General features: G+C 70.4%; 103 protein-coding genes and 4 pseudogenes (2 of these 107 cut by a window edge). 46 read left to right on the top strand and 61 right to left on the bottom strand.

Going from position 1 to position 112617, the window contains the following annotated elements; genetic code table 11:
• Both H9Y04_RS22025 and H9Y04_RS22020 read left to right on the top strand, forming a co-directional pair.
• Positions 1 to 1141: the 3' portion of a sigma factor gene (locus H9Y04_RS22025; RefSeq protein WP_187815670.1), read on the top strand. It extends 515 nt beyond the left edge of the window; only the last 1141 of its 1656 coding nucleotides appear in the window; its start codon lies beyond the left edge, outside the window; its stop codon occupies positions 1139 to 1141.
• 155 nt (positions 1142 to 1296) lie between these two features.
• A complete protein-coding gene (locus H9Y04_RS22020) occupies positions 1297 to 2565 on the top strand; it encodes a M48 family metallopeptidase (protein WP_187815669.1) in 1269 nt (422 codons plus the stop codon).
• On the opposite strand, the gene H9Y04_RS22015 is transcribed toward H9Y04_RS22020, so the two are convergent.
• From H9Y04_RS22015 to H9Y04_RS21995, 5 genes are read right to left on the bottom strand one after another with little or no spacing between them, the layout of a single operon-like run.
• Entirely contained in the window at positions 2562 to 3029 is a 468-nt protein-coding gene (locus H9Y04_RS22015; protein ID WP_187815668.1) for a hypothetical protein, read from the bottom strand. The genes H9Y04_RS22020 and H9Y04_RS22015 overlap by 4 nt on opposite strands.
• A gap of 13 nt (positions 3030 to 3042) precedes the next feature.
• On the bottom strand, positions 3043 to 3294 hold the full coding sequence (locus tag H9Y04_RS22010; RefSeq protein ID WP_187815667.1) for a hypothetical protein: 252 nt from the start codon (positions 3292 to 3294) through the stop codon (positions 3043 to 3045).
• A 53-nt stretch (positions 3295 to 3347) separates the two neighbouring features.
• Positions 3348 to 4331 (bottom strand): DUF3500 domain-containing protein, encoded by a 984-nt coding sequence (locus tag H9Y04_RS22005; protein ID WP_187815666.1) that lies wholly within the window; start codon positions 4329 to 4331, stop codon positions 3348 to 3350.
• A 53-nt stretch (positions 4332 to 4384) separates the two neighbouring features.
• Entirely contained in the window at positions 4385 to 5128 is a 744-nt protein-coding gene (locus H9Y04_RS22000) for an alpha-ketoglutarate-dependent dioxygenase AlkB (protein WP_187815665.1), read from the bottom strand.
• Between the two features lie 13 nt (positions 5129 to 5141).
• On the bottom strand, positions 5142 to 6389 hold the full coding sequence (locus H9Y04_RS21995; RefSeq protein WP_187815664.1) for a hypothetical protein: 1248 nt from the start codon (positions 6387 to 6389) through the stop codon (positions 5142 to 5144).
• A 103-nt stretch (positions 6390 to 6492) separates the two neighbouring features.
• On the opposite strand from H9Y04_RS21995, the gene bla reads away from it, so the two are divergent.
• The gene (gene bla, locus H9Y04_RS21990) at positions 6493 to 7443 is read left to right on the top strand and encodes a class A beta-lactamase (RefSeq protein ID WP_187815663.1); all 951 of its coding nucleotides are present in this window, start codon (positions 6493 to 6495) and stop codon (positions 7441 to 7443) included.
• A gap of 148 nt (positions 7444 to 7591) precedes the next feature.
• Positions 7592 to 7789 carry a hypothetical protein gene (locus H9Y04_RS21985; RefSeq protein WP_187815662.1) on the top strand — a complete coding sequence of 66 codons (198 nt, stop codon included), beginning with the start codon at positions 7592 to 7594 and terminating at the stop codon, positions 7787 to 7789.
• Between the two features lie 71 nt (positions 7790 to 7860).
• On the opposite strand, the gene H9Y04_RS21980 is transcribed toward H9Y04_RS21985, so the two are convergent.
• Positions 7861 to 9822, bottom strand: coding sequence for a GMC family oxidoreductase (locus H9Y04_RS21980; RefSeq protein WP_187815661.1), 1962 nt, complete (start codon positions 9820 to 9822; stop codon positions 7861 to 7863).
• Positions 9823 to 10054: 232 nt separating this feature from the next.
• Positions 10055 to 11665: a long-chain-fatty-acid--CoA ligase gene (locus H9Y04_RS21975; protein WP_187815660.1), complete on the bottom strand. Its 1611-nt coding sequence runs from the start codon at positions 11663 to 11665 to the stop codon at positions 10055 to 10057.
• Positions 11666 to 11926: 261 nt separating this feature from the next.
• Here H9Y04_RS21975 and H9Y04_RS21970 point away from each other — a divergent pair, with 261 nt between their 5' ends.
• Positions 11927 to 13090, top strand: a complete 1164-nt coding sequence (locus H9Y04_RS21970) for a TetR/AcrR family transcriptional regulator (RefSeq protein ID WP_187815659.1) — start codon at positions 11927 to 11929, stop codon at positions 13088 to 13090.
• 171 nt (positions 13091 to 13261) lie between these two features.
• Here the strand turns inward: H9Y04_RS21970 and H9Y04_RS21965 are convergent, their stop codons facing one another.
• Positions 13262 to 14470 carry an oxygenase MpaB family protein gene (locus H9Y04_RS21965; protein WP_187815658.1) on the bottom strand — a complete coding sequence of 403 codons (1209 nt, stop codon included), beginning with the start codon at positions 14468 to 14470 and terminating at the stop codon, positions 13262 to 13264.
• Positions 14471 to 14684: 214 nt separating this feature from the next.
• Between H9Y04_RS21965 and H9Y04_RS21960 the strand changes: the two genes are divergently transcribed.
• The 6 genes from H9Y04_RS21960 to H9Y04_RS21935 all read left to right on the top strand — a co-directional run bounded on the left by H9Y04_RS21960 (position 14685) and on the right by H9Y04_RS21935 (position 22385).
• Positions 14685 to 15848, top strand: coding sequence for an acyl-CoA dehydrogenase family protein (locus tag H9Y04_RS21960; RefSeq protein ID WP_187815657.1), 1164 nt, complete (start codon positions 14685 to 14687; stop codon positions 15846 to 15848).
• 282 nt (positions 15849 to 16130) lie between these two features.
• A complete protein-coding gene (locus tag H9Y04_RS21955) occupies positions 16131 to 17477 on the top strand; it encodes a lipase family protein (RefSeq protein WP_438818130.1) in 1347 nt (448 codons plus the stop codon).
• Positions 17478 to 17627: 150 nt separating this feature from the next.
• Positions 17628 to 17942, top strand: coding sequence for a DUF6980 family protein (locus H9Y04_RS21950; protein WP_187815655.1), 315 nt, complete (start codon positions 17628 to 17630; stop codon positions 17940 to 17942).
• A gap of 238 nt (positions 17943 to 18180) precedes the next feature.
• Positions 18181 to 18957 (top strand): SDR family NAD(P)-dependent oxidoreductase, encoded by a 777-nt coding sequence (locus H9Y04_RS21945; RefSeq protein ID WP_187815654.1) that lies wholly within the window; start codon positions 18181 to 18183, stop codon positions 18955 to 18957.
• A gap of 192 nt (positions 18958 to 19149) precedes the next feature.
• Positions 19150 to 20949 (top strand): chitinase, encoded by a 1800-nt coding sequence (locus H9Y04_RS21940; RefSeq protein ID WP_187815653.1) that lies wholly within the window; start codon positions 19150 to 19152, stop codon positions 20947 to 20949.
• A gap of 179 nt (positions 20950 to 21128) precedes the next feature.
• Entirely contained in the window at positions 21129 to 22385 is a 1257-nt protein-coding gene (locus tag H9Y04_RS21935) for a metallophosphoesterase (RefSeq protein WP_187815652.1), read from the top strand.
• A 92-nt stretch (positions 22386 to 22477) separates the two neighbouring features.
• Here the strand turns inward: H9Y04_RS21935 and H9Y04_RS21930 are convergent, their stop codons facing one another.
• Positions 22478 to 23518 (bottom strand): MerR family transcriptional regulator, encoded by a 1041-nt coding sequence (locus H9Y04_RS21930; RefSeq protein WP_187815651.1) that lies wholly within the window; start codon positions 23516 to 23518, stop codon positions 22478 to 22480.
• 112 nt (positions 23519 to 23630) lie between these two features.
• Between H9Y04_RS21930 and H9Y04_RS21925 the strand changes: the two genes are divergently transcribed.
• The 6 genes from H9Y04_RS21925 (at position 23631) to H9Y04_RS21900 (ending at position 29966) form a co-directional block, all read left to right on the top strand.
• A complete protein-coding gene (locus tag H9Y04_RS21925; RefSeq protein WP_187815650.1) occupies positions 23631 to 24281 on the top strand; it encodes a sigma-70 family RNA polymerase sigma factor in 651 nt (216 codons plus the stop codon).
• A gap of 30 nt (positions 24282 to 24311) precedes the next feature.
• Positions 24312 to 24917 (top strand): lipocalin family protein, encoded by a 606-nt coding sequence (locus tag H9Y04_RS21920; protein ID WP_187815649.1) that lies wholly within the window; start codon positions 24312 to 24314, stop codon positions 24915 to 24917.
• An 81-nt stretch (positions 24918 to 24998) separates the two neighbouring features.
• Entirely contained in the window at positions 24999 to 26246 is a 1248-nt protein-coding gene (locus H9Y04_RS21915; RefSeq protein ID WP_187815648.1) for an NAD(P)/FAD-dependent oxidoreductase, read from the top strand.
• 230 nt (positions 26247 to 26476) lie between these two features.
• A complete protein-coding gene (locus H9Y04_RS21910; protein ID WP_308801065.1) occupies positions 26477 to 27664 on the top strand; it encodes a lycopene cyclase family protein in 1188 nt (395 codons plus the stop codon).
• On the top strand, positions 27661 to 28389 hold the full coding sequence (locus H9Y04_RS21905) for a methyltransferase domain-containing protein (RefSeq protein WP_187815646.1): 729 nt from the start codon (positions 27661 to 27663) through the stop codon (positions 28387 to 28389). The genes H9Y04_RS21910 and H9Y04_RS21905 overlap by 4 nt, the downstream gene beginning before the upstream one ends.
• Positions 28386 to 29966 carry a hydroxysqualene dehydroxylase gene (locus tag H9Y04_RS21900; protein ID WP_187815645.1) on the top strand — a complete coding sequence of 527 codons (1581 nt, stop codon included), beginning with the start codon at positions 28386 to 28388 and terminating at the stop codon, positions 29964 to 29966. The genes H9Y04_RS21905 and H9Y04_RS21900 overlap by 4 nt, the downstream gene beginning before the upstream one ends.
• A 15-nt stretch (positions 29967 to 29981) precedes the next feature.
• On the opposite strand, the gene H9Y04_RS21895 is transcribed toward H9Y04_RS21900, so the two are convergent.
• From H9Y04_RS21895 to H9Y04_RS21850, 10 genes are all read right to left on the bottom strand, one after another.
• On the bottom strand, positions 29982 to 30992 hold the full coding sequence (locus H9Y04_RS21895; protein ID WP_187815644.1) for a Rieske (2Fe-2S) protein: 1011 nt from the start codon (positions 30990 to 30992) through the stop codon (positions 29982 to 29984).
• On the bottom strand, positions 30985 to 31986 hold the full coding sequence (locus H9Y04_RS21890) for a phytoene/squalene synthase family protein (RefSeq protein WP_187815643.1): 1002 nt from the start codon (positions 31984 to 31986) through the stop codon (positions 30985 to 30987). Before H9Y04_RS21890 ends, H9Y04_RS21895 begins: the two co-directional genes overlap by 8 nt.
• Positions 31983 to 33473, bottom strand: a complete 1491-nt coding sequence (locus H9Y04_RS21885; protein ID WP_187815642.1) for a phytoene desaturase — start codon at positions 33471 to 33473, stop codon at positions 31983 to 31985. The genes H9Y04_RS21890 and H9Y04_RS21885 overlap by 4 nt, the downstream gene beginning before the upstream one ends.
• Entirely contained in the window at positions 33470 to 34609 is a 1140-nt protein-coding gene (locus tag H9Y04_RS21880; RefSeq protein ID WP_187815641.1) for a polyprenyl synthetase family protein, read from the bottom strand. Before H9Y04_RS21880 ends, H9Y04_RS21885 begins: the two co-directional genes overlap by 4 nt.
• A 156-nt stretch (positions 34610 to 34765) precedes the next feature.
• Positions 34766 to 36244 (bottom strand): cryptochrome/photolyase family protein, encoded by a 1479-nt coding sequence (locus H9Y04_RS21875; RefSeq protein ID WP_187815640.1) that lies wholly within the window; start codon positions 36242 to 36244, stop codon positions 34766 to 34768.
• A 39-nt stretch (positions 36245 to 36283) separates the two neighbouring features.
• On the bottom strand, positions 36284 to 37030 hold the full coding sequence (locus H9Y04_RS21870; protein WP_187815639.1) for an anti-sigma factor: 747 nt from the start codon (positions 37028 to 37030) through the stop codon (positions 36284 to 36286).
• Between the two features lie 138 nt (positions 37031 to 37168).
• Entirely contained in the window at positions 37169 to 37768 is a 600-nt protein-coding gene (locus H9Y04_RS21865) for a DUF4383 domain-containing protein (RefSeq protein WP_187815638.1), read from the bottom strand.
• Positions 37769 to 37905: 137 nt separating this feature from the next.
• Positions 37906 to 39180, bottom strand: a complete 1275-nt coding sequence (locus H9Y04_RS21860) for a sulfite oxidase (RefSeq protein WP_187815637.1) — start codon at positions 39178 to 39180, stop codon at positions 37906 to 37908.
• Positions 39181 to 39317: 137 nt separating this feature from the next.
• On the bottom strand, positions 39318 to 40427 hold the full coding sequence (locus tag H9Y04_RS21855; protein ID WP_187815636.1) for a beta propeller repeat protein: 1110 nt from the start codon (positions 40425 to 40427) through the stop codon (positions 39318 to 39320).
• Between the two features lie 2 nt (positions 40428 to 40429).
• Positions 40430 to 41527 (bottom strand): hypothetical protein, encoded by a 1098-nt coding sequence (locus H9Y04_RS21850; RefSeq protein ID WP_187815635.1) that lies wholly within the window; start codon positions 41525 to 41527, stop codon positions 40430 to 40432.
• 187 nt (positions 41528 to 41714) lie between these two features.
• Here H9Y04_RS21850 and H9Y04_RS21845 point away from each other — a divergent pair, with 187 nt between their 5' ends.
• Positions 41715 to 42668: a YihY/virulence factor BrkB family protein gene (locus tag H9Y04_RS21845; RefSeq protein ID WP_187815634.1), complete on the top strand. Its 954-nt coding sequence runs from the start codon at positions 41715 to 41717 to the stop codon at positions 42666 to 42668.
• A 90-nt stretch (positions 42669 to 42758) separates the two neighbouring features.
• Here the strand turns inward: H9Y04_RS21845 and H9Y04_RS21840 are convergent, their stop codons facing one another.
• Both H9Y04_RS21840 and H9Y04_RS21835 read right to left on the bottom strand, forming a co-directional pair.
• Complete coding sequence (locus H9Y04_RS21840; protein ID WP_187815633.1) at positions 42759 to 43910, bottom strand: hypothetical protein; 1152 nt, start codon at positions 43908 to 43910, stop codon at positions 42759 to 42761.
• A 144-nt stretch (positions 43911 to 44054) separates the two neighbouring features.
• Positions 44055 to 44432, bottom strand: coding sequence for a GvpU-like protein (locus H9Y04_RS21835; RefSeq protein WP_187815632.1), 378 nt, complete (start codon positions 44430 to 44432; stop codon positions 44055 to 44057).
• Positions 44433 to 44776: 344 nt separating this feature from the next.
• Between H9Y04_RS21835 and H9Y04_RS21830 the strand changes: the two genes are divergently transcribed.
• Complete coding sequence (locus H9Y04_RS21830) at positions 44777 to 45550, top strand: glycosyltransferase family 2 protein (RefSeq protein WP_187815631.1); 774 nt, start codon at positions 44777 to 44779, stop codon at positions 45548 to 45550.
• 46 nt (positions 45551 to 45596) lie between these two features.
• On the opposite strand, the gene H9Y04_RS21825 is transcribed toward H9Y04_RS21830, so the two are convergent.
• From H9Y04_RS21825 to H9Y04_RS21800, 7 genes and pseudogenes are all read right to left on the bottom strand, one after another.
• The gene (locus tag H9Y04_RS21825) at positions 45597 to 46517 is read right to left on the bottom strand and encodes a transglutaminase-like domain-containing protein (protein ID WP_187815630.1); all 921 of its coding nucleotides are present in this window, start codon (positions 46515 to 46517) and stop codon (positions 45597 to 45599) included.
• Between the two features lie 94 nt (positions 46518 to 46611).
• Positions 46612 to 47049 carry a VOC family protein gene (locus H9Y04_RS21820; protein ID WP_187815629.1) on the bottom strand — a complete coding sequence of 146 codons (438 nt, stop codon included), beginning with the start codon at positions 47047 to 47049 and terminating at the stop codon, positions 46612 to 46614.
• A gap of 28 nt (positions 47050 to 47077) precedes the next feature.
• Positions 47078 to 48097 (bottom strand): TolB family protein, encoded by a 1020-nt coding sequence (locus H9Y04_RS21815; RefSeq protein ID WP_187815628.1) that lies wholly within the window; start codon positions 48095 to 48097, stop codon positions 47078 to 47080.
• On the bottom strand, positions 48094 to 49359 hold the full coding sequence (locus tag H9Y04_RS21810) for an MFS transporter (RefSeq protein ID WP_187815627.1): 1266 nt from the start codon (positions 49357 to 49359) through the stop codon (positions 48094 to 48096). Before H9Y04_RS21810 ends, H9Y04_RS21815 begins: the two co-directional genes overlap by 4 nt.
• Before the next feature lie 69 nt (positions 49360 to 49428).
• Positions 49429 to 50589 (bottom strand): galactose-binding domain-containing protein, encoded by a 1161-nt coding sequence (locus H9Y04_RS46900; RefSeq protein ID WP_438818129.1) that lies wholly within the window; start codon positions 50587 to 50589, stop codon positions 49429 to 49431.
• 132 nt (positions 50590 to 50721) lie between these two features.
• A pseudogene (locus tag H9Y04_RS46895) lies at positions 50722 to 51471 on the bottom strand (chitosanase); the annotation flags it as partial.
• 438 nt (positions 51472 to 51909) lie between these two features.
• A complete protein-coding gene (locus H9Y04_RS21800; protein ID WP_308801060.1) occupies positions 51910 to 52599 on the bottom strand; it encodes an HNH endonuclease family protein in 690 nt (229 codons plus the stop codon).
• A gap of 211 nt (positions 52600 to 52810) precedes the next feature.
• On the opposite strand from H9Y04_RS21800, the gene H9Y04_RS21795 reads away from it, so the two are divergent.
• On the top strand, positions 52811 to 53986 hold the full coding sequence (locus H9Y04_RS21795) for a lipid II:glycine glycyltransferase FemX (RefSeq protein ID WP_187815626.1): 1176 nt from the start codon (positions 52811 to 52813) through the stop codon (positions 53984 to 53986).
• Between the two features lie 87 nt (positions 53987 to 54073).
• Here the strand turns inward: H9Y04_RS21795 and H9Y04_RS21790 are convergent, their stop codons facing one another.
• A complete protein-coding gene (locus H9Y04_RS21790) occupies positions 54074 to 55417 on the bottom strand; it encodes a UDP-N-acetylmuramoyl-tripeptide--D-alanyl-D-alanine ligase (RefSeq protein ID WP_187815625.1) in 1344 nt (447 codons plus the stop codon).
• A gap of 277 nt (positions 55418 to 55694) precedes the next feature.
• Here H9Y04_RS21790 and vanH point away from each other — a divergent pair, with 277 nt between their 5' ends.
• The 3 genes from vanH to vanX are packed head-to-tail and all read left to right on the top strand — an operon-like array spanning position 55695 to position 58394.
• Positions 55695 to 56735, top strand: coding sequence for a D-lactate dehydrogenase VanH (vanH, locus tag H9Y04_RS21785; RefSeq protein WP_187815624.1), 1041 nt, complete (start codon positions 55695 to 55697; stop codon positions 56733 to 56735).
• The gene (gene vanA / locus H9Y04_RS21780) at positions 56728 to 57789 is read left to right on the top strand and encodes a D-alanine--(R)-lactate ligase (protein WP_187815623.1); all 1062 of its coding nucleotides are present in this window, start codon (positions 56728 to 56730) and stop codon (positions 57787 to 57789) included. The genes vanH and vanA overlap by 8 nt, the downstream gene beginning before the upstream one ends.
• Entirely contained in the window at positions 57786 to 58394 is a 609-nt protein-coding gene (gene vanX / locus H9Y04_RS21775; RefSeq protein ID WP_187815622.1) for a D-Ala-D-Ala dipeptidase VanX, read from the top strand. Before vanA ends, vanX begins: the two co-directional genes overlap by 4 nt.
• Before the next feature lie 44 nt (positions 58395 to 58438).
• Here the strand turns inward: vanX and H9Y04_RS47960 are convergent, their stop codons facing one another.
• Positions 58439 to 58891, bottom strand: coding sequence for a magnesium transporter (locus H9Y04_RS47960; RefSeq protein ID WP_214661409.1), 453 nt, complete (start codon positions 58889 to 58891; stop codon positions 58439 to 58441).
• Between H9Y04_RS47960 and H9Y04_RS48480 the strand changes: the two genes are divergently transcribed.
• Positions 58778 to 59353 (top strand): magnesium transporter, encoded by a 576-nt coding sequence (locus H9Y04_RS48480; protein WP_368858437.1) that lies wholly within the window; start codon positions 58778 to 58780, stop codon positions 59351 to 59353. The genes H9Y04_RS47960 and H9Y04_RS48480 overlap by 114 nt on opposite strands.
• Here H9Y04_RS48480 and H9Y04_RS21765 read toward each other — a convergent pair.
• From H9Y04_RS21765 to H9Y04_RS21755, 3 genes and pseudogenes are all read right to left on the bottom strand, one after another.
• Positions 59255 to 60190 (bottom strand): annotated as a pseudogene (locus H9Y04_RS21765) (sensor histidine kinase); the annotation flags it as partial. The gene H9Y04_RS48480 and the pseudogene H9Y04_RS21765 overlap by 99 nt on opposite strands.
• Positions 60191 to 60264: 74 nt before the next feature.
• Positions 60265 to 60987 (bottom strand): carbon-nitrogen hydrolase family protein, encoded by a 723-nt coding sequence (locus H9Y04_RS21760; protein ID WP_187815620.1) that lies wholly within the window; start codon positions 60985 to 60987, stop codon positions 60265 to 60267.
• 12 nt (positions 60988 to 60999) lie between these two features.
• Entirely contained in the window at positions 61000 to 61518 is a 519-nt protein-coding gene (locus tag H9Y04_RS21755; RefSeq protein WP_187815619.1) for a ribonuclease FAU-1 family protein, read from the bottom strand.
• A 150-nt stretch (positions 61519 to 61668) separates the two neighbouring features.
• Between H9Y04_RS21755 and H9Y04_RS21750 the strand changes: the two genes are divergently transcribed.
• Both H9Y04_RS21750 and H9Y04_RS21745 read left to right on the top strand, forming a co-directional pair.
• Positions 61669 to 62127: an ester cyclase gene (locus tag H9Y04_RS21750; protein ID WP_187815618.1), complete on the top strand. Its 459-nt coding sequence runs from the start codon at positions 61669 to 61671 to the stop codon at positions 62125 to 62127.
• 42 nt (positions 62128 to 62169) lie between these two features.
• Positions 62170 to 62658 carry an isochorismatase family protein gene (locus tag H9Y04_RS21745; RefSeq protein ID WP_187815617.1) on the top strand — a complete coding sequence of 163 codons (489 nt, stop codon included), beginning with the start codon at positions 62170 to 62172 and terminating at the stop codon, positions 62656 to 62658.
• A gap of 62 nt (positions 62659 to 62720) precedes the next feature.
• Here the strand turns inward: H9Y04_RS21745 and H9Y04_RS21740 are convergent, their stop codons facing one another.
• The 5 genes from H9Y04_RS21740 to H9Y04_RS21720 form a co-directional block, all read right to left on the bottom strand.
• Positions 62721 to 63077, bottom strand: a complete 357-nt coding sequence (locus H9Y04_RS21740) for a YciI family protein (protein ID WP_187815616.1) — start codon at positions 63075 to 63077, stop codon at positions 62721 to 62723.
• 242 nt (positions 63078 to 63319) lie between these two features.
• Positions 63320 to 64342, bottom strand: a complete 1023-nt coding sequence (locus tag H9Y04_RS21735) for a hemolysin family protein (protein ID WP_187815615.1) — start codon at positions 64340 to 64342, stop codon at positions 63320 to 63322.
• Positions 64339 to 65682, bottom strand: coding sequence for a hemolysin family protein (locus H9Y04_RS21730; protein WP_187815614.1), 1344 nt, complete (start codon positions 65680 to 65682; stop codon positions 64339 to 64341). Before H9Y04_RS21730 ends, H9Y04_RS21735 begins: the two co-directional genes overlap by 4 nt.
• Positions 65683 to 65813: 131 nt before the next feature.
• Complete coding sequence (locus H9Y04_RS21725) at positions 65814 to 66836, bottom strand: hemolysin family protein (protein WP_187815613.1); 1023 nt, start codon at positions 66834 to 66836, stop codon at positions 65814 to 65816.
• Positions 66833 to 68188, bottom strand: coding sequence for a hemolysin family protein (locus H9Y04_RS21720; RefSeq protein ID WP_187815612.1), 1356 nt, complete (start codon positions 68186 to 68188; stop codon positions 66833 to 66835). The genes H9Y04_RS21725 and H9Y04_RS21720 overlap by 4 nt, the downstream gene beginning before the upstream one ends.
• A 626-nt stretch (positions 68189 to 68814) precedes the next feature.
• On the opposite strand from H9Y04_RS21720, the gene H9Y04_RS48475 reads away from it, so the two are divergent.
• Positions 68815 to 69138 carry an STAS domain-containing protein gene (locus H9Y04_RS48475; RefSeq protein WP_368858436.1) on the top strand — a complete coding sequence of 108 codons (324 nt, stop codon included), beginning with the start codon at positions 68815 to 68817 and terminating at the stop codon, positions 69136 to 69138.
• A gap of 96 nt (positions 69139 to 69234) precedes the next feature.
• Here H9Y04_RS48475 and H9Y04_RS21715 read toward each other — a convergent pair whose 3' ends face one another.
• A complete protein-coding gene (locus H9Y04_RS21715; protein WP_187815611.1) occupies positions 69235 to 69876 on the bottom strand; it encodes a TetR/AcrR family transcriptional regulator in 642 nt (213 codons plus the stop codon).
• An 81-nt stretch (positions 69877 to 69957) separates the two neighbouring features.
• On the opposite strand from H9Y04_RS21715, the gene H9Y04_RS21710 reads away from it, so the two are divergent.
• Positions 69958 to 71532, top strand: coding sequence for a serine hydrolase domain-containing protein (locus H9Y04_RS21710; RefSeq protein ID WP_187815610.1), 1575 nt, complete (start codon positions 69958 to 69960; stop codon positions 71530 to 71532).
• Positions 71533 to 71624: 92 nt separating this feature from the next.
• Here the strand turns inward: H9Y04_RS21710 and H9Y04_RS21705 are convergent, their stop codons facing one another.
• The gene (locus tag H9Y04_RS21705; protein WP_187815609.1) at positions 71625 to 72398 is read right to left on the bottom strand and encodes an ABC transporter permease subunit; all 774 of its coding nucleotides are present in this window, start codon (positions 72396 to 72398) and stop codon (positions 71625 to 71627) included.
• The gene (locus H9Y04_RS21700; RefSeq protein ID WP_187815608.1) at positions 72395 to 73342 is read right to left on the bottom strand and encodes an ABC transporter ATP-binding protein; all 948 of its coding nucleotides are present in this window, start codon (positions 73340 to 73342) and stop codon (positions 72395 to 72397) included. Before H9Y04_RS21700 ends, H9Y04_RS21705 begins: the two co-directional genes overlap by 4 nt.
• A gap of 79 nt (positions 73343 to 73421) precedes the next feature.
• Between H9Y04_RS21700 and H9Y04_RS21695 the strand changes: the two genes are divergently transcribed.
• Complete coding sequence (locus tag H9Y04_RS21695) at positions 73422 to 73784, top strand: hypothetical protein (protein WP_187815607.1); 363 nt, start codon at positions 73422 to 73424, stop codon at positions 73782 to 73784.
• Positions 73766 to 74029 (top strand): annotated as a pseudogene (locus tag H9Y04_RS48470) (endonuclease/exonuclease/phosphatase family protein); the annotation flags it as partial. The gene H9Y04_RS21695 and the pseudogene H9Y04_RS48470, both read left to right, overlap by 19 nt.
• A 146-nt stretch (positions 74030 to 74175) precedes the next feature.
• On the opposite strand, the gene H9Y04_RS21690 reads toward H9Y04_RS48470, so the two are convergent.
• The 4 genes from H9Y04_RS21690 to H9Y04_RS21675 all read right to left on the bottom strand — a co-directional run bounded on the left by H9Y04_RS21690 (position 74176) and on the right by H9Y04_RS21675 (position 78919).
• Positions 74176 to 74841, bottom strand: coding sequence for a response regulator (locus tag H9Y04_RS21690; RefSeq protein ID WP_187815606.1), 666 nt, complete (start codon positions 74839 to 74841; stop codon positions 74176 to 74178).
• Positions 74838 to 76019 carry a sensor histidine kinase gene (locus H9Y04_RS21685; protein WP_308801059.1) on the bottom strand — a complete coding sequence of 394 codons (1182 nt, stop codon included), beginning with the start codon at positions 76017 to 76019 and terminating at the stop codon, positions 74838 to 74840. The genes H9Y04_RS21690 and H9Y04_RS21685 overlap by 4 nt, the downstream gene beginning before the upstream one ends.
• A gap of 106 nt (positions 76020 to 76125) precedes the next feature.
• On the bottom strand, positions 76126 to 76554 hold the full coding sequence (locus tag H9Y04_RS21680) for an ArsR family transcriptional regulator (RefSeq protein WP_236071149.1): 429 nt from the start codon (positions 76552 to 76554) through the stop codon (positions 76126 to 76128).
• A 973-nt stretch (positions 76555 to 77527) separates the two neighbouring features.
• The gene (locus H9Y04_RS21675) at positions 77528 to 78919 is read right to left on the bottom strand and encodes a cytochrome P450 (protein WP_187815604.1); all 1392 of its coding nucleotides are present in this window, start codon (positions 78917 to 78919) and stop codon (positions 77528 to 77530) included.
• Positions 78920 to 79057: 138 nt separating this feature from the next.
• Here H9Y04_RS21675 and H9Y04_RS21670 point away from each other — a divergent pair, with 138 nt between their 5' ends.
• Positions 79058 to 79672, top strand: a complete 615-nt coding sequence (locus H9Y04_RS21670; protein ID WP_187815603.1) for a TetR/AcrR family transcriptional regulator — start codon at positions 79058 to 79060, stop codon at positions 79670 to 79672.
• Positions 79673 to 79909: 237 nt separating this feature from the next.
• Positions 79910 to 80386 carry a macro domain-containing protein gene (locus H9Y04_RS21665; protein ID WP_187815602.1) on the top strand — a complete coding sequence of 159 codons (477 nt, stop codon included), beginning with the start codon at positions 79910 to 79912 and terminating at the stop codon, positions 80384 to 80386.
• Positions 80387 to 80443: 57 nt separating this feature from the next.
• On the opposite strand, the gene H9Y04_RS21660 is transcribed toward H9Y04_RS21665, so the two are convergent.
• Positions 80444 to 81778 carry an LCP family protein gene (locus tag H9Y04_RS21660; RefSeq protein ID WP_187815601.1) on the bottom strand — a complete coding sequence of 445 codons (1335 nt, stop codon included), beginning with the start codon at positions 81776 to 81778 and terminating at the stop codon, positions 80444 to 80446.
• 235 nt (positions 81779 to 82013) lie between these two features.
• Here H9Y04_RS21660 and H9Y04_RS21655 point away from each other — a divergent pair, with 235 nt between their 5' ends.
• Entirely contained in the window at positions 82014 to 82877 is an 864-nt protein-coding gene (locus tag H9Y04_RS21655) for an AraC family transcriptional regulator (RefSeq protein WP_187815600.1), read from the top strand.
• Between the two features lie 15 nt (positions 82878 to 82892).
• On the opposite strand, the gene H9Y04_RS21650 is transcribed toward H9Y04_RS21655, so the two are convergent.
• Both H9Y04_RS21650 and H9Y04_RS21645 read right to left on the bottom strand, forming a co-directional pair.
• Complete coding sequence (locus tag H9Y04_RS21650) at positions 82893 to 83819, bottom strand: aminoglycoside phosphotransferase family protein (RefSeq protein ID WP_187815599.1); 927 nt, start codon at positions 83817 to 83819, stop codon at positions 82893 to 82895.
• Positions 83820 to 83896: 77 nt separating this feature from the next.
• Positions 83897 to 84856, bottom strand: coding sequence for a quinone oxidoreductase family protein (locus tag H9Y04_RS21645; RefSeq protein ID WP_187815598.1), 960 nt, complete (start codon positions 84854 to 84856; stop codon positions 83897 to 83899).
• Between the two features lie 145 nt (positions 84857 to 85001).
• On the opposite strand from H9Y04_RS21645, the gene H9Y04_RS21640 reads away from it, so the two are divergent.
• The 3 genes and pseudogenes from H9Y04_RS21640 (at position 85002) to H9Y04_RS21630 (ending at position 87319) form a co-directional block, all read left to right on the top strand.
• The gene (locus H9Y04_RS21640) at positions 85002 to 85640 is read left to right on the top strand and encodes a TetR/AcrR family transcriptional regulator (RefSeq protein ID WP_187815597.1); all 639 of its coding nucleotides are present in this window, start codon (positions 85002 to 85004) and stop codon (positions 85638 to 85640) included.
• Positions 85641 to 85727: 87 nt separating this feature from the next.
• A complete protein-coding gene (locus H9Y04_RS21635) occupies positions 85728 to 86699 on the top strand; it encodes a zinc-binding dehydrogenase (RefSeq protein ID WP_187815596.1) in 972 nt (323 codons plus the stop codon).
• Between the two features lie 77 nt (positions 86700 to 86776).
• A pseudogene (locus tag H9Y04_RS21630) lies at positions 86777 to 87319 on the top strand (DapH/DapD/GlmU-related protein).
• A 58-nt stretch (positions 87320 to 87377) separates the two neighbouring features.
• Here H9Y04_RS21630 and H9Y04_RS21625 read toward each other — a convergent pair.
• Both H9Y04_RS21625 and H9Y04_RS21620 read right to left on the bottom strand, forming a co-directional pair.
• A complete protein-coding gene (locus tag H9Y04_RS21625) occupies positions 87378 to 87893 on the bottom strand; it encodes a hypothetical protein (protein WP_187815595.1) in 516 nt (171 codons plus the stop codon).
• 202 nt (positions 87894 to 88095) lie between these two features.
• A complete protein-coding gene (locus H9Y04_RS21620) occupies positions 88096 to 88965 on the bottom strand; it encodes a hypothetical protein (RefSeq protein ID WP_187815594.1) in 870 nt (289 codons plus the stop codon).
• A gap of 128 nt (positions 88966 to 89093) precedes the next feature.
• Between H9Y04_RS21620 and H9Y04_RS21615 the strand changes: the two genes are divergently transcribed.
• On the top strand, positions 89094 to 89579 hold the full coding sequence (locus H9Y04_RS21615; RefSeq protein ID WP_187815593.1) for an NUDIX hydrolase: 486 nt from the start codon (positions 89094 to 89096) through the stop codon (positions 89577 to 89579).
• The gene (locus H9Y04_RS21610; protein ID WP_187815592.1) at positions 89542 to 90093 is read left to right on the top strand and encodes a histidine phosphatase family protein; all 552 of its coding nucleotides are present in this window, start codon (positions 89542 to 89544) and stop codon (positions 90091 to 90093) included. The genes H9Y04_RS21615 and H9Y04_RS21610 overlap by 38 nt, the downstream gene beginning before the upstream one ends.
• Here the strand turns inward: H9Y04_RS21610 and H9Y04_RS21605 are convergent.
• Both H9Y04_RS21605 and H9Y04_RS21600 read right to left on the bottom strand, forming a co-directional pair.
• Complete coding sequence (locus tag H9Y04_RS21605) at positions 90071 to 92611, bottom strand: polysaccharide lyase family 8 super-sandwich domain-containing protein (protein WP_187815591.1); 2541 nt, start codon at positions 92609 to 92611, stop codon at positions 90071 to 90073. The two genes, H9Y04_RS21610 and H9Y04_RS21605, sit on opposite strands and share 23 nt — an antisense overlap.
• Positions 92612 to 92742: 131 nt before the next feature.
• Positions 92743 to 93963 carry an LLM class flavin-dependent oxidoreductase gene (locus H9Y04_RS21600; protein ID WP_187815590.1) on the bottom strand — a complete coding sequence of 407 codons (1221 nt, stop codon included), beginning with the start codon at positions 93961 to 93963 and terminating at the stop codon, positions 92743 to 92745.
• Positions 93964 to 94184: 221 nt separating this feature from the next.
• Between H9Y04_RS21600 and H9Y04_RS21595 the strand changes: the two genes are divergently transcribed.
• From H9Y04_RS21595 to H9Y04_RS21585, 3 genes are all read left to right on the top strand, one after another.
• A complete protein-coding gene (locus tag H9Y04_RS21595; protein ID WP_187815589.1) occupies positions 94185 to 94829 on the top strand; it encodes a CoA-transferase in 645 nt (214 codons plus the stop codon).
• Between the two features lie 2 nt (positions 94830 to 94831).
• Positions 94832 to 96577, top strand: a complete 1746-nt coding sequence (locus H9Y04_RS21590) for a cation:proton antiporter (RefSeq protein WP_187815588.1) — start codon at positions 94832 to 94834, stop codon at positions 96575 to 96577.
• 383 nt (positions 96578 to 96960) lie between these two features.
• On the top strand, positions 96961 to 97695 hold the full coding sequence (locus H9Y04_RS21585; RefSeq protein WP_187815587.1) for a DUF6193 family natural product biosynthesis protein: 735 nt from the start codon (positions 96961 to 96963) through the stop codon (positions 97693 to 97695).
• Positions 97696 to 97991: 296 nt separating this feature from the next.
• Here H9Y04_RS21585 and H9Y04_RS21580 read toward each other — a convergent pair whose 3' ends face one another.
• The 8 genes from H9Y04_RS21580 to H9Y04_RS21545 all read right to left on the bottom strand — a co-directional run bounded on the left by H9Y04_RS21580 (position 97992) and on the right by H9Y04_RS21545 (position 106712).
• Positions 97992 to 99302, bottom strand: coding sequence for a carbohydrate-binding protein (locus tag H9Y04_RS21580; protein ID WP_187815586.1), 1311 nt, complete (start codon positions 99300 to 99302; stop codon positions 97992 to 97994).
• A gap of 157 nt (positions 99303 to 99459) precedes the next feature.
• Entirely contained in the window at positions 99460 to 100371 is a 912-nt protein-coding gene (locus H9Y04_RS21575; RefSeq protein ID WP_187815585.1) for a polysaccharide lyase, read from the bottom strand.
• Complete coding sequence (locus tag H9Y04_RS21570; RefSeq protein ID WP_187815584.1) at positions 100368 to 101204, bottom strand: sugar phosphate isomerase/epimerase family protein; 837 nt, start codon at positions 101202 to 101204, stop codon at positions 100368 to 100370. The genes H9Y04_RS21575 and H9Y04_RS21570 overlap by 4 nt, the downstream gene beginning before the upstream one ends.
• Positions 101201 to 102220 carry a Gfo/Idh/MocA family protein gene (locus H9Y04_RS21565; protein WP_187815583.1) on the bottom strand — a complete coding sequence of 340 codons (1020 nt, stop codon included), beginning with the start codon at positions 102218 to 102220 and terminating at the stop codon, positions 101201 to 101203. The genes H9Y04_RS21570 and H9Y04_RS21565 overlap by 4 nt, the downstream gene beginning before the upstream one ends.
• A 97-nt stretch (positions 102221 to 102317) precedes the next feature.
• Complete coding sequence (locus tag H9Y04_RS21560) at positions 102318 to 103187, bottom strand: carbohydrate ABC transporter permease (protein WP_187815582.1); 870 nt, start codon at positions 103185 to 103187, stop codon at positions 102318 to 102320.
• Positions 103180 to 104109 carry a carbohydrate ABC transporter permease gene (locus H9Y04_RS47530; RefSeq protein ID WP_187815581.1) on the bottom strand — a complete coding sequence of 310 codons (930 nt, stop codon included), beginning with the start codon at positions 104107 to 104109 and terminating at the stop codon, positions 103180 to 103182. The genes H9Y04_RS21560 and H9Y04_RS47530 overlap by 8 nt, the downstream gene beginning before the upstream one ends.
• A gap of 38 nt (positions 104110 to 104147) precedes the next feature.
• Positions 104148 to 105491 (bottom strand): ABC transporter substrate-binding protein, encoded by a 1344-nt coding sequence (locus H9Y04_RS21550; protein WP_187815580.1) that lies wholly within the window; start codon positions 105489 to 105491, stop codon positions 104148 to 104150.
• A 111-nt stretch (positions 105492 to 105602) separates the two neighbouring features.
• Positions 105603 to 106712: a substrate-binding domain-containing protein gene (locus tag H9Y04_RS21545; protein ID WP_236071146.1), complete on the bottom strand. Its 1110-nt coding sequence runs from the start codon at positions 106710 to 106712 to the stop codon at positions 105603 to 105605.
• Between the two features lie 289 nt (positions 106713 to 107001).
• Between H9Y04_RS21545 and H9Y04_RS21540 the strand changes: the two genes are divergently transcribed.
• Positions 107002 to 108093 carry a mandelate racemase/muconate lactonizing enzyme family protein gene (locus H9Y04_RS21540; RefSeq protein ID WP_214661406.1) on the top strand — a complete coding sequence of 364 codons (1092 nt, stop codon included), beginning with the start codon at positions 107002 to 107004 and terminating at the stop codon, positions 108091 to 108093.
• Positions 108094 to 108497: 404 nt separating this feature from the next.
• On the opposite strand, the gene H9Y04_RS21535 is transcribed toward H9Y04_RS21540, so the two are convergent.
• Entirely contained in the window at positions 108498 to 109085 is a 588-nt protein-coding gene (locus H9Y04_RS21535) for a TetR family transcriptional regulator (protein WP_187815577.1), read from the bottom strand.
• Between the two features lie 64 nt (positions 109086 to 109149).
• On the opposite strand from H9Y04_RS21535, the gene H9Y04_RS21530 reads away from it, so the two are divergent.
• The 4 genes from H9Y04_RS21530 to H9Y04_RS21515 all read left to right on the top strand — a co-directional run.
• Positions 109150 to 109644, top strand: a complete 495-nt coding sequence (locus H9Y04_RS21530; RefSeq protein WP_187815576.1) for an SRPBCC family protein — start codon at positions 109150 to 109152, stop codon at positions 109642 to 109644.
• A gap of 115 nt (positions 109645 to 109759) precedes the next feature.
• Positions 109760 to 110437 (top strand): VOC family protein, encoded by a 678-nt coding sequence (locus H9Y04_RS21525; RefSeq protein WP_187815575.1) that lies wholly within the window; start codon positions 109760 to 109762, stop codon positions 110435 to 110437.
• Between the two features lie 72 nt (positions 110438 to 110509).
• Complete coding sequence (locus tag H9Y04_RS21520; protein WP_187815574.1) at positions 110510 to 111925, top strand: NarK family nitrate/nitrite MFS transporter; 1416 nt, start codon at positions 110510 to 110512, stop codon at positions 111923 to 111925.
• Between the two features lie 72 nt (positions 111926 to 111997).
• A protein-coding gene (locus H9Y04_RS21515) for a TIGR01777 family oxidoreductase (protein ID WP_187815573.1) crosses the window boundary here: on the top strand, positions 111998 to 112617 show its 5' portion. It continues 319 nt past the right edge of the window; the window shows 620 of its 939 coding nt (coding positions 1-620); it begins with the start codon at positions 111998 to 112000; the stop codon falls past the right edge of the window.

The following is a 112617-nucleotide window of genomic DNA, read 5'->3' as shown; positions in this document are numbered from 1 at the left end:
GCAGGCATTCCTGCGCGCGCACCCCGGCGAGCCGCAGGACTCCGCCTGTGAGACCCACTGGGAGCGGATTCCCGCACTCGTGCGCGATGCCGCCGCACCGCGGCACGCAGAACAGCTGCACCAGCACATGGACGCCTGCGAGGACTGCAGGGCCCGCTTCCTGCTGCTCACCCGGGCCAACAGCAAGCTGGGTGCGCTGGTCGGACCCGCGCTGCTGGTGCTGCTGCTCGGTGGTGGGGCGAAATTCCTGGTGCCGTTCACGGCGGGGGCCGGGGCAGTCGCCTCGGGAGCCGCGACCGGTTCCGTGCCGGGCGCCCAGAGCGGGGCGCTGCACGCGGTACGTCATGCCGTCACCGGTGGGCTCAAGCTTCCCGCGCTCGCCGTCTCGGCGGTCGGTGTCTCGGTGACGGCAGCGGTGCTGGCAGCGGGGCTGCTGACCGGCGGAAGCGAAGCCCCTGTGCCTTCGCAGCGCGTCGCGACGCAGCTGCCGGCCGGCGTCCCGAAGCCTTCGGCACCTCCGCCGGCCACACCTCCGCCCGCCACCGCGCATTCCTCCGCAGAGGTGCCGCAGCAGTCCCCCGACTCTCCGGCGCAGGAGCCCCAGACCCGGCCCGGGCTGCCTGCCGACAATCCGCCCGCCGAAGCCACCGCCCAAGAGGCGGCGGAGGCAGCTCCCGGTGACGCGTCGGCACCGGACGCACCGGCTCAGGCGGAGCCTCAGGAGCCGGCGGCTGGTGCGTCCGAGGTCCCCGGTCCCGTCGTACGGCCTGCGGATGAACCCGCTGCCCCTGCGCCCTCGGCACCGACCGCCTCCGAGCCGGTCGAAGCGCCCGTCACCTCGGCGCCCGGTAATCCGCCCTCGACCGAACCAACTCCCTTGGCCCCGAAGCCTGTTGATCCGGCGCCCGTTGACCCGACCCCTGTCCAGCCTGTTCCCAGCGACCCTCCCCCGTCCGAGCCGCCGGCGGTCGAGCCGCCCGCGGTCGAGCCCGAGCCTGTGGAGCCTTTGGAACCCGTCGAGCCCGAGCCGGTGGAGCCCGTCGAGCCGGTCCAGCCCGAGCCGGTGGAGCCTGCGCCCCAGTGCCACGACATCCTCCGGGGCGGCATCACCATCACCATCTGCTACTCGGCAGGCGGGTAGGACCGGAGTTCCGGAGCCCACGGGCCATGCAGCGGTACGTCATCGGTGGATGGCTGCCCTGACGCAGTAGCCGGCCGAACCCGTCGCGACGGGAGCGAACCGCTCCGGTCCCCGAACGCGTCGTTGCGTGCGGGGACTTGAGAGCGGGGGTGGGGATGGAGACCGAGGGCGTCGAGATCGAGCCGTGTCCGCAGTGCGGAGCCGGTATGCCGGTGCATGCCGATCATGTGGTGTGGTGCCGTGCCTGTGACTGGAACGTGGCGCCCGAGCTGTTCGTGTTCGGCCTCGGCCGCACCGCCGAGCGGCGTGCCGAGGTCGCCGGTCAGGAGGCCGAGCAGGTCTACCAGGAGCTGGTCAGGGACGGGGAGTTCGGCCGCCGCTCGCGCTGGACGGCCGCACGGATCGCCGCGTACACCGTGTCCTGCGGCGTCGTCGGCGCCTCCGTGGCGCTCGCGGGTGGCGGGGTGGCGGTGCTCGTCACCGGCGGCTTGAACCCGCTCAGCCTTTCGCTCGGTCTCGTGCTGCTGTTCTTCTCGGCCGTGCTGCGCCCCTGGGTGCCGCCGCTGCACCCGCAGTTGCCGACGCTTGACCGGCAGGCCGCACCGCGGCTCTTCGCGCTGCTCGACAAGGTGGCGCGGGAGGTCGGTACGCGCGGTGTGGATCTCGTCGTCCTGGAGCCGGGTTTCAACGCGTACGTGACCTCGCGCCGCCCCCGCCAGCGGGTGCTGTGCATCGGTCTCACGCTCTGGGAGACGCTCACACCGCAGCAGCGGGTCGCCCTGCTCGGGCACGAGCTCGGTCACTTCACGAACGGCGACACCCGGCACGGCCTGGTCGTCGGCAACGCGCTCGGCACCCTGGCCTGGTGGCGGCACTGGCTCGACCCGGGCCGGTGGCGCGGCGGACGGCTGCGGTACTGGTTCGGCCACGGCGTGCTGCGCTGGCCGTGGTACGCGGCCGACGGCCTGCTGCGGCTCCTCGACCGGCTCAGTCTGCGCGGTGCGACCCGCGCGGAGTTCCTGGCCGACGAGCTCGCCGCCCGCGTCGCCTCCAGTGAGGCCGCGTACGGACTTGCCGAGCGTCTGCTGCATGCCGACCGCGCCGTGAAAGCGCTCGACGCGCTCCTCGTGGACGGCCTGGTCGACTGGCGCCGAGGGCCCTGGCGGGACGCGGCCCGCGCGGCCCTCGATCTGCCGCACCACGAGCGCGAACGGCTGCTTCGCCTCAGTCAGTTGCAGTGGCACTACCAGGACGACACCCACCCGCCGACCCATCTGCGCCTGGCCCTGGCCGAACAGCGTGCCTACGGCGAGGCCCGGGTGGAGTGCGGACGGCAGCAGGCCGAGGCCATCGACCGCGAACTGGCCCGCGCCGTCTCGGCGGCAGCGTCACATGGGCCGATACGGATCCGCAGGAGTGACTAGGCGTTCAGAGGCCAGAACTGGGCGAGATACCGCTCGATGCCTTTGGGCACACCCTGTTCGGCAAGGGGGCGTACGGCCGCGCGGCCCGTGCAGTACAGCCGCACTCCCCAGCGTCCCGCGTGGTCGGCGAGGTGGATGTACCCGGGCATCGGGCCCGCCACCGTGGCCCAGAGCGCCACTTCCCCGCTCGCGCAGGCCAGTTCGGCTTCGGCCTGCTCCTCCCAGGCCTCCCGCTCCTGCGCGGGAGGGGCCGACGCGTCCCAGATCTCCACGTCCATGGATGCGGTGTGCGTGTGCCCGGCGCTCTCCACGTCGAGCCGCCCTTCGTACGCCGTCAGGAACCCGGCGGGGTTACGGCCCTCCGGATACGGCACCGGGACGGCGGTGTCATCGGCGTCCTGCAGGCAGAATCCGAAGAAGTCGACGTCCACCTCGACGCGCTGCCACGCGACCAGTTCGGCCACCCCCGCTCCCCGGTCAGCCGATCTCCGCGACCCAGCCGTACGGCAGCTCGTCGCCGTCGACCGTGATCGCCTCGACGGTGCGGGTCTGCGGGTCGATGTCCGCCTCGATGCCCTCGCCGGCGTAGCGGGGGTAGCCGCTGGCCCCGGTCGTGCCGGTGGCTTCTACGGTGGCCGAGCGGAGCACACCACCGTGGTCGACATGGTCGTGGCCGTCCGTCAGCTGGGGCTTGAGCAGAACGGTGAAACGAGTGGGGGCGGTATCCATGGACCGAGGCTAGCCGCGCCGAACCCGCAGGCCTTGCACTCTCGTTGGTGGCATCACTCGTCCAGCTCAGCGCCAGGGTCCGGTGCGGTGTGCTGGTCCGTGTAGTGCGCGCGCAGGAGATCGATGCCCCAGTCGTGGCGCAGATGCCGCCACACGGAGTGCGCGTGGTTGCCGTCGTCCTGGGTGTTGTCGTACTCGATGAGGAAATCGGGCGACTGTACGCAGTAGTAGTGCCGGTCTCCGGGCGCGGTGGCTCCGGCCCAGGCGAAGGAGAGCGTGTCCAGGCCCCGCGCTTCCAGCTCGGACCAGCAGGCCTGTGCGTAGGCGGCGGGAGCCCGGTCGAGGTAGCGGCGCACGAGGCGTTCGACGAGCTGCCGCTGGGGGTCTGTCATGGCGCCGTAGGACAGGCCGGAGGGCAGCAGGCCGGGGTCGGCGAACGGGTCGGCGCGGGTGAGGACGTCGTCCGGCGGCTCGGCCGCGAAGACCGCCGCGGTGCGTCGGGCGCGGTCCAGGCCGGTGACGAGCTCGCGGGCCAGATCCTCTTCCGGGCCCAGCAGGCGTCGGCCTGCTTGCGGTCCTGTGGTGATCCGTGCGGGCTCGGAACCGATGAAGTGCGGCGTCACCCGCAACTCGCCCGCCGCGACCAGCACATGGACGGCGAGGTGGTGGCCGTTCATCCGCCAGCCCCAGGGACCGTCGCCGTCCGGATCACCCAGGAGACGCAGCCAGTACCGGTCGGGGCCCGGCGCGCCGACCGACTCGCGGCGGTGGCGCTCCACCTCGATCGCACCGAGCGCGAGCTCCGCGCCCCGCGCACTGTGCGCGGCGGCCAGCACCGCGTCGGCCGCCTCGCGTTGCACTCCGTCGAGTCCTTCGGTGGACAACCCGGGCCGCGAGCCGGGCAGATACGTCCACTCCCGCAACTCCGGCGCGTCGAGTCGGCTCGGCGCCGCCCGCAATGCGCGCACCTGCTCGGGATCCAGCACCTTCAGCAACGTATGGATGGCAGCTCGCAGTTCTGCCAGTGTCTCGTGCACCTCGGGCCCTTCCCTCTCGTTTCCTCCATGCCGCTCCACGTCACCACTGTGGCTCAGTCGGGCGGCATCAAGTCGCTCTCACTCACGGTGTACGTCACCGGGGGATAGACGAAATCCGTTTCTGTGTTCTCACGGCGCCGCATGCGGTAGAAATCGCGTCGTTGCTCGTCGTCGGCCGAGGTGAGCGGTGCGCCCTGGGGCAGATACGGCCGGCCGGCGTGGAAGGAGACAAGGGTTTTCGACGAACGGAACGTCACCCCCAGCCACTCGTTGTCCGCGGCTCTGCCGCCCGGCGCGTCCAGCACGATCTTGTGCTTGAGAAGCCGGTTCGACGCGACGGAGAAAACGACGATTCCGTGGTGGTCGAGCGGGACCTCGAACCTTTCACCCTCGGCCTGTTTCGCTTCGACGATCAGCCTTCTCGGCGGGCCGGATTCGGAATTCCGATAGCAGCTGAAGACGGCGATGTACGAGTCGTCGGCCAGGTCGAGGGCCTGATCGGAATGGCTGCCCATGGTGGTGTAGGCGTTCGTGTAGCGCTCGATGAGAGCGTTGTTGAAGCCGACCGGGATCTCCGCGACGCGCTGGATCTGCTCGGCCAGTCGCTCGTGCACGGGCCGGAAACGCTGCGTGGGGGTGCGGTATTGCGTCGTGGTGCGCACGAGAGGAATGCCGCCGGCGTCGTCCGTCTTCGTGAGAACGGCACCCTTCCGCCCCTTTCCCGTATCCTCCCAGCGAACCGACTCGGACAGCTCCGGAAACAGATTCTCTTCGACCGGAAGAGCGCAGGAGAACATCCCGTCCGGGATCCTAGAAGCGGGGCGCAAGGTAATCTCCCGTGTTCATGCTGAAGCCGAAACCGTCGCCGTAGTCGATGAAGGACGAGGTCCGGTTCTCCTCCGCGTACAGCCTGCGCAGTTCCTCCATGCCGGCTTCCGTGGGCGGCTCCAGCGGCACCCGGGCTTCCTCTCCCCCACCACCTGCCGCTTTGAGGAACGTACGGCCATCCTCGTGTACGGCTTCGGTGCCCGAGCAGCGGACCACGTAGCCCAGACGGGTCGGGAGCAGTGACGCTTCCAGAGCCGACGGCCGGATCTCGTGCGTGTACAGGCGGTTGGTGGCCAGCGGCATGAAGAAGACCGAGCCGGGATGGAGTGTCACGGTGAACTGTTCCGGGAACAGGGCCTCATCGCGCGCTTCGGCCGGATCCTTCAGCCGGAAGCGGAGCCGGGTCAGCCCGCTGACACCCTTCACTCCGTAGTCGAAGGGGTCTTCGGCGAGCGGCTGCAGTCCGTCGAGCCGGTCGTAGAACGTGCAGAAGGCCATGATGCCGTTGGCCGGCATGTCCTTGGTCTTGTCGGCGTGCGCCGAGATTCTGGCCTTCGACTGCTTACGGTCCGTCGTGGCAAGGGTGTTGTGGTAGATCTGGGCCAGGACGTGATTGAGCGGCGCGTGATCACGGAAGACCGTGGCGGCCTCGCGATTGAGCTCCTCGACGATACGGATATCGGTCGAGCGGAAGTTCTCGGTGGGGCCCGAGAGATTCGTGGAGCACCTCAACAGGCGGAAATGCAGGGCCTTTTCCTCCCGCGTGACGGGCGTCAGATAGATGCCGCTGCGGTGGGCCGTTCCCGGCTTGGTGGACTCCGTGAGGGACTGGAAGGCGTGTTCCGCGCGAATGTTGTCGAATATCGCGGGGCCGGGATCGAAGAAGCGGCGGTAGTGCACGCCTGCACCGTGTACGCGAAGGGGAACCCGGCCGAGGTCGACGAAGCGGCAAGGCACAGCCGCATCCACGAGCAGGCGGCCGTGCGAAGGCTCCCGTATGACGAACACCCGCTCAGCGCCCTGGAGTTGACTGCCTCGGAACATGGACAGGTCACCGCAGAGGTAGAGGGTTCTCCGCGTGAGATCGGGTGGAGCGGAGACGAACTGCTCGGGCGTGAGGGTGGTTCCGCAGAAGTCCCCGGCCCATTCCTGGACCTGCACCGTCGCGGGCGCGACCAGGAGCGTGCGCGCATCATCGATGCGGGCTGCTGCGGACTCTGCTATGCCCATCCGACGGTACCTGCCCTCCACGCTGACGAGTGATCCTCCGACGAGGGAAAGAAGCGGACCTTTACAGTAATCGGTCCGCCCACCGCACGGGAGAAACGTCACCATGCCGGACAGCACCACCCGCCGCACCGCCCTCGCCGCGCTCCTGGCCGCGGCCGCAGCGCCCCTCGCCGGATGCGGCGGAGGCGAGGACCGCAGCCCCGGCAGACCATCCGCTCCGGGGACCCCGACTCGGCCCTCCGCCGCGGGAACGCCGACGACTTCTGTTCCGGTGGGCGAATTCCGGGCGCTGGAGCGCGAGTTCGACGCGCGCCTCGGCGTGTTCGCCGTCGACACGGCCGACGGGCGTGAGCTGGCGTACCGAGCGGATGAGCGCTTCGCGTACTGCTCGACGTGCAAGGCGTTCCTCGCTGCGGCGGTACTCGACAAACGCGGACTCGACGGAATCGACAGCGAGGTCACCGTACGGGCCTCGGATGTCGAAGGATGGTCACCGGTGACCGAGAAGGAGCGGGGAGCGCAAATGACCCTGCGCGCTCTGTGCGATGCCGCGGTCCGCTACAGCGACAACGGGGCGGCCAACGCGCTCTTCCGTGAACTCGGCGGCCCCCGTGGGCTGCAGAGTGCGCTGCGCGCCATCGGAGACGACACCACCCGCTGCGACCGCTACGAGGTCGAACTGAGCCAGGCACTGCCGGGCGACGAGCGGGACACCAGCACACCTCGCGCCATGGCCCGCTCCCTGCGGGAGTTCACCCTGGGCGACGTGCTGAACGCGGACGAGCGCGGCGCGCTGACCGACTGGCTCGTACGCAACACCACCGGCGACAAACTGATCCGGGCCGGTGCGCCCAAGGGCTGGCGTATCGGCGACAAGACCGGCAACGGCTCGTACGGAACACGCAACGACATCGCGCTCGCCTGGCCGCCGCAGGGCGGCAAGCCGGTGGTCCTCGCCGTGATGTCCCGCCGCCCGGGACGCGACGCGGACGCCGCGCACGATGATGCGCTGATCGCGCGCGCCGCCGCGGCTGTCTTCGGCGCGTTGGGGTGAGCAAGGCCGAGGCGGGGCGGGCCGAGTGAGGAAGTCGCTGGTTGCGCGCCCAGTCGGAGCAACAGTGAGCGATGATCCACCCCACCGCCACCTGCAGTCGGCCCCGACCTCGATTCTTGAAGATGCGCTTACGGGGAACAGGGCTCGCATGAACACCGCCAAGCTCGAACTCGCCGCCCAGCGTTGTCGCGAGGCCCAGGCCGCTCTCGACGCCGCGCTCGTCGATCTGCGCAGTGAGGCCGCCGCTGTCGTCCGCGAAGGCGGTGATGTGGGCGAGGTGGCCCGGATCACCGGGTGGAAGCGGCGGTACGTACGGGGCCTCGCCAAGGGAGTGAAGGGCGGTTGACCGTCCGGGGGCGGGCCGTGCAACCGGGCGTGGTTTCCGCCGGGTTGCGCGGCCTGGACCCGCGCACCGGATCAACTCTGGCGGCCGAGGCGCTCCGCCAGCCTGGTGGCGTTCATGTAGGCGATGGCCTCGATGGAGATCATCGGGTTCACGCCCGACGAGGTCGGGAAGCAGGAGGCGTCGGCGACCACGACGTTGGGCACCTCCCAGGTCGCTCCGTCGGGGTCGGTGGCGCTGGTGTCGCGCGAGCCTCCCATCCGCGCGGTGCCCATGATGTGCAGGGCGGCGATCGCGCAACGGCCGGGCTCGTAGCCGGTGTTGCGGCAGGCCGTGACGAACTCCTCGTAGGTGCCGCCGCGGTCCGGCTCGTAGGCGGGACCCGCCTGGTGTGCCGAGGTGATACGGCGTGCGCCCGCGGCGGCCAGGATCTTGGCGGCGCCCTCGACTCCGGCGTGCAGGTGTGCGGTGTCGTAGGCGGAGAGCCGGTAGTGCGGGACGGGTTCGCCGTCGCGTGCCACCTTGACGACGCCGCTGTCGCGGTCGCGCGTGATGATGCCGACTCCCGCGGTGTGGGTGAGGTCCTTGAGCGCGCCGAGGTGGGCGGTGGCGCCGCGCCAGTTCATGAACCCCTGGAGGGCGGCGGGGTTGCCGGGTCCGGTTTCGTAGATGACGCCGTGGCCCCGGCCGTCGAGGTTGCTGTGCTCGCGGGAGTAGCGGGTCTGCAGGCCGCCTTCCCAGGGGCGGATCTCCTCGTCGAAGACGCCCCAGACGGCCGTCGCGGGGTGCAGGCGCAGATACCGGCCGATGGCGGGGTCGGTGAATCCCGAGCGGCGCAGCAGAGCAGGTGTCTGGATGGCCCCCGCGGCCACGACGACGGCGCGGGCGTGGACGGTGACGGAGTGGCCGGCCGTGGTGGTGCCGCGGACGCCGACGGCCCGGCCCTGTTGTACGTCGATGGTGCGGACCGTGGTGTCGATGACGAGGCGGGCGCCGGCGGCTTCGGCGTCGGCGAGCCAGGTCTTGGTGACGGACTGCTTGGCGCCGAGTCGGCAGCCGTATCCGCAGCGTCCGCATTCGGTGCCCGTGTCGCAGCCGACGACGTTGCGCGGCATGGCGTCCACGTGCCAGCCCAGGGCGCGCAGCCCCCGCTCCATCACGGCGTCGCGGGCCGATGCGGTGTTGTGGTCGGTGTTGACGGAGAGCCGGTCCGTGACCGCGTCGAGCGCCTGGGTGTACTCCTTCTCCGCGAACTGCCAGGCGCCGAGGGACGCCCATTCGTCGCGGATCTCGTCGGGCGTACGGAAGGAGGTCGTCCAGTTGACGACGGTGCCGCCGCCGAGGCAGGAGCCGGCGACGAGGGAGACCTGGCCTTCGGCGGTGGCCGAGGGGCCGGGGGCGTACAGGCGGGTGAGGCCGGAGGGTTCGCCGCCGTCGAAGTCGGCGTCGTCGTAGTAGCCGCCGCCTTCGAGCACGACGACACCGAGTCCCGCTGCGGCGAGGACGGCTGCGGCCGTCCCTCCCCCGGCGCCGGAGCCGACCACGACGACATCGCAGTCGAGCGTCGTGTCCTCCGTGGGCGACAGCGGTGTGAGGGGCGGGCGTGGGGCGTCGGGCTTGGGGCCCAGGGGCCCGGGATAGCCGATGGCCTGCCAGACGGGCGAGGTGCCGTCCGTCCCCGACGCCAGCAGGTAGGCGGAGGTCGCCAGGCCGCGCAGGGCCTGGAACAGGACGCGCTTGCGTTCGGAGGAGGCCTCGCCCATGCGGAGCATCAACTCCTCGCGGGCCGCGGGAGTCAGAGCCGAGAAACGGCGGCCCGATGTGCCGAGGAGCAGTCCGGTCAGCCGCGTGTCCCACAGGGAGAGCAGGGTGGCGAGCTGCTTGCGGTCGTGGGCGCGTGGCTGGGCGCCGATGAGGGCCTCGGCGACGGGCACGGCGCCGAGCGTGCCCGCGGACGGGATCTCCGCACCGTCGCCGGGTGCGAACGTGTCGCATATCGCCGTGAGCGCTGCCCGCTGGCGGGAGTTGAGCTGCATGGGTCCGTCCTCATACGTGGAAGTTTCGGGGGTCGGCGCCGTGCAAGGCGCCGCAGGGAACACCCCGGGTCGTTGCCCGGGTTCGTCACCTGGTCGAGGAGGCGGGCCGTGGGCGGGACGCAGGGCCGGGACGGGTCGGCGGCCCGAGGGTCCGGGCGATCATGCCCGGGGCGGCCCGGGTTCAGTCGGGCGACGAGGTGCGTACGTCAGGCGGCAGGGTGCGTACGGTGCGTCAGGCGAGCGGGGCCGTACGGTGCTCGTCCTGGGTGCGCAGGGTGTGCTTGACGACCTTGCCGCCCGCATTGCGGGGCAGTCCGTCGCCGGTCACGAGGTCCTTGGGCATCTTGAAGGACGCGATCCTGCCGTCGAGGAATCCGGTCAACTCCGCCAGGGACAAGGTGGCTTGGGGCGCGAGGGTGACGTAGGCGACGGGTATCTGGCCCCAGCGCTCGTCGGGGCGGCCGATCACCGCGACCTCGAGCACCGCGGGGTGTCCGGCGATGGCGTTCTCCAGCTCGGCGCAGTAGATGTTCTCGCCGCCGCTGATGATCATGTCCTTCTTGCGGTCGACCACCCAGACGAAGCCTTCCTCGTCCATCCGCACCAGGTCTCCGGAGTGGAACCAGCCTCCTTCGAAGGCCTCCGCGGTCTCCTGCGGCTTCTTCCAGTAGCCCTGGGTGACGGTCGGCCCGCGGTAGACGATCTCGCCGACCTCGCCCACGGGCACGTCGTTCATCTCCGCGTCGACGATGCGGTACTGGATGGTCGGGATGGGCCGGCCGACGGAGCCGAGTTTGCGCAGGGAGTCCTTGCCGCGCAGTACGCAGGTGATCGGGGAGGTCTCGGTCTGCCCGAACACGGCAACGTTCAGGGCGTCGGGGAAGGCCTCCCCCATGGCGCGCAGGGTCGCGTCGCTCGCGGGCGCCGCGCCCCAGCTGATGACGCGCAGCTTCAAGTCGCGCTTGTCGATGTCGGGTTGGGCGCAGAGCAGGTCCCACTGCTGCGGCACGTTGAACACGACGGTGGCGCCCTCACGCTCGTACGCGTCGAGGACGCCCTGTGGGTCGAAGGCGCCCAGCGGGTGGATCACGACGGTGCTGCCGACCAGGATGTTCGCGACGATCGAGCCGAGGCCGGCGATGTGGAAGAAGGGCGCGGTCAGGAAGCCGACATCGGAGTCGTCGAAGATCTCCATCGCCCGGATGCAGGTGATGGCCTGCACCTGCATGTTCCGGTGGGAGAGCAGCACGCCCTTGGGTCGGCCGGTGGTGCCCGAGGTGTACATGATCAGCGCCGTGGACTCCTCGGCGATGTCGGGCAGTTCCATCGGGTCATGGGCGGCCAGGAACTCTTCGTATGCGAACTGCCGCTCCGTATCGCCCTGTTGCCCGGTGACGGCCGCTCCCCCGCTCTGGCCCTGCTCGCCGATCACGATGACCGTGCCGATGGACGCGACGGCCGGGACGGAGCTCAGCAAGGGCAGCAGGCGTGCGTCGACGACGAGCGCGGACGGGGTGCAGTCGTTCAGGATGTAGCCGAGTTCGAGCGGCGCGAGCCGGAAGCTGAGCGGCACCGCCATGGCACCCACACTGTTGGCCGCGAGCACGCTTTCCACGAACCACGGGTGGTTGAGCGTCAGGAGGGCGACCCGGTCCCCCTCGCCGACGCCTCGGCCGGACAGCGCGGAGGCCAACTGCAGGGAGCGCCGCGAGAGTTGGGCCCAGGTGGTCGTGGCACCGAGGTGACGCAGCGCGGGCTTGTCGGGCCGCATGGTCGCATGGGTGGCCACCTGCGCCATCCAGTGGTGCCGGAAGGTCCAGGCGGGAGCCGTAACGGTGGACATGCCACTCCTCGGGATCCGGATGCGCAGGGCGGGGCGAGGTGCATTGGGCCGCAATGCGCCGGGGCGGGATGCGCTGGGGTGGAAGCGTTGGCCATTATGCCCGCGGCGGCGTCGCTCAAGAAGCCCTTTGTTAATGGAAAATCACCTGGGATGTGAACGGCGAGTCACATCGGACCCGAAGCGCCGAGCAGCCGCCCCACGGCCGGGGCCGTGTGATTGACTGAGGGACATGGCCCAGTCCCTGCGTCCCTCTTCCTGCCGGTGACGGCCGAGCCGATCGCGGCCACGCGCCCGCGCAACCGCAAGCAGCTGATCGTCGGAGCGGCCGGCCGGGTGTTCAGCGAGCGCGGCTATCACGCGGCCTCCATGGAGGAGATCGCCGCCGCCGTCGGGATCACGGCCACGGCGCTCTACCGGCACTTCCCCAACAAGTACGCGCTGTTCGCCGAGTGCGCGAACGTCATGGTGGACCGGCTCGTCGCCACCCTCGACGAGCTGCCGCCCGAGGCGGATCCGAGGGAGTTGCTCGGCGCCGTCACCCGGGTCGCCGTGGAGCATCGCGCCTCCGGGGGCCTGTACCGCTGGGAGGCGCGCTACCTCAAGGCCGAGGACCGCCGGCTTCTGAAGGGCAAGTTCGCGCGGGTCGTGGGGCGGGTGTCCGAGGCAGTACGGCGCGAACACCCGCTGCCCGATGTGCCGTTGCGCGCCGTGGCGGCGCTCGGCGTGATCGGGTCGGTCACCCAGCACCACAACGCGATCGCCCGGCGGCGCCTGGAGGAAGTGCTGCTGACCTCCGCGCTGCGCGTGGCGGCGAGCGCTCCCGCGTCGGCTGTGAATGCGCCGCGCCCGGTCGAACTGCCCGCACCGCCGGTGCCGCGCACCCGGCGGGCGCAGATCCTCGCCGCGGCGATTCCGCTGTTCGCGCGGGACGGGTTCGCGAAGGTCACCAACGGTCAGATCGCCCAGGCGGTGGGGATCGCGCCGTCCGCGCTCTACCGGCACTACGCCACCAAGACGGACATCCTGGTGGCCGCGTGCCTGCAGGCCGCGGGGCTCCTCGCCCAGGCTGTGGAGCGGAGTCTCGACGAGGTGGGCGATCCGCGCGACGCGGTGGCCGCGCTGGCTGCGGCGTACGTCGGGTACAGCTTCGAGCACACCGCGCTCACCAGCGTCGCGGAGGCCGAGGTCGCCGGGCTCCCGGACGATCTGCGGCAGCCCCTGATTCTCGCGCAGCGCGAACACATCGCCGTATGGGAGCAGCACCTGCTGCTGGCACGGCCGGAGTTGGACGCACGGCAGGCGCGGGTTCTGGTGCATGCGGGGTTCGGCGTGGTGGTCGAGGCGGGACGCAGGCTGCGCTGGCGGGATTCCGCCGAGCACCGGAGCGCAGTCACCGCTCTGGTCGTACGGGCTCTGGGGCTGTGACACCCGTCGGCTGCCTGCCGGCGACGGCTTGCGGATCCGTCCGTACGGCTTCGGTCGGCGGCGGCTTGCGGATCCGTCCGCACGGGCTCTCGGCCATCGGTGATCGCCCCGCGCCACGTGGGGGAAGGCGCGGGGCGTCACCGCAAGGGCCTCGGTCGCCGTCCGCGGAGCTCAGCCGCCCGGCCGGTTCGCGGCCGGGAGCGTGATCGGGGTCTGCGTCGGCGAGGTGCCGTTGTTGAGGTACAGCATCGCGATGTCGCGCAGGGCCTGGTCGAACAGGTAGCCGCTGCGGGGCAGCACGCCCGACGTCCCCTCGCGGAACGCGACGTACAGCGGCCATTCGACCCGGATGAGCGCCGCCTGCACGAGGTCGCGGCGCAGCCCGAGCCAGTCGCCGATCTGGTTGCCGAGCAGGTAGCGCACGAACTCGTTCACGAACCCGTCCGCCAGTCCCAGCGTGGGCTGTGAGACATAGCCGAGCAGCGTCTCGGCCAGGATGTTGCCCTCGCGCGTGGGGCCGAGGTCGGGCCACAGCATGTGCTCGGCCTGCGCCAGACAGTCGGCCCAGGTGGCGGGGATGAACTGCCGTTGCACGCCCAGCAGATGGAGGGCGACCTGCCAGGCGTGCAGGTCCGCCTCCTTCTCGGCCGACGAGAGGCGGATGCCCCACTTGAGCAGGTTGCTGTGCGCGTACGTGGCCACCGAGTGGAAGGTGCGCAGGATGTCGCCGTTGCTGATCGGCCTGGGCTGGTCGGCGCTCTCCATGAAGCCCGCGGACGTGGGCAGCAGGTTGCGCACCACCGAGTGGACCAGGCGGGTCTTGTTCGCGGTGACGATGAAGTGCCCGGTGGGCTGCCAGGCGGTCTCGGAGTTGAGGTCGTAGCCGAAGGTGAAGGTCTTGGCTGCGCGGTCCTTCATGTCGGCGCCGCCCGCGGACCAGTAGACCGCCCGGGCCTCGCGCGGGATCACGGTGCTCATGATGCCGCTGCCGATGCTCTGCGAGACGAAGAGATACGAGGCCAGGCGCTTGTAGTAGCGCTCGGACGCGGCGAGTTTGGCCGCGTCGGCCCAGGACGGAAGCCGGTTGACCTGCTGCAGATAGCTGGTCAGGTAGCCGGGCATGCCCGGCGGCAGGGGGTCTGCGTTGTCGGTCCACGAGCGCCAGGCGGTGTTGACCGCGGGGATCACGCCGTCGGCGAGGAGGCGCGCGGCCACCGCGTCCGGCTCGGGGTCCCAGACCTGGAACGGATCGGTGACCGCGTCGACGCCGGCGAGCGAGCCGGCGGACGACCAGGCCCACGCCTCCGGTGCGGCCGCCGCACTCGCCAGACCCAGCGCGGCACCTAAGGACAGCAGGCGTCGTCTGCTGATATTCCCCATTCACTTACCTACTTCCAGGCAGGTCGGACTGCACCTTGACTCGCATACCCAGCAGGCGAATCGAGCGATCATCAAGGGTGTCCATGGGTGTGATTTCTGATTAACATAACGACGCCTGCCGTGGTCGGCAAGGCTTCTGTCGCGCACCTGTGAACCACCGACCGGCCCCTGCCGTACGCGGCGCAATCCGCCTTGAAACAGGAGTGGTGTCCCCATGACCGGTGTGATCTCAGCCAGGCGTTCCCTGTACGACGACGAGCACGAGCTGCTGCGTGACACGGTCCGTTCGTTCGCCGACAAGCACGCCGCCCCGCACATGGAGAGGTGGCGGGCCGAGGGCAAGGTCGACCGTGCACTGTTCGAGGAGGCCGCCCGCGCGGGGATCCTCGGGTTCAACATCCCCGAGGAGTACGGGGGCGGCGGCGTCACCGACTTCCGTTTCAACGCGGTGATCGGCGAGGAGTTCTCGCGCCATCCCGCGGCGGACGCGCTCGCGGGCGTGGGCCTGTCCAACGACATCGTGGTGCCCTACTTCACCGACCTCACCACCGAGGAGCAGAAAACCCGTTGGCTGCCCGGGATCGCCGCGGGCGAGCTGATCGTGGCGGTCGCGATGACCGAACCCGGCACCGGCAGCGACCTGGCCGGCATCGCCACCACCGCCGTCCGTGACGGCGAGGACTTCGTCGTCAACGGCAGCAAGGTGTTCATCTCCAACGGGCAGAACGCCGACCTCGTCGTGACCGCCGTACGCACCGGACCGGACCGGCACGGCGGGCTCAGCCTGCTGGTGATCGAGGCAGACCGGCCCGGCTTCACCCGCGGCCGCAATCTGGAGAAGGTCGGCCTGCACGCCCAGGACACCAGCGAACTGTCCTTCCAGGACGTCCGCGTCCCGGCCGCCAACCTGCTCGGCGAGGAAGGCACCGGCTTCGCCTCACTGCTGCGCAACCTCCCCCAGGAGCGCATCTCCATCGCCGCGAACGCCATGGCCTCCATCGAGGCCGTGCTCGAACGCACCCTGGACTACGTCAAGCAGCGCAGGGCGTTCGGCAAGCCGATCGGCTCCTTCCAGAACACCCGTTTCGAGCTGGCCGACATGGTCACCACGGCGCGCGTCGGCCGCAGCCACCTCGACGACCTGCTCGCGCGGCACGCACGCGGCGAACTGACCGCGGTGGACGCCGCGGCGGCGAAGTTCTGGGCCACCGAGCACTACGTGAACATCGTCGGCCGCTGCCTCCAACTCCACGGCGGCTACGGCTACATGCTCGAATACCGGATCGCCCACGACTACCTCGACTCGCGCATCACCACGATCTACGGCGGCACCACCGAGATCATGAAGGAGATCGTCGGCCGCGATCTGGGCCTGTAGACCCGCACTCCGTCAGGCCGCCCGGCGTCGGCCGCTTCCCGCTCCCGACGGCCCCGATTGACGCGCGCAAGCTTCTTGTCACCGGGTGACACCGACCCTACTCTCCAGTAATTGACTGGCGAGTAAGTAACCCGCTCGCCGCCAGTTCTTGGCATGCCCGCAACACGTTCCTCGCACCCCGGCACCCCGATCAGGTGCGCGATGCATGCCAACAGGCCGCAGGACTCCGGCAGTTCGTACGGCCGGGTCTCCGATCACCTCACGACGAGCGAGGAGCACACCTTGAGCCGCAAGAGATTCCGTTCGCTCACTCCCCTCACCGGATCCGCGCTGCTCGCCGGAACCGTCTGCCTGTGCCTGGCATCCGGCCCGGCCTCCGCCGCCGAGGCACCACCGGTCGTCTCGCGCGGTGTGACCATTCCCGCGTTCTACACCCCGCCCGCCGAACTGCCCGCCGCCAATGGGGCGTTGGTGCGCAGCGAGCCGATGAAGCTCGGGCTGAGCATCCCGGGTCTCGACGGCCGCGCCATGCCGGGTACGGCGACCCGGCTGATGTACAAGTCCACCGACGCCTCCGGGCAGCCCGTCGCCGTCACCGGGGTCTACATCGAACCGTCGGCGGCCTGGGAGCAGGCGAGTCCGCGCCCGCTGGTGGCGCTGGCCTCGGGCACGATGGGGCAGGGCGACCAGTGCGCCCCCTCGTTCGCCCTGGAACACCCGTTGACCCTCACCGGCGACACGGTGTCTGTCGGCTACGAGGCGTTGTCCGTCTACCGTCTGCTCGCCACCGGGACCGCGGTCGTCGTCACCGATTACGTCGGCCTCGGCACCACCGACCGCCTGCACACGTACGTCAACCGCGTCGACCAGGGCCATGCGCTCCTGGACGCGGCCCGCGCCGCGCGCAGCGTGCCGGGCGCTTCGGTCACCTCCGCCTCGCGCACCGGCTTGTACGGCTACAGCCAGGGCGGCGGCGCGTCGGCCTCGGCCGCCGAGCTCCAGCCCTCCTATGCACCCGACGTACCGCTGTCCGGCACCTACTCCGGCGCCCCGCCGGCCGATCTCACCGCCACCATGAAGGGGATCGACGGCAGCGGGCTTGCCGGCGCGCTGGCCTGGTCGATCAACGGCTTCTCCCAGTCGGACCCCGATCTGCGGGCCGTCGTCGAGAAGAACATCAACGACAGCGGCAAGGCCGCTCTCAAGGACGCGTCGACGATGTGCGTCGGCGACGCGCTGTTCGGCTACGGCTTCACCAAGTCCTCGAAGTGGACCAAGGACGGGCGCCCGATCTCGGACATCATCGCCGCCGAGCCCGCCGCGCAGGCGGCCCTGGACAAGCAGCGCATCGGGACGTCGAAGCCGGCAGGTCCCGTACGGGTGGCGACGGGCGTGCACGACGACATCGTGCCGCACGCGCAGGCCCGGCAGCTCGCCGTGGACTGGTGCCGCAAGGGCGGCAGCGTCACCTACGAGGCCCTCAGGCTCCCGAACCTCGGCGACAAGATCCTCACCAACCATCTCGTCCCTCTGATCACCGACCAGGGGGATGCCATCTCCTGGCTGACGGACCGCCTCAAGGGCAAGCCCACGGGCTCCAACTGCTGGACCATGCCGCTCCAGCCCTGAGCCTCCTCGCTGCTCGACGCCGCACGGATACCACTCCGGTGGCGTCGAGCCGGCCCGGCGACGCCCTTCCCTCCACGCACAGCACAGCGGCGGTCATCGGCGGCATGCTCTACTTCTGGGCACCGTGCCGATGAACGAGAAGCCGAGGTCATGACCAGCCACTGCTGCGAGGCGATGGACCGCCACTTGAACACACCCTGCGACCGTCACGGCGACCCCTTCGCCTGTCCGGACGCGCTGGTCGCGTTCAGCGCCAAGTTCCAGGAGTACGGGCTGATCATCCATGACAGCGGCACATCCACCATCACCATCGGCTTCTGCCCCTGGTGCGGAGAACACCTCCCCGCATCACAGCGGGACCGATGGTTCGACGAACTGGAACGCCGTGGGGTCGATCCAGCGGAGGACGAGGTGCCGGCCGAGTTCCAGGACGACCGCTGGCTCACAGCCACGCGCCGGGACTGACGAAGCCCTGGCACGCGGAGGCGAGCTCCCGCCCGACGCACGGCCGCCCTGGTCCGAACGGACACAGTCGGTATCCGCCGGGCCGGCACGTACTCGCAAGGTCGCCACCCCAACGACCGGCGGCACTCGACCGTGAGGCGCGAGTCCGCGGCCGGCGGGTCGGTGGTGCTGCGTGCAGTGATATTGCAGGTGGCAGACGTCTGGTGGTGCCGAAGGGATGATCGGTAGCTTCTGTGCGATGAGGCGCTTCGAAGGGTACGGCGTACTGATCACCGGTGCGGCCCGAGGAATCGGTGCGGCCACGGCGCGGCGGATCGCTCAGGAGGGCGGCCGTGTCCTGCTCGCGGATGTGGACGGGCCGGCGGCGGAGGAGACCGCCCGCGTGTTGCGCGAAGAGGGCGCCGACGCCTGGGGGTTGGCGTGTGACGTGGCCTCCCGGGCCGCGGTGGAGGCGGTGGTGGCCGCCACGGTGGAGCGCTTCGGCAGGCTGGACGTCCTGGTCAACAACGCCGCGTCGTGCGGCGTCGACGCGGCACTGGTCGAGGAGGAGTCCGATGAGGTCTGGGAGCGTGATCTCGACATCACGCTCAGCGGGGCCTTCCGCTGCGCACGGGCGGCCATGCCGCATCTGGCGGCTTCCGGCCGCGGCGCCATCGTGAGCATCGGTTCGGTCAACGGCGAGGTGTCCTTCGGCAATCACGCCTACAGCGCGGCCAAGGCGGGGCTCGCCTCGCTCACCCGCACCCTCGCCGAGCACGCGGCGCCGCGCGGGGTGCGCGTCAATCTGGTCGCTCCGGGCACGGTGCGTACCGCCGTATGGGCCGGCCGCGAGCAGCAGCTCGAAGCGTTGCGCGCCCTGTATCCGCTGGGGCGGATCGGGGAGCCCGAGGACATCGCGGCGGCAGTCGCCTTCCTCGCTTCGGCCGACGCCTCCTGGGTGACCGGGACGACGTTGCGGGTCGACGGCGGGATCCTGGCCGTGTCCCCCGCCTTTCGGGAGGCCACCCGCAGCTGAGGTGTTCCGCTCAAGCAGCTGAGGTGTCCACGGGCGGGCGGGCGCGTCGTCCGCCCGGGTTCCACCACGGCGGCGAAAGCCAACTCCCTTGCCATTCCTGGGCTTTGGTGACGGGCAGAGGTCTTGACCACTTCATTGGTCTGGACCAAGCTGTGCGCCACTCCCCCTCATCGGGTCCCCCTGGAGGCAGTTGTGCAACGCCCTAGACCCCTGGCCGTCCTGCTGGCCGCCGTGCTCGCGGCCGGCGGCCTGCTCGCCACCGTCCCTGCCGCCCAAGCGGCCGACGTCGAGCTCGCGCGCAACGGCGGTTTCGAAGCCGGACTCACCGACTGGAGCTGCACCGCGGGCAGCGGCGCCGTGATCTCCTCCCCCGTGCACGGCGGCACCAAGGCCCTGCAGGCGACCCCGGCCGGCAGCGACAACGCCAAGTGCTCCCAGACGATCAGCGTCCAGCCGAACTCCGCGTACACGCTGAGCGGCTGGGTGCGCGGCAGCTACGTCTACCTCGGGGCCTCCGGCACCGGCACCACCGATGTGTCCACCTGGACCCAATCGGCGCCCGACTGGCAGAAGTTGAGCACGACCTTCCGTACCGGCGCCTCCACCACCTCCGTGACCATCTACACCCACGGCTGGTACGGGACCGCCGCCTACCAGGCCGACGACCTCTCGCTCATCGGTCCGGGCGGCACTCCGGTCCAGGTACCCGCGGCGCCGACCGGCCTCACGGCGGGCACCCCCACCAGCACCACGATCCCGCTGTCCTGGTCCGCGGTCCCGGGCGCGACGCGCTACACCGTGTACCGCGGCACCACCCAGGTCACGACGGTGAGCGGCACCTCGGCCACCGTCTCCGGCCTCACCCCGGCCACCGCGTACACCTTCCAGGTCACCGCGGGAAACAGCGCCGGCGACTCCCCCAAGTCCGCTGCCGTGACCGCGACGACCACCAGCGGCGGCGGCGAACCCGGCGGCGATCTCCCCGCGCACGCGCTGGTCGGCTACCTGCACGCGAGCTTCGCCAACGGATCCGGCTATACGCGGATGGCGGACGTCCCCGAGTCATGGGACATCATCAACCTGGCCTTCGGTGAGCCGACTTCGGTCACCTCGGGCGACATCCGCTTCAAGCTCTGCCCGCAGACGGAGTGCCCGGGCGTCGAGTCCGAGGCGGAGTTCAAGGCGGCGATCGACGCCAAGCAGGCCGCGGGCAAGAAGGTCCTGATCTCGATCGGCGGGCAGAACGGTCAGGTGCAGCTGGCCAGCACGGCCGCCCGTGATGCCTTCGTGGCCTCCGTATCGAAGATCATCAACGAGTACGGGCTCGACGGTCTGGACATCGACTTCGAGGGTCACTCGCTCTCTCTGCAGACCGGCGACACCGACTTCCGCAACCCCACAAGTCCCGTGATCGTCAACCTGATCCAGGCGATCAAGACGCTCAAGGCCAAGTACGGATCGAAGTTCGTGCTCACCATGGCGCCGGAGACGTTCTTCGTCCAGCTCGGCTACCAGTACTACGGATCGGGTCCCTGGGGCGGCCAGGACCCGCGGGCGGGCGCGTATCTGCCGGTGATCCACGCGCTGCGCGACGACCTCACGCTGCTGCACGTGCAGGACTACAACTCGGGCTCCATCATGGGTCTCGACAACCAGTACCACTCCATGGGCGGCGCCGACTTCCACATCGCGATGACGGACATGCTGCTCACCGGCTTCCCTGTGGCCGGCAACGCGGACCGTGTGTTCCCCGCGCTGCGTCCCGAGCAGGTGGCGATCGGGCTGCCCGCCTCCACCAACGCGGGCAACGGGCACACCTCGCCGGCCGAGGTGAACAAGGCGCTCGACTGCCTGACGAAGAAGACGAACTGCGGCACGTATCAGACCCACGGCACCTGGCCGACGCTGCGCGGCCTGATGACCTGGTCCATCAACTGGGACCGCTTCAACGGCTGGGAGTTCAGCCGGAACTTCGACGCGTACCGCTGGTGACGTACCCGCGCTACGCCCCGTATACGTACGGGGCGTAGCGCAGACCGACCCGGTGCCCCTTCCTGAGACCCCAGGGGGGCACCGGGTCCTGCCGTATCCGACGGGCTCCGGGCCTGCGCCGACGGGCGACCGGTTACAGTGCCCGCGACGGCAGCCTGGTTGTTCCAGCAAGGGGAAGCGTGAGCGACATCAGCGAATCCGGATCCGCCGAGAGCACAGCGCAGCGCACGGCGGAGGCGCCCGAGAAGAGCCGCTTGATGCGCCTCATGCGGTACCTCCCTCTGATCGCGCCCGTCCTGCTGTGGTCCGTGCCCTGCTGGTTGTTGCTGCACACCGGCCAGCACTGGCCGACGGCTGTCACGGCGGCCGGGACCTGCCTGTTCGCGCTCGGACTCGTCCTGATGCCGGTGATGATGGTGCGGGGGCTCGGGCGCCGGCAGGAGGACCGGTCGGCCATCACGGGAGCCGGCCTCCTCGGCAGCATCTGGGTCCTGTTCACCTGGTCCGTGATGTTCAGCGTCTTCCTGCGGCCGGTCCTGCTCCTGGCCGGGGTCGGCGAGGGTCAGGACCGTGCCCGCCTCGTGACCTGGACGGCCGTCGCCGTTGCGGCCGTACTCCTGGTCTGGGGGTACACCGAAGCGCGCCGGGTGCCGCGGGTGCGCCGGCTGGACGTGCAACTGCCACGCCTGGGCGCCGGGTTGGACGGTCTGCGCATCGCCCTCATCACCGACACGCACTACGGCCCCCTCGACCGTGCCCGCTGGTCCGCGCGGGTCTGCGACGTGGTGAACACCCTGGACGCCGATCTGGTGTGCCACACCGGGGACATCGCCGACGGCACGGCCGAGCGCCGGCGGGATCAGGCCGCGCCGCTCGCCACCGTGCGGGCCCGGCACGGGCGCGTCTACGTCACCGGCAACCACGAGTACTACAGCGAGGCCCAGGGCTGGGTCGACCTCATGGACGAGCTGGGCTGGCAGCCGCTGCGCAACCGCCATCTGCCGCTCGCGCAGGGCGACGACACCCTCGTCGTCGCGGGCGTGGACGATGTCACCGCCGAGCACTCCGGCCTGGCGGGCCACCGCGCACAGCTCGACGCGGCACTCGACGGCGTCGACCCGGAACTTCCCGTGCTGCTCCTGGCCCATCAGCCCAAGTTCGTCGACCGGGCGGCGGCCGCGGGCGTCGACCTCCAGCTCTCCGGCCATACGCACGGTGGCCAGATCTGGCCCTTCCACTATCTGGTGCGCGTCGACCAGCCCGTGGTGGCGGGCCTCAGCAGGCACGGCGCGCGGACCCTCCTCTACACGAGCCGCGGCACCGGGTTCTGGGGGCCGCCTTTCCGGGTCTTCGCGCCCAGCGAGATCACCTTGCTCACGCTGCGCTCGCCGCAGGCGTCCAGGCCCGCGCAGGCGTCCGAGCCCGCGCAGGCCTGAGCGAGCCGGGCGGCTGCCTGCCTGCACGACCGCCTCGATGACGGTCGGCCGTCAAGGGTCCCGTACCCGGGACGGTCCGTGCCCTGGCCGGGCTACTCGCTGCACGCGGCCACCACCGCGTCGACGCCGCCCTGAAGTGTGTGCAGCCGCGTGAACTCGGGCAGGCCCACCGTCGGCCAGCCGGGGCCCGCGAGGAAGACCTTCGCCTGCACGCGGGCCCCTCGGATGCCCCAGTCGAGATTCCGTATGTGCTGGGCGAGCGCCGGGTTCGCGGTCGAGCGCACCTGCGACCAGAGCACCACCGCGGCCGGCCCGATCCGCCGCACCGCGTCTTCGAGCGCCGCGGCCGGCAGGGCGGCGCCGAACATCCGTACCGCGAGCCCCCGCGCGCCGAGCGCGGCCGAGAGCGCCTCCAGGGCGAGGGTGTGCTGCTCACCCGGAACGCAGGCGAGCAGCGCCGTCGCCGCGCCGGTCTTCTCCGGCTGCCAGGGGGTGCTGTGCAGTACGGACGAGACATGCCAGGACAGCAGGTGCTCGATCTCCACATGCCGGTCCCCCGCGCTCTCCCAGCGCCGGCCGACGGCCTGCAGGCACGGCATGATCACCTCTTGCCAGGCATCGACCGGTCCGTAGCGGCTCACCAGCTGGGCCAGCTGTTGCTGTACCGACGCAGCATCGAGGCGAGTAGCCGCCTTGGCCAGTCCACGCGTCTCTGTGCGCGCGTTCCGTCCGAGGGGAAGGGAACTGGCCGGCACCTTGCGGAAGTCCTCCGACGCCGTGGGCGCGCCGTCCGACGCGGACGACCCGGACGGCTCGCGGCCCGCCTCCGCGGAACCGGGCAGCTCCCCCGACCCGGTCGACTTCGCCGCCCTCGCCGCCTCCGCCGGGGGTACACCCAGAGCGGTGAGCCGGCACATCTCCTCCAGAACCGCGATGTCACCGGGCGCCCACCTGCGATGCCTTCCGGTGTCGTGACCGGCAGGACCGATTCCGTACCGCTGGTCCCACGAGCGCAGCGTGGTGGGCCGAATGCCGAGACGGCGAGCCACGTCGCCGGTCGTCAGGCCGATGTCCAGCGCGCCGCCAGGACTCTTCCGAGCGGGTGATCGCCGAGCTTCCGAGGCAGTGTCCACACGCTCAGTCTAAGATGCCGACACGATAAAGCGCACAAACGATGCAAGTTGCTGCAGCGAAACGGCAAGCGCCACGGTGGCCTCACCGGAACCCGTTCCCCTGGAGACAGCGATGAGGCTCGCAGCGCAAGCGACAACGACCTCGCGGTCGGCTCAGAACCATGAGGCCACCAGGCCTGATGTGCCGCATCGAGCCCCCGTGGAGGAGTCCCACGCCGAGCAGCTCGTGGTGGAGGGGCTGCAACGCGGCGAGGAGACCGCCCTCGCCTCCGCCTACGCGCGCCACGGTGCGCTGGTGTTCACGCTGGCGCACCGCGCACTGGGCGATCACGCGGAGGCCGAGGACGTCACACAGCAGGTCTTTCTGGCCGCCTGGCGCGGACGCGACGGTTACCACCCCGAACGCGGAACGCTCGGAGCATGGCTGACCGGAATCACCCGCAAGAAGATCGCTGACGCGCTGACGGCCCGTACACGGCGCACCCGCCTGGTCGCCGCCGTGGACAACGAGGGCGTGGCACGCCAGATGCCGCCCGGCGGTGCGGACCCGTCCGCCGCCCTCGATCGCGTCCTTGTCGCCGACGAGCTGCGGCGCCTTCCCACCGCGCAGCAACTGGTCCTGCGGCTGGCGTTCTACGGCGATCTGACACAGCGGCAGATCGCGGACCGGACCGGTCTGCCACTCGGCACCGTCAAGTCGCACACCCGCCGGGCCCTGCACAGCCTCCGGCGCCGCCTCTCGACAGCCGAACAGAGCGCCTGACGTCCGCGACCACAAGGGAAAAGGAACAGAATGCGTACTTATCCGAGGACCGCGGTGATCAGCGCAGCGGCAGCCGTTCTGCTGGCGGGAACGGCCACCGCGGCGTGGGCACGCGCCGAGCGGACGGCGACGACGAGGCCTCCGCAGTCGGTTCCCCAGCTCGATGTCTCGCGTTACGCAGGCACGTGGTATCAGATCGCCGCCGTCCCGCAGCTCTTCGAAGTCCAGTGCAAGAAGAACGTGAAGGCCGTCTACAGCGTCGACCGTCCCGGCGCCCCGGGAGTGCGCAACAGCTGCGACACGTGGCTCGGCACGAGCAGCTCCATCACCGGCGAGGCCGTGCCGCTCGACGCCTCCAACGCGCGGCTGAATGTCTCCTTCGTGAATCTGGCGGGCGGCTATCGGCACACGGACCGCGCCAACTACATCGTGGTGGGTCTCGATACCCGGTACCGCTGGGCGGTCGTCACCGACACGGACCGGCGCTCCGGATTCGTGCTGTCCCGCACACCGGCACTCTCCGGCACCGACACGACCAAGGCGCGTCAGGCCGTCGAGGCGGCGGGCCTCGACCCGTGCACGTTCCGCACGACCAGGCAGGACGGCGCAACACAGCACCCCGCTCCGTTCTGCTGACGCTCCCCGCCGCCGCAGAACGGAGCCTGCGCCGACCGCCCTCCCGCGGATTGCCTCACCACCGACGAAAGGAGCACCCCCATGGACAGCCACTCCGGCCGGCACCCGGACGCCGTTGTCGTGGGCGCCGGACTCGCCGGGCTCGCCTGCACGCGGGATCTGTGCGCGGCGGGACTGCGGGTCGTCCTGCTCGAAGGAAGCGACGGCGTGGGCGGCCGTATGCGCACCGACCGCAAGGACGGGTTCCTCCTCGACCGCGGCTTCCAGGTTTTCAACACCGCGTACCCGCAGGTAAAACGCCGGGTCGACCTGCGGAGCCTGCGGCTGCGCGCCTTCAGCGCAGGGCTGATCGCGCACACCGCCGACGGCAGCGTCCTGAAGATCGCGGACCCCACAAGGGAGCCCGGTACGGCGGGCGCTCTGGTGCCCGGCCGGGTGCTGTCGGCACGTGACCTCGCCGCGCTGGGCGCCCTGAGCGCACGCGACGCGCTGCTGCCCGCGCGCCTGCTCAAAGGCCGCCCGGACAGCTCGACTTCGGCCGCGCTGGCCCGAGGGGGCCTGTCGCATGAGGCCGTCACCCAGCTCGTGCGGCCCTTCCTTTCCGGAGTCTTCCTGGAGGACCGCCTGGAGACCTCGGCACGCTTCTTCCACCTCGTGTGGCGCAGCATGATCCGCGGCTCCCTGTGCCTGCCCGCCGCCGGCCTGGGCGCCGTTCCCGCGCACCTCGCCGAGGCGCTGCCCGACGGTGTGCTGCGCACGCACGCTCGGGTCGCCTCCGTGACACCGGACGGCGTGCTGCTGGAGGACGGAACCGAGGTAACGGCCCCGACCGTCGTCGTGGCCACGGAGGCCGCGACGGCGGCGCACCTGCTGCCGGGAATCGAGGTCCCCCACGGGCGCACCGTCACCACCTACTACCACGCGGCCGAGCGGCCCCCGACCCGTGAGCGCACCCTCCTCGTCGACAGCACCGGCCAAGTCCTCAACACCTGTGTTCTGTCGAACGTCGCTCCCACCTACGCCCCGCCCGGCACCGCACTGATCTCCACCTCGGTGCTCGGCCCTCGACAACCCGGTACCGCACGCGAAGTGCTGCGGCGCCTGGGTGAGTTGTACGCGGCCGACACCGGCGGCTGGGAGCAGATCGCCGTCTACACCATCGAGGGCGCCCTGCCCGCCATGCTGCCGCCCTGGCCCGTGAGCCGTACGACCCGGCTCGCCCCCGGCCGGTACGTATGCGGGGACCACCGGGCGACCGGCTCGGTGCAGGGTGCGCTGGCCTCCGGAACCCGGGCGGCCAGGGAGGTGCTCGCCGACCGGTCCGGCTGAACCGGAAAGACCCGCGACCGCCCCCTGCGCGGCTTGCAGGTCCTGCCGCCCCGCGCGGCATTGTCGGTGCATCCGCGGAAGCCACCAGGAGAGAAGACTGCATACGTGTAACCAGCATGTCGGTGGTCAGCTGCGATCCGGAGTGAGGCGTGGAGAATCCAGGTGCCGGAGTATGCGCAGGCCGGCGCGTCGACGCCCGTGGCGCGGACGAGCCCTGCGACGTACTCGTCGTGGGCGGCGGAGCGGCCGGGCTCAGCCTGGCGCACCGGCTGAGCCGGGACACGGACCTCACGGTGACCCTCGTCGAGGCGCCCGACGGTCCGCTGCGCCCGGCGGAGCGGACCTGGTGCTACTGGAGCGCCGAGCCGGACGGCTTCGAGGACGCGGTGACCACCTCGTGGTCGAAGCTGCGCATCCATGGCCGCGACGGCGCCGGGCTCGTCGTCGACCCGGCCCCGATGCGCTACCGCATGCTGCGTTCCGCGCAGTTGGAGCATCTGGTCCTCGACGGGCTGTCCCGCTCGCCGCGCGGCAGGATCGTACGGGCCACCGTGGACGCGGTGCGCAATGTGGCCGACGGCGCTGAGGTACGCGCCACCGGACCCGACGGACGCGGCCTGACCCTGCGCGGCCGGACGGTCTTCGACTCGCGGCCGCTGCGCGCCCTGCCCCCCGCACGGACCAGGCTCCTGCAGCACTTCCGCGGCTGGTTCGTCCGCACGGTCGGCGAGCGCTTCGACCCCGGCGTGGCGGACCTCATGGACTTCCGTGTGCCGCAGCCCGCTCACGGCCTTGCTTTTGGTTACGTGCTTCCGCTGTCGCCGGACCACGCCCTCGTCGAGTACACCGAGTTCTCCCGCAGCCCGCTCACCACCGCCGCGTACGACGCCGCACTGGAGCAGTACGCCCGTGCGGTCCTGCGGCTCGGCCCGTACGACGTGACCTCGGCGGAGCAGGGCGTCATCCCCATGACCGACGCACGCTTCCCGCGGCAGGTCGGGCCTTCCGTCTTCCGTATCGGAACCGCGGGCGGAGCCACGCGGCCGGCCACGGGGTACACCTTCGCCGCGCTCCAGCGCCAGAACCGCGCAGTGGCCGCCGCGCTGCGCCGCGGACAGCTCACCGTCCCGGCGCCGCACGGCCGCCGCGCACGCGCCATGGACGCGGTGCTGCTGCGCGCCCTGGACACGGGACGTATCGAAGGACCGGACTTCTTCACCCGTCTCTTCCGCCGCACACCCCCCGAACGTCTGCTGCGTTTCCTCGACGGCGACACACGGCTGTACGAGGACGTGGCCGTCGGTCTGCACTGCCCGGTGGGCCCGATGCTGCGCACTGCCTGCGAACTCCCCTTCCTGCGGCGCCGGCCGGCCGACACCGCGGGCACCGCCGTCCACCGAGAAGAGAGCACACGATGACGCTGCTGCGCGACGACGACCTGGCCCACGCCTTCGACAACGCGTCCCGCACCTACGACCTCCTGACGGGCCTGAACCCCGGCTACCGCACGGACCTGCTGCGCTCGGCACGCCGGCTCCAACTCCCCGACGCCGGTGCGGGACTGCACATCCTGGATCTCGGCTGCGGTACGGGAACCTCGACCCGCGCGCTTCTGCGGGCGGCGCCCGCGGCCCGGATCACCGCGGTCGACGCCTCCTCGGGCATGCTGCGACGCGCCCAGGACAAGCGGTGGCCGGAACGCGTCCGCTTCCTGCACCTGGCCGCCGAGGAAGTCGCCGCGCAGCACGGCCCGTTCGACGCCGTCTTCGCCGCCTACCTGTTCCGCAACGTCACCGAACCCGACAAGGTCCTCGCCTCCGTGAAGAGCATGCTGCGCCCCGGCGGACGGCTCGCCGTGCACGAATACACGCTCAGCGGCTCGGCCCGCCACCGCGCCCTGTGGAACGCCGTGTGCCAGGGCTTCGTCATCCCCGCCGGGACGCTCAGCGGCGACCGCCCGCTCTACCGTCATCTGTGGCGCAGCGTCCTCGACTTCGACACGGCACCGGCCTTCGCCGACCGCCTCACCAAGGCCGGCTTCAGCGGTGTACGGGTCGCGCCCCTGGCCGGCTGGCAGACCGGCATCACCCACACGTTCCTCGCCCGCAACGGCTCCTCCGCCCCGCTGCCGGAGGCCCGATGATCACCCGGCGCACGCACACCGGACACCGCGGCGGCGCCCCCGACCCGCTGCGCCACGGCCGCGACCGCAAGGCCGAAGTCGTCCGGCCGGCCCCGGGGACCCACCGGTTCGCCACCCAGGACGCGCCCAGCGTCGCGGTGATCGGCGGTGGCATCGCAGGGCTCGCCGCCACGACGCTGCTCGTGGAACGCGGTGCGCGCGTGACGCTCTACGAGGCGGGTCCCTCGCTCGGGGGTCGTCTCGCCGGCTGGCCCACCACCCTGGCCGACGGCTCCGAAGTGACGATGAGCCGCGGCTTCCACGCGTTCTTCCGGCAGTACTACAACCTGCGCGGACTGCTGCGGCGCACCGACCCCACGCTCTCCCGGCTCACCCCGCTGCCCGACTATCCGCTGCGCCACAGCGGCGGGCTCACCGACAGCTTCGCCCGCGTCCCGCGCACGCCGCCGCTGAGCGCCCTCGGGTTCGTCGCCCTGAGTCCCACGTTCGGCTGGCGCGACCTGAGCGCCATGGACGCCCGCACGGCGCTGCCCCTGCTCGATGTGCGGGTGCCGCAGACGTACGAGCGCTTCGACTCGGTCGACGCGCTCAGTTTTCTGGAGAGCGTGCGCTTCCCGGAGGCCGCTCACCATCTCGCGTTCGAGGTGTTCTCCCGCTCGTTCTTCGCGGATCCGCGGGAACTGTCGGCCGCGGAACTCCTGTTGATGTTCCACATCTACTTTCTCGGCTCCGCCGAAGGCCTCCTGTTCGACGTACCGAACGAACCCTTCCCACAAGCTCTGTGGGACCCCCTGGGCGACTACGTCCAGCGGCTCGGGGCCGACATCCGTACGTCCACGCCCGTGCACGAGGTGGCGCCGCGCGACGAGGGAGCCGAGGTGCGGACCGACGCGTCGGCCACCCGCCACGACGCCGTGGTCCTGGCCACGGACACGCCCGGACTGCGCACGGTCCTCGCCGGGTCACCGCACCTCGGCACCCCGACCTGGCGCGCCGGCATCTCCGCTCTGCGCACGGCGCCGTCCTTCCTGGTGTCCCGGCTCTGGCTCGACCGCCCGGTCCGCGCCGACCGGCCCGGATTCCTGGGCACCAGCGGGTACGACGGCCTCGACAACATCAGCGTCCTCGACCGGTACGAGGGCGAGGCGGCCCGGTGGGCGCGGCGCACCGGCGGCTCCGTGGTGGAGCTGCACGCGTACGCGGTGGGGGACGCGTCCGACCGCAAGGAAGTCCAGGAACGGCTGATCGGCCAACTGCACCGGATCTACCCGGAGACACGGGACGCCTCCCTCGTGGACGCCCGGCACGAATGGCGCGCCGACTGCCCGCTGTTCACGGTCGGCTCGTACAGCCGGCGGCCCACGGTCCGCACCCCGCACCCGTGGCTGACGCTGGCCGGCGACGCGGTGCGGTGCGACCTTCCCGTGGCACTGATGGAACGGGCCGCCACCACCGGCTTCCTCGCCGCCAACGCCCTGCTCGCCGAACACGGCGTACGCGGACAGGTGTTGTGGACGGTGCCGCGCGCGGGCCGCTCGCGTTCGCTGCGGGCGCTGGCCGGGCTCGCGGCACGGTGAGAGCCGGGGCGTTGCTCAGCCGGGAAACTGCCCCACGCTGCGCAGCGCCCAACGCCGTTCCGCATACGCCAGGTCGTCCCGCCACAACCGCCCGGCCGTACGGCGCATCAGCGGGCGCAGGGCCGGCGCGAGGGACCGTGCCAGGGCGAAGCCCCGCCGGTCCGAAGCGGCCACGACCGCCTCGACGACCGCGGTGCGCGGCTGCGCCGCACCCGCCGCGGTGAGCGGGGTGGCATGGGTCTCCACCACGGACGTGGCGCCCTCGCCTTCGGTGATGCGCATCAGCACGGTACGCGGCTCGGGCGCCGTGAACTCCGCGCGCACCGGCACCACCAGACGGTCCGTCACACGGAACGAGACATCGACGACAAAGGCGTCGTCCACGTCTTCCTCCTGCGGAGCCCGGACCACCGTGAGATCGACGAACGAGTACGGGTGGAACCACGAGCCGTGCCACGGGTCGAGCCGGTTGGCCACGACGTCCTCCGGCTCGCACCGCCCGTACCCCGTGTACACGGCGTCCAGGCCTACCTCCGCCCGCGGGCGTTCGGGCACCACCGGGCGCTCGGTGGGCTCTTCGCCGCCGACCGCGTCGAGGCGCACCCACACGAGCACCCCGTCGTCGTATACGGGAAAGGGGGTCCAGCCCGCGAACGGGCCGCCCTCCAGGGCCAGTCCGTGCCAGTGGCACACCAGCGTGCCGCACACCACGCGGCTGTCGCGCAGCGGAGCACCCAGGTGCGGGCAGGCGCCCGGTCCGGCCCGCAGCTCCCCGCTCTCCGTACGCCACAGCACGACCTCGACACCTGCCACCGTCCGCCCGCAGGGACCTGCCTGGCCGCGGATGCTCCGGGAGGAACCGACGACGAACCAGTTGCCCGACGGGCGCGCCGACGCCCGCTTGAGCGCGTGGGCGATGAGCGACGGGCGGGCCTGCTGCCACGTCGGAGTCTGGTGGGCCCAGTCGGGGCCGCGGCGCCTGTGCAACGGCGATGTCCACGTCCGTCGCCTCGCTTCGTCAGCCACTGCTTGTTCCTTTCCACGGAAGCGCCGGACCCAAGGAGGCGGAGCGGGACGCCCTGCCCGTCATACGGGCACGGCATCGCGCACCCACCACGCGCAGCGCCGCGCCGGCGGCCGTGCCGGCCCGGCGCCGACGCGGGACCACGGCCCGACGGTGCAGCACGGTGTAGTCCTGCGCGGCGATCTCGTCGAGGATGCCGCCGTACAGCGCCCGGGCGGTGCCGATGCACGGGCGCACCAGCGGGTCCAGCATGCCGATACCGGGCTCCGCCTGCCGGTACACGTCGCGCGTCAGTGCCTCCGTCGCGACCAGCGCGGCACGGATCCGCGGATCGCGGCGCCCCGTGCGGCGGCTCCACTCCAGCAGCTCCCGGTCCACACCGTGGGCGGACAGCAGATCGGCCGGCAGGTAGACACGGCCACGGTCGAGGTCCTCGCCCACGTCCCGCAGGAAGTTGGTGAGCTGGAAGGCCACGCCGAGGTCGGCGGCATACGGAGCCGCCTCCTGCCGGGGCACGACCGTGCCGAGCACCGGCAGCATCTGCAGACCGATCACCGCCGCCGACCCGTGCATGTAGGCCCGCAGCGCCGCGTAGTCCGGGTACTCGGTGACGGTGAGGTCGGCCCGCATCGCGGCCATGAAGTCGGCGAAGTACCGGTGCTCGATGCCGTACCGGGCCGCCGTGTCCGCCACCGCGCGCACCACGGGCTCGTCCCCGCCGCCGCGCAGCCCCGCGACGAGATCGGCCTCCAACTCCTCCAGCGCGCGGTCCCGTTCCCCGGGCGGCCGGCTCCGGTCGAGGTCGTCCACGATGTCGTCCGCCCAGCGCGCGAACCCGTACAGCGCGTGCACGGCGGAGCGCCGCTCCACGGGCAGCAGCCGGGTGGCCAGGAAGTAGGTGCGTCCGTGCCGGGCGTTGAGTTCGCGGCACGCGGTGTAGGCGCCGCGCAGAGCGGGATCGGTGATGCCGGCCGCGTCCAGTTCCCGACGGGTCATGACCGGCCTCCCCCGGTGATCCGGGCGGCCGCGAGCTTGCCGCTGATGAGCACGGTCGGCACCCCGACCCCGGGGGTGGTCCCGCAGCCGGCGAGCGCCACGTTGTCGAGGCCGCGCACCACGTTCCGGGGCCGGAACGGGCCGGTCTGCGCGAAGGTGTGCGAGACGGAGAAGGGGGAGCCGGCCGCATGCCCCTGCGCGGTCCAGTCCGCGGGCGTGACCAGGAGTTCCTCCGTGACGCTGTCCTGGAAGCCGTCGAGTCCCCGGCGCTCCAGCTCGGCGGCCAGGCTGTCGCGGTAGCGGGGCCCGAGATCGCGCCACTTCGTCGCCGACGGACCGACGGCGGTATTGGGGCAGGGGGCGAGGATGTAGTGGAGGTGGCGGCCCGGCGGTGCCAGCGAGGGGTCGTGCGTGGTGGGCCGGGTGATCAGCAGCGAGGGGTCGCTCATCAGCCTTCCGGTACGGGTCAGTTCGTCGAAGGTCCGCTCCCAGGCGGCACCGAACGACAGCGTGTGATGGGCGAGACCGTTCCAGGTGCGGTCCGTTCCGGCGTGCAGGATGACCGCCGAGGGAGAGTGCTTCAGCGGCACCACGCGGCGCGGCGAGCGCCCCAACAGGCGGTGCGCGGTGGACAGTTCGCAGCTGAGGACCACCGCGTCGCAGGCGATGCGCTCGCCCGTGGCCAGGTGCACGGCGCGCACGCGTCCGGCCGAACGCTCCAGCGAGGTCACCTCGGCCGACCACTTGAGCTCGCCGCCCGCGTCGGCCGCCGCCTGCGCCATCGCCGTCGGCAGGGCGTGCATCCCGCCCTTGGGGAACCAGACGCCCGCCACTGTGTCCATGTAGGCGATGACGGCGTAGGCGGCGAGGGCGCGCGCCGGGGCGACGCCCGCGTACAGGGCCTGGAAGGAGAAGATCCGGCGCAGCCGTTCGTCGGAGAGGAAGTGCCCGATGCGCCGGTCCAGGCGCCCGAAGCCGCCGAGAGCGGCCAGGCGCGCCAGATCGGGGTGGAGCAGTTGGAGGGGCGAGTCGAAGTTGGTATCGATGAAACGCCGCATCTGCGCCCGGTACAGGCGCTCGAGCCAGTGCCGCAACCTGCGGTAACCCGCCGCCTCGGCGGGTCCGGCGAAGCGGCGCACCTCCTCCTCCATGGCCGCGCCGTCGGTCCGTACGTCCAGCGAGCTGCCGTCGGCGAACCGGGCACGGTAGGCGGGGTCGAGCGGCAGCAGTTCCACCCGACTCCTCAGGCTGTCCCCGACCGCGGCGAACGCCTCGTCCGCCAGCTCCGGCATGGTCAGCACGGTCGGCCCGGTGTCGATCTGGAAGCCGCCGTGGTCCACCCGCCCCGAACGGCCGCCCGGTCCCGGATCGCGCTCCACGACGGTGACCCGTCGCCCCGCGCCCAACAGGTGGAGCGCGCAGGCGAGACCGGACAGACCTGCGCCGACGACGACCACATGATCGGTGGGCCCGCCGACCGTTCTCACTGCCCCTCCCGCGCGCGCAGAACCGGACCGGTGGCCCGCTCGACGAAGGCGGCGAACTGCTGCCGTACGGAGGGGTCCGCCCGGGTCTCGTCGAAGTAGCCGATGCTCTTCTTCGCCAGCTCGCCGATCTTCGCCTCGACCAGCTGGGGCGCACCGGTCCGCAGCAGAGCCCGGCGCATCTGCTCGACGTCGGCCGGCTCCAGGTCCGTCGCGCGCGGTGCGAGCGCGTCCGCGGCGGCACCGTCGCCGGCCGCGTCGGCGAGGACGAGGGCCACCGCGAGCAGATAGGTGAGCTTGCGGGTGCGTAGGTCCTCGCCGGCCGGCTTACCCGTCGCCGCGGGGTCACCGAAGGCCCCGAGCAGGTCGTCGCGCAGTTGGAAGGCGAGCCCGGCGCACCGGCCCGCCGAACGCAAGGCGTCCAGGGTGGCGTCGTCGGCGCCGGCGAGCGCCGCGCCCAGGGCCAGCGGCCGTTCGACCGTGTACAAGGCGCTCTTGAGCGTCGCGATGGTCACGGCCTCGTCCAGGCCGGACGCACCGCTCTGCTCGGCGTGGATGTCGCGGTACTGCCCGGCGACCATCTCGGCGCGCATCGCCTGCCATTCGCCGTGCAGGCCTCTGCCGTAGGGGGATCCGAACGCGGTCTGGGCCAGCAGGTCGTCGGCCCAGGCGAGGGCGAGGTCACCGGCCAGTACAGCGGCCGAGGTGGCAAAGGAGTCCCGTGGCCCGATCATCGCGGCGGCGCGGTGCTGCCGCGCGAACTCCACATGGACGGCCGGTGCTCCGCGGCGCAGCTGCGATCCGTCCATCACGTCGTCGTGGATGAGCGCACACGCCTGCACCAGTTCGAGCGCCGCGCCGATGCGCAGGACGTCCGACGCCCCACGCGTGCCGCCGGCGGCCCGCCATCCGCACCACGCGAACCCGGTCCGCAGCCGCTTGCCCCCACGCAGGGCGAACGCCGCGACGCGGCCCGCGACGTCCCGGGCGAAGACGGCGTCCGTCTCCCGGGCCCGCCGCACCTGCGCGCCGACGAAGGCGGCAAGCACCTTCTCCACGGCCTGTGTGGCGTCGACTGCCGTACGGGCAGCGCTCACCGGAAGAACCGGCTCAGCCATGGCCGGCCGCAGTCGAAGCATGACAGCCCTCTCTCGTTCGGTCGCTCGCACACGTTCGGTCGCTCGCACACCATCACTTCCGCCGCGGGCTCGCGTGTGGATGCGGCCGTTTCCATGTGGCGGATCACGGGCTGCCGTGAGCCGCCCGGTGCGACCGGGGCGCGGTGGCCGGGTCCCTCAGGGCGGCGCGTCGCCGCGCGCGTGCTCCTGGCGCAGCACCAGGTCGCGATCCGCGAGCCGTTCGAGCTGCCTGACCGCCTGAACCGTGCGGTGGTTGTGCGCCAGACGGACACGATGGCGGTCGATGAAACCCCAGTAGCCCGAGGTGAACGGGCACGCCCGGTCGCCTGTCCGCTCCGAGGGCCGGTAGGCGCAGCCCGAGCACAGGTCGCTCATCCGGTGCAGATACGCGCCGCCCGACGTGTAAGGCTTCGTCGTCATACGGCCTCCGTCCGCGTACTGGGACATGCCGACCACGTTGGGGACCATCACCCAGTCGTAGCCGTCGACGAAGCAGCGGTGGAACCAGTCGGTGACCGCCGCGGGATCCCAGCCCCTTTGAAGCGCGTGGCTGCCGAGGACCATCAGGCGTGGAATGTGGTGCGTCCAGCCGGTGTCGCGCACCTGGGCGAGCACCGTGCGCAGGCACCGCGCCTGCGGCGCGTCGGCGTCGAGCTCGCTCCACCAGTCCGGCAGCGGCGCCGTGTGGTTCAGGGTGTTGGAGTGCCGGTACTCCTCACCGAAGTACCAGTACAACTGCCATACGTACTCCCGCCAGCCGGCGATCTGCCGGACGAATCCCTCCACGCTGCCCAGCGGTGCCCGGCCCTCCCGCCAGGCGTTCTCGGCCCGTTCCACGCATTCCAGCGGATCGAGCAGGCCGAGGTTGAGTGCGCCGGACAGCAGGCTGTGGCTCATCACCGGGTCGGCGGCCAGCACCGCGTCCTCGTACGGGCCGAAGGTGCTCAGCCGCAGATCGACGAAGCGCGTCAGTGCCCGCAGTGCCTCGGCCCGGGTCGCGGGGAAGAGACGGGGGCCGTCGCGCCCGACGAAGGACACCTCCCCGGCCTTCTCCCAGCGGTCGAGGTCGTGGCGTACCTCCTCGTCGATCTCGTCCTCGCGCGGCCGGTACGGTGCGGGCACGTCGAGGGTGGCGGCGCCGCGGGGCGGCGCGAGGCGGTTGTCCTGGTCGAAGTTCCACCGGCCGCCTGCCGGGGCGTCGGCGTCCATCAGCAGGTCGGCGCCGTGCCGCACCCAGCGGTAGAAGTCCTCCTGCCGCAGCTGCCGGCCGGTGCGCGCGTCCGCCCACGCGGCGAAATCCTCCTGCGGCACGAGGAAACCGCGGGCGGGACCGACGGTGACCCGAGGCAGGGAGCGCACGAGTCTCAGCGCAGCGTGCGAGGTCGGATGGTGCACCGTCACAGGGCCCGTCCCGACGGCACGCTCCAGACCTTCCCGATAGGTCTCGGCCTTCACGTACGTGAGCCGGTCGCCGAGTTCGGCGGCTCTGTGCCGCATGGCCGACAGGACGAGGTGGGCCTTGGCCCGGTGGAAGCGGCGCCGGCGCAGCACCGACCGTGCCTCGATCATCAGGAGCGGGCCGGCGCGGTCCGGGAGAAAGTGCGGTCCGAGCTGGTCGCCGAAGAGCCAGTGCATGGGAGATGTCCTCGTGTGGTGCGGTGGCGCCCGGTCCGCTCAGGGCTTGAGCGGGCCTCGGACCACGCTGGTCCCCGAGTGCGCAGGGTCGCCGTTGTAGTGCTGGTGGGAGACGTCCACCAGCGGGTAGTGCGACAGGTCGACCCGGTCCGGCAGCGGCAAAGTGGCCGACCCCTGCGGTCCGAGCACTCCGACGGGGATGAGCTGCGTGCGGGTCGCGTCCATCAGCCACACCTCGAAGTACCCCCGCGTACGCGGCAGTCCGCTGACCTCGACATGGATCCGGTCGCGCGCGTGCGGCGACCTGTCGAACCGGACGACCCCCTTGGCGGCTGCGGCCGATACGGGGGCGAGCGGAGCGCCCTCACCCGTGGGGCCGCCGTCACGCATCTGCCACCAGGTCGCGGAGCTGCCGAGCAGAACCCCAACCGCCAGGCAGCCGGCCGCGAGCAGCACGGCGATTCGGCGTGCGAGCGCGCGCGGCGTACGGGCGGAGTCCTCCACGGCGGGCGGTTCTTGCGCCGTCACCGGTTCCCCGGGCGTCGCCGCGGAACGGTCGTCGAACCCGAGCTCGGCGGCGATCGAGGCCCAGACACGGTCGGGCGGGGGAACGGGCAGGTCGTCCAGTGACGAGCTCCGCGCCGCGTCCACGACCCTGCGCAGCGCGGCTGCTTCGGACGCGCAGCGCTTACACCCGGAGAGGTGGGCGAGCACGGTGGCCCGGTGGTCGGACGGAAGCTGCCCCAGGGCGAGTTCGGCCAGCTCCGTCGGGTCGGGATGGGTCATCCCCTCACCGCTCGTACGCCCCGGCAGGGCGCGACGGAGCGCGGACGCCGTCGCCCGCGACCGGGCCGGGTAGGCAGGGGAGGGCGGATCTCATGCCATTGACGGTCGGGGCTGCGAGCACCACGGGTGTACGCGAGATCATCGTCGGATTCCCTTCGCGGTGTTCTGGCGGGGACCGGAACTCACCCCCACTTCCCCGGTGCCGCCGCCCGCGGATGCGGTGAGATACGTGGCCGCCGTGGCCCGCGACGCACGGACCGCGTCCTCCCGCTGTGCCTGCCCGGGGTGACGGCGGCGCCAGTACGGGTTGTCGTGCGGCAGCCCGCCGCTCACCCTGCCGTACATGCCGAACGTCATGATCAGCAGGCCCATCACGAAGCTGAACACAACGTTGGACATGCCGAAGTCCAGGAAATTGGCCGGCTTGTCCAGCACGAAGAGGTGCACGAAGCCGCTCAGCACGAAGAGCACGCCCACGACCATGTTCACCGTGGAGGCGACGTTGCCGCCGATGACCGCCGCGACGACGAGGGTGAGGCCGACGAGCACGGAGACCAGGCTGAGCGCGCCGTTGGTGGACAGGCCCGCGATCCGCGCGCCGTCGGTGTCGAAGAAGCCGAGCTGTTCGGTGAATCCCAGAATGCCGAAGACCAGCAGCACCACACCGCACAGGGCGGCACCGGCGCGATACACGGTGGCCAGCCGATGGTCGACGGGAAGTTCGTCCCGGAGCTTCATGGCGCTCCTCCTCGGAAGTGGATGGGTCCCTCCCAGGCTGACCCGCTCCCCTGCCGCCCACATGTTGCGTCGATCGCGCAGCGAAATGGCCGGCCGGGCCTGCTCGGGGCGCCGCGGAAGCAGGCCGGCGGCAGGCTTCAGCCCGCGTCGCGCACCTCGGCCGGGTGACGTACGACGGCGTCGAACAGGTAGCCCTGCGTGTTGTGGACGGTCCGGTCCGGCTGGGTGGTGCCGCGGGTGTCGGTGGCGCGGGCGAGCAGGTGTGTCTGCCCGGCGCGCTCGGGGCGCCAACGCAGCGACCAGCGGGTCCAGGTGTTGCGGCGTGCGGGGTCGTGGAGGCGGGCACGGCGCCAGGTCGCGCCGCCGTCCGTGCTGACCTCGACAGCGGCGATACCGGCCGACCCTGACCAGGAGCGGCCCGTGAGCGTGTGGGAGCGTCCGACGGTGAACGCGGCGCCGTGGTCCAGTTCGAAGGTGCTCTTGAGCGTCTGCCGGGACAGCGGGTCGCTGCCCGCGGGCGGGTAGGAGGCCTCGTACAGGCGGTAGAAGTCGGTGTTCCAGGGTGAGTAGAGCGGGGTGTCGGAGACCTCGATGTCGCCGACCCATTTGATGGAGGCGATGCCCACCCAGGACGGAACGAGCACCCGGACCGGATGTCCGTGGTCGGGCGGCAGCGCTTCGCCGTTGAGCTCGTACGCGAGCAGGACGTCGGACATCGCCTTGACCACCGGCAGGGGCCGACGTACGCGGCCCAGATTGGTCCCGTCGGCCGTCACGTACTCGGCGTCGAGGCCGCGGGGCTGCACGTCGACCGCGTGCCGGGAGATGCCGGCCCGGTGCAGGACGTCGGCAAGACGCACCCCGCGCCAGCGTCCGCTGCCGATCGCGCCGAGTCCCCAGGCCGTGCCGCTGACGGGCTCGCCCTGCTGGCTGGTGAAGTAGCTGCGGCCGTTGCCCGCGCACTCGACGAGCGCGTCCGTGGTCACGGTGGGCAGTCGGCGCAGGTCGTCGAGACCGAACTCGGTCTCCTTGTCGTGCCGTAGACCGCCGCCCCATGCCTTAAGGCGCCAACTGTCCGCTTCCAGTACGGGGGTTGAGGTGTGGTTGCGCACGAAGAAGCGGTCCAGTGGGGTGTGAAGGCCGGTGCCCTGCCAAGAGGCCGGTCTGCTTTCCGCGTTGGTGCCGCGCACGGTGAACAGCTCGGGCGGCAGCGGCTTCACGATGCCCGGGCCGGCCGCGGCAGCCGTGGCGGCCGGGGCGATCCCCAGCGCCGCCGCGCCGCCCACGGCGGCGAGCAGCTTGAGGAGCGTGCGTCGTTCGACGCCTTCGGCCCGCGCTTCACCCGCGAGGAACTGGCGCAGCCGGCGGCGGTCATACGTGGTTTCGAAGGTCGCGGAGGCGTGATCAGGCATGGGGTCATGCTCGCGGCAGGTGCGCGGCAGTTCCATGCCTGGAGCATGAAGTTCATGTGTCGCCGTGCCGGCGCTCGGGCGCGTGCAGGTGCGGGCCGGGGGTCTTGCCGCACCGCTCAACACCCCCGGCCGTACGGTCAGTTGAAGCGCAGGATGCGGGGCGCGAAGGTGCTCTCCGGGCCGGTGGCCCGGCCGACGGACCAGACTGTGTCCGAGCCCGGTACGGCCGCGAGCCGCAGCAGTGAGGAGTCGCCCTCCCCCGCCACGGCCGGTTCGCTGTGGCCGGTGAAAGCCTGGCCGTCCCAGGCGAGGAAGTCCGGGCCGGGTTCGAGGGGCGGGTAGCTGCCGGGCGGGGCCCACTTCATGGAGTTGGACATGGAGACCCAGTCCAGTGCGCCCGAGTCGGTGGGTGCGAGAGAGGTGATGGAGCCGAAGTCGGCGGGCAGGGCCACGCGGCTCCAGGTCTGGCCGTCGAAGCGTGTGAGCAGCGGCGGGATCGGACGTCCCGGCGGGCCGCCGATGAATCCGCCGGTGCCGCCCGCCCAGATCTCGGTCGGCGACACGACGAGAATGCTGCCGACGGCCGCGCGGGGTGTGCCGTCGACGACGGTCTGCTGCCAGGCCCGCCCGTCCCAGTGCGAGACCGCCGCACCGTTGTAGGAACCCGCCGCCCAGACGTCGTCGGCGGCCACGATGTGGAGTCCGTAGACGGCGCCCGGGGGCACGGGCAGGTCGCGCCAGGCACGTCCGTCCCAGCGAAGGAGCGCCGGCCCGCCTTCACGCGCGCCGATCAGCCAGGTCTCCCCACCGCCGCTGACGACCTTGCTCAGTCCCACGACGCCGCGCGGCACGCGGCTCTCGCTCCAGGACGTCCCGTCGTAGCGCAGCAGCCGGCTGGTGCCCGCACTGTCGCGGCCGACGGCCCATACGGCATCGGGCGCGGTGCCGGCGACGGAGTGGAGTTCGCCCTGCCAGGTGATGGCGGGCAGGGCCTGGCGCTGCCAACTGCCGCCGTTCCAGCGCAGGATGAGCGGGTACCCGGGCGCCTGCCGTCCTACGGCATCGGCGCCCACGGCCCAGCCCTGGTCGGCGGAGAAGGCCACGGCTTCGGACAGGGCGGCCTGCGGGCGTATGTCCTCGGGGACAGGGACGTGCACCCAGGACGAGGTGTCCGCCGCGGCCGGCGTCATCACGGCCGGCACGGCCATGACGGCGGCGACGACCGCGACGAGTAATCGGCGTGCCATGGTCAGCCTCCCAGCCGCTCGCTCATCAGGTTCGGTTTCGAGCCGTAGATCTCGACGATCCCGAACGCGAGCAATGAGGCGCCGGCGCTCGCGACGGCACGTGGCTGCACCTCGATCGCGCCGGGGCGTTCGGGACCGTACGAGAACGTGGTGCGGTTGCCGTCGATGCGCGCGTACTTGGACTGGAAGGCGCGGTTGCTGACCAGCGGCAGCCACAGCGCGCCGTCCGGGCCGCGTTCGAGTCCGTAGAAGTAGTTGTCGCCGAGCGGCGGGTAGGTGGTGCGCCAGGCGTGGCCGTTCCAGGTGGTCAGGAACGGGCGGGGTACTCCGTCGGCGTCCGCTCGTCCGCCGAGCGTGACCCGGCCCGATGTGTCCAGCAGGATCCTGTGCACTCGGCCGCCGCTCGGGAGCGGGACCCTGACGTCACGCCAGGCCGTTCCGTCCCAGCGCAGGATCTCGCTGCCGCCGTCGGTGCGGCTGACCTCGGCCCAGGCGTCACCGGCCGAGCGTGCTTCGATCACGTTGAAGGCGAGCACGCCTGCGGGCGGGGTCTGTGCGGTCCAGCGGGCGCCGTCGTAGTGCAGCACATGCGGGCCGTTCGCGTCCTCCCCCACCACCCACGCGGCGCCGGGCACCGCGGTGAAGTCCTGGTACCACCACAGGGTCTGCGGCACGACGACGGTGCTCCACGCGCCGGCCGACCAGCGCAGGATCTCGCCGGCCTCGCCGCGGTTGCGGAAGATCCACACCTCGTCGCCGACGAACTGGATCTTGCGCAGGTAGCCCGGTTCACCGGCACCGGGGAACGTGGTGTCCCGGCTCCAGGTCCGCCCGTCCCAGCGGTACAGCAGGGGCCGCGGACCGTCGGCGGTCTGCTCGTAGCCGGTGGCCCAGGCGTCGTCGGGCGCGCGTGCGGCGAGATCCGCGACGTCCGCATCCCCGGCGGTGACGGGCGGTACGGGCAGTGCCTCCCATTGCCGTGCGGCGGCCGTCGGCGGTGAGGCTCCCGTGGCCGCCGAGGGTGCCGCCGTGGCGGCAGGTGCCGTCAGCGAGGCGCACACCACGGCCAAGCAGACGAAGAACGCGCGCAGACCGTTCACCAGTCCTCCCCGGAACGCGAAGGCCGCCGAGCCTAGGGACCCCCACCTCCCATGAACAGATGCCACATTGACAAACTGACGCTCCGCAGCGCACAGGAGTGCGCTGGATCGGACGAGTTGTGCCGGGGCCGCAGTGTCCGGACGAGCCCGCACGGGGTACTCGGCACGAAGGACCAGGGGGCGGTTCATGGGTACGGCGACAACCGTCCCGGAGACACGGGACATGCGGGGCGCCGAGCTCTCGGGCGACGAGGCCTTCCAGGCGCTGCGGCACTACGGCGGTCTGCACCTGCTGCGGGACGCGTTCATCCGGTTCCGGTACGCCGACGGGTTCAGCCATGCCCGTGCGCTCGCCCTGCAGACCGTGCTCGCGGTGGTGCCGATGGCCATCGTCTTCGTCGGGCTCTCCACCGTCCTGCACACCGAGAGCATCGGCCGGTTCGCCGAGGAGACCCTGCACCGCATGCCGCTGGGCACCAGCACGGAAGTGATCGACCAGGCGCTGGCGCGCAGCCGCCGCACGGCCGACGACGGCACCCAGGTCGCCCTGTGGCTGGCCCTGCTGTTCTCGCTGCTCAACATCACCACGGCCATGTGCCAGATTGAGCGCGGCGCCAACCGTATCTACGGCAACGAACGCGACCGCCCCTTCCACCTCAAGTACCTGCGCGGACTCGCCATGGCTCTCACGGCCGCCCTGCCGCTGGCCGTCGGTTTCGTCGTCATGGTGATGGGCGACGTGCTGGGCGAGGCGGCGGCGGAGGTGTACGGCATCGAGGCCGGCACCGGCACCTGGTGGAACGTGCTGCGCTGGCCGCTCGGCCTCGCCCTGGCGCTCGTCTCGGCGAGCGTCATCTTCCGGCGAGCGCCGCGACGGCGCCAACCCGGTTATACGTGGCTGGCGTTCGGCGCCGCGGTGTATCTGGTGCTGTGGACCGTGCTCACCTGGCTCCTGAGCCGCTACCTGGATCTGAGCGGGTCGTTCGACGCGGTCTACGGTCCGCTCAGCGCCTTCATGTCCCTGCTCCTGTGGGCCTACCTGACCTCGATCGCCCTGTTCCTCGGGCTCGCCTTCGCCGCGCAGCTCGAAGCGGTACGGGCGTTGCGTCCGGGGCCGGTGGGGCCCGATCCCGGCGTGTGAGACCTGAGGGGCGTCACGTACCGGGCCGCGGAAGCCGGCTGCTTCCCGGGGCAGCCGAGGCGGGCTGCTTCCCGGGTTCGGGGCCCCGAGCTACTTCCCAGGACCGCGGAAGCGACCGATCGCCTTGGTGAACGCGCTCAGCGGAGAGGAGTCCGGCTTCGCGGGCACGATCGGTGACGCGAGGGCCGGACCCTGGCCGTCGGTCGCCTCCGCCAGGGCGGCCTTCAGCGCCTCGGCCGCTTCCTGGTACCGGTCGCGCGACTGCGTCATGGCCTCGAGCGCCTGGGCGTAGTGGTGCGCCATGCGCTGGGCGTGGGCGAGTTCCTCCTCGGGGGTGAGCAGGTGCCAGCCCTGGCGCAGACGGGTCAGCGCGGCTTCGGCCTCGGGGGCCAGCGGGCGTGGCAGCGCCGCGAGCTCCGCGAGCCTTTCGATGAGTTCCGTGGGCCGGGAGCCGTCCAGGAACACCGTGTGGAGCGTGAAGTGCTCAGCGTCGTACGCGGCGGCGGGCTCGGCGCTCGGCAGCACCACGGCACCGCCGCGCGGCAGGCGTACGCCACGCTCCTTGCGCAGAGCGAAGTCGGCGATCTGCGCCTGCTGCGGTATGGCCCGGTGCTCGATCACCTGATGCCGCAGGCTGGGCGGCAGGAACGAGGTGAGCGGCTGCCGGCCTCGCCCGTCCGGTGTCATCGCCTCGTGCACCACGAAGTGGAGGTGCCAGCTCTGCTTGGCGCAGTCCTTGAGCCGCGCGCGGAGCTCGTCGTCGTCCGCCGGCAGGTAGTTGACCGTGCCGATCCGCACGTCCGGCACCATGTCGTGGTTCCACTCGACGCGGTCGCTGTCCGGCCAGAACATCGTGGCGGGTGACGGCCAGTCCGGGTGCCAGCGCTGTTCCGCCTCTGCCGCCAGGATCCAGACGACGGAGTCCGGCTGCTGTCGACGGCTCTCACGGTCGTACGTGGTGAGCTGAGCGCGCACGGTGACACCGTCGGCGATGCGCCAGCGTGCCTCGAACACACGGCGGGCGGACGGGCCGGGGTCGGCAGCCGCGTCCCGCGGGTACAGCACGGTGGACCGCGCCGCCTCGGCGGGCTCGAGTTCCAGGAAGTCCTCCAGGACCCCGGCGGCCTTGAGCGCTATCAGGTTGCGGCGGACGTCCAGCTCGGGATCGGGACCGAGGTGACGCCCGCGTGCCAGCCATGCGGTGTCGGGAGTGACGGTCGTGGACGACGTGTTCTTGGCCATGAAGTCGATCTGTGAGGGGGCGGGGGCTCGCACCAGTATGGTCCGCGCCGCGCGCACGGCGCAGGCAGGGTGGTGGTGACCGGCTCTTCACCGGTCGGGTACGGTGCCGCCGCCCCCTCGGTGGTCGGGGTGGGCCGGAGCCCCTCAGTGGTCGGTGTAGCTGAAGTCGCCCACCGTCCAGGCGCTGATGTCCTTGATCGCCACGCGGTACATCCCGCCCGTCTCCGGGATTCCGATGTTCCCCTGCAGGATCCGGGCGACGTGGAAGTGCAGATGCGTGGGGGCCGCATCGCCCTCGGTCCGTACCTGCGCTTTGTTGTCCGTGGTGAAGACGCCGGCGAAGGGGCTCAGCCGGTCGGAGTCGGTCAGGACCTCCGCCACCCGCTGCCTCCATACGGCCTCGGGGGCCAGGCGTCCCGTCACCACAGCTCCGCTGGTGACCACCGTCAAGGACATCTGGTTGCTCTGCTCGGACTCCACTGTGGCGGCGATGTCGACGAGCAGCTCGTCAGGGTTCGACATGGGAGCGCATTCTATTCACGAGCCCGGACGTACGGGGAGCGCACCCGTGACTACGGTGTCACTCGCCCGCTGCCTTGCCGGAGCGCTCCAGAACGTGGGGCGCGCCGAACCGGCGCAGCCGCTCGCCGCGCTCGGCCGAGGATGTAGTGACGGCCACCGCAGCTGGCCAGGTCGGTGCCTACCGGCGGTTTGCCGGATTGATGATCCAGGCCCGCGCAGCCTGTCCAGGCCGCACCACACCTCTCGCAGCGCCCTGACCTGTGGAAACAGTAGGCGTGGCATTTCGTGCCGCTGTTCCAGTGTTTGAATGGACCGTCTTCCAGAGTCCAAGAAGGAGCTTCGCTGTGCCCCTGGTGTCTGTCGTGATGCCCGTCTACAACTCGGCCGCGACGCTGGGTGCCTCCGTCCGGTCCGTGCTCACGCAGACGCACGGCGACGTCGAGCTCCTGGTGACCGACGACATGTCGTCGGACGGCTCCATGGACCTGCTGATGGACTTCGCCCGGCAGGACGAGCGCGTACGCCCGCAGGCGGCGCCGGAGCGCGGTGGTGCGGGCAAGGCCCGCAACCTGGCGATGGAGCGCGCCAAGGGGGATTATGTCGCCTTCCTCGACAGTGACGACATGTGGCTCCCGGAGAAGCTGGAGCGGCAGCTCGCCTTCGCGGCGCAGGGCAAGGCGCCCTTGACGTTCACCTCGTACTTCAAGATCGACGCCGACTACACGGGCGAGAGCACCGATTTCGTCCCGAACGGTCGCGTCATCGCGGCGCGGGAGCACGTGGACTACAGGGCAATGCTGCGCCGGGACTACATCGGGGCGCTGACGGCGATGTACGACCGCACCGTCCTGGGCACGCGGCTGATGCCGACGATGCCCAAGCGGCAGGACTACGGCCTGTGGCTGTCGATCATGCGGGACGGACACGACGCGCGGGGCCTCACCGAGCCGCTGGCGCTGTACAGGGCCCACCGCGCCGGTTCGCTGTCCTCCAACAAGCTGTCGCTGGTGAAGTACAACTGGGCCCTGTACCGCGAGTACGAGCATCTGTCGGTCCCCCGGTCGACGCAGGCGCTGGCCGGCGCGGTGTGGCAGTCGCTGCGCAACGGGCGGATCTAGCGCCCGCCTCGGCCGGCCGTGACCGGCGGGAGCGTGCGCGCCGCGGTCAGCCGCGGAGGGTGACTTCGCCGGGGCCGTTGAACGGGGCGAGGGAGGTCACGGTCCGCGGCGTCCGCAGGCCGTCGTTCTCCGCGAAGAGCTGACGCGTCGCGCTGTAGGGCACCTCGCCGGCGGTCAACTCCGCGACGGTGTCGTACAGCTCGCGGATGGTGTCCGTCATCTCCTCGTCGCTGCCGGCACCGGTCCCCCAGACATCCCAGAGGAGTGTCTCGACCTTGTTGAGTGCGGCGAGGTCGAGCCGGACGTTCCCCGCCACGAACCACTCCCCGACCAGGAGGCCGTCCGGCAGCGCGACGCCGTACGACTTCGGATCGGCCTCGCCCGCGCGGATCCGCTGCCAGGCGTCACCGGCCGACTGGAACCGGTCGCGCGGGACGTCCATGGGGTCGAAGCGCACCTTGTGCGTCTCCACGACGAGGGGGTCCGCCAGCTGGGGGTCGGCGAGCAGCCAGCCTCGCGTGGGGTCCCAGTACTCGGTGACCACGTGGTCGAAGCGGAAGCCGTCCGTACCGAAGTAGTCGACGAAGCCGGACCGTATGCGGGCGGGAATGCCCACGTGCCGCAGGAACGAACAGTGCAGCAGCGCGAAGTCGCGGCAGACCCCGACGAACCGGTCCCCGACCTCGCGGCGCCGGGTGAGCGGGGCATCGTCACGAGCGGTGACGATCCGCAGGATGCCGTCGACGTAGCGCGTCTCGGCATCGTTGTGGAGCCGGTCCTGCGGGATGGCCCAGGCGAAGAGGTCACCTTCCAAGCGGTGGACCATCAAGTCCCGTACGACCCCGGCAAGTTCGCGCGGATCGGCGGGCAGGCCGGCGTAGAGCGGTGTGAACTCCCCGGGGTCGGAGAAGAGGCTCTGGGCGGCGTAGAAGGCGGCGGCATCCGTAGCGAGGTGGGGCGTGGGCATGCGCGCCATCGTGTCAAATTTCCCTACGTTGTTCTGCGGAACCGGGCGCGCCCCTCGTGTGGTTGGCCCACCCAAGGGCATCGGGTGGCCCCCGTCAGACCAGGCAGAACTCGTTGCCTTCCGGGTCTGCCATCACCACGTGATCCGGCCTGCCCTGCAACTCGTCCTCGCGGACCACGGTCGCACCCGCAGCAGTCAACCGCTCCACCGCTTCGACCACGCGCGGCCAGCGCACCTCCCACGGTGTTTCGCGGCCGCCACCGACTTGCACGTCAATGTGCAGCCGGTTCTTCACCATCTTCGGCTCCGGCACCTTCAAGAAAGACAAGGCGGGGCCTGCGCCGTCCGGATCCGAGAGGTACGCCCCGTCATCCCACTCGTCCTCCGGAACCTCATGATGTGAGAACCACTCCTCCCAGCTCCCGAACCCTGCGGGCGCGGGCTTCTCCGCATAGCCCAGCGCCAGCGCCCAGAACGCGGCCAGCTTCCCCGGGTACGCGCAGTCGATCGTCAAGCTCCACTTGGTCGCCATGAGCCCTCCCCAGTCGGAGAAACGGACACTACCGCGCTCCGACACCTCCTTGCCCCCGCCTCGTACCCTCACCTGGGTTCATGCTCGGTGAGGACGCGTCGCGCGCCACACGTTTCGGTTGGCCGCTGCCGTCAGCCCTTACGGACCAGATGTCCGATGAGCCCTGAGCGCTGCCCGGCAGGGCGTAGGCGAGGGTCTTGTCGTTGAGCCAGGCGGCTTGGTCGTCGACGCTGCGGGGCTCGGCCAGTGGGGTGTCGCGCAGGGTCTTCAGGTCGAGGACGTGCAGCCGCCAGGGGTCCGAAGTGCCTTTGCGGACACGCTTCTTGTAGGCGATGCGGGTGCCGTCGGGTGACAGGGAGGGGCATTCGACGTTCTCGCGGAGCGTCCGGGCGGTCCAGGCCCGCAGGTCGCCCTCGACCAGGTACGTCTTGCCGCGCGTCGACACCGTCGCGTAGAAGCGGTTGTCGTCCGCGGCGAAGGTGATGCCCCAGTAGTTGACGTCGGAGGCGCTGTAGCGCCGGCCGTCCAGGGTGAGCTGGAGGGTCTCGACGTTCTTGATCAGATAGCCGGTCTGCGTGTCGAGGATGCCGCTGCGGGTGGAGAAGGCGTTGCCCGCATACGAGTCACCGCTCACGAACACCGTCCAGGAGACCATCCGGCCGGACGGCGAGACCCGGGCCCGGTTGGGGGTCCCGCCGAAGGTGACGATGCGCTGGGGCTTCAGGGTCCGGTCGAGGATGACCGCCTGCGATCTGGGCGGGACGCCGGGCTTGGTGGTGAGGCAGACCGACTTCGCGGCTCCGGCGTAGAAGCGACGGCAGGACAGGCCGGTCGGTTTCCGTTCGCTGCCGGCGAGCGCGGCGATCGTTCCGTCGGCCGTACGGACGTACAGGCCAGGGGTGTTGTCGAGGGTGACGCCCGAGGCACCCGCGGGGGTCGTGCCGCGGTCGGTCGCGCGGACCGTGTAGACGACGGCGAGCGCCGCCAGGACGACGGCGGCCAGGGCGACCGCGCCGACGCGGGTGCGCAGGGTGAGGGTGTGGGTCATCGGGGGTGCTCCGTCGGATGCGGGGGCAGCAGGAGGAGAGCGGCGAGCAGGGCCGCCGAGAGGGCCACGGCGGCGAGGGCGAGGGCCGTGTGCATGGTCCACAGCGTCCACGCGGCACCGAACAGGACGGAGGCCCCCAGCCGGCCGAGCGCCTGTCCCGACTGCAGCAGTGCGAGGCCGGTGGCGCGTTGCCCTGCGGGGATGGCCGGGCCGCCAAGTGCCATGAGGACGCCGTCGGTTGCGGCGTAGTAGGTGCCGAGCAGGAGCAGTACGGCGATGGTCAGCGGCCAGCCCGCGGCCGGGGAGAACAGCACAAGGTAGGCACCGAGCAGCCCCAAGTGGCCGAGGAGATAGGGGATCCGCCGTCCGACTCGGTCCGCGGCGCGGCCGATGGGGACCGCGAGCAGCAGATAGACGGCGGCGCTGCCCAGCGGCAGCAAGGGGAAGTAGGCCGAGTCGAGGTCGAGGCGCTTGTACAGGACGAGGTAGAGGAAGCCGTCGCCCACCGACACCAGACCGAGCAGGGAAGCGGTGATCAGGACACGGCGGAAGGCCGGGATCCTCGGCAGTCGGAAGGCTGAACGGAGCGTGCTTGCCTTGGAGTTGGGTCCCGTATGCTCCTGACGGCCGGGGACGAAGGCGTACAGGAGAAGGACGCCGAACAGGCCGAGGCAGAAGCTGACCATGAACACCGCGTCATACGCGTCCGCGGTCAGCCAGAGCAGCGCGAAGGCGGCCAGCGGGCCGAGCAGGGCGCCGGTCGTGTCCATGGCCCGGTGGACGCCGAAGGCCCGGCCGAGATCGCGTTCGGCGCAGCTGAGGGAGATCAGCGCGTCACGTGGCGCCGTGCGGATGCCCTTGCCGACGCGGTCGGCGACGAGTGTGGCGGACAGGGCCGTGGTGGAGCCGCCCGCGAACAGCAGGCCCAGCTTGCAGACGGCCGACAGGGCGTAGCCGGACCCCGCGACCAGCTTGTGCCGTCGGCGCCGGTCGGCGATATGGCCGCCGGCCAGCCGTACGAAGGCGGTGATGCCGTTGTAGAGCCCGTCGAGGAAGCCGAACTGGAGTGGATTGAGGCCCAGTTGGAGGACGAAGTAGAGGGGAAGGACGGCGGTGACCATCTCGGAGGAGATGTCGGTCACCAGGCTGACCGCGCCGAGCGCGACGACGGTGGAGGCCACGCGGGTGCGGCCGGCCGGTCGTGCGGGCGCGGTGGGCGCAGGGGCTGACGTCGGGCCGCCCCTGCCGGCGGCGAGATACATGAGGACTCCTGAGGCACGCCCCGGACGCACCCCTGATGTGCGGGCGCGCCCGGGGCGTGCGGGCGGCGGTCAGTGGCAGGAGTAGGTGGGGCTGGTGTCGAGCACGGTGCCGCTCGTGTCGACGAACTGCGAGCGGAAGCCGGTGTCGGTGAAGTCGAGCTTCACCACACCGAACTTGTCCCAGATCCGCTTGGCGCTGTTGGGCTGCACGGTGTCGCCCTGGCCGTACAGGTCCTTGCCGCCGGCGCCGCCGATGATCTGGACGATGCCGGTGGGGCTGGCCTGGGCGTCACGGGTCTGCGGGGCGAACCGCTCGTAGTGGTGGTCGTGGCCGTTGAGCACGAGCTCGGCCCCGGCCGCTTCGAGCTGCTGCCAGACCGGCCGGCTGACGGGCACGTTGCCGTGGTCGCCGGAACTGAACAGCGGCTCGTGCCAGTAGGCCGCCACGCACTTCTTGGTGTTCGCGGCCAGGTCCGCCTTCAGCCAGTCCAACTGCTCCTGCTCGTCGAAGCGGTTGGAGTTCAGGGCGACGAAGTGCCAGTTGCCGCGGTTGTACGAGTACCACATCTTGCCCTGCGGGGTGGCGCGGGAGCCGAAGTACTCGCGGTAGGCCTTCTCGTCGCGGTTCTCGTAGTCGTCGTAGGACTCGTGGTTGCCGGGTACGGGGTTGGTGTTGGCCTTGAAGCGGCCCCAGGACTTGTCGTAGTAGTTCTGGAAGTCCTCGATGTGGGCGTCGTCGTACTGGTTGTCGCCCATGGTGATGTAGAACGCCGGGTTGATGGCGGCGGCCCGGTCGGCCGTCTTGAAGTGCTGGCAGCCCGAGTCGCTCGCGGTGCACTGGTCGGCGATGTCGCCCGCGCCCACGACGGTGAACGCTCCGGTGGGCGGGTCGGTCGGGCCGGGGCCCGAGCCGGTGGTGCCGTAGACCTCCACCTCGTAGAGCGAGTAGCCGTACGGGGTGCCGCGCACGGTGCCGTACACGCGCAGGTAGCGGCCCTTGCCGCTGAGGCCCGTCCAGTCGTCGGTGCCGCCGTTGCCGGCGGTCTCGGTGGCGAGGCGGGTCCAGGTGGTGCGGTCGGCGGATATCTCGACGCGGTACGTCTTGGCGTAGGCGGCCTCCCACAGGAGCTTCACGCGGGAGACGTTCGCGCCCTCACCGAGGTCGATACGGATCCATTGCGGGTCCACACCCTCCTTGCTGCCCCAGCGGGTGCTGGTGTTGCCGTCCACCGCCTTGTCGGGGGTGAGCACCGAGTCCTCGCTGGAGGACGCGGCCACGGGCTTGCCCTTGGAGATCAACTGCGGTTCCCCGCCGCCCGGTTCGGAAGGGCTGGGCGAGGGGCCGGTCACCGGGTCCTTCGCGATCTCGAAGCGGTCCCCGTAGACGTGCCAGACCAGCGGGGTGTTGAGGCGGAGGTTGCCGTTGTCGAGGAAGACGCGCTGCGCGGTGTCGACCCGGCTGGTGTCCTCGTGCGCGGCTTCCTTCTTCATCTCAGCCACGCGGGCGTCGAGGAACGCGTGCAGGTACGTGGTCTCGTCGCCGCCCTCGGCCGGGGTGTCCGCGTTCGAGCGGGCCTCGGCGCGGATCGAGTCGAAGCCGGACTGGCCGTGCATCACGATGGCGTCGTAGTAGATGAACTGACCCAGTTCCTGGAGCTGGTCGCTCTTGGCGCGCGTGACCGACGGGTTGAAGTAGACACGGTCGCGCTCGTGCTCCTGCGCCCGCTGGAACTCGATGGTCTGCGCGGCCTGCTGCCACGCCGTGGTGTAGCCGGGGTCGAGGCCTTCGTGCGAGTCGGAGCCGTCGACCTCGCGCAGCGCGGGCAGGTACTTGGCGAGCGGGTTGTTCGGCACCTGGCTGGTGTAGTACTCGACGAGTTCGAGCATGTCGTGGGTGCCGGAGCAGAAGCCGACGATGCCGGCGGTGTAGCCGCGGCCGTCGCCGATGTCCTCGATGTAGTCGTACTGCTCCTTCCACTCCAGCGACGAGTTCTCGGCGCTGGAGACCAGTTGCATGGCTATTTCCTTCTTCACCGGGTCGTCGAGGCCGGTGGGTGCGGCCGCCTGACTGGTGCTCAGGACGATGACAGCGGGCACGGCGGCGAGGACCATGGCGAGCGCGATCCTGAATCCGCTCCTGCGTCGGCGCCGATGGCCGGTGGTGCGGTGATCGGGGGTGTGGTGGCCGGTGGTTCCTTGGTCGGCGGTGCCGTGGCCGGTGGTGCGGTGCCGCGTTCCGAACGGCGCCCACCGCCGTCTCGGAGTGGGGAGTGGCATGTGCTTCTCCGGTTTCTCGTCTGGCCGGGAGCTGCGCGCGATGAGGGTGACGAGGGTCGACGCGCCTGCCCGGCGAAGGGAGTTCGGGGCTGCATGACGGTGCGGAACCGTGGCTGCTGAGGTGCACAACCTCGGCGGGACTTCCCATCAGCGACTGATAGGAACCTTTCCTTTCTATTGGCTGGCCGGGCAAGTCCGCAAGACGCTTGCACCACCTGATGCAGAAGAGGACCGCGCGACGACGGTGAACAACCCGCCGCCGCGCGGCAGTTCTCAGCGTTCCGACAGGAGCACCGGCATGTTGGGGCAGCCCTGCGCCACCTCGGTCAGCTTCACGGCCTCGGCGAAATCGACCGTCAGGCCCCAACGCAGCTTGGTGATCACCCAGTCGGTGACATACGCGCAGCGTGCGGGCACATACGGGGGCAGCCATCCGGCCGGATCCCGGCCCGCCTTGTCCCGGTGGGCCGCCGCCGACACCGCGGTCAGGGTCGCCCGCGCGCCGAGATCATTCGCGTAGGCCGCCCGCTTGGCCGCGTCCCACGCGTACGCGCCGGACGCCCACGCCTCTTCGAGCGGGACGAGATGTTCGACCACGACCTTCCGCGCCGGGTCCCCCGTCACCGGCAGGTCGTCGTACCACGAGTACCACTGCCCACCGGTGATCGCGCAGCCGTCACCGACGCGCAGGGCGCCGACCGCCTCCTCCCTGAGCACCTCGGCGCGTGTGTCACACCCGTCGAAGTCCGCGTCCCACCACGTCCCGAACACGCCCTGCTCGTACGGGGCGCCGTGCTCGGTCATCACGCCCAGCAACTGCACCGCCTTGCGCAACTGCACCCGTGGGACCGGGTCCGCCATCGCCGCAGGGACCGGCGCCGTGGTCGCCGCCGCCGGCGACAACACCCCCGCGACAGCCGCCAGTCCGAGCACCGCACACCACAACCGGAATCTCTTGATCACCCGCCCCGTCTATCCGACGCCGTACCGCGACGCCACCCGCCGCACGGGCGACTACGCCGAATCGACGCACGCCCCCACCACTCAGGGGGCAGCGCGCATCGGAAGCGCGAAGCGCGAAGCTCACGTCGGCAGCGCGCATCGGCCCCGCATATCGTCCACGTATCGAAATCCGCATACGCTCCGGCAACATCACCCTGCTTTGACTGGGGCCATGTCGTACAGCGAACCACCCCGCACCGCACGCAACCGGAACGGCCTCGACGCGGGCCTGAGCGTGCGGGCGATCACCGCGGCCGAGTACTCGGCGTTCGTCCGGGAACAGCGGTCGGTCAGCTTTCTGCAGACACCGGCGTGGGGTCGCGTCAAGACGGAGTGGCGCAGCGAGTACCTCGGCTGGTTCGACGGCGGTCAGCTCGTCGGTGCCGGGCTCGTATTGCACCGGCCGGTGCCGCGACTCGACCGCTACACGCTGGCCTACCTGCCGCAGGGTCCGGTGATCGACTGGACCGGCCGGATCGCCGAGTGGCTCGACCCGCTGGCGGCGCATCTCAAGGCGCAGGGCGCATTCGCGATACGGCTCGGTCCCCCGGTGCGCACGCACGTGTGGAGCGCCGCGCAGGTCAAGGAAGGCGTCGCCGACCCGTGTATCAAGCGCCTCACGGACATCGTCGACGGTGCGGACGATCCCCTCGGTGTCCACGTCACCCGGCAGCTCAGGGACACCGGCTGGCTGCCGCAGAACCCGGAGGACGGGTTCGGCGCCGGGCAGCCGCAGTTCACGTACGAGATTCCGCTGGCCGGCAGGACCGAGGACGACGTGCTGCGGGGCATGAACCAGCAGTGGCGCCGCAACATCAAGAAGGCGGTCAAGGAGGGTGTCGAGGTCACGGTGGGCGACGCCGCCGACGCGGACCTCAAGGCCTTCCACGACCTCTATGTGCACACCGCCGAACGCGACCGCTTCACGCCCCGGCCGCTGTCCTACTTCGCGACCATGTTCGCCGAGATGAGTGCCGAGGCACCCGAACGGATCAGGCTCTGTCTGGCCCGGCACCGAGGCGACCTGGTGGCGGCCACGATTGTGGTCCAGGTCGGCGGTCATTCCTGGTATTTGTACGGTGCTTCCTCGACCGAGAAGCGTGAGGTGCGCGGTTCCAACGCCTGCCAGTGGGTGATGATCCGCGATGCCCTTGCGGCCGGCTGCGACGCCTACGACCTGCGCGGCATCACCCCCACCCTCGACACCGACGACCCGCATGTCGGGCTGATCCAGTTCAAGGTCGGCACCGGGGGGCAGGCGGTGCGCTACGCCGGCGAGTGGGACCTGCCCCTGCGGCCGATGGTGTACCGGGCATTCGATCTGTACATGCGGCGACGCGGACGCTAGGCCTGTCGTTCCCGCCGGTGGTGCGCCCCAAAACGCCCGTCGGCGGCCCGCCGCATGAAGAACCGGCCGGACCACCGGCCGGGTCGACTACTCAAGTGCGGCGGCGACTTCGTCCAGACGGGCGGCGCGGGAAGCCTTGATCAGGACCACGTCTCCCTGCGTGAGGTGCGCGCGCAGCCAGGCGGTGGCCGCGTCGTTGCCGTCGAGCATCAGCGCCCGCTCCCCCGCCCCATCGGCTGTCATCGCCGCGTCCGGGCCGATCACGGCCACCACGTCCGCGCGGGCGGCGGCGTACTCCCCTATGGCGCGGTGCTCCGGCTCGCTGTCGGCGCCGAGTTCGAGCATGGCGCCCAGTACGGCGATACGGCGGCGGCCTTCGATCGCCGCCAAGGCGTCCAGGGCGGCGCGGGTGGAATCGGGGTTGGCGTTGTAGGAGTCGTTGAGGAGTCTCGCGCCGCAGGTCAGCGTCCGCAGTTCCATGCGCCAGCGCGAGAATGTGGCGGTGGCCAGCGCCGTCGAGGCCGCGGCGAGCGGGATGCCCGCTGCCAGACCCACCGCGGTGGCGGCCGCGGCGTTCAAGGCCTGATGAGCTCCGACGAGCGGCAGCGTCAAGGGAGTTGAGGACTCGGCGGTCCGCAGAGTGCAGGACGGCCGGCCCGAGCCGTCGAGCCGCAGGTCGCCTACTCGTGCGTCGGCGTGAGCAGCCCGCCCGAAGGTCAGCACCGGAGCGTCCGTGAGCGCGCGCATCGCGACCACGCGCGGATCGTCGGCGTTGAGGACTGCCGTGCCGCCGGGGGCCAGGCCTTGCACCATCTCGCCCTTGGCCTTGGCGATGGCGGCGCGCGAGCCGAACTCGCCCACGTGGGCTTGACCGACGTTGAGGACGATGCCGATGTCGGGCGCGACCAGATCGGTGAGCGCCGCGATGTCGCCGATATGGCGGGCGCCCATCTCCAGGACGAGGAAGCGAGTGTCCGCGTCGGCGCGCAGCATCGTGAGCGGTACGCCGATCTCGTTGTTCAGTGAACCGACGGTGGCGACGGTGGGCGCCGCGCCGGAAAGTACGGCCGCGATCAGGTCTTTGGTACCGGTCTTGCCCTGCGAGCCGGTCACTCCCACCACGGTCAGGCCCGTGCGCAGCCGCGCCACGACATGAGCGGCGAGTGTCTGGAGCGCCTTCTGAACATCGTCCACGACAACTGTCGGCAGCGGGGTGGGACGGGAGCCCAGCACGGCCACCGCTCCGGCCAGGCCCGCCAGTTGGGCATAGTCGTGGCCGTCGGCCCGCTCGCCTGTGAAGGCGACGAAGAGTCCGCCCTCGGCCGCCTGCCGGCTGTCGATCGTGGCCGGTCCCGTCACCGTCACCGCCTCGTCGCCTGCGACCGTCCCGCGGACCACCGCGGCGATCTCGCCCAGAGTCAGCGGAATCATGACGACGTCCCGGTGATGCGCGGGCGCGGCACGGCGAAGTGCAGGGGGACGGCTGTTCGTTCACTGCGTGTCATGCCTTCAGGCAAAGGGACACGATGTTGCCGGCGCGTATCGCTTTTTCGATACGCCGACGATACGCACGATGCCTCACGCAATGCGGACTCCCGCCGTGCCTCGCATGCAATGCGGCGGCCTTCCACGATGCCCCGCAGGCATATCGTCCTCGTATCGAAAAGCGCATACGTCCCGGCAACACAGCGCCTCGTTGACTGTGGGCATGACCTCCACCGAACCCGTTCGTGCCACGGCCCGGCGCACCCGCTCCCCCGCTTCACCGTCTTCTCCCGCTCTTCCGGCAACAGGGATCACGGTCTACGGATGCGGGCAGGACGAGTCCGCTCTGTTCCGTGAGATGGCGCCTCGCTTCGGCATCGTTCCCGTCCTCACCGAGGCGGCCGTTTCCGAGTCCAATGCCCAACTGGCGTACGGAAACCGGTGTATCAGCGTCGGCCACAAGACTCCGGTCACCAACGGCACGCTCCTGGCACTCCGCCGGGCCGGTGTGCGATATGTCTCGACGCGCAGCATCGGCTTCAACCACATCGACCTGGAATACGCCGAGGGCCTCGGCATTACCGTCGGGAATGTCTCCTACTCTCCCGACAGCGTGGCGGATTACACGTTGATGCTGATGCTGATGGCGATACGTGACGCGAAGTCCACGATCCTGCGTACGGCCGTCCACGACTACCGGCTGAACGCGGCGCGCGGAAAGGAACTGCGGGACCTGACCGTCGGCGTCATCGGCACGGGACGCATCGGATCGGCGGTCGTCGACCGGCTCCGGGGTTTCGGCTGCCGTGTCCTCGCGTACCACCATCGCCCGCATTCGGTTGCCGATTACGTTCCCCTCGATGAACTCCTGCGGACGAGCGATGTCGTCACGCTGCACACCCCGCTCACCGCGGACACGCACCATCTGCTCGACCGCCGGCGCATCGAGCGGATGAAGAACGGCGCGTTCGTCGTCAACACAGGCCGCGGTCCTCTTCTGGACACCGAGGCCCTGATCGACGGTCTGGAGAGCGGCCGTCTCGGCGGTGCGGCGCTGGATGTTCTCGAGGGCGAGGAAGGCATTTTCTACACCGACTGCGGCGACCGGGCGATCGAGAGCAAGCCGCTGCTGCGGCTGCAGGAGCTGCCGAACGTCCTCATCAGCCCGCACACCGCCTATTACACGGACCACGCACTCAGCGACACCGTCAAGAACTCGATTGCCAACTGCCTTGAATTCGAAAGCAGGAATCAGCATGGATAAGCTCCGGGTCGGCATCATCTTCGGAGGTTCTTCCGAGGAGCACCCCATCTCCGTCAAGTCGGCTCAGGAAGTCGCGAAGCATCTCGACACGGCGAAGTACGAGCCGTACTACATAGGAATCACCAGGGACGGCTCCTGGCTGCTCTGCGACGGCCCCGACGCGCAGTGGGAGAACGGCGTCTGCCGTCCGGCGGCGCTGTCGCCCGACCGGACGGTGGGCGGTCTGCTCGTCCTCGACGAGGGCAAGTACGAGACGATCCGCCTGGATGTCGTCCTGCCCGTGCTGCACGGCACGCTGGGCGAGGACGGGGCGATGCAGGGCCTTCTCGAACTGTCCGGCATCCCGTACGCGGGCTGCGATGTGCAGAGTTCGGCGCTGTCCATGGACAAGTCGCTGGCCTACACCGTGGCGCGCAGTGCGGGGATCGCGACGCCGGACTTCTGGACCGTCACGGCGGACGGGGACATCGATGCCGAAGCTCTCCCCTACCCCGTGTTCGTGAAGCCGGCGCGCTCCGGTTCCTCGTTCGGCGTGAGCAAGGTGTCCGGGAAGGAGGAACTGCCGGGCGCGATCGAGGCCGCGCGGCAGTACGACGCGAAGGTGCTGATCGAAGCTGCTGTCGTCGGCGGGGAGGTCGGGTGTGCTGTCCTGGGCAACGGCCACGATCTGACGACGGGCGAGGTGGACCGGATCGCCCTGTCGCACGGATTCTTCAGGATCCATCAGGAAGAGGCCCCTGAGCAGGGCTCCGACAATTCGACGGCAATCGTGCCCGCCGATATTTCCGACGCGTCGCGCGCGCTGGTCCAGGAGACGGCGAAGGCCGTCTATCGCGCCCTCGGCTGCAGGGGGCTGGCACGCGTGGACCTGTTCCTCAAGGAGAACGGAACGGTCGTGCTCAACGAGGTCAACACTTTCCCCGGCATGACCTCGTACAGCCGCTACCCGCGCATGATGGCGGCCGCGGGAATCCCGCTCTCCCAACTGCTCGACCGGCTGGTGTCGTTGGCGATGGCGGCGACGTCCGAGGAATCGGCGGGAGGCCGCCGGTGAACGAGGATTTCGTGTTCGTCGACGAACTGGTCCCCGGCATACGCTGGGACGCCAAATACGCCACGTGGGACAACTTCACCGGCAAGCCGGTGGACGGATACCGGGCGAATCGCATCGTCGGCACCCGGGCGCTGTGCGGCGCACTCGAAGACGCCCGGGCCCGCGCCGAATATCTCGGTTTCGGGCTCCTCCTGTGGGACGGATACCGCCCCCAGCAGGCAGTGGACTGCTTCCTGCGCTGGGCTAAGGAGCCGGAGGACGGCCGGACGAAGCAGCGGCACTACCCGAACATCGACCGGGCCGACATGTTCGAGCAGGGCTATGTCGCCGCCAAGTCCGGCCACAGCCGCGGAAGTACGGTCGACATCACGCTCTACCATCTGGACAGCGGAGAGCTCGCCGCCATGGGTGGCGGCCACGACCTGATGGACTCCGTCTCGCACCATGGAGCGCAGGGGGTGCGGATGGCCGAGGCACGCAACCGCCATCTCCTGCACTCCGTCATGGAGGGCTCGGGCTTCCGCGGATACGACTGCGAGTGGTGGCACTACACGCTGAAGGACGAGCCCTTCCCGGACACGTACTTCGACTTCCCAATCGCCTGAGACACACCGGTGGGCCGGCACGTATGCCGGCCCACCGACCCGCTTCACAGCCCCATCAGGAGCCCGGCCAGGGCGAAGTAGATCACCACTCCGGTGAAGTCCTTGATGGTCGTGATCAGCGGATCGGCCGCGGGGGCGTGGACCATGCCGCTCTTGGCGAGAAGCCAGGGCAGCAGGAAGCCGAGCGCCGTGGCCACCACGGTCGTGACGAAGATGGAGATGCCGATCGTCAGACCGAAGTGGACCCCGTGCATCGCGAAGGCCACGAGGCCGGCGGCGCCGCCGATCCGATCCGGCAAGCCGTTTCGCGCCGCGTACCGTTCCTGTTCGTCACCCTCACCGGGGGATTCCTGGTCGGCCAGTACGTCGGCCGCTTCGAGGAGATGATCCAGGCGGTGGCGATCCTCGCCGCCTTCATGCCGCTGGTGACGGACATGGACGGCAACGCCGCCACCCAGTCCACGACCCTGTTCGCGCGCGGCCTCGCCTTCGGCCACATCGACCTGAGCCGCTTCCGCTCCGTACTCCTGCGGGAATGCACCGTCGGCACCCTCATCGCCCTGGTGGAACGGCGCGCGCCGGACGGCTGCGCGCAAGGGGGGTGGGCTGGGGTTCAGCGGCCGTACGACCGCGAGCGAGGTTCACCGGAAGGCACGGTGACCACCTCCTCGTTCCTGGTGCCGGAGCATGCCGGATGTGCGAGTTCAGGGATACGGGCAGGACGCCCCCCGGGCAGCGGTGCTCCGCTGGGGCGGCGGCCGCCCGGCGCCTCTTACTGTGCCGATACTTGCGTTACTACGCAAGTATCGTTGGATCCGGTCGCCGGTCAGGCGCGGCCCGCTCTCCTCGCACGGGCGGGCTCACTCCCCCGCGTACCGCGGCAGCAGCACCTTGAAGGTCGCGCCCCGCCCCGGCGCCGTACGGACTTCCACGCGTCCGCCGTGGGCGCGGACGAGTGAGTCGACGATGGCCAGGCCGAGTCCCGATCCGCCGCCGGTGGCGCGGCCGCGGGAGGTGTCGGCGCGGTAGAAGCGGTCGAAGACGCGCTCGGCCTGCTCGGAGGTCATGCCGGGACCCTCGTCCGCGAACTCCAGGACGGCGAAGGCATCTTGGGTGCCGACGCCGATCCGTACGGGGGTGCCGGCGGGCGTGTGGGCGACGGCGTTGCCGACGAGGTTGGAGGTGACCTGGCGCAGCCTGGCCTCGTCGCCGAGGACCGGGGCGCCGCCCGGCGGTCCGCCGTCGAGGCCGGTGAGGGTGACGGTGCGCTGCGGGTCGAGGGCCCGCAGGTCGTGCTGGGCGTCGGCGGCCAGGGTGCGCAGATCCATCGGCGTGCGTTGGAGGGGCGGTGCGGATTCGGTCGAGCGGTCGTCCAGGCGGGCCAACAGCAGGAGTTCCTCGACGAGTTGGACGAGGCGTCCCGCTTCGCCTTCGATGCGGCTCATCGCGGTGTCGACGTCGGTGCGTTCCGGCATGCCGCCCATGCGGTAGAGCTCGGTGAAGCCCTTGATGCCGGCGAGCGGGGTACGCAGTTCGTGGCTGACGTCCGCGATGAACCGGCGCATCCGCCGCTGCGCGTCGTCGCGTGCGGCATCTCCGGCCTCGATGCGGTCCAGCATGCCGTTGAGCGAGGTGGACAGGCGGCCCAATTCGGTGCGGGGGCCGGCGAGTTCGGGGACGCGGTGGGTCAGGTCGCCGGATGCGATGGCCGCCGCGGTCGACTCGATCCTGCGCAGTGGACGCAGCCCGGCTCGTACGGCGAACCAGCCGGCGAGGCCCAGCGCGGCCAGGACGATGCGGGCCTGCCCGGCGCATCGGCCCAGGTGATCGGCGTGCGCCGGGCGGCCGGGTCGGTCCGGGCGGGCCGGATTCACAGCGAACTCGCACCGCCCACGTCGGCGGTCACCACCGTCGCCGTGCGGTCGTCCGCCTCCGCGAGCAGCTCACCGCCCGGCGCCCACACCCCGGAGCCGCCGCAGCCGGTCCACGGTCCCGCCGCTCCCACGTGATTGGCGAGGACGACATACAGGCCGGTGGTGCGGGCGATCCCCGGGTACACGCTCGCCCGCTCCTGCACACCGCCGCCGGTTCCGTAGAGGGAACTGGCCAGATGGACCTCGCACCCGTCGGCGGCGCCGCGCGAGGTGAGGGCGTCGAAGTGGTTGTCGTAGCAGGTGGCGAGGGCGAAGCGCAGCCCGCCGTAGGTGAAGCGGCCGTCGCTCTCGCCTGCCGCGAAGATCTCCTGTTCGTGCTCGAAGAGATGCTGCTTGCGGTACGTGGTGAGCAGCTCGCCGTCGGGTCCGAAGACGAAGGTCTCGATGGCAGGCCGCGGCCCGTCGGTCGGGGCGGCGGCGTTGACGACCGTGGCGATGCCGCACGAGCGCAGCGCGTCCAGGCGGGGGTCGTCGTGCCGGGCCAGCAGGTCCGGATCCTTGCGGATGGCCTCCAACTCGTATCCGGTGAGCGCCATTTCGGGGAAGACGATCAGCTCGGCGCCCTGGCCGATGGCCCGGTCCGCGAGGGCGGTCATCGTACGGACGTTGGCGTGGATGTCCGCGGGCGTGCCGGAGAACTGGGCGGCAGCGATCTTCATCGGGCCAGGATCTCAGGTGCCGTGCGTGCGCTCCGCGCGGGCCAGCCAGCTCGGATACACCGAGGTGAACAGTGCCGCACCGGACTCCCGGCGGACTGCCGCGTACAGCCGGGCGCAGGCCTTGCGGGCCTCGGCGACGACCTCGTCCGGGTAACCGAATCGCAGCCGGTGGGCGGCGAACTCCTCCTCGTCCTCGATGTGCGGCGGCACACCCCGCAGCCGTACGACATCGAGGTCCAGGTCGACCATGCGCACCTCGGTTCCGTCCGCCGACCACTGCGCGGGCGTGCACACGTCGCAGTAGACCTCGGGCCCCGGCGGACGGCAGAAGGTGGCCGTCCACCAGGCGTCCTCGGGCACGAGCATGACGTACGGGAACCGTGTGACCCACCCGCCGTCCGCCGAGCTCACCCGGACGCCCTCGGCGGTGGCGAGCCAGGTGCCGTGGTCATCGGCACCGAGCCGCCGCGCGGACCAGCGCGCACTGCAACGGCCGTCGTACTTGCGGATGTCGACGGTGACAGGGGTCATGGTGGGCGGTGAGTCTACGGGGCCGGAGGTTCTACGGGCCGGCGGACAGAGGCAGCGCGGGATGTCACAGCAGAGCGGCCCGCCTCGTCACAGAGGTGACAGCCACTTCGGAAATGACGGTGACCGACGACGAGCCCGCAGGAGCATCCCATGTCGCACAACGCAGCACCCCAGCAGTCCGCGCAGACCACCGAGCGCAACAAGGAGCTCTTCCGGCGTTTCCACGATGTGGTGAACAGTCGTGACGCCGAAGTGATCGACAAGGCGATTCAGGAGTACGTCGACCCCGAGCTCGTCTTCCACGCGCCGGTGCCGAGCGAGCTGTCGGGGCTCGAAGCGTTCCGCCGGGTGTGGCCGACGCTGCTGCAGGCGTTTCCCGACCTCCAGGTGCACATCCAGGATCTGATCGCCGAGGGCGACAAGGTCGTGGCGCGGAACAAGGTGACCGGTACGCACCTGGGCGACTACCGCGGCCTCGCACCGACCGGACGCTCCGTCACGTACGACGAGATGTTCGTCCTGCGCTTCGCCGAGGGGCGGATCGCCGAGGTGTGGGGTGTGGTCGATGTCCTGGGCCAGCTGCGGCAGTTGGGGGCGCTGCCCGTCTGAGACGTTCCGCCGCGATTATGTGTCGCCCTAGGATCGGGCACCATGACCTCCGCGTTGATCCTCATCGATCTCATGCCGCGCATCATCGCCCTGCCGCTGGCCCCGCACTCCGGCGAGGACGTGCTGGGGCGCTGCCGCGAGCTGGCCCGGGCGTTCCGTGCGGAGGGACGGCCGGTGGTGCAGGTCCGCGTGGACCGCCCGAACGTCGCCGAGCAGCCGCCGGGCAGCGATTTCGCCGACGGTCTGGTGCACGAAGGCGACATCGTGGTGGTCAAGCGCACGATCGGCGCGTTCTACGGCACCGGTCTGGACGAGCAGTTGCGCAAGCTCGACGTGGACACGCTGGTGCTGGCCGGTCTGGTCACCACGATGGGCGTCGAGTCCACGGCCCGGGCCGCGGCGGACCACGGCTACGAGCTCGAGTTCGTGTCCGACGCGATGTCCGGCCTGGCCGCGGACGAGCACGCATTCGCCGTGGAGCGCACCTTCCCGCGCTTCGGCGAGGTGCGCTCCACGGCCGATTACACCTGAGGGCCGTCCCCGCCCCCGCACTTCATCACTGGCGCGCAGCTTGGTCGCCCATCGCACCCGCTCTACACGGCAGGTGCTTCACGCGGCTCCCAGACCTGCACCGGTCGCACCTGGACGTAACCGAACTCCATAGGGATCTGCTCGGCGATCCGCACGGCATGATCGATGTCGTCCGCGTTCACGAGGAAGTAGCCGCAGGGCACCGCGACACCTGGCGCAGGAGCCGGGGACGGGGCGACCTCGCCACCGCGTACGTCGACGGACACGGCCGTGGACTGGAACTCGTTGCCGGCGACCAGCACATCCCTGTGCTTCTCGGCGAACGCGTAGTGCTGCTCGACAATCCGGTCACGCACGGCCTGTTCGCCTGCCGACCAGGCGACCTCGTCCTCGTGGACGAGCAGAACGAACTGCGGCACGGTCGACCTCTCCCTCGCTGACCCGCTTCTCGGAGACGGAGTGAACTCCGAGGAGGGAACAGTGTCATCGACACACCACTGTCGTGCAAGTGTTCTATTCACGGGGCTCAGTCGTGCCCCGTTGCTGTCCACCTCGGGTGGCAAGGTGCTCGGGGTGATCACGCTGCCGGGCTGGGCCCCGCTGCTCAAGCTCGCGTGGTAGTGCCCGCCACCAATGGTGGCGGGCACTACTGCCGATGTGATCAGGCCGCCTGCTGGGGCTCCATCAGGCGGGCGAGCAGGTCGTCGAGGCTGACCAGGCCGGTGAGCCGGCCCGCATCGTCGCGGACGGCGGCGAGCGTGGCGCGGCGGGCGCGGAGCTGTTCGACGGCCTGCGCGATCGTGTCGTGTGCGGTCAGGTCCGGTACGGGACGGGCCAGTTCGCGGGCGATGAGGGTGTGCCCGCGGGCACGCGCGACCATGGCGTCTCGGGCGTGCACCGAACCGATGACCGCGCCGTCCTCGCGTACGAGAAGCCGGGTGCGGTCACTGGCCGCCGCCACGGCCAGGATCTCCTCGATGTCCGCCGAGCCGGGAACCGTGGTGATCTCTGCGGCCGGGATCATGAGGGCGGCCACCGGTGTCTGCGGCTCGGTGAGCGAGCTGGTGATGAGGTCGGAGTCGGTCTCGCTGATCAGGCCGAGTCGTTCCGACTCCTCCACCAGGTGCGTGAGTTGCTCGCGGTTGTGGACCGAGGCGAGTTCGTCGCGCGGGGTGACCCGGCACATCCGTACCAGGGCGTTGCTGACCTTGTTGAGGACCCAGATCAGCGGTCGGACGGCCTTGACCACGGCCCGGAACGGCGGCGTGAGCAGCATCGCCGAGCGCTCGGGGTGGGCGATGGCCCAGGATTTGGGGGCCATCTCGCCGAGCACCATGTGCAGGAACACCACGATGACCATGGCGAGGGCGAAGGCGATGCCGTAGCTGAGGCCGGCGGGCAGGCCCAGCTTCTCCAGGAGCGGGTCGAGTTCGTGGGAGATGGCGGGCTTGGAGATGGCGCCGAGGCCCAGCGTGCACAGGGTGATGCCGAGTTGGGCGCCGGCGAGCATGAGCGACAGCTCCCGCATGCCCGCGAGGGCGGCCTTGGCGCCGCGTTGTCCTTGGGCCGCGGCCTGTTCCATACGGTGGCGCTTGGCGGCGACCAGGGCGAACTCGGCGGCGACGAAGAAGCCGCTGCCGACCAGGAGCAAGAGTGTGATGAAGAGGGCCATGGGGAAGCTCACGCGGTCGTCTCCTCATCCGTGTCGGCCACTGGTGGGAGGCGTTCGATACGGACGCGCTCGGGGACGTGCCGGTCCAGGCGGAGCACCGCGATCGCGACGTGGGAGCCGTCCGCGAGTTCGACGGTGAGGCGGTCGCCCACGGTCGGGAAGCGGCCGAGGCGGTCGATGATCAGGCCGGCGACGGTGTCGTAGTCGTCCTCCTCGGGCAGGTCGATCCCTGTGGCGTCGGCGACCTCGTCAAGGCGGCGGCCCGCGTCCACCACCCAGCCCGTGTCGTCGGAGACGGCGAGTTCCACCACCACGTCGGACTCGTCGGCGATGTCGCCGACGAGTTCTTCGGCGATGTCCTCGTAGGTGACGATGCCGGCGACCCCGCCGTGTTCGTCGAGCACGACGGCGAACTCGTCGTCGCGCTCGCGCATCTGCGCCACGGCGCCCGGCAGCGGCAGGGTGTCGGGCAGCAGCAGCGGGCGGCGGGCCAGCTCGCCGGCCGTCGCGTGCTCCAAGTGGTCGGCGGCCAGGCGCATGAGTTCGCGTACGCCGAGGACGCCGGCCACGTCGTCCGGGTGATCGCCGAGGACCGGATAGTTGGAGTGGCCGTGCTTGGCGATACATTCGACGGCTTCGGCGGCGGTTGCGTCCTTGCGGACGAAGACGGCGTCCGCGCGCGGCACCATCACCTCGTCCACGGTGCGCTCGGAGAAGTCCAGGGCGTGGTCGAGGAGTTCGGCGGTCTGCTCAGGCAAATGCCCGTGTTCGTGGGATTCGCCGATGAGGTGGCTGAGTTCTTCGAGGGTGGCGCCGTGGTGGAGTTCCTCGACCGGTTCGATGCCGATCCTGCGCAGGATGCGGTTGGCCGCACCGTCGAAGATCCGTACGACCGGGCCGACGACCTTCAGATACGCGAGGGTCGAGGCGGCCAGGGACTTGGCGAGCCGTTCCGGGACGGCGAGCGCGAGGTTCTTGGGCGCGAGCTCGCCGATGACCATCTGCAGCACGGTCGCGACGACGAAGCCGACCACGACCGAGATCACGGAGACCACGCCGTCGGACCAGCCGGTGCCGTCGAGGGCCGGCTTCAGGAGCCCGGATACGGAGGGCTCGGCGAGGAAGCCGACGACCAGGCCGGTGACGGTGATGCCGAGCTGGGCGCCCGACAGCATGAAGGACAGCTTCTCCAGGACCTTCACCGCGCGGGCCGCGCGCTTGTCGCCCGCTTCGGCCTCGCGGGCGAGCGCGAGGCGGTCGGCGGCGACGTACGCGAACTCCTGGGCGACGAAGTAGCCGGTGCCGGCGGTCAGGACGAGGACGGCGAGCAGGCCGAGCGCGGCGCTCAGCATCGGCCACCGTCCGGCTGGTCGGGGCCGTGGCCCAGGGCGTCAGGGTCCGTCGGTCTGGCGGACACGGGGTGTCTCCGATCGTGTGCGGGTGCTGAGGTCAATCGTCGGTGCGGCCGGAACGGGCCGCCAGGTCAGGCGGCTGCGGGTGCCGGTCCGACCAGCTCGCTCAGCACGTCCTCCATGGTCACGAATCCCAGCACAGTGCCGCTCTCGCCGGTCACCGCGGCGAGGTGGCTGCCCTCGGCGCGCAGGGCGGTGAGGGTGTCGTCCAGTGGGGTATCGATACGCACGCGAGTGACGGGGTGCAGCGCTGCGGCCGGGAAAGGACGCTCCCGCTCGGCGACGCCCAGGGTGTCCTTGATGTGAAGGTAGCCGAGCAGCGCCCCGCCGGGTCCGGTGACCGGGAAGCGGGAGAAGCCCGCAACAGCGGCGCGGCGCTCCAGCTGGGCCGGAGTGATGGTGTGCGCGACCGTGTGCATACGGGCCGCCGGCACGAGGATCTCGCCGACCGGCCGGCTGCCCAGCTCCAGCGCGTCGCGCAACCGCTCGCCGTCCGCGGGCGAGAGCAGCCCGGCCTGGCTTGAGTCAGCGACCATGCGGGCGAGCTGATCGTCGGTGGCCACGGCCTCCAGCTCATCCTTGGCCTCCACCTTGAGCAGCTTGAGCAGCCCGTTGGCGAAGGCGTTGATACCGAAGACCAGCGGACGCAGGGCCTGGGTCAGGGCCACCAGGGGCGGGCCGAGCAGCAGCGCGGTCTGGGTGGGGGCGGCGAGCGCGATGTTCTTGGGGACCATCTCGCCGATCAGCATGTGCAGATACGTCGCCACGGCGAGCGCGATGACGAAGGCGATCGGGTGGACCAGGGCGTGCGGGATGTGTGCGGCCTCGAAGGCCGGCTCCAGGAGATGCGCGATGGCCGGTTCGGCGACCGCGCCCAGGACCAGCGAGGAGACCGTGATGCCGAGCTGGGCGGTGGCCATCATCTGCGAGATGTGCTCGATGCCCCACAGGGTGATGCGGGCGCGGCGGTGGCCTTCGCGGGCGCGCGGCTCGATCTGGCTGCGCCGTACGGAGATCATGGCGAACTCGGCGCCGACGAAGAACGCGTTGGTCAGCAGCGTCACGGCGCCGATGAGGAGTTGCAGCGTGGTCATCGCGCGATCTCCCAGGAGTGCTGAGCCGGCTGCGGAAAGCCGTGGGGCGGTGCGGCGGGTGCGGTGAGGTGGACGCGTTCGGCGACGTGGTGGCCGACGTCGAGGACATCGAGCAGCCAGCCGTCGACCTCGACCTGGTCACCTTCGGCCGGGATGCGGGCCAGGCGCGTGGCGATCAGTCCGGCCACGGTCTCGTACGGGCCGTCCGGCACCGTCAGGCCGATGGCCGCCAGTTCGTCGATGCGGACACTGCCGTCCGCTTCCCAGGTGGGCCGGCCGTCCTCGGTCGGCGGGGCGGGCAGCAGGTCCGGGACCTCGATGGGGTCGTGCTCGTCGCGTACCTCGCCGACGACCTCCTCGACGATGTCCTCGACCGTGGCGACGCCGGCCGTGCCGCCGTACTCGTCGATGACGATCGCCATGGTGCGGGTCGCCCGCAGCCGCTGAAGGAGCCGGTCGGCCGGCAGGCTGTCCGGCACGAGCAGCGGCCGCGTGGTCAGGGCGGTGACCGGGGTGACGGCGCGCTCCTGCGGAGCGAGCGCGAGGACATCGCGGATGTGGACGGTGCCGATGACCTCGTCCAGGCTGTCGCGGTAGACCGGGAACCGGGACAAGCCCGTGGCGTGGCACAGATGGGCCGCGTCCGCCGCCGTGGCGTGTGCCTCCAGGGCTCGGACGTCGACGCGCGGGGTCATCACGTTCTCGGCGGTGAGCTCGTTCAAGTGCAGGGTGCGCACGAACAGTTCGGCCGAGTCCGCCTCGATGGCGCCCTCGGCCGCGGAGTGCTGGGCGAGCGCGACCAGTTCCTCGGGGCCGCGTGCGGAGGCCAGTTCCTCGGCGGGTTCCAGGCCGAAGCGGCGTACGAACCGGTTCGCGGTGTTGTTCAAGTGGCGGATGAACGGGGCGAACGCGGCGGTGAAGCCGCGCTGCGGGCCTGCCACCACCTTGGCGACGGCCAGCGGCCGGGAGATCGCCCAGTTCTTCGGCACCAGCTCGCCGAACACCATCAGGACAACGGTGGAGACGACCACGCCGAGCACGGTCGCCACCGACGAAGCTGCGGCGCCGAGACCGATCGCCTGCAGCGGTCCGCGCAGCAGCACCGCGAGCGACGGCTCGGCGAGCATACCGATCACCAGCGAGGTCACGGTGATGCCGAGCTGGGCCCCGGAGAGCTGGAAGATGAGCCGGCGCGCCGCCTTCAAGGCGCCGGCCGCACCGCGCTCACCGGCTTCGGCGGCCCGCTCGAGGTCCGCCCGTTCGACGGTGGTCAGCGAGAACTCGGCCGCGACGAAGACCGCGCAGACCAGGGTCAGGAGCAGGGCGAGGAGCAGCAGCAGGATCTCGGTCACCTTGCCACCCCCCATCCCGGACAACGCGGGTGGGACATGGCACGGCTGGTACTGGGAGGCTCACCCATTTCGGGCCTCGGGCTCCTTCTCGCACGACGTCGGGGAAACAGAGATACTGCTGCATCCACTGTAAAGGGTCGGTAAAGCCCGGTCGCGAGCCGGTAGGTCGATCCCGCCCGTGACGTGACCCTGAGATCCCTCGCAAAGTTCAGGGGGCGGCCCGTAACCAGCACACCGACAGCCAGACGCTCGCCTCCGTCACACATCCGACGCGCCAAGGGAAGGCGGAGGCCGGCTTTGATGCCCACCAGCATCGGCCTATCGAGTTCAGCTTCGCCCGTCCGCCGAACCGGACCAGCAACCACACCGGGGCCTGGGCGCCCATGACCAACAGGGACGAAACCCTGCTCCGCTGGACGCTTCGGGGCAGGCCCTCTGGCTGAGTTGTCGGCGACAACTCGTCGGGAGGTCGAGCTGTGTTCCTCTGCCTACCGGCCCTCTCCCGGTATCCGCCCCAAAGGTCCTTCTTGAAGGGTCACTTGGACCGTCCGCGCGCGACCAGACAGCCCTCCGCGGCGTGAACGACCTGCCCGGGCCTCGCCTTCGCGGCGTGAAGGAGCGGATCGATGGACCGTTTGGGCGGCCACGAAGCGTCCCCAGGGAGCAGTCCTGCCTTCCTCACGCCCACCCTCGTCGGGGAATTGGACGTGATCAACGCCGGCAAACTCAGTGACACCGTGGCACACGAGCCGGCATCAGGACACCGGCACCTCCTGCTTCACCTCGCGGGGGTCACGTACTGCGGCGCGGGGAGTCTGCACACCCTCCACGGGATGCGCCCTGCCGCCAGCCACGTCGGCGGCAGTCCCGCCCTCACAGCGGCAAGCACCTGTATCCGCGAAGCCCTGGACCGAACCGGCATGCGCGGTCTCTTGCCGTTCACCCGCTAGCCGAGGGCCTGGTCTCGGGCAATGTGGTAGGCACCGAACCGGGCCGCACAAGGCGGAAGCGGGCACAGACCGGCCCGCTCGGCCGGTTCGCGCGTGTCAACTCCGATTCGCGTACTGCCGGCACTCGCCGGTGAAGACGGCAGCGAGTTCCGCGTCCAGCACGTCGGTCACGAGACCGGCGGACCCCGCGGCGCCCTCCGCATCCCGGTAGACCTGCATCGCGAGCCCTTCCGTCACGGCCGCGAGGCGTACGGCCGCGGGCACCGGATCCAAGTCCGGCTCGACCTCGCCGCATTCCTTGCCGTTGTGCACGGCCTGCGCGATCTCCTCGCGCAGCGCACGGGCGGTCTCGACGTCGACCTCCGCGAGCGCGGGCGCGTCCAGCGCCCGGCCCGCGAACGCCCGGGCCACCCGAAACTCGGTACGGCGCCCCTCGTCGAGCGGGATGAACTCGGCCAGCGCCCGCGCCAGCACCCGCGCGATCGGCTGCTGGTGCTCGATCCCCTCCCGGATGTGGCCGTCCGCCCGGGCCCGGATGCGGGCGCTCACCTCCTTGAAGGCGTGCAGCAGCATCTCGTCCTTGGTGCGGAAGTAGTGCTGCACCAGACCGACGGACATCCCGGCGGTGGCGGCGGTACGGGCGACGGTCACCGCATCCAGACCGCTTTCGGAGATCAACGCGCAGACGGCGTCAGCGATCTGACGTCGGCGTTCTTCATGGTCGGCAACTCTCGGCACTTGATAACCGTACCACCGTACGGTAAAAACCATATAGCCATACGGTTATTCGTCACGCGTCAGCAAACCCAGAGGACTCCCATGCAGATCCAACGCCTACGACACGCAGCCACGGCCACGCTCATGCTGCTGCTCACGCTGCTCCTGTGCGCTCCGCCCACCTCCGCCGCAGACCGGTCGGACGAGGCCCCGCCCGACCGCCTCGCAAAGATCGACTCGTACATACGCGACCGCATGGAGGCCACCGGCACGCCTGGTCTGGCCTACGCCGTGGTCGACGCCAACGGCCCGGTCCACCAACGGGCTTGGGGCAAGGACGGACGCGGCGCACCGGTCACAGCCGACACCCCGTTCCTGTGGGGCTCGGTCGCCAAGCCGATCACCGCGAGCGCTGTGATGACCCTCGTCCAGGACGGGCGGCTCGGCCTGGACGACCGGGTCGTCGACCATCTGCCCACTTTCCGCTTCGGCGGTCGGGAGCACGCCTCCCAGGTCACCGTCCGACACCTGCTGAACCAGACCGCGGGCCTGCCCGAGTCGGCCACCTTCAAGGTGGCCGACTGCCTCGACCCCGACTGCCCGCGGCCCGGCGAACGCGTGGACGCGCTCGCCGACGTGCGGCCGCTCGGCCCGCCCGGCGTCAAGTACGCCTACACCAGCGCCAATTACCTGCTGCTCGCCGCCGTGGTCGAGTCCGTCACCGGCCGTCCATACGCGGAGCATCTGCGGGAGAGCGTGCTGGAGCCGGCCGGGATGAAGGGCGCCATCGCCGACCGCGCCACCGCCCTGGACCGACAACTCGCGCCGGGGCATCAGTACCTGTGGAGCCGGCCGGCCGCGATCGCCGACGGCATGGACGACAGCGGTGCGGCGTACGGATACACCGGTGGCGATCTGAACGACCTGGCCGCCTTCGCAGCCCTCCAGCTCCGCTCCGGCAAGACGGCGGACGGGCGGACCCTCCTCACACCGGAGTCCGTGCGCCTGATGCGCGAGTCGGCCTCCCTGCAGCCCGGCGGTGAGGAGACGGGATACGGGTTCGGCTGGCGGGTCGGCGGTCTCAAGGCCCCGCTCGACAAAGCCATTTGGCACACCGGCGCCACTCCCGGCTATGCGGGGATGCTTTTCCTATTGCCCGGACAGGGCCTCGCCCTCGTACTGGAGCAGAACCTGCACGGGCTGCTGCAGGACGAGGCGGTGATGCAGGTCGGCTTCGGCGCCGCCCGCATCCTCGCCGGAGGAGAGGCACCGGGTGACGATCCCTCCACCCTCCTGTACGACGTGACGGTGTGGGGCGTCACCGCTCTCGCACTGCTGCTACTTGCGGCCGCCGTACGGTCGGCGCTCCTGGTGCGCCGCCCCGCCGCACCCGTATCGCTGCCGCGCCTGATCGCCGGGACCTCGGCATGGGTTCTGGTGGGAGCGCTGCCGGTGACACTCCTCGCCATGATCATGAAGTTCATGGGAGCGAGCCAGGCGCTGGCGTGGGTGCCGGACGCCTTCACCGCCCTGTGCGTCGCGTCAGGCGCCGGGGTGCTGGTCATCGCGCTGCGTATCGCCCTCGCGGTCCGGCACTTCCGGTCCGTACGGGAACAGCGCGCGCCGGGCGACCGTCCGACCTCGCCGGTACCCGAGCCGTCCGGCGCTCCTGCCTGATGGCGTCAGAGCCTGTCTTTGAACCTCCGTCGTTCGCGCGAAGCGCGGCGCAGCGGGCGCCGCTGCGCAGGCGGGGGTTCAAAGACAGGCTCTCAGACGTCTCGTCGGCGCAGCCGCGTCACCGCAAGCACCAGAAGCACCACGGAGTACGCGGCGACCAGGCCCAACGACGGCCATGCGCCCAGCGATCCGACTGCCTCGTGGCTCGCGTCCGAAGTCTGGGTGAGCTTCTCCAGAGCGGCGGTCGGAGTCGCCCCGGCGATCCACCGCTGCAGGTCGCCGAAGAGCGGACCGAACAAGGAGGGCAGCAGCATCAGGGCGACCACCGTGACCACGGCACCCGCCGCGTGGCGCACCAGCGTGCCGATCGCCAGGCCCAGGACACCCACCACCGCGAAGAGCGCGGCGATCCCGAACAGCGACGGGAACAGCTCCCCTTGGGCGTACTTGCCGCTCTCGAGGATCGCATCGCCGAGTGCGTACGCCAGCAGGCAGGCGGCCAGCCCGATCACGAACAGCATCCCGGCGAGCAGCACCGCCTTCGCGGCCAGGACCCTGCCGCGGCTCGGTACCGCGGCCAGGGTGGAGCCGATGGTGCCGCTGGAGTACTCGCCGCACACCGTGAGGGCGCCCACCACACCGGCGACCATCAAGGAGACGACGCTGAGGGTGAGGCTGCCGCCGAGCACCGTGTCGTCGGGTTGCAGGCTGCCGCTGAGCCCGACGAACACCGCACCGAGGACGGTCAGCAGACCGACCGCCGCGGTGGTCCAGCGGGTGGAGCGGAGGCTGGCGAACTTGGTCCACTCGAAGGCGAGGGCAGCGCCGAATGCGGGCGTCGCAGACGTGGTGCTGAGCGTGCTCATCGAACCAGTTCCTTCGTCTCGTGCTCGGCATCCTGTACGCCGCCCCGGAACTCCACCGAGGACTGGGTCATGTTCGTGTAGACCTCCTCCAACGAGGAGAACACCGGGGTCAGTTCGTGGATCGCCAGCTGGTGGCCGCGCGCCAGTTCGCCGATCTCGACCGGCGTCAGACCGGTGACCCGCCAAGGTCCCCGGGCGTCCATCTGAACGGTCGCTCCATGTGCTTCGAGCAGGGTGCGCATTCGTCCCGCTTCTTCGTCCGGTGTGCGCAGCAGGGTGCCGCCCTGCGAGTTCGTCTCGATGAACTCCCGCATCCTGGTGTCCGCGAGAAGCTTGCCCCGGCCGATCACGATCAGATGGTCGGCGGTCAGCTCCATCTCGCTCATCAGGTGGCTGGACAGGAACACTGTCCGGCCCTGCGCCGCCTGGGACTTGAGCAGATCGCGGATCCAGCGGATGCCCTCGGTGTCGAGGCCGTTGACGGGTTCGTCGAGGATCAGGACCTCGGGGTCGCCGAGCAGTGCGGCCGCGATGCCGAGCCGCTGCCCCATACCGAGCGAGAGCCCCTTGGCCCGCTGGTCGGCAACTTCCGTGAGACCGACCAGCTCCAGGACCTCGTCCACGCGGCGGCGCCCGATCGCGTTGCTGCGGGCAAGACCGAGCAGATGCTTGCGTACGGTGCGCCCGCCGTGGACGGACTTGGCATCGAGCAGTGAGCCGACGGTCCGCAGCGGGGCGGGGAGCCTGCCGTAGGAACGGCCGCCGACGGTGACCGAGCCCGAGCAGGGGGTGTCCAGGCCGAGGACCATCCGCATGGTGGTCGACTTCCCGGCGCCGTTAGGTCCGAGGAAACCGGTGACCAGGCCCGGCCGGACAGTGAAGGACAGGTGGTCGACGGCGGTCTTGCCGCCGTATCGCTTGGTGAGTTCACGTGCTTCGATCATGTAATCGACGCTAGGGACGGCGGCAGCTCCGGACATCTGCCGGGGGGAGTCGGCTGCTACTCCCGCGGGAGTAGCCACGGTGCTCACCCGGTTCCTCGTACCGGCGGCGGCCGCACCTGTCGCGCTCGGGCCTGCCGTTGTGCCGGCGCAGGCAGCGGAGGACGTCCAGAGCGTGCCGGACCGCGTCGCCGTACTGTCGTGGAACATCTGCGGCACCGCGGGCCGATGCCCCAGCCGTGAGAACCCCAAGGCGAAGCTCGACGAGATCATGGGCATCGCCGAGGCGGATCCCGGCTACGCCGTGATCATGATCCAGGAAGCCAGTTCACCACCCAGGGCGCGCCCCGCCTTGAGGACCGGGGGAACAGATTACTCGCCTGCACCAGCCACTTCGTCCACGGCGGCGTCGCCGACGCCGACAAGATCCAGGACGCTTCGCTGAAGGATCTGCACCGCACGACCGTGGACTGTCGAAACGGCGGCTACCGCACGATCGTCGGCGGTGACCTGAACATCTCGGTGCGCGACAGCGACATCAACCCCATGTACGGGGGCAACTTCGAGGCCGACTCCAACGACAAGTGCAACACCACCGGCCCGCGCCCCAGGTGGTGGCTGGGCTGCCACAACGAGTTCGGCAAGAGACTCGACTACATCTTCTTCGGCGACAACGGCTGGAGCCTGCGCGGCGGCGACATCCGCTACAACGGCTCGGACGCCCACGACGACCGGGAGCTGAGCGACCACCGGGCGATCACCGCCTCGGTCCGTCCCCTCCTGACATCGTCGACACCGATATCCGGCGGATGCCAGGCGGCATCCGCCGGACCCCGCTACGCCTCGCCGGCCCGCACAAGCCCCGTCTCGTACGCAAGCACCACCAGCTGCGCCCGGTCCCGCACCCCGAGCTTGGTCATCGACCGGCTGACGTGGGTCTTCGCGGTGAGGGGCGACATATGCAGACGGGCGCCGATCTCCTCGTTGGAAAGGCCACGGCCCACTAGAGCAAGGACCTCCCGCTCGCGGTCGGTCAACGGTGCGAGCCGCTCCCCCGCTTCGGCCTGCGGACTCTTGAGCCGGGCGAACTCCTCGATCACGCGCCGCGTCACCGCCGGAGCGAGCAACGACTGTCCTGCCGCCACCGTGCGGATCGCAGCACGTAGATCGTCGGGCTCGACGTCCTTGAGGAGAAACCCGGCAGCTCCGGCACGCAGCGCTTCAAAGACGTACTCATCGGCCTCGAACGTGGTCAGCACGAGTACCCGTACAGAATCAAGCGAGCGATCGGCGACGATACGGCGGGTCGCCTCCAGACCGTCGAGATTCGGCATCCGGATGTCCATCAGGACGACGTCCGGTCGGGTGGTGCGGGCGAGTTCCACGGCCGCGGCGCCGTCGGCGACCTCCGCGACGACCACCAGGTCGTCGGTGAGGTCGAGCAGGGCCTTGAAGCCAGCGCGGACCACGGTCTGGTCGTCGGCGAGCAGCACCCGGATCATGATGCTCTCCCGTCCACGGGGAGCTCCGCGTGCACCCTCCAGCCGCCGCCCCGCACCGGGCCGGTCTCGACCCTGCCGCCCACCGCGGCGGCGCGCTCGCGCATGCCGATCAGGCCGTACCCGTCGCCCGCGGCCTGCGGCCGTACTGAGGGAGGACCGTCGTCGATCACCTCGACCTCGAGACGGTCCCCGGCCAGTGCCACCGAGACCGCCACCTGTCCGGCTCCCGCATGCTTGATCACGTTCGTCAGCGCCTCCTGCACGATGCGATACGCCGCCAACTCCACCACCTGCGGCAGCACCCGGCCACCGGTGTCCAGCCGCAACGACACCGCGATCCCGCCGGCCCGTACACGCTCGGCAAGAGCATCAAGCCCTTCCAGGCGTGGCGCCGGATCGGTCCGGGCTCCGTCCTGCCCCTCCCGCAGCACCTCGACTGTGGCCCGCAGCTCCCGCACCGCCTCCTTGCCGGACGACCGCACCTGCCGCATCGCCTCCCGGGCGACCTCGGGCTTGACCTCGAGCGCGTCCAGGGCGAGACCGGCCTGCACGGTCATCGCCGAGACCGTATGCGCCACCACATCGTGCAACTCCCGGGCGATCCGCACCCGCTCCTCCTGCACCTTGCGCCGGGCCTCCGCTTCCCGCTCGGCCTCCGCGCGCCCCGCGCGGTCCGCGTACTCCTTCATCAACTCGCGCCGACCGCGAACCACTTCGCCGAGCAGCAGCGGCACGAGCGGCCAGAGCATCTCCAACAGCGGCGCCCCCTGCGGCTGCGCCACATCGATCCCCGCGACCACCGACACCAGGCCCGAGACAGACGCAGCCACGATCCCCGCGCGGACGGTCCTGCGGCGGTGGCCCTGCACGGCGAGCGTGTACAACGCCACCATCACCGGCAGGTTGAGCAGCTCCCCAATGTGCCCGTACAGCGCCCAGCCCGCACACGCCGCACCAGTGACCAGCGTGACCGGCAGCGGCCACCGGCTGCGTACGACCAAGGCACCGATGGAGACGGCGAACAGCAGCCAAGTCAGCCAGTCGTCCTGCCGGTATCCGGGATCGTTGACCGCCAGGTCGGCCGCGGTGAACACCGAGACCACAGCAGCGATGAACAGATCGGCGAGGCGTGGGGGCAGCGGCCACGGCAGCCACCGAGGACGACGAGGAGAAGACACAACGCCACCATAGGAGCGCGCCCCGTCCGCCGCGTACGACGACAGGAGTACGTCAGCGAACGGCTCCACCTGGCATAGCGGGCGTGGGGACAGTGATGGACCTGGCTCAGATGCCGGTTCCCGGGCTCTGGCTGTGCGCGGCGGTGTCATCGCTGCGGCTCTCGGGCGGTGGCGCTTCGACGGGGAGGAGGCTCGGGCGCGTCAGGTACCGCGTTCGGTCGGGTGACGGCTCGTTGACCAGGTGCGGCGCGATCGCCTTCCACATCCCGTCGATCATCCCGTGCAGTTCCGCAGGATTGAGCCAAACGGCATGCTGCCGGTAGCCGACCAGGTCGGCTACCAGGTCGGCTGTCTCACGGTCGAGATACGCGGTGAATTCGGCAGTCAGGACCGCCAGAGCGGCGGCGAATCCGCTGCGATGGTCGTCGAGCGAGAGTGAACTGGCTATGTCTGCCGTGATCCCCGCGCGGTCACGGCGCAGCCGGTAGCGGCGCTCGACGGCGCCGCGCACGCGCCGCTCCAGGGCGACTTCCACGATTCCGCCGGCTGCGAGCAGGTCGACATGCCGGTAGACCGTGGCCTTCGAGACGTCCCGGATGCGGTCGCACCGCTCGGCGGTGGTCAGTTCCCTGACGGCGCTGCGGCACAGTCCATGACCGGTTCGGAACTCGCTCGGATGCCACCGCCTGTGCCGAGACCGGCCGGTTCAGCGAGCATGAAGTCACCGTCGGCACCGGCCCGTTCGCGGTGTCGGGCACGATGGGTGTCCCCCGCGGGCGGGCTTCCGGCCCCGGCGTGCTGCTGCTCGCCGGCGGTGGGCCGTTCGACCGCGACGAGACCAGCGGGCCGAACAGACCGCTCAAGGACCTGGTTCCGTCAGCGGTCGAACCGAATCGGGTACGACACCGTGGGCCGCGGTTCGCGCCGATGATCCACCCCAACCTCGAACTGCACCAGATACGGCACCGTCCACCCCGGCATGGCTCGGGCCGCGCCCCCTCGCCCTCCAGAGCCGCCTTGGCCGACCAGATGGACCTCCTGGACCGGGACCTGCGCCAATTGGAGTGGGTGCCGATGGAGTTCCGCTACCGCTTCACTGCGACGACTCCGGCTGCACTGGTCACGACAATGGCCCTACGGGACTCGGAGGCCGTGCAGGAGAAGCTGCGGGAGCGCCGTTCACCCGGATGTTCGCGCCGGATCAGGTGGTCCACTGCTTCGTCGGGAACCTGGCCAAGTGGCCGAGACATTCATGCTGCTCGGGCTTCTCTATCCGCGGCGCGAGATTACGGACCACGCAGAGCGCCACATCCGAACGAACGTCCCTCCCCGCTTGCCGGGGGTGCCGCTGGCGATGACGCCTGGGCACCCGGCGCCACCCGACTCGATCCGGTGCGAGGCCGATGACCGGCATCGATGTCGTCTGCCAGAAGCCACTGCCGCACATGGTCTGGCAGTCTTGGGCCTACGCGCAGTTCGGCTTCGCAGATCCCCTTTCGATAAGCGCGCTAGCCCTTGCGGCGGCGCACTTCCAGCTCGAAGCCCTCGGGCTTCATCGTGAGCAGTTCGGTCACCTTCAGGTCGTACGAGGGGTCGGCGGCCAAGTCGTAGCGGTGGACCAGGAGTCCGAGCACCAGGATCGCCTCGTGGAGCGCGAACTGACGGCCGATGCAGGCGCGCGCCCCCGTACCCCAGGGCTTGTAGGTGTGTGCGGGCCGGGCGCGTACTGCCGCGGGGTCGAAGCGGTCCGGGTCGAACGACTCCGGGTCCGGGCCCCACACCGTGGGGTCCCGATGCAGGGCCGGCAGCAGGACGAGCGCCCAATCGCCTTTGCGCATGGCGTACTTGCCGTCGAGCACGGTGTCCTCGCGCGCCTGACGGCCGTACGCGGGAGCCGTGGGCCACAGCCGCAGGGCTTCGTCCAGGACGCGGCGGATGTAGCGGAGCTTGGGGATCTGCTCGAAGGCCGGGGCGGGCGGCTCCTCGCCGGGCGGGCCCCAGACGGCGTCCACCTCGGCCCGCGCCCGGGCGAGGACCTCGGGGTGGCGGGCCAAGTAGTACAGGGCGAAGGAGAGCGCACCCGAGGTGGTCTCGTGGCCGGCGACCAGGAACGTGATGACCTGGTTACGGATGTTGACCTCGTCGAGCGGGTTGCCCGTCTCCGGATGGCGGGTGTGCAGCATCAGGCCGAGCAGGTCGTCCGTACGGTCCTCGCCGGCACTGCGGCGGGCACGGATGACGTCGTCGATGATCTCGGTGAGATACGTGAGGCGTTCGGCGTTGCGGCGGTCCGCTCCCCTGGCGAGCAGGTTCCCGAGCCCTGGGAGGCGGACGGTCTGCTGCTGGGCGTGGCGCAGGGCGCCGGTCATCGCCGTGACGAACGGATGCGGCTCGGTGCGTTCGAAGGACCCGAAGTCGTATCCGAAGCCGGTGCGGGCGATGGTCTCGAGGGTCAGCTTGGTCATGTCGGCGGCCACGTCCACCGGGGCAGCGGCCGCGTCCCAGTGGGTGAGCAGCCGGTGGGCCATGTCCCGCATCACCGGGTGGTAGCCGCGCATCGACGCCTGAGTGAAGGCGGGAGCCAGGATGTCATGCGCCGCCTGCCAGTTGGGCTCGTCGCTGTACGCCGTGAACAGGCCGTCACCGCCGAGCCGGCGCAGCGCCTCGATGCCGAGGCCCACGTGCTTGGCGAAGCGGCGCTCGTCGGAGAGGTCGGCGGCGGGCCCGGCTCCGCAGACGAACACGATCTCCTTGCCGAAGATCTTCCGTACGAAGAGGGGAGCACCGAGCTCGCGGGCTATCCGTACCGAGTCCTGAACGGGTGTGCGCGGCGAGACGCCGAGCACGTCGCCGAGCACCGGGACGCGGCGGGGCGGGTGCGGGATCAGGCGGGTGTCCACGGCGCGGAGTCTCCTCGCGGGGTCGGTCGCGGCGGCAGGCGCAAATGGGTCGGATGTACGCTGCACGTCATCTGTTCGTTCGAACGAACAGTAGCCACAACTCTGGCGTCCGGTAAGGGAGATGCGAGGATGAACCGCATGACCAGCCCGCCGCTTCCCGCGCAGACCGGCGTCGCCGCACCGGCCGCCACGACCCGGCAGAGCATCATCGACGCGGTGCTGCGGATCATCGGCGACGACGGGGTGGCCGCGCTGACCAACCGGCGGATCGCCAAGGAGGCCGGGGTTTCGCTCGGCTCGGTGACGTATCACTTCGCGACGCAGCACGAGTTGCTGCGGGAGGCGCTGCTGCACTTCGTGTCGGTGGAGACCCGGCGGTTCACCGAGCTGGCGGACCAGTGCCGGGGCGAGGGCATCGAACTCGAAGGCGCGGCACGGATGGTGGCCCAGGTCGCCGGCGGCACGGCCTTCGACGCGCGGCACATCGCACCGTTCGAGCTCTATGTGCAGGCGGGCCGCGACGAACGTCTGCGGGCCGCGGCCGCCGAGTGCTTCGCGGCGTACGACCGGCTCGCGGCCCGCATCCTGACCGGTCTCGGCGTACGGGACGCGGAGCGGATGGCGAGCACGGCGGTCGCGCTCGTCTTCGGACAACAGCTGCGCCGCCTCGCCACCGGATCACCGGCGGAGGATCTGGTGGACGCGCTGCTGTTCCTGACGCGGGGCTCCGGCGTTCCCGAAGCCGACGGCTGAACCGGGCTTCGCCGCACCCGAAGTGGACGGCAGACAGCACCATTGCGTGTGCCCCGAAGTGGACGGCTGACAGGGGCAGTGTGTGCCCGAAGTCGACGGCCGACAGGGGCAGTGCGTGTGCCCGAAGTGCACGGCTGACAGCAGCAGTCGGGCGCGGCCCATTGTCAGTGGCGGCTGCGAGACTCGGCGGATGAACGCATCGACTTTCCAGGCGATACGCCCCGGTGGGAGGCCCTCATGCGAGAACTGACGGTCGTCAGCGGTGACGCGACGAACCCGGCCGCCAAGGGCCCGAAGATCATCGCCCATGTGTGCAACGACCTCGGCGGCTGGGGCAAGGGCTTCGTCCTGGCCCTGTCGCGCCGCTGGCCCGAGCCCGAGCGCGACTACCGCCGCTGGCACCGTGCGCGGGCACAGAACGACTTCGGGCTCGGCGCGGTGCGCCTCGTCCGCGTGCGGGGCGACATCCAGGTCGCCAACATGATCGGGCAGCACGGCATGCGCACCGGCAGCGCCGGACCGCCGATCCGCTACGACGCCGTACAGCGCTGCCTCACCGCACTCGCCGAACACGCGGCGCAGCAGCAGGCGTCCGTGCACATGCCGAGAATCGGCTGCGGGCTCGCCGGCGGGAAGTGGGAGCGGATCGAGCCACTGATCCTGGAGACGCTCTGCGCCCGGGATGTCGCGGTGACCGTGTACGACCATGGGTGATCCGCGCGCGAGGATCAGGGGCGAGGAGCGCGTCCCGGCCCTACGGGACTCAGCAGGTTAGGGGCAGCGCAGGCGGTCTCCGGTGACCGGCGGCCCTTCGAAACCCGTGCGGTCGTACACCACCGGCACCACCGTGCGTCCGCCCCGGCCGACCTGCACTTCGATGACCCGGCCCATGTCGCGCACCATGCGCAGGCGCGCCTCGGGCAGGGCCGCGTGCAGCGCCTCGGCGTGCCGTGCGGCCGAAGGTCCGTAGTGGATGACGGTTCCATCGTGCTCCTTCGGTCCCGCTTGGCGCGGCTCGCCGCTGCGGACCGTGAAGCCCATGCGAAGGAGTGCGAAGCCGATCGTCTCGTCGGATACACGCAGGTGGACCGCGGACAGCGGGACGCCCACCGCGGTCGCGCCCGTCGGCTGGATGCGCCGGTCGCCCGTGACGGGGCGGTCGGCGCGCAGGGCGGCCCAGAGGGCGTCGGAACGTTCGCGGTCCCACAGGACGGTGGAGCCGTGCCCGGGGACGCGGTGGTCGGCGTCGGCGACGGGGACGTTGGTGAACTCGGTCTGTTCGGGCCGCAGCCGGCCCACGGTCAGGGCGAGTGCGGCCAGCTGCGCGGGGGTGGTGTGCGGATCCGTGCGGACCAGTCCGTGCAGCGCGCCGACCGTCGCGACCGCCCGTGCCGGGCTGGCCAGTACGCCCGAGTTCCGCAGCCGGTCGAGCACTCCGGACACGAGTCGCTGCTGGCGGCGGACGCGGCCGCCGTCACCGGGCGGGTTCACATGGCGGGCCCTGACGTAGCGCACGGATTTGTTGCCGTTGATCCGGTGCGTGCCGGGGGGCAGGCGCAGTCCGGCCGCCTTGTCGAACACCGGCTTCGCCGTGCAGACCGTGGCGCCGCCGAGGCGGTCGATGACGCCGGCGAATCCTTGGAAGTCGGTCTCCACGTAATGGTCGATCCGTACGCCGGTGGCCTGCTCCACCGTGCGCCTCGTGAGGTCGCCGCCGCCGTGCTGCCAGGCCGCGTTGATCTTCCCGGAGTGACGCGGGTGGCCGTGCTCGGCGTACTCCACGTAGGAGTCCCGCAGGATCGAGACCACGCTCAACCGCTGCTCGTCCTCGGAGAGATGGGCGAGCATCATCACGTCGGTGCAGTCACAGGCGACACCTCCGACGTGCAGTTTGTTGCGCTGTTCCCGGGTCAGGCCGGAACGGCTGTCGAGGCCGGCGAGCAGGATGTTGGTGCCGTCGCTGCCCGGGGTGTCCAGGATGCGGCCGGAGCGGTCCGGATGACGGTCGTCTCCGTCAGGTTCGCGTACCGGCTGGCCTGCTGCGGCCGTCACGGTGCCGCCCGCGAGGGTGGCCAGGAGCACGGCGGAGGTGAGGAGGCGGCGCATGCCAGCACGCTGCCGCACTGCGCGGGCCTCCGCCGCCTGTACTGCGCCACACGGCGGAGCGCCCGCGAGCCCCGGCCGCCGCGCCGGACCGCCGAACCCATCAGGCCCTGGTCGTTGCGCCGGTCGGCCGAACGCGCAGGGCTCCGGCCACCCGACTTCTTCGGGCACAGGATGTCGGGTCCGGCATGATCGCCCGCACCTAGCGTGGTGAGCGCACAAGAGGAAGGAGCCGGGAGTGCTTGACCGACTCAACCAGGCCATGGAGTACATCGAGCGCCATCTGGACGAGGAGATCGACGTGGCCGCGCTCGCACGGATCGCCGTCACCTCCGAGTACCACCTGCGGCGGATGTTCTCGGCGCTCGCCGGGATGCCGCTGTCGGAGTACATCCGGCGTCGGCGGCTGACCGTCGCGGGCGCCGAGGTGCTCTCGGGCGGGCAGCCGCTGCTCGATATCGCCGTGCGGTACGGATACGGCTCGGGCGAGGCGTTCGCCCGTGCGTTCCGCCAGCTGCACGGGGTGGGGCCGGGCGATGCCCGGCGCTCGGGCGCTGCTCTGGTCTCACAGGCCCGGCTGACCTTCCGGCTCACCGTAGAAGGGAAAAGCGATATGCGATACCGCGTAGTGGACAGGTCCGAATTCACCGTCGCCGGCCACAAGGCCCGGGTGCCGCTGGTGCATACGGGACCCAACCAGTCGATCATCGATTTCGTCCGTGGTCTCGACCCGCAGGCGCATGAGCGCCTCAAGGCGCTCGGCGACGCGGAGCCGCAGGGCATCCTCGCCGTCTGCGACGATCTCGATCCGAGCCGCGCCGAGGGCACGGAGCTGGACTATTACCACGCAGTGATCACCTCGTCGGAGGACCTCGACGGTCTGGACGTCCTGCGGGTCCCGGCCGGCACGTGGGCGGTGTTCGAAACGTCCGGTCCGGCACCGGAGGCCATCCAGTATCTGTGGCGTGATGTGTTCACGGAGTGGTTCCCGGCCAACCCGTACCGCGGCTGTCCGGGCCCGGAGATCCTGCGCACCCGGCTGTCCGACGACGGCTCGCACGCCGACGCCGAACTGTGGCTGCCGGTGGAGCGCGAGGCGTAAGACGGTTCCGTACGGCTATACCGTCAGCGCCTCGGCGAGGTGGCCGGCGAGGGCGGTGAGCCGGTCGAGTTCGGGTCCGCCGCGAGCGCGCCGGAAACCGTGCCGGCGCGCCCAGTAGGCGGCTTCGACGGCCTGGAGCTGTGCCCAGCGGCGTACCCGCTCGGGTTCCAGTTCCGCCGCATCGGCGAAGAGGTCCAGCGCGCGATGGACTTCTTTGCCGGGGTCGTCGGCTTCGATGAACACCAGGCCCATGGACTTCATGAGCGTCCCGCCGTCCCACGCCGGGTCTCCGGCGTATCCCTTGGGATCGACGGCCAGCCACGGCTCGCGCTCGGCGCGCAGGACGTTGCGCGGGTGCAGATCTCCGTGGATCACCAACTCCGGCTGTACGAAGCCGAGTTCTCGCACCGTCGCCAGCGCGGCGTCCACCACCCGGGCCGGCAGGGCGGCCTCGAATTCCGCGGCGTCGGTGAGCAGTCGGCTCTCCCAGTGCCTGGCCCGCACGCTCTGCCGTGGCAGCCCTTCGGGGGCGGGCACGGCCAGCCGCCGGCTGAGCATCCCGGCGACCCGCACCATCTCGTCCGGGTCACCGCACTCGGCGAGCGTCGAAGGCTGCGCACGTTCGAGAAGCATGGCGAACCGGTCGTCGTCCCGCGCGTGGAGCCGCACGGCGCCACGGCCGCCCCAGGCAGCGAAGGCATCGGGCTCATGGACGTTGCCCGGATGCGGAAAGGACACCTTCAGGACGGCGGGTCCCGCTTCGACGCTGTGCACGGGCACGATGACGCCGACCCCGCCGTGCAGCACGTCCCCGTCGGGCACGCAGTTCCAGCGCTGCAGCAACTCGTCGACCAGGGACGGCAGCAAAGCCACCCACGCGGCACCTCGCTCCCCTTCGCGGGCGATGGTGCTCTGCTCGAATTCCCCTGGGATCCCGATCATCCCGGCACTCTAGTTGCCCTGGCCGGCAGGGCCGCTTCCGTCGGCACCCCCGCACCTGTCGGCCATCAGCAGGCGGCTCACAGAAGGATGACGGTGCGTTCGCCCGGTGCGTCCTGGTGGGCCCACGCCTTCTCGACATCGGCGAGCGAGAAGGGGCGCGGGCGCACGATCATGCCGCCGGCGGCGATCGCGGCGACGAGTTCGGTGAACTCGCGCTGCATGACGTCCATCTCGACGGAGCCGAAGCCGCTGCCCAGGATGCGGAAGGCGTTCGAACGCAGCGCGTGCCCGGACAGCGTGAGCGCGTCACCGCCCATGCCGCCGATCTGCACCCAGTCCAGGACACGGGTGTGCTGGGTGCGGGCGCCGAGGACGGCGCGCATGGCGAGTTCGGTGGGCGGTCCCCATACGTAGTCGAGGACCACGTCGACCTCCGCGGCGGCCTCGGCGAGCGCGGCGGCAGTGGCCTCCTCGTCGGGGGTGAGCCGGACGACGGCATCGACGCCCTCGGCCTGGAGGTCGTCCAGACGGCTGCGGTTGCGGCCGGCGGCGATCACGCGGCCTGCGCCGAGATGGCGGGCGACCTTGACGGCCGTCGAGCCGGCATTGCCGGTCGCGCCGTGCACGAGGACCGAGTCGCCGGCCTCGAACGGTACGCGGGTGCGCAGCGCGGTCCAGGACGAGAGGGCCGGGTTCATGGTGGCGGCCAGGACCGCCGGGTCCGTACCGTCGGGCACCGGGATCGCCGTGGCCGGATCGATCACGATGCGCTCGGCCAGCGTTCCGGCGCCCATCGGCATGACGAAGGCGAGGCTGCCGTCCGCCCGGCGTACGACGGCGTCGGCGCCGGCCGGTACGGGCAGGTTCTTGGGGCTCGTGTAGTGCTTGCCCGCGGCGATGCCCCGGGTGGCGGGGTGCACGCCGACGGCGAGTACGTCCACGACCTCCTGTCCCACGGCGGCCTCGGGCGCGGGGATGGTGCGGACGTGAGGCGGTTCGTCGAAGGACTCCACGAGTGCGGCGTTGATCATGGACATGGGCGTTTCCTTGCGTGGCGGAGCGTGCCCGGAGGGCATTCCCATAAGATACGGATTCGTATCTTATGAATCCGAGACTACGACCGCCGGTTAAGATACGCAAGCGGATCTAATCCCCTTCGTGCATGCCACGCAGAGGCATGCAATGCACGCATACGGACCTTCAGGAGCCACGGTGAGCGAGCAGCGCGCGGCAAGTACTCCCACCCGGCGCAGAGGCGCCGCCCTGGAGACCGCGATCACCGATGCCGCCTGGCAGATCCTCCTCGACCAGGGGTACAACGGCTTCACCTACGAGGCCGTCGCCGCGCGCGCCGGAACCAGCAAGCCGGTGCTGTACCGGCGCTGGCCGCAGCGCGAGGACCTGCTGACCGCCACCATCGCCCGGCATTGGCGCCCCCTGGAGGTCCCCGACACCGGCAGTCTGCGCGAGGACGCCCTGACGCTTCTGCGTACCGTCAACGCCGAGCGGGGCCGCGCGCTGATACTGCTGCGCGTGCAGTTGGCGGACTACTTCCGCGACACCGGCACGAGCTTCGACGACCTGCGCAACCGCCTGCACCCGCAGGACCGGACACCCCCGTTCGCGCTCCTCGTCAGCCGCGCGGTCGAACGGGGCGAGCTCGCGGACGTCCCGCGTTCGCGGCGCGTGGTGAACCTGCCGTTCGACCTGGTGCGCCACGACATGCTGATGCGCATGGGGGCGGTGCCCGACGACTCGATCGTCGAGATCGTGGACGAAGTATGGTCTCCTCTGCTGGGCCCGGCGCCCCACGCCCCCTAGATTGCGCCCGCCGCTTGACCTCAACCGTGGTTGATCTTGCAAGCTCCCGGTGTCGGCAACCGGCCGACAGACAACAGGGGAGGCGCGATGCGAGTCGTCCAGGTGCACCGTTTCGGAGGGCCCGAGGAGCTGGTCATGGGGTACGCCCCTGATCCCGTAACCGGACCGGATCAGGTCGTGGTCGAGGTGGAAGTGGCCGGGATGACCTTCGTCGAGACACAAATCCGGCGTGGCACCGACCCCTGGCACGAACCGCCCCGACTGCCGTACGTACCGGGCGGGTTGGTGGCGGGTCGGGTGAGCGGACTGGGGCCGGGGGTGGACGCGGCCTGGCTCGGGCGGCGTGTCATCGCGGGCACCGGGGACACGGGCGGCTTCGCCGAGCGGGCGGCGGCTTCGGTCACGGACCTGTTCCCGGTACCGGACGGCCTGGGTCTGCCCGAGGCCGTCGCGCTGTACAGCGACGGCAGTACGGCGCAGGGCCTGGTCGAACATGCCCCACTGGACCGTGGCCAGTGGGTGTTGGTCGAAGCGGCGGCCGGCGGTGTGGGCAGCCTCCTGGTGCAGCTCGCCCAGGCCGCGGGCGCGCGGGTGATCGGCGCCGCCCGCGGCCGGCAGAAGCTGGACGCGATACGGGAGTTGGGAGCCGACGCTGCGGTCGACTACTCCGCAGCCGACTGGACCGAGCAGGTGCTCGAAGTGACCGGAGGCAAGGGCCCCGACGTGGTCTTCGACGGCGTGGGTGGCGGGATCGGGCGGGCCGCTTTCGAGGTGACGGCCCGGGGCGGACGCTTCTCGGTGCACGGGGCCGCGAGCGGCGAAGCGACGGTCATCGATCCCGCGGATGCGCGGGCCAGAGGTGTGGAGGTCCTCGGCATCGAGCAGCTCTTCGGATTCCGCCCGCACGTTCCGCGCTGGGCCCGGCAGATCATGACGCAGGCGGCGAGCGGGCTCGTACGTCCGCTCATCGGCCGGACCTACCCCCTGGAACGGGCCGCCGACGCACACGCCGCAATCGAGAATCGCACCGCGTTGGGCAAGACCCTGCTGCTGCTCTAGATCATCGATGCCACGTCAGTCGGCGCGGCCGGCCTTCGCATAGGGTGCCGTCGCCGGTACACAGAAAGGTTCGTGGCATGCCCAGCGACCGTCTCATGCGCATCCGCAGCGCCGAGTTCCAGGCCATGGCCGAGAGGGTCATACGGGTCACCGAGCTCACTTCCCGCCTGAACGTCCTGCCGTTCGACGACGAGGCAGGGAAGACGGCACTGTTCGAACAGATCCTCGGCAAGCCTCTGCCGCCGAGAGTCACCATCTATCCGCCCTTCTTCACCGACCACGGCCTCAACCTCGTCCTCGGCGAACGGGTCTTCATCAATCAGAACTGCACGTTCCTGGACTAGGCCGGCATCCGGATCGGCGAGCGCGTGATGATCGGCCCGAAGGTCACCTTCATCACCGGCGGACACCCGGTCGATCCCGAGGAGCGTCGGCTGTATCTCCCCGGTGCGCCCATCGACGTCGCGGAGAACGTGTGGATCGGCGCCGGTGCCACGATCCTGCCCGGGGTCAGCATCGGCCGTGACGCCGTGGTCGCCGCCGGCGCGGTCGTCGCCGATGACGTCCCGCCCGCAAGCCTGGTGACCGGTGGCAAGGCGACCGTCCACCGGCAGTGGTGACGGCATGCCGCGACCCCGCGCCCGGGCGGAGCACCGGGACGCGGGGCCGACGGACGGATCAGGAGGACCGCTGCATGCGGCGGCGCACCGTGTACGCCGTGGCGCCGAGGCCCACCGCGACCAGGGCCGAGCCCGCCGCGATGGTGCCGGGGCCTGCGTCCTCGAAGGAGCCGCCGAGACCGCCGCGTACGCCCTGCGGGGTGGTGGAGGAGCCGGTCACCGTGAAGGAACCCGTGTACTTCTGCTGCGAGGGGTTGGAGATGTCGCACACGACCGTGACGGTGTAGGTGCCGGCCTTGGCACCGGTGAACACGGTCGAGGTGCCGGCGACCTCGCCGGCGCTGCCGACGGCTGAAAGGGACGCGGTCGCGAAAGCGTCCGAGTAGGCGCGCGCCTGCGCACTGGGGTTGGCGCTGCCGCAGCCGGACGCGCCGATCCGTACGGACTGGCCGGGGGCCGCGCTGCTCGGCGTCACGGCGACCGCGCCGGCCTCGACCGCGTGGGCCGCCGGGGCGGCCAGGGCGAGTGCGGCTCCGGCAAGGAGCGTTCCGGCGGCCAGAGTTCTTGCGTACATGGCGTACCTCGTCTCAGTCCTGTGCCCTTTGCCCCCGGACTGACCGAGTCACAGCGTTGGCACCTCGTGCGGCAGCCCGCCGCTTGCGGGTGCCACGTCCAGCCGAACGCAACACGCCGAAGCCCGCACCTCGGGCCCCCCGAACGATGGAACACACGCCCACGGTTGGCCGTACACCGTCCCCCGGCCGGGTGCGGGCCGGTCACATGCAGAGGATCCGTTCGCTGCTGCCGGACCAGCGCTCCACCGTTCCGCCGTCCACCCGTACATAGGCGCTCTTCTTGTCCGCGGCCAGCCACAGTTCGCGCCCGTCCTGGCGCCAGCCGGTGTCGACCGCGTCGGACGGCAGCCGCGTATCGCCGTCGTAGGGGAAGTGGAGCCGGTCGATGCCCGCCAGCGCGCCTTCGGGGTCGCGGTAGTAGGACGGCGCGTCCCTCCCCTCTCCCAGAGTGAGGAACTCGGCCGACTGCCAGTCGCAGTGCTCGGGGCCCATCGCGCTGTGCACCTTGCGGGTGTCCACCGCGCGCCCCTGTGCGTCGGACCACACCTTCATGTCGAGGTCGGCGCGCTCGCGCTCCGCGTACTCCGACGGGTCGCACAGCGCGAAGGTCTCGACGGTCCAGCCGTCCTTGCCCTCAAGACCTTCGGCGGTGATCATTCCGACTCGGGTGCGGCCGTCGATGTCGTACGAGAACAGCACACGCTCGTCCTCCCGCTTCTCGACGCGGTAGCCGCGCTGTGGGGCGATCTTCCAGAACTGGTTGTCGTCCAGATGCTTCTGCAGCGCGGCTTCGGGCGTCTCCTGGCTCACGGTGCTCCCCAAGTCGTGGGCGGCCCCCGCCTGGAGCGGATCCCCGGAGCACTCCAGGGTGAGCAGCGCCGCGCCCCCGCCCTCCAGCGGGCTGTCCTCCTCGACCCAGTCGGGCGTGGGCGCCTTCAACGGTCCGTCGTACGAAGGCGACGCGGAGCTTGCGGCCTCGGTGACCAGGCCTTCCGACACGTCCACGCCACCGCAGCCGCACAGCACGACGATCCCCGCCACGACGGCCGCAATCCCTCTGCCAGAACGCATTCCGCTCCCCCGTTTCCCGCATCTCCTGGTGTTCACCGCTTGGACGGAGCAGAGGTACGGAACGTTCGGCCGCTGTCCGCGAAAGGTGGTCCCGCCGACGAGTTGTCAGGTCCCGATAGGGTTTGGCGATGTCTCAGTTGCATCTTCGTCACTCCGCGCGCGGCGTCATCCTCGACCCCGACGACCGGATCCTCCTGTGCCGTTTCGACAACCCGGACTGGGTGGTGTGGGCGACGCCCGGCGGTGGCGTCGAGCCCGGGGAAACCGTGCGCGAGGCGCTGCGCCGCGAGCTGCTCGAAGAGGTCGGCCTGAAGCTCGACCACGAGCCTGCGCACGTATGGCGTCGCACGGTCGTCTCGACGGGTCACGACCCCGGGTACGACGGGGCGCTCCAGGACTACTTCCTCGTCCGCACCCACCCGTTCGACGCGTCCGGCAGCTTCACCGCGGAGCAGCTGGCCGCCGAGGGAATCGCGGAATTCCGCTGGTGGACCGTCCAGGAGATCGCCGGCCACCGCGGCCCCGGCGTCTTCGCCCCACGTGACCTGGTCACTCCCCTGACCGCCCTGCTCACGCATGGCGTGCCGGAGCATCCGGTGGCTCTGGGCCTCTGACGCAGGCCCGGCTCCTCCGCAACCCAGAGACCCCGCCTCAACCTTGAGACCCCCGCCGGAAAGGCCCCCATGGGCACCGTCCGAAGCGTTCGGGGTGGCGGTCGTGCACGACCCGCGGCTGCGGGAGAAGTCGTACGGGGAGGCGGGCGGCCGGCCGCAGGAGTGGCTCGACCGGCGGTTCGTGCCGCCGCCCGCCGCCGGCGAACGCCTGGAACACGACGAAGGGATCGAGGGCGCGCAGACCAAGGCCCAGTGGGTGCGGAGGGTGTACGAGGCGACCGAGGACATCCTGCGAAGGCCCGCCCGGCAGCAGATCGTCGTGACCCACGGCGGAACCCTGACCTTCGTCCTCGCGGCATGGATCGGGATGCCGTACGAAGCGACCGGTTACGTCAGCTTCCGGGCGCCCGCCGGCAGCATCACGACGCTCCGCGAGGACGACTGGTTCCACAACCGGCAGATCGCCGCCCTCGGCGACACCCGCCGCCTGCTCAATCCAGCAGCGTCGCCGTGAAGCTCCGGCCGTAGGCCTGGTGGACATCGACGTCCACGCGGGTGCCGCCCGGCACCGGGCTGACGCGGACCGCCTCGTCGCCCTCGCCGAGGCGGAGCCGGCGACCGTACAGGATCACCGAGACGGTGCTGCGCCGCGTCGTCGGGTCCGCCACCGCGATCGACGTACGGCCGCGGCCGTGCCGCCGGACGAGCACCGAGGCGGGACCGTCCACGCCGACACCGGCAGCCCGATGACGGCCCTGCGCAAAGGAGTTGAGGCCGATCAGATGCAGGCCTGTGTGCTCCACGGCCTGCAGGTTCGGCGAGTTCGACAGGATCCGTACAGGGCCTCGCTCCGGGTACGAGCGCAGGGCGGCATCGGAGGCGCCCGGCAGCAACATGTAGGCCAGCACGGCCGGTTCGGTTCCGGCCGCGTGGTCGTACGTCGCCGAGAAGACCGAGCGTGTGACGGGCGTGTCGGGATTGGATGTACGGACGACACGCCGACTGCGCGTCACATTTTCCAGTCCGACACGCACGGGGCCGCCCTGCAGGAACACATAGCCGACCGCGCTGCCGCGGGTGCCGTTCGCCCAGCGCAGCCAGGAGAGTTCCGCCTCCCCCGGCCCCGTGAAGGGCTCACCGTCGCGGCGTCCGCCCGTGACCGTCACCGCTTCGCCGGAGCGTGCCGTGCGCGCGTCCACCGTCGTCGTCGCCGCGCGCCCCTCTCCCCCGCCGACGCCCGCCGCGAGCACCACGATCTCCTCGTCGAACAGGAACCACGACTTGGTGGCCGTCGCGTTGCGGTAGACGACGAAATCCGCGGGCAGCAACTCCCGGTCCCGTACGCCCACATCACTGGACTGCACCATCGCCACCGCCCCGTAAGCGCCGAGCACGACGCCCCCGGAGTGGTCGGCGAGGCCGCGCGGGAAGTAGACGTAGGCGTTCTGCGATTCCGACGAGGGCGTGAAGTTCAGCGGGTGGCCCGGATTGTCGTAGTACGGCTTCCCGTACAACTCCGGGACCGTACGCCGCTGTTCGACCGGAGCGGTGACCCCGGCCAGGCCGTACGGCGAGACGGTCGTGTAGTAGTCGACGCCGAAGGCCTCGGTCTGGTCCTGGCCGGCGAGATAGACGTAGTGCGCGCCCTCGCCCTGGAACCAGGGCATCAGGTTCTCGCCGCTCATGTACTCGTACTTGCTGATGCGCGAGGACGAGCGCGCCAGCGCGAAGGCGTAGCCGGGCCTGCGGTGCACGGTCTTGTCCATCGCGTTGAAGGCGACGCTGCGGGCCGCGGGGCCGAGGTCGGCCGGGGTCAGTGCGCTGTCCGCCATGATGTCCGCGTACCGCACCACGCTGACCGGGGAGACGAAGGCCGCCGGATCGAGCGGCGCCTTGGACGTGGTGCGGAGGTACTTCACGTACTGCCGCAGCGCCTTCGCCTCGGCCTGCGGTGCCAGCGAGGCGAGGTCGACGACCGCTTCGACGATCACGGTCACGTCCGCGTACCCGCTGGCAGTGCGGGAGACCGCGCGCCCCTTGACGATCTCCATCATCCAGCCTTCGAAGATGAGCGGCGCGAAACCGTCACGCACCCAGGAGAAGACCGTCGGCACCAGCTCCTCGCCGTGCGCGAAGCCCGAGCCGTCCAGGATCTTCAGCGTCTGCACGACCCGGGTGAGCAGCCCCTTGCCGTACGAGCCCGTGTACGCGACCGAGCCGTGCTGGATGAACGAACCGTCCGCATAGTGCCCGTCGGTGACGTTGTGCTGCAGGTGGTACGGGTCGATGGTGACGAACACGGTCAGCTGGTCGGTCAGGGCCTTGCGGATGCGGTTCTCGTCGCCCAGGAGCGCGCCTTGCAGGATGCGGTTGGTGGTGATGTCGGCCAGGTTGGCGCCCGTGTGGAAGCGGGAGTCCAGGTTCACGTCGCCGTCGAGGCCGTTGCGCAGATAGGCGTCCATCGACGCGACGTACATGGTGAGCAGGTCCGGGTGGCCGGCGAGGGAGTCCGCGAGCAGCACCAGCGTCTTGGTGACGGACTGGGAGATGCCGATCTCCCAGTGGAACCAGTTGCCGTAGTAGCCCTTCGACTGGTCGCCGTAGTACCGCTCGTGCAGCCAGACCAGGCCGTCGAGCACGCGCCGCTGCACGGCCGCGTCGTCGAGGAGCTCGCTGCCGGGAGCACGCGTGGCCAGGGCTATCTCGTAGAGCTGCCGGTAGGCGGTGTTGAGGTTGGCGTCGTTGGTGCCGAGCGCGAGCCCGGCGAAGAGTTCGCCGGGGCCCGCCTGGTCCATGGACTTCAGGCCGGCCTTCGCCGTCGCCACCATCGCGGCGAGCTTGGCGGCGGCCTCCGGACGGGCGTTGGTTTCGGCGGTGCCCGCGAACACCGCGACCGTGTTCGCGAGCAGCCGCGCACTCCCCTCGGCCACGCGTGCGCTCCTTACGGCGGCGCCTGCCTGGCGCGCGGGAAGGACCGCGAGCAGTCCGGCCGCCGAGAGGGCGGACATCAGCCGTCTGCGGGTGAGTTCCATGGCACGTCCTTCGGCGGTACGGGCATCAGCTGGCGGCGCGGAGTCAACCAGTGATGCCCGTGCGCAACAAGAGGGCGTGCACGCAACAGCCGTACCTGAGCAGGCGGTTCAGTCGGCGAGGGCTCCGGCGTTCAGGACTCCAGCGGCAGGATCGCACTCGGCGGGAGCACCGTGTGCTTGAGGTCCTCGGGGACCGGGTTGTTGTGCGAGGGGTACTTCGGTCCTGCCGCGTTGCGGCGGTAGATCGACGTGGAGTGCTCCGGGTTGGAGTCGAACTCGGGGATCACCTTGTCGCCGAAGAGCTCGATCATCTCGAGGTGCTCGTCGAAGGTCATGCCGCCGGTCATGCCGAAGACCAGCTGGTCGCAGCCGACCGTCTGGTACGCGGCCACCTGCTCGCAGACCTCGTCGGGGGTGCCGCAGAGCATCAGGCCGGCCTTGATGATCTCGTCGAGGATCTCGTCGCCGCCGAGGTCGCTGAAGGCGATCGGCGGGGTCGGCCAGGTCCGCTCGTCCATCGACTTGGGCATGGTGTCGTGGTACAGGTTCACCAGCGTGATCAGGTATCCCAGACCGGCGTGCATGGCGATCTCACGGGCCCGCTTGCGGTCGTTGAGGCAGATGACGGTGTTCGTCATCATCACGTTGTTGTTCTGGAAGTCGCCGAGTATCTGCTTCGGGTCGGCGGCCGCCTCCTTGTACTGGTCGATACGACCCTTCAGTTCGAAGATCGGCTCGAAGTTGAAGGCGATCGCACCGATGCCCAGCGAGCCCGCCTTGGCGAAGGACGGCGGGTTGCCGCAGGCCATCCAGATCGGGGGGTGCGAGTGCCCGTACGGCTTCGGCAGGATGTTGTGCGGCGTGGGCACCGTGAAGTGCTCGCCGTGGAACTCGTAGTCGTACTGCTCCCACATCCGCACGATCTCGGGAGCGACCTCGTCCCACTCGGCCTTGGTGGACGAGGGGTCCATGATGTTGAAGGACTTCAGCTCATGGCTGCCCGCGCCTCGGCCCGTCCCCCATTCGAAGCGTCCTTCGGTGATGTGGTCCAGCATCGCGGCGCGCTCCGCATAGCGCACCGGGTGCTCCTTGCGGGGCGAAAGGCTGTTGATGCCGGTGCCGAGGTGGATGCGCTCGGTACGGGCGGCGACATAGCCCATCGCGACCTCGGGTGCGGACATGTGGCTGTACTCCGTCAGTGAGTGATGCTCACCGAACCAGACGTACTTCCAGTTGTGCTTGTCCGCCTTGATCGCGATGTCCAACTCCCGCATCAGGGCGAGGTGTTCCGACGGGCGGTGGTGGGCCGCCATGCCAGGGATGAACCCGTTGAGGAAGATTCCGAACTCCATGAGGAGCCCTCCCGAATCGATCACGCTCCACGGGCGGTGCCCGGGCGCTGCTGTTCGCTGGTCGGTGGCGCTGTGTTCGCTCGTGTCGATCAAGCCGATCTCTCCGGCTGGGCGGAGGATGCACCAGAAGCCTTCAAGGGGCCATGGGTAGGACAGATCGAAATACGAAATCGGCCGTGGCCTTGGCCACGTCACGGGCGCACGTCGCGCAGAATCCGGCCATGGACAAACTGGTCACCGCGTCCGCGGCTGTCTCCTCGATCCCCTCGGGCAGCACCCTGGTCCTGCCCGACCCATCCGGCGCCGCCTTTCCCGGCAGCCTCGTGGCGGCGCTGAGCGCCCTGCCCGCCAGGGGATTCACCGTGGTCTGCCCCGGCGCGGCCCGCGCCACCGAGCACCTGCGCACATGGCTCGGCAGCGGCCAGGTGACGCGGCTGATCGTGGACAGCGAGGCTCCGGGCGGCCTGCTCGAAGGAGTGACGGCGGAGTACGTGGCGCCCGCCCTGCTCAGGCAGCGGCTGCAGGCGAGCGCGGCGGGCACACCCACCTTCCTGGGCCCGGTCGGCACCCATGGGCAGCCGGCCGAGGACGGTTCGCGGGCGATGTTCTTCGGTGACGACGAGTTCGGTCCGGTGCCCGCGCTCACCCCGGACTTCGCGCTGGTCCGCGCCGTTCAAGGCGATACGAAGGGCAATCTCGTCTTCGCCGACGAGGTGCGCGAGGCGGTCCTGTCCGTGGCCAAGGCCGCGCACCGTACGGTGGCCGAAATCGACACACTGCTCCCCGTACTGCATCCGCGGCTCGTGCAACTGCCCGCGCGCTATGTGGAGTCGGTGGCCGGGGCGGCTGCGAAGGTGCACGGCTGACCATGGAGTTCACTCTTGTCGCCGTGCTCGGCGTGATCAGCATCGTCGTGGTCGCGGCGTTCTCCGAACGGCTCGGACTCGCGGCACCGCTCAGCCTGGTGGTGGTCGGGATCGGCCTCAGCTTCATCCCGGGCGTACCGCATCCCGGCGTCGAACCCGAATTGATCCTCGCCGGGGTTCTGCCGCCGCTGCTTTACTCGGCCGCGGTGAACATGCCCGTCACCGATTTCCGGCGCGATCTGCAGGCCATCAGCGGACTGGCCGTCACGTTGGTGGCGTTGTCGACGCTGGGGGCCGGTGTGCTGTTCCACTGGCTGCTGCCGGAGATCGGCTGGCCGGCCGCGTTCGCGCTCGGCGCGGTGATCAGCCCGACCGACGCCGTCGCGGCCACGTCCGTGGGCAAACGGCTCGGGCTGCCGCACCGGCTGCTCACCGTCCTCGAAGGCGAAGGCCTGGTCAACGACGCCTCGGCGCTGGTCCTCCTGCGCACCTCCGTCGCCGCGTTCGCCGGCTCCTTCTCGCTGTGGGCCACGATCGGCGAGTTCCTGTACGCGGTGGTGGTGGCGGTCGCCGTCGGCGTGGTGGTGGGCGTGGTGAACGTACGGGTGCGGGCCCTGCTCAATGACGCGGTGCTCAACACGGCGATCTCGTTCGTCGTGCCGTTCATCGCCTATCTGCCCGCCGAGGAGCTGCACGCCTCAGGTGTCCTCGCCGTCGTGATCGCGGGCCTGGCCACGGGGCACCTGAGTCCGCGGTATCTGCGGGCGAACGACCGGATCGCCGAGTCGACGAACTGGCACACGGCGGCGTTCCTCCTGGAGAGCGGGATGTTCCTGCTGATGGGTCTTAGCGTGAAAACCCTCGTGGACGAGGTGCGCGCGGAGGATCTGAGCGTCACGCGCGCGCTGCTCATCGGCCTGGTGGCCGCGGCGTTCGTCATGCTCGCGCGGCTGCTCTTCATCGTGCCGCTGGTGGGCGGGATGCGGCGGGACGTGGAGAAGGCCGCCCAGTCGAAGGAGCGCCTCGACGCGCTGCAGCAGCGCCTCGAGAACCCCGACGACGATCCGCAGTTCGCCGAACGGGTGCGCGGACTGCCGGAGAAGAAGGTCGAGCGCTTCAAGCAACGGGTGACCAAGCGCTCCGCCGACATCGAGTTCACGGTGAACCAGTACTTCGGCGCGCGCGGCGGCCTGATCCTCGGCTGGGCCGGCATGCGCGGAGCCATCACCGTGGCGGCCGCGCAGACCCTGCCCGAGGACACTCCGGACCGCGCCCAGCTGATCCTGATCGCCTTCGTGGTGGCCGCGACCACGCTGCTCCTGCAGGGCCTGACGCTGCCGGCGCTGATCCGCAAGGTCGAGATCCCCCCGGACGATCCGAAGCAACTGCGCGACGAAGGGGTACGCCTTATCAACACGCTGGCCGCATCCGCCACCGAGCTGCTCGAGGACCCCGCACTGACCGACGATGCGGGGCAGCCGTATCCGCAGCAGCTGATCGACGTCGTCCGCAGGGACGCCCGTCTGGACGTGCGACGGGCGATCGGGGACGACTCGCGGCGCAAGTTCGGCGCCGAGGCCCGCGATCAGTTCCTCGAGCTGCGCCTGCGCGTGCTCGCGGTCCAGGCCGAAGAGCTCCGCAAGGCACGCTCCACGGGCACGTACAGCTCCATCGCCCTGGGTAAGGCCCAGCACATGCTGGACGTGGACGCGGCGCGGTTCGAGCAACTCACGGATTCGAAGCACTGAACAGATCGGTCAGACACCCGGGTCGACTTCGGGATGCGTGAACCGCACGGGCTTGCCCAGCGCCCGCGCGTAGACGATCTCGGCCCGGGTGCTGTCCCCGATGTAGTCACCGGGCGGGGTATATGTCGCGGCCCTCGCGGGTTCGGTGCCGTTACCGGGTTCCCAAGCTGCGCCGTGCCTGTGTCGCGGTTTTGAGGCTCACGGGCGGGAGGGAACTCACCTTGTACAGGGCGGGGAGCACGGTTACGGCGGCCCTGAGCCGGATCTCGAAATTTCCCCGGTCCCGCTCTTCGCTGCCGGGTTCTGGTCTTCAGCGGACCGGGCAGGGGCTACGAACGTAGGCAGAGGGGATGCCAATGCGCCAGCCTGGCAGACTCGCTCGTATGTCTGACCAACTCGTCGGCGACGCAGCGCCAAACGATCCCATGCACGAGTACCTGACGCTGTACCCCGAGGTCGTCCGGGCGGGATCCTTGCAGAATGCCCTGCAGGCGGAGGCCGATCTTGCAGGATTCGGGCTTGCGGTCGAGCTGACATCTTCACCAGGCTGGCGCCAGGTGGCCGCACGGGTGGAAGCCGACGGCCACTCGGCGAACGTACTGATGGCACGGAGCGAGCGCAGCTTCGTCGTCGACTGCTGGAACAACGATGTCCACATGGCCACCGGCAGCACCCCGGACTTGTCCGTGCTTGTCGGGGCGTTGCATGCGTGGCTGCAGGATCCCGGGGTCCAGGGACTCGTCACCCAGTGGCCTTTCCTGCGGACCTGGGAGCTGGCCGAGGCCCATGAGCGTGGAGACGCTATTCCAGTGCGATGGCGCCGGCTACGCGAGTCCGCCGCGCGCAAGCCGGACACTGCGCTCCACGAGCTCGTCGAGGCCGCCTTCGAACAGGAGCGGCTTCGGGTCCTGTCGCCAGGGCGGAGCATGTACTGGGTCACTTTCAGCCGCCGGGCCGCGCCGCCCATCTGCCATGACCTGCCGGCGGCCATGCCGCTCAGAAATGGCGGCTACCAGGTGCGATTCTCCGACGGACGGCTCCAAGAGCTGGACAGTGCGGCAGAGGCCGTCGCGGCCATCATTGCGGGACTTCCGGACGATGCTGTCTCACGGCCTTGAAGCTCACGGGTGGGGAATCCAGGTGAGCAACTCTGGCCATGCTCAGAAGCGTTGGGTGGGGAAGTTCAGGGAGCCTCATAAGCCCGGTCACGATGCCGCCATGTTGCAGCCGGAGGCGTCATCGCTGTCCGTGGGGTCGGGGTGGAAGAGGCGGGTGCAGCGGAGTCCGGTGCAACGCGTCGAGCCGCCCCTTGTGGGCTGGTGCGGGGACGGCACTCGTTCCTCCCAGTGGGGTGACCTGAGGGGCCCTCCAGGCAGCAACTGCCCGGAGAGCCCCCGTCATGGTGTGGGGATCGTCAGGAGATCTGAGTGAGTTTCCACCAGTTGAGGTCGAAGCCGCCGGTTACCGCGTAGAGGCCGAACTGGTGGGTTCCCGCGGGGAGTTCCACCTCGCGGGAGATGGTGCGGTAGTTGTCGTAGCCGCCAGAGTTGGGGACGGAGACGTTGCCGAGCGGGGTGGCTCCGCCGCCGAGGTCGAGGGAGAGCGTGCCGCCGTTGTTCGGTGAGGCGACACGGTATTCGACGAGGTAGCGCCCGGTCTTGGGGACGATGACGTTCTGGAAGGCGATCCAGTCCGTGCTGTCGAAGCTGCCGACCGTCTGCCCTCCCCCGGTGTCGGTCGTCGTCTTCTTGGTGACGCCCTTCATGACCGAGTAGTCCTCGGCCTGGAAGCTGCGCTGGTGGCAGCCCCCGGACGCGAGTTCGCACACATCCGACCGCCGGGTGGAGACCTTCAAGTCGTCGTACCAGATGTACGAGTCGCTCGTCGGCGCGAAGGATGGGGTGGCGCCGCCGAAGAAGGAGGAGAAGTAGGCACGGTCAACCAAGTCGCCGTTGCGGACGAACCGCAGTCCACGGACGGAAGCGGCCGGGGCGCCGTTGTACCAGATGTCGATCTCGCCGTCGGGGTTGGCGTCGCCGCCGCTGACGGTGTTGACCTTGAGGCGCTGGACCAGGTTGATCCATTGGCCGCGCGGGTAGTTGATGACGCTCCCTGCGGCGTTCTTCAGGTCCACGTAGTCGCCGTACTGGCCCTCGTGACCCATGTGGTAGTAGTAAATCGCCGCCTTGCCGCCGGAGCGCCAGATCATCCGCGAGCTGAAGCCGTTGTAGCCGTCGCAGACCTGCCCGCCGGAGCACGAGGCACCGCCTGCGAGCCCGATGCCGACCTTCCCGGCGTACTCGGTGGCGCCCCAGCTGAAGTCGCTGGAGAAGCGCACCCAGTACGAGAGGTAGTACTCGCGGCCGGGCGCGAGCTGCAGGGGTGCTTGGGCGCCCGATTCGGCCGGGCCGATCTTGCCCTTCGGGTAGAAGACACGCAGGGATTTCCCGCCCGAGTGATGGAAGTTGTAGCCGTCGATCCAGGTGCGCGTGCTCATGCCCTCCTCCCAGGGGGCGTACCAGCCGTCCTGGGACCACTGGCCGAGGTCGTACGCGCTGCCCCGTTCGGGGCGTTCGAAGGTGTTGTAGCGCAGGGCAGCCGAGGCGGCGGCGTCACCGGCCGGGACACGGGACGGAGCGAGGTCTTCGGCCGAAGCGGTGCCGGCGGCCAGGGTGGCGAGGAGCGTGGCGAGCAGTAGTGCCTTTCTGAGCAGCGTGGTTCTCATGGATCACTCCGATTCGGATGCTGTGACCACTGCAGGAACGGTGCGGTGGTGCGCCGGCCTCCTCTCACGACGAGTGGCCGGGCGGGAGGGATACGTGAACTGCCCCGGGCAGCACGTCAGGTGAGGCGCCTGCTCTCCCGCCCGGCGAACGGGGCGGTCAGGGGCGGCCCTTGAGCTCGGGGATGTCCGCCCGGTTCGTGGAGATCGTGATGTCGTCGTACCAGATGTAGCTGTCGTGCTGCGGCGCGAACTCCCACGTGGCGCCGCCGGCGAAGCTGGAGAAGTAGGCACGGTCGACCTGGTCGTCATTGGTGACGAAGCGCAGGCCGGTCACCTTGGCGGCGGACTTGCCGTTGAAGAAGACCTCGATCTCGCCGTCGGGATTCGCCTGGCCGTCGGTGACGGTGTTGACCCGGACACGCTGGACGACGTTGACCCACTCCCCCTTGGGCCAGTGCACCGTCTTGCCGTCCTGCTGCAGCGTGACGTAGTCGCCGTACTGGCCTTCATGGCCCATGTGGTAGTAGTACAGCGCCGCTTCACCCGTGCTGAGCCGCCAGATGAAGCGCGAGCTGAACCCGTTGGTGCCGTCGCAGACCTGTCCGCCGGAGCAGGAGGCACCGCCCGCGAGACCGATGCCGACCTTGCCCGCGTTGTAGACGGTCCCCCAGCTGAAGTTCTTGTCGAACTTCACCCACTGGGACACGTAGTACTGGCGCGCCTTGGCCAGCTTGAACGGAGCCTGCGCTCCCGAGTCCGCCGGGCCGATCTTGCCCTGCGGGTAGAGAACCCGCAGCGACTTGTCGCCGCTGCGCGCCGGCTCGGAGTCGTCGACCAGGGTCCGGGTGTCCATGCCCTCCTGCCAGGGCGCGGTGAACCCTTCCTTCGCCCACTCGTCGAGCGTGTACGGACCGCCGGCGGCTGGGCGCTCGAAGGAGTTGGTCAGATAGGTGCCGGGCTTTCCCACGGCGTCCGCGGTGGTGCCGGACGCGAGCTGCGGATACAGCGCCGCGGGGGCGAGCAGCGCCACGGCCATGGCGGCGGTCAGGGTCAGTCTTCTGCGGTTCACGGATTCCTCGATTCGATGGGTCGGTGCAGGGACTGGGTCGGGGCGGCCGGCAGGCGGTCCACGTCCCGCAGCAAGGCGCGGAACGCGGCGAGCGCCTGGTCGAGCGGCGCCGCCCGCGGGTACCAGGCGGCCTCCCATTCGAGGGAGAGCCAGCCGCTGTAGCCGGTCTCGTCGAGCAGTCGGCACAGCGCGGCGAGCGGCACCGCGCCCGACGACGGCAGGACGGGGGCCAGGTCGTGCGGGGAGGCCACGTCCTTGAGCTGTACGTGGACAAGGCGGCCGGCCAGCGCGGCGGCGGTGTCGGCCAGGGATTCGCCGGCGCGCCACGGGTTGACCACGTCCCAAAGCGCGCCCAGGTGCGGGGACTTGCCCGCGCGCCGCAGCACGTCGGCCACCGCGCGCCCGGTGAGGAAGGCGTCGTGGGTCTCCAGGAGAATCCGTACCTGCGCCTCGGCGGCGTCCTCGGCCGCCCGGGCGAGCCGTTCGGCGGCGCGGGCGGTGGTGTCGGGGTCGCCCGGATCGCCGCCGAACACCCGTAGACACGGGGCGCCGACGGCGCGTGCCAGCCGCAGGTGGCGGCGCAGGGCCTCGGCCGTGCCCGCGTCGGCCGCACCGACCTGTATGTACGAGGCCAGGCACATGACCTCGACGCCTTCGTCCGCGAACTGCCGCCCCACGCGCGCGGCCGCACCCTCGGTGGCATCGGGCGTCAGGATCTCGCCGTCCGCGCACCGCAGTTCGACACCGCCGCAGCTGTGCCGGCGGGCCAGCGCGACGACCTCCCGTACGGGCGCACCCGGGCAGCCGAGGGTGCTGAATGCCGGCCGCCTCATCGGCCGCTGCGCAGCAGATCGCCGGCCACGGACTCCGGCTGGCCACTGCTTGCCGAGTCGTAGACGGCACGGACCGCGGCGACGACCGAGCGCCCGTAGGCACCGTCCACGCGCGGCGGACGTCCGGAGCGGCAGGCCTCGGTGAAGTCCGCGAGCTGCGCGGCGAAGGCGTCGACGGGCTCTTCGGCACCGGCGGCGAGCGGTGTTTCCTTGCCGCCGCGGCTGACCCAGAGGCCCTCGGGTGCCGACCAGCGCAGAGCGCCGCGCTCGCACTGCACCACCGTCTCGTCGATGTAGGGCAGTCCGGCACTGGTGAACTGGAAGATGGCCTTCACGCCGTTGGTGAGGCCGACGAAGCCCATCGCATCGGTCTCGATGAGCAGGTCGCCGTGGCTCCAGGTGTGGGCGTGCACCGTCTGCACGCTGCTGCCGCCCAGCCACTGGATGCGGTCGAGGCCGTGGGTGCCGACATTCATCACGATGCCGCCGCCCGCCAGGCCCGGGTCGAAGAACCACTCCGGGCGCGAGCCCTTGGCGTAGTGGGAGGTGCGCCGTTGGGAGATCGCGCGCACCGGCCCCAACTCGCCCGAGCGCAGCACCTCTTCGGCACGGCGTGCGAGCGCGCCGAACCGCACCACGTGCCCGACGGCCAGGACCACACCCGCCGCCTCACAGGCGTCGATCATCGCCGTGCAGTCCTCGACCGACGTGGCCATCGGTTTCTCGACCAGGACGTGCACTCCGGCCGCGGCGGCGGCCAGGGTCATTCCGGCGTGCAGCGCGTGCGGTGCGGTGATCACCACACCGTCGAGCGCTTCGGCGGCGAGCATCTCCTCGTGCGAGGTGTACGCGACGGCGCCCGCCTCCTGTGCCATCCGGCCGGCGGCGTCCGCGTCGATATCGCAGACCGCGGCCACCGTGACGCCCGGCAGCGCCTGCGCCGCCTGGATGTGGAGGGCGCCGACGATGCCCGTGCCGATGAGGCCGAGCCGGAAGCCGGACTCGTTCGTTTCCACCGAAGACTCCTTGTGTGTGGTGCGGGAGAGTTGCGTGCAGTGCGTGACGGGGCTGCCGGTTGCCCGGGTTGCTCAGCGGGCGCGGGCCGGCGGTGCCTCACCCCTTGACCCCGGCCGACATCGCACCGCGTACGAAATAGCGCTGTGCGACGACGAAGAGGACGAGGATCGGCACGAGCGACATCAGGGCGGCGGCGGTCACCAGCTGGTCGTTGCCGACGAACTGGCCCCGCAGGCCCATCACGCCCAGCGGCAGCGTCAGCTTTTCCGGGGAGGTCAGATACACCGTCGGTTCGAGCACGGCGCCCCAGGAGGCCATGAAGGTGAACACGCTCAGGGTCGCCAACGCCGGTTTGACCAGCGGCAGATGGATACGGGTGAAGATCCGCCAGGGTCCTGCGCCGTCGAGCGTGGCCGCCTCCTGGAAGTCCGGCGGGATCGCCAGGAACGACTGCCGCATCAGGAAGATCCCGAACGGCGTGGCCAGCCAGAACGGCAGGATCAGCGGCAGGAAGGTGTCCAGCCAGCCGAACTCCCGGAACATCAGGAACGACGGGATGATCGTGACCACGGTGGGCAGCATCAGCGTGCCCAGGGCCGCGGTCAGGAGCGCCCCGCGTGCGGGCAGCCGCATCCGGGCCAGGGCGTGCCCGACCATCGCGCTGCTCAGCACATTGCCGACGGTCGCCGCGACGGCGATGACGAGGCTGTTGAGTGCGTAGCGGCCGAAGGGCACCCGGTCCCACACCTCGGTGTAGTTGGACCACTGCGGCGGATCCGGCAGCACGACCGGTGGTACCTGGATGTACTGGGCGTGCGATTTCAGCGAGTTGAACAGTGCGGCGAAGAACGGCAGCACCATCAGGAGCGCGCCGGCCCCGACGAACAGATAGGCGGCGATCCTGCCGTACCGGACCCGTGGACGGGGCCGGGCGGCGAGGGGACGTGCGAGGACGGTCTCAGGCATAGTGCACCCACCGCTTCTGCAGGCGCAGTTGGACCAGGGTGAGCAGCAGGATCACCGCGAACAGCACCCAGGCGATCGCCGCCGCGTATCCCATGTGGAAGTACTCGAAGCCCTGCCGGTACATGTAGAGGACGGTCAGTTCGCTGGCGTCGCCCGGGCCGCCGCCGGTCATCACGAAGACCTGCTCGAAGGCCTGCAGGGTGGTGATGGTGGACAGGACCAGGACGAGGAACGTGGTGCCGGAGACACCCGGCACGGTGATGTGCCGGAACCTCCCCCAGGCGCCCGCCCCGTCGACCCGGGCGGCCTCGTAGCGTTCCTGCGGGATGGCCTGCAGGGCCGCGAGGAACAGCACCATCATGTAGCCGGCGCCCTTCCACACCGCGATCAGCGCCAGCGTCGGGATCACGAGGACCGGGCTGTCCAGCCAGTTCAGCGGGTCGATGGCGAACCAGCCGAGGACCGCATTGGCGCTGCCGAGGCGGGGATTGAACACGGCGTCGGCGACGTAGGCCATCACGACCCAGGAGGACACGACGGGCACGAAGTACGCGCCGCGAAGCAGCGGCATGGCCCGCAGCTTCTGGTTCAGGCCGACCGCGAGGGCCAGCGCGAGGACGGTCTGCAGCGGTACGAAGATCAGGGCGAAGTAGCCGGTGTTCAGTAGGCTCGTCCAGAACGCCTCGTCCCTGAGGAGGCGGGTGTAGTTGTCGAGTCCGGTCCAGCGTGGTGAGGAGACGGTGTCGTAGTCGGTGAAGCCGAGATAGGCCAGGGCGAGGACCGGCCACGCGGTCAGGAGTACCAGGTGGGCCAGATACGGGGTGGCGAACAGCAGCGCCCAGCGGCGTTCGACGCGCCGCGCGGTGCGCTTCGCTCCGCCCGGGCGACTCGGTTTCGGCGGGTGCACCTTGGGTGGATCCACCGCCGCACGCCCACGTCGTGAAGCGGTGGTGACCGGCGTCATCCGGCGGGCCGGAAACGGTCGATGGCGCTCTGCGCGTCGCTCTGTCCCGTCTTGAGCGCGTCGGGGACGGAGGACTCCTTGGACAGCGCGGCCGTGACGGCCTCGCTGATCGCTGCGGTGTATTCGCTCCACACCGGGTTGAGTCCCAGGTCGTCGGCGCTCGCAAGGGAGTCCAGGAACACCTTGCGGTCCGCGGGCGGGGTCTTGGGGCTGAGGAACGCGGGCGTCCGCGTCACCTTCGTGTTGATCGGGATCGCCTCGCCGATATCGGTCCAGGCGGCCTGCGGCTTCTCTCCGGAGAAGTACTCGATCCACTTCCAGGCGGCGTCGGCGCGGGCGCCGGGAGCGGCCCGGTTGATCACCCAGGCGTTGATGTTGGCGAGATCGCCGCGTTCACCCGTGGGCCCCTTGGGCAGAGGTGCGACCCCGAAGTCGACCTTGCCCTGGTTCGCGGTCTGGATCCGGGCGTAGATGCCGAACTGCATCGCCACCACGCTGCTGGGAAACAGGGACTGGGACTTGCCGAGCGCCTCGGTGGTCACCGGGTCGGGGGCGACCTTCTCCTCGTACATCGTCCTGAGCATCCAGTCGAAGGCCTGGCGGCTCTGCGGACTGTCGATCGCGACCTTGCCGTCCTCGCCGAGCACCTCACCGCCGAACGCCTTGACCATCGGCCACCAGCTCTCGACGAAGCTCGGCGAGTAGGAACGGAAGCCGTAGACGTCCGGCTTACCGTCGCTATTGGTGTCCTTGGTCAGCTTCCGGGCCGCGGCGAGCAGATCGTCGTACGTCCAGTCGGCGGTCGGCTCCTCGACCCCGGCCTCGGCGAACAGCTTCTTGTTGTAGAACAGCGCGGTGGACTGGGCGCCTTGGGGGAATCCGAAGAGGCGCCCCTTCGGGTCGCCCTTCTTGATGAGGTCGACGCCGAGGTAGTCGTCGGGGTTCAGCTTCGCCGCGTACGCGCTGAGGTCGCGCAGACTGCCGCGACCCGCGAACTCCTGGACGAGCACGCCGTCCGACAGCCATACGTCCGGGGCCTTGCGGCCCGCGAGCTGGGTGCGCAGGCGGGTGTGGAACTTGTCGTAGTCGGCCGACTCGATCTTCACGCGAATCGTCGGGTTGGCCTTCTCGAACTCCTTCACCAGCTTGCGCATGGTGCCGTCGGCCGGGCCGCCGGCCTCCGCGTAGTAGCCGAGGGTGATGGTCGTCCTGCCGTCGCCGCCGGCGCCGGACTCGCCGCAGGCGGTCGCGGTGAGCGCCATGGTCAGCGCGACGGATATCGCCGCCGATCTCCTGAGGACTGTCCTGCGTGCGGGCATGGCTGTGCTGCGGATGGGCATGGCTGATGAGCCTCTCTGCTCAGGAAACTCCGGGACGGGTGGGCGACCCGGTGAGGAAGGGGTGCGGTCCCGTGACGGACCGCGCGGGCGGCCGGTGCGCGCCCGGTCGCGTCAGGTACTCGCGGTGACGGCGCGCACCCGGCGGTCCGTTCCGGCGAAGTTGCCGGACCCGCCGCACGACTCCCGTACGACCAGGCGGGGTTGGAGTTCCAGACGCCGGGCCGGGACGTCCGGTCCCTGGGTGATGCGCCGCAGCAGGAACTCCGCGGCCGATGCGCCGATATCGCTCTTGGGCGGCGCCACCGCGGTCAGTGCGGGGTCACCGAACTCCGCGATGTCGTCGTCGTACGCAACGACCGCGAGGTCCTGCGGCACCCGCAGACCGAGCCGCCGTGCGTGGCCGAGCAGCATGGCCGCGTCCCGGTCGCCGTGGCAGAACACTCCGGTGACGCCGCGGTCGCGGCATACGGCCGCGTAGTCGTGGATCTCCTCGCTGCTCCACTCCACACGCTGGACGCTCGCCTCCGGCACCGCCTCCAACCCGAGGGATGCGGTGGCGAGTTCGTATGCTTCGGTGATCAGTGCGGAGGTGCCGGTGCGCCGCCGGCCCACGTAACCGATCCGGGTGTGGCCGAGCGAGGCGAGATGCCGCATCGCCGCGAAGACGCCACCCGCGTGGTGGGTGACCACGTACGAGGTGGGGTCGTCCGGTGCGGGCCGGGGCGGGCGGCGCTCGACCAGGACGTAGGGGACGGGCAGCCGGTGCAGTGCGTCCACATGCACCTGCGGATCGTCCGTCAGATTCAGATTGGGTACGAGGATCAGGCCGTCGACGCCGTTGTCGAGCAGGCGCCGGGTCTGCTCCTGTTCCAGGGCGAGCCGGTTCTCGGAGCTGGCGAGGATGACGCCGGCACCGGCGGCGGTCGCCGCCCGTTCGATCCCCTCGATGACCCGCGGGTAGTAGTACGAGGTCGAGGGGACCAGCACGCCGAGCAGCCGTCGCCGCGGGGTGGGCGGCAGGCCGGCCACATAGGTGCCCGAGCCCTGCCGCCGCACGACGATCCCCTCGTCCACGAGCAGGCCCACGGCACGGCGCACGGTGTTGAGGCCCACGGCGTACGTGCCCGCGAGCTCCGGCTCCGTCGGGAGCTTGGTGCCGATGGACCAGCGTTCGTCGGAGATCCGCCGGCGAAGGGCCTCCGCGACGAGGTCAGATTTCATTCCCTTGGAGAATGAATTCTGTTCACTGCTTGCTGTCATGGCCGGGATGATGCCTGAGTCATTTCCTGGTCGTCAATGCTTGCCGCTCAATTCCTTTCATGGTTCTCTGCCTTCAGACACCGCCTCTGACCTGCCAAAACAGGGAATGAATTCCTTCCCTCTCCGAGGAGGATTGTTGACCTCCACAGCCAAGCCAAAAGGGACTTTGCAGGGTCTCGTCATCGAAAGCATCGAGTGTTTCGTACTGCCTCTTCCCACCCTGCGGGACTTTGTCATCTCCGGTGGGGTCGTGACCCGCCGCGGCGGCACCCACCCACGCGTCCTGGTCCGGATCGCCTCGGGCGGCGAGGTCGGCTGGGGCGAGGCGACGCCGGCTCCTACCTGGACGTACGAGACGGTCGAGAGCATCGTGTCGACGATCGAGCGGTATCTGGGCCCTCCGCTGCTGAACCGGCCGGTGTGGGACATCGCCGGCGCCCACCGGATCTTCGACCGGGCGATCAACCCCGGCTACACCACCGGCACTCCCCTGGCCAAGGCCGCGCTCGACCTTGCGCTGCACGATCTCGTGGGACGGCTTCTGGGCCTGTCCGTCGGCGAGTTGTGGGGTCAGCGGCAGATCGACCGGGTGCCGCTGGCGTGGATCGTCTCCGGCGATCCACCCGCCGCGGCCGACGAGGTGGCGGAGGGACTGGACGCCGGATACGGGGCGTTCAAGATCAAGGTCGGTACGGCGCCGCTCGACGAGGACGTCCGCCGGGTCGAGGCCGTCCGGTCGGCGGCGCCCACCGCGCCGCTGTGGGTGGACGCCAACCAGGGCTACACCGTGAACCAGGCCCTGCAGCTGTCGCGCCGGCTGGAGCCCTACGACATCGACCTGCTCGAACAGCCGCTGCGGGCCAACGACCCGCTGGGCCTGCGCCGGCTGCGTGAACGCAGCGAGATCCCCATCGCGCTGGACGAGAGCCTGGTCCACCCCAGCGATCTGGCCGCCTTCGTCCATCTGCAGGCGCTGGACATCGCTGTGGCCAAGGTCCAGCGCACCTCGGGGCTGCACCTCTCCCGCCGGTTGTGCGCCCTGGCCCAGGACTGCGGAATCGGTCTCGCGGGCTCCGGCCTCACGGACTCCGACCTGGGGCTGGCCGCGTCCTTGCACCTGTTCGCCGCGTTCGGCATGGACCGGCCCGCCGACCTCAACGGCCGCCAGTTCGTGCGGTCCACGTATGTCGCGGGCTCGGGGGTGGAGGTACGCGACGGCCTCGCGAACGTGCCTTCAGGACCGGGCCTCGGTGTGGAGGTGGACGAGGAGGCGGTACGCGGCCAGGCGGTCCACCCGTTCGACGGCCTCCTGCGCAGACGCCTTACGGCGGCGGGTTGCTAGTGCTCCAGCCGCACTTGGGACGCCTCTCCCCCTCGTCATCGTCATCCAGCGACTCGTACCAACGTGGCCGGCGTCAAGGATGCGGGTAATCATGCAGGTGGCCAGCTCCGGTTCGGTCGCGACCCGGGCTCCTCGTCCAGCCCGGCGGCCCGGCAGCGATCGGAGTCGGAAGCCCAGGAGCGCGATACGCACAGTGCCCTGTCCACCGCCGCACGCCTGCACCGACCGGCGTACACCATCGCCAACTGCCGTACATGACACCGGGGTTCACACCCTTACCCGAAAGGTCCCCCGGACTTGGCAACCCGCCACCGCCGTCAAGCCGAGCTCCACAGAGCGGCGTCACCTTGCGCCAGGATCACGATCCACGGCTGGAGTACCAGCAGCCGCCCGCTTGACGCGGCTCACGCCACCGCCAGGAGCGCCGCCGTGCACTCCTCCGCGAGATCCTCCGCATGCGGCGGCAGCGGCTGACCGGCCCGCAGATGGCGGCGGACCACGGACAGGGGAAGGTCGATCAGGGCCAGGGTGATCCGCTCGTGGTCCCGTGCGTTCGTCGCGCCGAGGGCTTCGGCGAGCGAGGTGAGTGAGGCGAACACGCGCCCGTTGCCCAGGTCCGCGCGCTCTTTGTGTTCCTCGGACCAGTCGGCGCGGCCGAACTCTTCGGCGCCGTACAGCAGAAGCGCGGCCTCCTGGGGATGGGCGCGGCTCCATGAGACGACATGACGGGCGGCCGCAACGGCGGCCCGTGGCGGTTCGGGCGCGCTGTCGAGCGCGGCGAAGTACCCCTCCTGGAAGCGCTCCACGGTACGCAGCCACACCTCGGCCAGCAGCGCCGTACGACCGGGAAAGCGGTGGTACATGGACCCGCTCGGCGCCCCGATCGCCTGGGCGACGGCGGACATGGTCACGCCTGCCGGCCCTGCGCTCGCGGCCAGCCGGACGGCCGCGTCGAGGATCTGGTCGGTGTCGAAGCGGGGTGGTCTCGCCATGAATCAGAGAGTACCCTCCAGATTATTAGAGACGACTCTCTAATAATCGGGAAGGGGAGGACGCATGGGTGTCCACAACGTGCATGAGCGCCTGCTGGCCGCCAAGGAGAGCGAGGTGGGGGCGCTCGTCGACAGCCTGTCCGCGGGCGCGGCGGACCGGCTCTGGCCCCACCCGGCATGGCCCCCGATGGAGTTCGACCGCCCGCTGGCGGTCGGCGCGAAGGGCGGCCACGGCCCGGTCCGCTACACGGTCACCTCGTATGTGCCCGGCACCTGGATCCGGTTCGCCTTCAGCGGGCCGCGCGGCTTCCGCGGCTTCCACGAGTTCACGGTGCTGCCGGTCGACGAGGAGCGCACCGTCCTGCGGCACACCCTGGCCATGAACCCCCGCGGCCCGGCCCGCCTGAGCTGGCCGTTGGCCTTCCGCCGGCTGCACGACGCCTGCGTGGAGGACGGCCTGGACCGCGCCGAACTCGCCTGTACGGGCACGGTGGCCCGCCCGGCCCGCTGGACCGCGTATGTACGACTGCTGCGCGCGGTGGCACGCAAGCTCCATTAGCCGGGGACACGCAAACTCCATCGGCCGGCGGCCGGTCCGGATCGCGGTCCGGCCGGCGAGACGGTTCCGCACGGAGCCTCCCGTACGGCCGGGAACTGCTGACAGGATGCTCGGCATGCAGCCTGTGCCGACTCCCGACGTCCTTGCCGCCATCGCCGACGACCTGGGCGACTGGCGGGTTCTCGCCCAGCCGCTCGCCGCCCGCTATGCGACCGAGGAACGGGATCCGACGGTCGCGGCCGCCTTCGTCTCCGCCGTCGCGCAGGTGGCCATGACCGCCGGCCACCAGGTGCCGGAGATCCGTCTCGCACAGGGCACGGTCGACCTGTTCCTGTACACCGTCGCCCCGGACGGCGGTCGCTGGATCATGCCGAAGGACCTCGAACTGGCCCGGATCGTCTCGGGACTCGCCGCCAAGTTCCAGCTGCGCGCGGCACCGTCCGACCTCACGCAGGTCGAACTTGCCCTCGACTCGGCCGACCACGCCACGACCGGCCCGTTCTGGGCGGCACTCCTCACGGGCGACGCGGGCAGCACCGTGCACGACTCGGTCTTCGATCCGCTGAACCGGCTGCCGACCATGTGGTTCCAGCAGACGCAGCCGCACGAGACACCCCGTCAGCGCTGGCACCTGGACGTCTGGCTGGCACCTGAGGTCATCGACGAGCGCATCGCGGCGGCCGTGGCCACGGGCGGCACGGTGGTGGACGCCTCCGGGGCCCCCGCGTACACGGTCCTTGCGGATCCGGAGGGCAACAAGGCCTGCGTGGCCTGCGCCACCGGGCGCTCCTGACCGCACCGGCCGGGTCACCCGTTCGGCCGACACCACAGATCACGGGGACAAACCCGCTCATACCTTGAAGGAATGAGCACCCCGAGCCCCGGCCAGGTCATCGAGGCCGACACATACAAGCCCGGCTCCACGATCAGCGACTGGCGTCCCGAGGACACCGGCTTCTGGGCGTCGACCGGGCGCAAGGTGGCCAATCGCAACCTCTGGATCTCGATCCCGGCGCTGATGCTGGGCTTCGTCGTCTGGCAGGTCTGGTCGGTGACCGTGGTCAAGCTCAATGACGTGGGATTCGGCTTCTCGAAGTCGCAGCTGTTCTGGCTGACCGCCATCCCCGGCATCACCGGCGGTACGTTCCGCATCCTGTACACCTTCATCGGGCCGATCTTCGGCGAGCGGAAGTTCACCGCCTTCTCGACGCTCATCCTGGTCGCCCCGATGCTGTGGCTCGGCTTCGCCCTGCAGGACACGGGCACCCCGTACTGGGAGCTCGCCCTGATCGCCGCGGTTTGCGGTATCGGTGGCGCCAACTTCGCCTCCTCGATGGCGAACATCGGCTTCTTCTTCCCCAAGAAGGAGAAGGGCTCCGCCAACGGCCTCAACGGCGGGCTCGGCAACCTCGGCGTCTCCATCGTGCAGCTGGTGGCCCCGCTGGTGATCACCGCCGCGGTGCTGGGCGCCCCGGCCGGCGGACCGCAGCACGACAGCGTCAAGAACAAGGACGTGTGGCTGCAGAACGGTGCGTTCCTGTGGGTGCCGCTCCTGGTGATCATGGCCCTGATGGCCTGGTTCCTGATGAACGACCTCAAGGTCGCCGCCGCGCCCTTCAGCCAGCAGAAGATCATCTTCAAGCGCAAGCACAACTGGCTGATGACCTGGCTCTACGTCGGCACCTTCGGCTCCTTCATCGGCTTCGCCGCGGGCCTGCCGCTGCTCATCAAGGACAACTTCCAGGCGCAGGGCTACCAGGCCACCACGTACGCCTGGATCGGCCCCGCGATCGGCGCCCTCACCCGCTGGCTCGGCGGCTCGCTCTCCGACAAGGTCGGCGGCGCCCGCGTCACCATGCTGTCCTTCGTCGGCATGGCGGCCTCCCTCGTCGTGGTGATCTTCGCGCTGCCGCACAGCGGCGACCAGGGCAACTTCTGGACCTTCTACATCGGCTTCCTCTGCGCGTTCTTCTTCTCCGGCATCGGCAACGGCTCGACGTTCCGCCAGATCCCGGTGATCTTCCGCGACTGGCACAGCAAGGGCGCCGAGGGCAAGGGTCCGGACGCGCAGGCCGCGGCGCTCAAGCAGTCCGAGATGGAGGCCGGCGCGGTCACCGGCTTCTCCTCGGCGATCGCCGCGTACGGCTTCTTCTTCATCCCGGCGATGTTCGCCAACTTCCCGGTGACCAGCGCCCTGTGGTGCTTCATCGGGTTCTACGCGACGTGCCTGGTGGTGTGCTGGTGGTTCTACGCACGCAAGGGCGCCGAGGCCCCCAGCTGACCGAAGCCCCCGGACGTTTTTGAACATGTTCAACACCTCGGTTAGGCTCAGGCCGACACCGAGGGGGTTTTCATGAGGGTGGTCATTCCCGGCGGGACCGGGCAGGTCGGCGCCATGCTGCGGCGGGGGTTCGAGGCGGCGGGCCATGAGGTGGTCGTGCTCAGCAGGCGGCCCGGCGGGCCGGACGAGGTGGCCTGGGACGGGCGCACCCTCGGACCGTGGGCGAAGGAGATCGACGGCAGCGATGTCGTGATCAACCTGGCGGGCCGGAGCGTCAGCTGCCGCTACACCGAGGCCAATCTGCGAGCGATGATGGACTCCCGGGTGGATTCGGCTCGGGTGGTGGGCGAAGCGATCGCGGCCGCCGGACGGCCGCCGCGGGTCTGGCTGCAGATGAGCACCGCGACGGTCTACGCCCACCGCTTCGACGCCCCCAACGACGAGGCGGACGGCATCATCGGGGGCCACGAGGACGGTGTGCCGGACTACTGGGCGTACAGCGTCGAGATCGCCCAGCGGTGGGAGCAGGCACAGCAGGAGGCCGCGACCCCGCACACGCGGAAGGTCGCGCTGCGCGCCGCGATGGTGATGAGCCCGGACCGGGGCGGCGTGTTCTCGGTCCTGTCGCGGATGGTCCGGCTCGGCCTCGGCGGGCCGGTCGCCGGCGGGCGGCAGTACGTCTCGTGGATCCA

Origin of the sequence: Streptomyces polyasparticus, from assembly GCF_014493765.1 — a bacterium.
Classification (GTDB): domain Bacteria; phylum Actinomycetota; class Actinomycetes; order Streptomycetales; family Streptomycetaceae; genus Streptomyces; species Streptomyces polyasparticus.
The sequence above is the reverse complement of the archived record's forward strand: the minus strand, read 5'-3'. Positions and strand labels throughout refer to the sequence as shown.

Coding starts and splice junctions, on each gene's coding strand:
- H9Y04_RS21650 (WP_187815599.1), bottom strand. CDS start 83,819: ATGATCGGGATCCCAGGGGAATTCGAGCAGAGCACCATCGCCCGCGAA.
- H9Y04_RS21880 (WP_187815641.1), bottom strand. CDS start 34,609: ATGCTTCGACTGCGGCCGGCCATGGCTGAGCCGGTTCTTCCGGTGAGC.
- H9Y04_RS21700 (WP_187815608.1), bottom strand. CDS start 73,342: ATGATCGAAGCACGTGAACTCACCAAGCGATACGGCGGCAAGACCGCC.
- H9Y04_RS21860 (WP_187815637.1), bottom strand. CDS start 39,180: ATGCCTGATCACGCCTCCGCGACCTTCGAAACCACGTATGACCGCCGC.
- H9Y04_RS21925 (WP_187815650.1), top strand. CDS start 23,631: ATGAGGCTCGCAGCGCAAGCGACAACGACCTCGCGGTCGGCTCAGAAC.
- H9Y04_RS21525 (WP_187815575.1), top strand. CDS start 109,760: ATGCAGCCTGTGCCGACTCCCGACGTCCTTGCCGCCATCGCCGACGAC.
- H9Y04_RS21980 (WP_187815661.1), bottom strand. CDS start 9,822: ATGCAGCTCAACTCCCGCCAGCGGGCAGCGCTCACGGCGATATGCGAC.
- H9Y04_RS21725 (WP_187815613.1), bottom strand. CDS start 66,836: ATGACCACGCTGCAACTCCTCATCGGCGCCGTGACGCTGCTGACCAAC.
- H9Y04_RS21645 (WP_187815598.1), bottom strand. CDS start 84,856: ATGTCCATGATCAACGCCGCACTCGTGGAGTCCTTCGACGAACCGCCT.
- H9Y04_RS22000 (WP_187815665.1), bottom strand. CDS start 5,128: ATGTTCTCCTGCGCTCTTCCGGTCGAAGAGAATCTGTTTCCGGAGCTG.
- H9Y04_RS21900 (WP_187815645.1), top strand. CDS start 28,386: ATGATCACCCGGCGCACGCACACCGGACACCGCGGCGGCGCCCCCGAC.
- bla (WP_187815663.1), top strand. CDS start 6,493: ATGCCGGACAGCACCACCCGCCGCACCGCCCTCGCCGCGCTCCTGGCC.
- H9Y04_RS21950 (WP_187815655.1), top strand. CDS start 17,628: ATGACCAGCCACTGCTGCGAGGCGATGGACCGCCACTTGAACACACCC.
- H9Y04_RS21665 (WP_187815602.1), top strand. CDS start 79,910: ATGCGAGAACTGACGGTCGTCAGCGGTGACGCGACGAACCCGGCCGCC.
- H9Y04_RS21705 (WP_187815609.1), bottom strand. CDS start 72,398: ATGAGCACGCTCAGCACCACGTCTGCGACGCCCGCATTCGGCGCTGCC.
- H9Y04_RS21610 (WP_187815592.1), top strand. CDS start 89,542: ATGGCGTGCCGGAGCATCCGGTGGCTCTGGGCCTCTGACGCAGGCCCG.
- H9Y04_RS21545 (WP_236071146.1), bottom strand. CDS start 106,712: ATGAAATCTGACCTCGTCGCGGAGGCCCTTCGCCGGCGGATCTCCGAC.
- H9Y04_RS21755 (WP_187815619.1), bottom strand. CDS start 61,518: ATGACCCCTGTCACCGTCGACATCCGCAAGTACGACGGCCGTTGCAGT.
- H9Y04_RS21995 (WP_187815664.1), bottom strand. CDS start 6,389: ATGGGCATAGCAGAGTCCGCAGCAGCCCGCATCGATGATGCGCGCACG.
- vanH (WP_187815624.1), top strand. CDS start 55,695: ATGACCTCCACCGAACCCGTTCGTGCCACGGCCCGGCGCACCCGCTCC.
- H9Y04_RS21585 (WP_187815587.1), top strand. CDS start 96,961: ATGTCTGACCAACTCGTCGGCGACGCAGCGCCAAACGATCCCATGCAC.
- H9Y04_RS21870 (WP_187815639.1), bottom strand. CDS start 37,030: ATGACCCATCCCGACCCGACGGAGCTGGCCGAACTCGCCCTGGGGCAG.
- H9Y04_RS21795 (WP_187815626.1), top strand. CDS start 52,811: ATGTCGTACAGCGAACCACCCCGCACCGCACGCAACCGGAACGGCCTC.
- H9Y04_RS21595 (WP_187815589.1), top strand. CDS start 94,185: ATGGACAAACTGGTCACCGCGTCCGCGGCTGTCTCCTCGATCCCCTCG.
- H9Y04_RS21905 (WP_187815646.1), top strand. CDS start 27,661: ATGACGCTGCTGCGCGACGACGACCTGGCCCACGCCTTCGACAACGCG.
- H9Y04_RS21975 (WP_187815660.1), bottom strand. CDS start 11,665: ATGTCCACCGTTACGGCTCCCGCCTGGACCTTCCGGCACCACTGGATG.
- H9Y04_RS21640 (WP_187815597.1), top strand. CDS start 85,002: ATGCACGCATACGGACCTTCAGGAGCCACGGTGAGCGAGCAGCGCGCG.
- H9Y04_RS22010 (WP_187815667.1), bottom strand. CDS start 3,294: ATGGATACCGCCCCCACTCGTTTCACCGTTCTGCTCAAGCCCCAGCTG.
- H9Y04_RS21760 (WP_187815620.1), bottom strand. CDS start 60,987: ATGAAGATCGCTGCCGCCCAGTTCTCCGGCACGCCCGCGGACATCCAC.
- H9Y04_RS21590 (WP_187815588.1), top strand. CDS start 94,832: ATGGAGTTCACTCTTGTCGCCGTGCTCGGCGTGATCAGCATCGTCGTG.
- H9Y04_RS21580 (WP_187815586.1), bottom strand. CDS start 99,302: ATGAGAACCACGCTGCTCAGAAAGGCACTACTGCTCGCCACGCTCCTC.
- H9Y04_RS21840 (WP_187815633.1), bottom strand. CDS start 43,910: ATGGCCAAGAACACGTCGTCCACGACCGTCACTCCCGACACCGCATGG.
- H9Y04_RS21600 (WP_187815590.1), bottom strand. CDS start 93,963: ATGGAGTTCGGAATCTTCCTCAACGGGTTCATCCCTGGCATGGCGGCC.
- H9Y04_RS21865 (WP_187815638.1), bottom strand. CDS start 37,768: ATGAAGCTCCGGGACGAACTTCCCGTCGACCATCGGCTGGCCACCGTG.
- H9Y04_RS21825 (WP_187815630.1), bottom strand. CDS start 46,517: ATGCCCACGCCCCACCTCGCTACGGATGCCGCCGCCTTCTACGCCGCC.
- H9Y04_RS21730 (WP_187815614.1), bottom strand. CDS start 65,682: ATGCTGAGCGCCGCGCTCGGCCTGCTCGCCGTCCTCGTCCTGACCGCC.
- H9Y04_RS21620 (WP_187815594.1), bottom strand. CDS start 88,965: ATGCGTTCTGGCAGAGGGATTGCGGCCGTCGTGGCGGGGATCGTCGTG.
- H9Y04_RS21670 (WP_187815603.1), top strand. CDS start 79,058: ATGACCAGCCCGCCGCTTCCCGCGCAGACCGGCGTCGCCGCACCGGCC.
- H9Y04_RS21570 (WP_187815584.1), bottom strand. CDS start 101,204: ATGAGGCGGCCGGCATTCAGCACCCTCGGCTGCCCGGGTGCGCCCGTA.
- H9Y04_RS21550 (WP_187815580.1), bottom strand. CDS start 105,491: ATGCCCATCCGCAGCACAGCCATGCCCGCACGCAGGACAGTCCTCAGG.
- H9Y04_RS48480 (WP_368858437.1), top strand. CDS start 58,778: ATGATCCAGGCGGTGGCGATCCTCGCCGCCTTCATGCCGCTGGTGACG.
- H9Y04_RS21985 (WP_187815662.1), top strand. CDS start 7,592: ATGAACACCGCCAAGCTCGAACTCGCCGCCCAGCGTTGTCGCGAGGCC.
- H9Y04_RS21560 (WP_187815582.1), bottom strand. CDS start 103,187: ATGCCTGAGACCGTCCTCGCACGTCCCCTCGCCGCCCGGCCCCGTCCA.
- H9Y04_RS21845 (WP_187815634.1), top strand. CDS start 41,715: ATGGGTACGGCGACAACCGTCCCGGAGACACGGGACATGCGGGGCGCC.
- H9Y04_RS21530 (WP_187815576.1), top strand. CDS start 109,150: ATGGGTGTCCACAACGTGCATGAGCGCCTGCTGGCCGCCAAGGAGAGC.
- H9Y04_RS21660 (WP_187815601.1), bottom strand. CDS start 81,778: ATGCGCCGCCTCCTCACCTCCGCCGTGCTCCTGGCCACCCTCGCGGGC.
- H9Y04_RS22020 (WP_187815669.1), top strand. CDS start 1,297: ATGGAGACCGAGGGCGTCGAGATCGAGCCGTGTCCGCAGTGCGGAGCC.
- H9Y04_RS21745 (WP_187815617.1), top strand. CDS start 62,170: ATGACCTCCGCGTTGATCCTCATCGATCTCATGCCGCGCATCATCGCC.
- H9Y04_RS21915 (WP_187815648.1), top strand. CDS start 24,999: ATGGACAGCCACTCCGGCCGGCACCCGGACGCCGTTGTCGTGGGCGCC.
- H9Y04_RS21920 (WP_187815649.1), top strand. CDS start 24,312: ATGCGTACTTATCCGAGGACCGCGGTGATCAGCGCAGCGGCAGCCGTT.
- vanA (WP_187815623.1), top strand. CDS start 56,728: ATGGATAAGCTCCGGGTCGGCATCATCTTCGGAGGTTCTTCCGAGGAG.
- H9Y04_RS21835 (WP_187815632.1), bottom strand. CDS start 44,432: ATGTCGAACCCTGACGAGCTGCTCGTCGACATCGCCGCCACAGTGGAG.
- H9Y04_RS21615 (WP_187815593.1), top strand. CDS start 89,094: ATGTCTCAGTTGCATCTTCGTCACTCCGCGCGCGGCGTCATCCTCGAC.
- H9Y04_RS21710 (WP_187815610.1), top strand. CDS start 69,958: ATGCAGATCCAACGCCTACGACACGCAGCCACGGCCACGCTCATGCTG.
- H9Y04_RS21945 (WP_187815654.1), top strand. CDS start 18,181: ATGAGGCGCTTCGAAGGGTACGGCGTACTGATCACCGGTGCGGCCCGA.
- H9Y04_RS21790 (WP_187815625.1), bottom strand. CDS start 55,417: ATGATTCCGCTGACTCTGGGCGAGATCGCCGCGGTGGTCCGCGGGACG.
- H9Y04_RS21535 (WP_187815577.1), bottom strand. CDS start 109,085: ATGGCGAGACCACCCCGCTTCGACACCGACCAGATCCTCGACGCGGCC.
- H9Y04_RS21815 (WP_187815628.1), bottom strand. CDS start 48,097: ATGACCCACACCCTCACCCTGCGCACCCGCGTCGGCGCGGTCGCCCTG.
- H9Y04_RS48475 (WP_368858436.1), top strand. CDS start 68,815: ATGGACCGTTTGGGCGGCCACGAAGCGTCCCCAGGGAGCAGTCCTGCC.
- H9Y04_RS21965 (WP_187815658.1), bottom strand. CDS start 14,470: ATGGGGAATATCAGCAGACGACGCCTGCTGTCCTTAGGTGCCGCGCTG.
- H9Y04_RS21520 (WP_187815574.1), top strand. CDS start 110,510: ATGAGCACCCCGAGCCCCGGCCAGGTCATCGAGGCCGACACATACAAG.
- H9Y04_RS21820 (WP_187815629.1), bottom strand. CDS start 47,049: ATGGCGACCAAGTGGAGCTTGACGATCGACTGCGCGTACCCGGGGAAG.
- H9Y04_RS21810 (WP_187815627.1), bottom strand. CDS start 49,359: ATGTATCTCGCCGCCGGCAGGGGCGGCCCGACGTCAGCCCCTGCGCCC.
- H9Y04_RS21605 (WP_187815591.1), bottom strand. CDS start 92,611: ATGGAACTCACCCGCAGACGGCTGATGTCCGCCCTCTCGGCGGCCGGA.
- H9Y04_RS21690 (WP_187815606.1), bottom strand. CDS start 74,841: ATGATCCGGGTGCTGCTCGCCGACGACCAGACCGTGGTCCGCGCTGGC.
- H9Y04_RS21625 (WP_187815595.1), bottom strand. CDS start 87,893: ATGTACGCAAGAACTCTGGCCGCCGGAACGCTCCTTGCCGGAGCCGCA.
- H9Y04_RS21875 (WP_187815640.1), bottom strand. CDS start 36,244: ATGCACTGGCTCTTCGGCGACCAGCTCGGACCGCACTTTCTCCCGGAC.
- H9Y04_RS21855 (WP_187815636.1), bottom strand. CDS start 40,427: ATGGCACGCCGATTACTCGTCGCGGTCGTCGCCGCCGTCATGGCCGTG.
- H9Y04_RS21635 (WP_187815596.1), top strand. CDS start 85,728: ATGCGAGTCGTCCAGGTGCACCGTTTCGGAGGGCCCGAGGAGCTGGTC.
- H9Y04_RS21960 (WP_187815657.1), top strand. CDS start 14,685: ATGACCGGTGTGATCTCAGCCAGGCGTTCCCTGTACGACGACGAGCAC.
- H9Y04_RS21890 (WP_187815643.1), bottom strand. CDS start 31,986: ATGACCCGTCGGGAACTGGACGCGGCCGGCATCACCGATCCCGCTCTG.
- H9Y04_RS21750 (WP_187815618.1), top strand. CDS start 61,669: ATGTCGCACAACGCAGCACCCCAGCAGTCCGCGCAGACCACCGAGCGC.